The 113895-nt window shown below is 64.7% G+C and carries 101 protein-coding genes (1 of these 101 only partly in view); 59 read left to right on the top strand and 42 right to left on the bottom strand.

What is annotated here, in order from left to right; genetic code table 11:
• The 5 genes in view from dpdH to dpdD are tightly spaced (at most 8 nt apart) and all read left to right on the top strand, a layout consistent with a single transcriptional unit that may run on beyond the window.
• Positions 1–2148, top strand: the 3' portion of a protein-coding gene (dpdH, locus tag JF542_RS19685; protein WP_277988625.1) for a protein DpdH. It extends 897 nt beyond the left edge of the window; only the last 2148 of its 3045 coding nucleotides appear in the window; the start codon falls outside the window, past its left edge; it ends in the stop codon at positions 2146–2148.
• Positions 2138–2851: a hypothetical protein gene (locus JF542_RS19680; protein WP_207077107.1), complete on the top strand. Its 714-nt coding sequence runs from the start codon at positions 2138–2140 to the stop codon at positions 2849–2851. Before dpdH ends, JF542_RS19680 begins: the two co-directional genes overlap by 11 nt.
• A gap of 8 nt (positions 2852–2859) precedes the next feature.
• Positions 2860–7392, top strand: coding sequence for a protein DpdJ (gene dpdJ / locus JF542_RS19675; RefSeq protein WP_207077106.1), 4533 nt, complete (start codon positions 2860–2862; stop codon positions 7390–7392).
• Complete coding sequence (gene dpdK, locus JF542_RS19670; protein ID WP_207077105.1) at positions 7392–7919, top strand: phospholipase D-like domain-containing protein DpdK; 528 nt, start codon at positions 7392–7394, stop codon at positions 7917–7919. Before dpdJ ends, dpdK begins: the two co-directional genes overlap by 1 nt.
• On the top strand, positions 7916–10054 hold the full coding sequence (gene dpdD, locus JF542_RS19665; RefSeq protein WP_207077104.1) for a protein DpdD: 2139 nt from the start codon (positions 7916–7918) through the stop codon (positions 10052–10054). The genes dpdK and dpdD overlap by 4 nt, the downstream gene beginning before the upstream one ends.
• Before the next feature lie 68 nt (positions 10055–10122).
• Here dpdD and JF542_RS19660 read toward each other — a convergent pair whose 3' ends face one another.
• The 6 genes from JF542_RS19660 to JF542_RS19635 all read right to left on the bottom strand — a co-directional run bounded on the left by JF542_RS19660 (position 10123) and on the right by JF542_RS19635 (position 16118).
• Positions 10123–10521: a VUT family protein gene (locus JF542_RS19660; RefSeq protein WP_242533852.1), complete on the bottom strand. Its 399-nt coding sequence runs from the start codon at positions 10519–10521 to the stop codon at positions 10123–10125.
• A gap of 169 nt (positions 10522–10690) precedes the next feature.
• Complete coding sequence (queC, locus tag JF542_RS19655; RefSeq protein ID WP_207077102.1) at positions 10691–11428, bottom strand: 7-cyano-7-deazaguanine synthase QueC; 738 nt, start codon at positions 11426–11428, stop codon at positions 10691–10693.
• 14 nt (positions 11429–11442) lie between these two features.
• Entirely contained in the window at positions 11443–12582 is a 1140-nt protein-coding gene (gene dbpB, locus JF542_RS19650) for a DGQHR domain-containing protein DpdB (RefSeq protein WP_207077101.1), read from the bottom strand.
• Positions 12560–13876, bottom strand: coding sequence for a tRNA-guanine transglycosylase DpdA (gene dpdA, locus JF542_RS19645; RefSeq protein ID WP_207077100.1), 1317 nt, complete (start codon positions 13874–13876; stop codon positions 12560–12562). The genes dbpB (JF542_RS19650) and dpdA overlap by 23 nt, the downstream gene beginning before the upstream one ends.
• Entirely contained in the window at positions 13873–14994 is a 1122-nt protein-coding gene (dbpB, locus tag JF542_RS19640) for a DGQHR domain-containing protein DpdB (protein WP_207077099.1), read from the bottom strand. Before dbpB (JF542_RS19640) ends, dpdA begins: the two co-directional genes overlap by 4 nt.
• The gene (locus tag JF542_RS19635) at positions 14991–16118 is read right to left on the bottom strand and encodes a hypothetical protein (protein WP_207077098.1); all 1128 of its coding nucleotides are present in this window, start codon (positions 16116–16118) and stop codon (positions 14991–14993) included. The genes dbpB (JF542_RS19640) and JF542_RS19635 overlap by 4 nt, the downstream gene beginning before the upstream one ends.
• Before the next feature lie 189 nt (positions 16119–16307).
• On the opposite strand from JF542_RS19635, the gene trbB reads away from it, so the two are divergent.
• From trbB to JF542_RS19580, 11 genes are read left to right on the top strand one after another with little or no spacing between them, the layout of a single operon-like run.
• Positions 16308–17255 (top strand): P-type conjugative transfer ATPase TrbB, encoded by a 948-nt coding sequence (trbB, locus tag JF542_RS19630; RefSeq protein ID WP_479725290.1) that lies wholly within the window; start codon positions 16308–16310, stop codon positions 17253–17255.
• Complete coding sequence (locus JF542_RS19625; RefSeq protein WP_207077096.1) at positions 17255–17587, top strand: TrbC/VirB2 family type IV secretion system protein; 333 nt, start codon at positions 17255–17257, stop codon at positions 17585–17587. Before trbB ends, JF542_RS19625 begins: the two co-directional genes overlap by 1 nt.
• Entirely contained in the window at positions 17587–17868 is a 282-nt protein-coding gene (locus JF542_RS19620) for a VirB3 family type IV secretion system protein (RefSeq protein ID WP_207077095.1), read from the top strand. Before JF542_RS19625 ends, JF542_RS19620 begins: the two co-directional genes overlap by 1 nt.
• A gap of 10 nt (positions 17869–17878) precedes the next feature.
• Entirely contained in the window at positions 17879–20374 is a 2496-nt protein-coding gene (trbE, locus tag JF542_RS19615) for a conjugal transfer protein TrbE (protein ID WP_207077094.1), read from the top strand.
• Complete coding sequence (trbJ, locus tag JF542_RS19610; protein WP_207077093.1) at positions 20371–21159, top strand: P-type conjugative transfer protein TrbJ; 789 nt, start codon at positions 20371–20373, stop codon at positions 21157–21159. Before trbE ends, trbJ begins: the two co-directional genes overlap by 4 nt.
• A gap of 13 nt (positions 21160–21172) precedes the next feature.
• Positions 21173–21445: a putative entry exclusion protein TrbK-alt gene (trbK-alt, locus tag JF542_RS19605; protein ID WP_207077092.1), complete on the top strand. Its 273-nt coding sequence runs from the start codon at positions 21173–21175 to the stop codon at positions 21443–21445.
• A 3-nt stretch (positions 21446–21448) separates the two neighbouring features.
• Complete coding sequence (gene trbL / locus JF542_RS19600) at positions 21449–22798, top strand: P-type conjugative transfer protein TrbL (RefSeq protein WP_207077091.1); 1350 nt, start codon at positions 21449–21451, stop codon at positions 22796–22798.
• Positions 22795–23484, top strand: coding sequence for a conjugal transfer protein TrbF (gene trbF / locus JF542_RS19595; protein ID WP_207077090.1), 690 nt, complete (start codon positions 22795–22797; stop codon positions 23482–23484). The genes trbL and trbF overlap by 4 nt, the downstream gene beginning before the upstream one ends.
• A complete protein-coding gene (trbG, locus tag JF542_RS19590; protein WP_207077089.1) occupies positions 23481–24455 on the top strand; it encodes a P-type conjugative transfer protein TrbG in 975 nt (324 codons plus the stop codon). Before trbF ends, trbG begins: the two co-directional genes overlap by 4 nt.
• A complete protein-coding gene (locus tag JF542_RS19585) occupies positions 24452–25588 on the top strand; it encodes a TraB/TrbI/VirB10 family type IV secretion system protein (RefSeq protein WP_207077088.1) in 1137 nt (378 codons plus the stop codon). Before trbG ends, JF542_RS19585 begins: the two co-directional genes overlap by 4 nt.
• Before the next feature lies 1 nt (position 25589).
• On the top strand, positions 25590–25823 hold the full coding sequence (locus JF542_RS19580; protein WP_207077087.1) for a DUF2274 domain-containing protein: 234 nt from the start codon (positions 25590–25592) through the stop codon (positions 25821–25823).
• Between the two features lie 147 nt (positions 25824–25970).
• On the opposite strand, the gene JF542_RS19575 is transcribed toward JF542_RS19580, so the two are convergent.
• The 3 genes from JF542_RS19575 to JF542_RS19565 are packed head-to-tail and all read right to left on the bottom strand — an operon-like array spanning position 25971 to position 30866.
• Positions 25971–29069, bottom strand: coding sequence for an efflux RND transporter permease subunit (locus tag JF542_RS19575; protein WP_207077086.1), 3099 nt, complete (start codon positions 29067–29069; stop codon positions 25971–25973).
• Entirely contained in the window at positions 29066–30364 is a 1299-nt protein-coding gene (locus JF542_RS19570) for an efflux RND transporter periplasmic adaptor subunit (RefSeq protein ID WP_207077085.1), read from the bottom strand. Before JF542_RS19570 ends, JF542_RS19575 begins: the two co-directional genes overlap by 4 nt.
• A 4-nt stretch (positions 30365–30368) precedes the next feature.
• A complete protein-coding gene (locus JF542_RS19565) occupies positions 30369–30866 on the bottom strand; it encodes a cytochrome b (RefSeq protein ID WP_207077084.1) in 498 nt (165 codons plus the stop codon).
• A gap of 138 nt (positions 30867–31004) precedes the next feature.
• Between JF542_RS19565 and JF542_RS19560 the strand changes: the two genes are divergently transcribed.
• The gene (locus JF542_RS19560) at positions 31005–31577 is read left to right on the top strand and encodes a TetR/AcrR family transcriptional regulator (protein ID WP_340689168.1); all 573 of its coding nucleotides are present in this window, start codon (positions 31005–31007) and stop codon (positions 31575–31577) included.
• Complete coding sequence (locus tag JF542_RS19555) at positions 31570–31947, top strand: hypothetical protein (RefSeq protein WP_207077082.1); 378 nt, start codon at positions 31570–31572, stop codon at positions 31945–31947. Before JF542_RS19560 ends, JF542_RS19555 begins: the two co-directional genes overlap by 8 nt.
• Here JF542_RS19555 and JF542_RS19550 read toward each other — a convergent pair.
• Positions 31926–32339, bottom strand: coding sequence for an Rrf2 family transcriptional regulator (locus JF542_RS19550; RefSeq protein WP_207077081.1), 414 nt, complete (start codon positions 32337–32339; stop codon positions 31926–31928). The genes JF542_RS19555 and JF542_RS19550 overlap by 22 nt on opposite strands.
• A gap of 119 nt (positions 32340–32458) precedes the next feature.
• Here JF542_RS19550 and JF542_RS19545 point away from each other — a divergent pair, with 119 nt between their 5' ends.
• The 8 genes from JF542_RS19545 to JF542_RS19510 are packed head-to-tail and all read left to right on the top strand — an operon-like array spanning position 32459 to position 38504.
• Positions 32459–32941 carry a hemerythrin domain-containing protein gene (locus tag JF542_RS19545; RefSeq protein WP_242533851.1) on the top strand — a complete coding sequence of 161 codons (483 nt, stop codon included), beginning with the start codon at positions 32459–32461 and terminating at the stop codon, positions 32939–32941.
• 22 nt (positions 32942–32963) lie between these two features.
• Entirely contained in the window at positions 32964–33482 is a 519-nt protein-coding gene (locus tag JF542_RS19540; RefSeq protein WP_340689167.1) for a DUF2478 domain-containing protein, read from the top strand.
• Positions 33479–34165, top strand: coding sequence for a 5-formyltetrahydrofolate cyclo-ligase (locus tag JF542_RS19535; protein ID WP_242533850.1), 687 nt, complete (start codon positions 33479–33481; stop codon positions 34163–34165). Before JF542_RS19540 ends, JF542_RS19535 begins: the two co-directional genes overlap by 4 nt.
• Positions 34162–34689: a ubiquinone anaerobic biosynthesis accessory factor UbiT gene (ubiT, locus tag JF542_RS19530; protein ID WP_207077078.1), complete on the top strand. Its 528-nt coding sequence runs from the start codon at positions 34162–34164 to the stop codon at positions 34687–34689. The genes JF542_RS19535 and ubiT overlap by 4 nt, the downstream gene beginning before the upstream one ends.
• Positions 34686–35684 carry a ubiquinone anaerobic biosynthesis protein UbiU gene (gene ubiU / locus JF542_RS19525; RefSeq protein WP_207077077.1) on the top strand — a complete coding sequence of 333 codons (999 nt, stop codon included), beginning with the start codon at positions 34686–34688 and terminating at the stop codon, positions 35682–35684. Before ubiT ends, ubiU begins: the two co-directional genes overlap by 4 nt.
• Before the next feature lie 5 nt (positions 35685–35689).
• Positions 35690–36601 carry a ubiquinone anaerobic biosynthesis protein UbiV gene (gene ubiV / locus JF542_RS19520; RefSeq protein ID WP_242533849.1) on the top strand — a complete coding sequence of 304 codons (912 nt, stop codon included), beginning with the start codon at positions 35690–35692 and terminating at the stop codon, positions 36599–36601.
• A gap of 20 nt (positions 36602–36621) precedes the next feature.
• Positions 36622–37827, top strand: coding sequence for an NnrS family protein (locus JF542_RS19515; protein WP_207077075.1), 1206 nt, complete (start codon positions 36622–36624; stop codon positions 37825–37827).
• An 11-nt stretch (positions 37828–37838) separates the two neighbouring features.
• Complete coding sequence (locus JF542_RS19510; RefSeq protein WP_207077074.1) at positions 37839–38504, top strand: NnrU family protein; 666 nt, start codon at positions 37839–37841, stop codon at positions 38502–38504.
• A gap of 3 nt (positions 38505–38507) precedes the next feature.
• Here JF542_RS19510 and JF542_RS19505 read toward each other — a convergent pair whose 3' ends face one another.
• Both JF542_RS19505 and JF542_RS19500 read right to left on the bottom strand, forming a co-directional pair.
• Positions 38508–38819 (bottom strand): carboxymuconolactone decarboxylase family protein, encoded by a 312-nt coding sequence (locus JF542_RS19505; RefSeq protein WP_207077073.1) that lies wholly within the window; start codon positions 38817–38819, stop codon positions 38508–38510.
• 11 nt (positions 38820–38830) lie between these two features.
• Positions 38831–39529: a cyclic nucleotide-binding domain-containing protein gene (locus JF542_RS19500; protein WP_207077072.1), complete on the bottom strand. Its 699-nt coding sequence runs from the start codon at positions 39527–39529 to the stop codon at positions 38831–38833.
• A gap of 256 nt (positions 39530–39785) precedes the next feature.
• Between JF542_RS19500 and JF542_RS19495 the strand changes: the two genes are divergently transcribed.
• From JF542_RS19495 to JF542_RS19450, 10 genes are all read left to right on the top strand, one after another.
• The gene (locus JF542_RS19495) at positions 39786–42509 is read left to right on the top strand and encodes a nitrate/nitrite transporter (protein WP_207077071.1); all 2724 of its coding nucleotides are present in this window, start codon (positions 39786–39788) and stop codon (positions 42507–42509) included.
• Between the two features lie 64 nt (positions 42510–42573).
• Positions 42574–46332, top strand: coding sequence for a nitrate reductase subunit alpha (locus tag JF542_RS19490; RefSeq protein ID WP_207077070.1), 3759 nt, complete (start codon positions 42574–42576; stop codon positions 46330–46332).
• Positions 46329–47855, top strand: coding sequence for a nitrate reductase subunit beta (gene narH / locus JF542_RS19485; protein ID WP_207077069.1), 1527 nt, complete (start codon positions 46329–46331; stop codon positions 47853–47855). The genes JF542_RS19490 and narH overlap by 4 nt, the downstream gene beginning before the upstream one ends.
• Complete coding sequence (gene narJ / locus JF542_RS19480; protein WP_207077068.1) at positions 47855–48577, top strand: nitrate reductase molybdenum cofactor assembly chaperone; 723 nt, start codon at positions 47855–47857, stop codon at positions 48575–48577. Before narH ends, narJ begins: the two co-directional genes overlap by 1 nt.
• A gap of 1 nt (position 48578) precedes the next feature.
• Entirely contained in the window at positions 48579–49364 is a 786-nt protein-coding gene (gene narI, locus JF542_RS19475) for a respiratory nitrate reductase subunit gamma (protein ID WP_050930783.1), read from the top strand.
• A 5-nt stretch (positions 49365–49369) separates the two neighbouring features.
• Entirely contained in the window at positions 49370–50164 is a 795-nt protein-coding gene (locus JF542_RS19470) for a peptidylprolyl isomerase (RefSeq protein WP_207077067.1), read from the top strand.
• A 20-nt stretch (positions 50165–50184) separates the two neighbouring features.
• The gene (locus JF542_RS19465; protein ID WP_207077066.1) at positions 50185–50754 is read left to right on the top strand and encodes a hemerythrin domain-containing protein; all 570 of its coding nucleotides are present in this window, start codon (positions 50185–50187) and stop codon (positions 50752–50754) included.
• Positions 50744–51376, top strand: a complete 633-nt coding sequence (locus JF542_RS19460; protein ID WP_207077065.1) for a carbonic anhydrase — start codon at positions 50744–50746, stop codon at positions 51374–51376. The genes JF542_RS19465 and JF542_RS19460 overlap by 11 nt, the downstream gene beginning before the upstream one ends.
• Positions 51373–52650, top strand: coding sequence for a molybdopterin molybdotransferase MoeA (locus JF542_RS19455; protein WP_207077064.1), 1278 nt, complete (start codon positions 51373–51375; stop codon positions 52648–52650). The genes JF542_RS19460 and JF542_RS19455 overlap by 4 nt, the downstream gene beginning before the upstream one ends.
• A gap of 12 nt (positions 52651–52662) precedes the next feature.
• A complete protein-coding gene (locus JF542_RS19450; protein ID WP_207077063.1) occupies positions 52663–53184 on the top strand; it encodes a DUF2478 domain-containing protein in 522 nt (173 codons plus the stop codon).
• Positions 53185–53966: 782 nt separating this feature from the next.
• Here JF542_RS19450 and JF542_RS19445 read toward each other — a convergent pair.
• The 9 genes from JF542_RS19445 to JF542_RS19405 form a co-directional block, all read right to left on the bottom strand.
• Positions 53967–55526, bottom strand: coding sequence for an arylsulfatase (locus JF542_RS19445; RefSeq protein ID WP_207077062.1), 1560 nt, complete (start codon positions 55524–55526; stop codon positions 53967–53969).
• Between the two features lie 63 nt (positions 55527–55589).
• Entirely contained in the window at positions 55590–55868 is a 279-nt protein-coding gene (locus JF542_RS19440) for a hypothetical protein (RefSeq protein WP_207077061.1), read from the bottom strand.
• A gap of 154 nt (positions 55869–56022) precedes the next feature.
• Entirely contained in the window at positions 56023–56664 is a 642-nt protein-coding gene (locus JF542_RS19435; RefSeq protein WP_007794682.1) for a response regulator transcription factor, read from the bottom strand.
• Positions 56665–56830: 166 nt separating this feature from the next.
• Entirely contained in the window at positions 56831–59149 is a 2319-nt protein-coding gene (locus JF542_RS19430) for a sensor histidine kinase (RefSeq protein ID WP_207077060.1), read from the bottom strand.
• A 489-nt stretch (positions 59150–59638) separates the two neighbouring features.
• The gene (gene mtgA, locus JF542_RS19425) at positions 59639–60304 is read right to left on the bottom strand and encodes a monofunctional biosynthetic peptidoglycan transglycosylase (RefSeq protein ID WP_242533848.1); all 666 of its coding nucleotides are present in this window, start codon (positions 60302–60304) and stop codon (positions 59639–59641) included.
• 391 nt (positions 60305–60695) lie between these two features.
• Positions 60696–65237: a glutamate synthase large subunit gene (gltB, locus tag JF542_RS19420; RefSeq protein ID WP_040545165.1), complete on the bottom strand. Its 4542-nt coding sequence runs from the start codon at positions 65235–65237 to the stop codon at positions 60696–60698.
• A gap of 16 nt (positions 65238–65253) precedes the next feature.
• Entirely contained in the window at positions 65254–65805 is a 552-nt protein-coding gene (locus JF542_RS19415; protein WP_207077058.1) for a Spy/CpxP family protein refolding chaperone, read from the bottom strand.
• Entirely contained in the window at positions 65802–66239 is a 438-nt protein-coding gene (locus tag JF542_RS19410; protein ID WP_040544381.1) for a GFA family protein, read from the bottom strand. Before JF542_RS19410 ends, JF542_RS19415 begins: the two co-directional genes overlap by 4 nt.
• 80 nt (positions 66240–66319) lie before the next feature.
• On the bottom strand, positions 66320–67756 hold the full coding sequence (locus tag JF542_RS19405; protein WP_007794664.1) for an NAD(P)-dependent oxidoreductase: 1437 nt from the start codon (positions 67754–67756) through the stop codon (positions 66320–66322).
• A 226-nt stretch (positions 67757–67982) separates the two neighbouring features.
• Between JF542_RS19405 and JF542_RS19400 the strand changes: the two genes are divergently transcribed.
• A complete protein-coding gene (locus JF542_RS19400) occupies positions 67983–68786 on the top strand; it encodes an undecaprenyl-diphosphate phosphatase (RefSeq protein ID WP_207077057.1) in 804 nt (267 codons plus the stop codon).
• A gap of 266 nt (positions 68787–69052) precedes the next feature.
• Here JF542_RS19400 and rlmH read toward each other — a convergent pair whose 3' ends face one another.
• The 4 genes from rlmH to JF542_RS19380 form a co-directional block, all read right to left on the bottom strand.
• Positions 69053–69523: a 23S rRNA (pseudouridine(1915)-N(3))-methyltransferase RlmH gene (rlmH, locus tag JF542_RS19395; protein ID WP_207077056.1), complete on the bottom strand. Its 471-nt coding sequence runs from the start codon at positions 69521–69523 to the stop codon at positions 69053–69055.
• 10 nt (positions 69524–69533) lie between these two features.
• Positions 69534–69905: a ribosome silencing factor gene (rsfS, locus tag JF542_RS19390; RefSeq protein WP_007794657.1), complete on the bottom strand. Its 372-nt coding sequence runs from the start codon at positions 69903–69905 to the stop codon at positions 69534–69536.
• Positions 69906–70095: 190 nt separating this feature from the next.
• On the bottom strand, positions 70096–72429 hold the full coding sequence (locus JF542_RS19385; RefSeq protein ID WP_207077055.1) for an aldehyde dehydrogenase family protein: 2334 nt from the start codon (positions 72427–72429) through the stop codon (positions 70096–70098).
• A gap of 103 nt (positions 72430–72532) precedes the next feature.
• Positions 72533–74716, bottom strand: coding sequence for a transglycosylase domain-containing protein (locus JF542_RS19380; RefSeq protein WP_007794648.1), 2184 nt, complete (start codon positions 74714–74716; stop codon positions 72533–72535).
• 257 nt (positions 74717–74973) lie between these two features.
• Between JF542_RS19380 and JF542_RS19375 the strand changes: the two genes are divergently transcribed.
• Together JF542_RS19375 and JF542_RS19370 are read left to right on the top strand one after the other, a co-directional pair.
• Positions 74974–75312: a P-II family nitrogen regulator gene (locus tag JF542_RS19375; RefSeq protein ID WP_007794645.1), complete on the top strand. Its 339-nt coding sequence runs from the start codon at positions 74974–74976 to the stop codon at positions 75310–75312.
• Positions 75313–75351: 39 nt separating this feature from the next.
• The gene (locus JF542_RS19370) at positions 75352–76689 is read left to right on the top strand and encodes an ammonium transporter (RefSeq protein WP_007794639.1); all 1338 of its coding nucleotides are present in this window, start codon (positions 75352–75354) and stop codon (positions 76687–76689) included.
• 371 nt (positions 76690–77060) lie between these two features.
• Here the strand turns inward: JF542_RS19370 and JF542_RS19365 are convergent, their stop codons facing one another.
• Positions 77061–77657, bottom strand: coding sequence for a Pr6Pr family membrane protein (locus JF542_RS19365; protein WP_007794636.1), 597 nt, complete (start codon positions 77655–77657; stop codon positions 77061–77063).
• A gap of 57 nt (positions 77658–77714) precedes the next feature.
• On the opposite strand from JF542_RS19365, the gene recO reads away from it, so the two are divergent.
• From recO to JF542_RS19340, 5 genes are all read left to right on the top strand, one after another.
• Positions 77715–78443, top strand: a complete 729-nt coding sequence (gene recO, locus JF542_RS19360) for a DNA repair protein RecO (RefSeq protein ID WP_207077054.1) — start codon at positions 77715–77717, stop codon at positions 78441–78443.
• Between the two features lie 54 nt (positions 78444–78497).
• Entirely contained in the window at positions 78498–79163 is a 666-nt protein-coding gene (gene pgsA, locus JF542_RS19355) for a CDP-diacylglycerol--glycerol-3-phosphate 3-phosphatidyltransferase (RefSeq protein ID WP_207077053.1), read from the top strand.
• Complete coding sequence (gene moaD, locus JF542_RS19350) at positions 79160–79408, top strand: molybdopterin converting factor subunit 1 (RefSeq protein ID WP_207077052.1); 249 nt, start codon at positions 79160–79162, stop codon at positions 79406–79408. The genes pgsA and moaD overlap by 4 nt, the downstream gene beginning before the upstream one ends.
• Before the next feature lie 13 nt (positions 79409–79421).
• Positions 79422–79880: a molybdenum cofactor biosynthesis protein MoaE gene (locus JF542_RS19345; protein ID WP_207077051.1), complete on the top strand. Its 459-nt coding sequence runs from the start codon at positions 79422–79424 to the stop codon at positions 79878–79880.
• Positions 79881–79972: 92 nt separating this feature from the next.
• Positions 79973–80743 carry a FadR/GntR family transcriptional regulator gene (locus tag JF542_RS19340; RefSeq protein ID WP_007794618.1) on the top strand — a complete coding sequence of 257 codons (771 nt, stop codon included), beginning with the start codon at positions 79973–79975 and terminating at the stop codon, positions 80741–80743.
• Between the two features lie 8 nt (positions 80744–80751).
• On the opposite strand, the gene JF542_RS19335 is transcribed toward JF542_RS19340, so the two are convergent.
• Positions 80752–81129, bottom strand: a complete 378-nt coding sequence (locus JF542_RS19335) for a GFA family protein (protein ID WP_207077050.1) — start codon at positions 81127–81129, stop codon at positions 80752–80754.
• A 216-nt stretch (positions 81130–81345) separates the two neighbouring features.
• On the opposite strand from JF542_RS19335, the gene JF542_RS19330 reads away from it, so the two are divergent.
• Entirely contained in the window at positions 81346–81783 is a 438-nt protein-coding gene (locus tag JF542_RS19330) for a PACE efflux transporter (RefSeq protein ID WP_207077049.1), read from the top strand.
• 8 nt (positions 81784–81791) lie between these two features.
• Here JF542_RS19330 and JF542_RS19325 read toward each other — a convergent pair whose 3' ends face one another.
• Positions 81792–82124: a DUF1491 family protein gene (locus tag JF542_RS19325; RefSeq protein ID WP_207077048.1), complete on the bottom strand. Its 333-nt coding sequence runs from the start codon at positions 82122–82124 to the stop codon at positions 81792–81794.
• A gap of 4 nt (positions 82125–82128) precedes the next feature.
• Positions 82129–83034 (bottom strand): GTPase Era, encoded by a 906-nt coding sequence (gene era, locus JF542_RS19320; RefSeq protein ID WP_007794606.1) that lies wholly within the window; start codon positions 83032–83034, stop codon positions 82129–82131.
• Positions 83035–83174: 140 nt separating this feature from the next.
• Here era and JF542_RS19315 point away from each other — a divergent pair, with 140 nt between their 5' ends.
• The gene (locus JF542_RS19315; protein ID WP_207077047.1) at positions 83175–83459 is read left to right on the top strand and encodes a hypothetical protein; all 285 of its coding nucleotides are present in this window, start codon (positions 83175–83177) and stop codon (positions 83457–83459) included.
• On the opposite strand, the gene JF542_RS19310 is transcribed toward JF542_RS19315, so the two are convergent.
• From JF542_RS19310 to JF542_RS19295, 4 genes are all read right to left on the bottom strand, one after another.
• Entirely contained in the window at positions 83460–84329 is an 870-nt protein-coding gene (locus JF542_RS19310) for a DMT family transporter (protein WP_207077111.1), read from the bottom strand.
• 19 nt (positions 84330–84348) lie between these two features.
• The gene (rnc, locus tag JF542_RS19305) at positions 84349–85032 is read right to left on the bottom strand and encodes a ribonuclease III (protein WP_007794595.1); all 684 of its coding nucleotides are present in this window, start codon (positions 85030–85032) and stop codon (positions 84349–84351) included.
• Positions 85029–85862 (bottom strand): signal peptidase I, encoded by an 834-nt coding sequence (lepB, locus tag JF542_RS19300; protein WP_207077046.1) that lies wholly within the window; start codon positions 85860–85862, stop codon positions 85029–85031. The genes rnc and lepB overlap by 4 nt, the downstream gene beginning before the upstream one ends.
• Positions 85863–85979: 117 nt before the next feature.
• Positions 85980–86747, bottom strand: a complete 768-nt coding sequence (locus JF542_RS19295; protein ID WP_007794589.1) for a DeoR/GlpR family DNA-binding transcription regulator — start codon at positions 86745–86747, stop codon at positions 85980–85982.
• A gap of 278 nt (positions 86748–87025) precedes the next feature.
• On the opposite strand from JF542_RS19295, the gene glpD reads away from it, so the two are divergent.
• Positions 87026–88624, top strand: a complete 1599-nt coding sequence (glpD, locus tag JF542_RS19290) for a glycerol-3-phosphate dehydrogenase (protein ID WP_207077045.1) — start codon at positions 87026–87028, stop codon at positions 88622–88624.
• Between the two features lie 72 nt (positions 88625–88696).
• Complete coding sequence (gene glpK / locus JF542_RS19285) at positions 88697–90181, top strand: glycerol kinase GlpK (RefSeq protein ID WP_207077044.1); 1485 nt, start codon at positions 88697–88699, stop codon at positions 90179–90181.
• Between the two features lie 194 nt (positions 90182–90375).
• Here the strand turns inward: glpK and JF542_RS19280 are convergent, their stop codons facing one another.
• Entirely contained in the window at positions 90376–92064 is a 1689-nt protein-coding gene (locus JF542_RS19280) for an acyl-CoA dehydrogenase family protein (RefSeq protein WP_207077043.1), read from the bottom strand.
• A 146-nt stretch (positions 92065–92210) separates the two neighbouring features.
• On the opposite strand from JF542_RS19280, the gene JF542_RS19275 reads away from it, so the two are divergent.
• A complete protein-coding gene (locus tag JF542_RS19275) occupies positions 92211–92981 on the top strand; it encodes a sulfite exporter TauE/SafE family protein (RefSeq protein WP_207077042.1) in 771 nt (256 codons plus the stop codon).
• A 4-nt stretch (positions 92982–92985) separates the two neighbouring features.
• Here the strand turns inward: JF542_RS19275 and JF542_RS19270 are convergent, their stop codons facing one another.
• On the bottom strand, positions 92986–94110 hold the full coding sequence (locus JF542_RS19270; RefSeq protein WP_242533846.1) for an enolase C-terminal domain-like protein: 1125 nt from the start codon (positions 94108–94110) through the stop codon (positions 92986–92988).
• Positions 94111–94403: 293 nt separating this feature from the next.
• Here JF542_RS19270 and JF542_RS19265 point away from each other — a divergent pair, with 293 nt between their 5' ends.
• Entirely contained in the window at positions 94404–94745 is a 342-nt protein-coding gene (locus JF542_RS19265) for a carboxymuconolactone decarboxylase family protein (protein WP_207077040.1), read from the top strand.
• 190 nt (positions 94746–94935) lie between these two features.
• Here the strand turns inward: JF542_RS19265 and pheT are convergent, their stop codons facing one another.
• The 3 genes from pheT to JF542_RS19250 form a co-directional block, all read right to left on the bottom strand.
• Entirely contained in the window at positions 94936–97332 is a 2397-nt protein-coding gene (gene pheT, locus JF542_RS19260) for a phenylalanine--tRNA ligase subunit beta (RefSeq protein ID WP_207077039.1), read from the bottom strand.
• Positions 97333–97703: 371 nt separating this feature from the next.
• Entirely contained in the window at positions 97704–98579 is an 876-nt protein-coding gene (locus tag JF542_RS19255; RefSeq protein WP_207077038.1) for an MBL fold metallo-hydrolase, read from the bottom strand.
• A 142-nt stretch (positions 98580–98721) separates the two neighbouring features.
• Positions 98722–99366, bottom strand: a complete 645-nt coding sequence (locus tag JF542_RS19250; RefSeq protein ID WP_207077037.1) for a peroxiredoxin — start codon at positions 99364–99366, stop codon at positions 98722–98724.
• A gap of 111 nt (positions 99367–99477) precedes the next feature.
• On the opposite strand from JF542_RS19250, the gene JF542_RS19245 reads away from it, so the two are divergent.
• Positions 99478–100398 (top strand): hydrogen peroxide-inducible genes activator, encoded by a 921-nt coding sequence (locus tag JF542_RS19245; protein WP_207077036.1) that lies wholly within the window; start codon positions 99478–99480, stop codon positions 100396–100398.
• A 138-nt stretch (positions 100399–100536) separates the two neighbouring features.
• Here the strand turns inward: JF542_RS19245 and JF542_RS19240 are convergent, their stop codons facing one another.
• Positions 100537–103671, bottom strand: a complete 3135-nt coding sequence (locus tag JF542_RS19240) for an efflux RND transporter permease subunit (protein WP_007794556.1) — start codon at positions 103669–103671, stop codon at positions 100537–100539.
• A gap of 30 nt (positions 103672–103701) precedes the next feature.
• Positions 103702–104904 (bottom strand): efflux RND transporter periplasmic adaptor subunit, encoded by a 1203-nt coding sequence (locus JF542_RS19235; RefSeq protein ID WP_207077035.1) that lies wholly within the window; start codon positions 104902–104904, stop codon positions 103702–103704.
• Between the two features lie 197 nt (positions 104905–105101).
• Here JF542_RS19235 and JF542_RS19230 point away from each other — a divergent pair, with 197 nt between their 5' ends.
• The 8 genes from JF542_RS19230 to JF542_RS19195 all read left to right on the top strand — a co-directional run bounded on the left by JF542_RS19230 (position 105102) and on the right by JF542_RS19195 (position 110667).
• The gene (locus tag JF542_RS19230; RefSeq protein ID WP_207077034.1) at positions 105102–105722 is read left to right on the top strand and encodes a TetR family transcriptional regulator; all 621 of its coding nucleotides are present in this window, start codon (positions 105102–105104) and stop codon (positions 105720–105722) included.
• A 69-nt stretch (positions 105723–105791) separates the two neighbouring features.
• The gene (locus JF542_RS19225; RefSeq protein ID WP_340689166.1) at positions 105792–106469 is read left to right on the top strand and encodes a DUF4386 domain-containing protein; all 678 of its coding nucleotides are present in this window, start codon (positions 105792–105794) and stop codon (positions 106467–106469) included.
• Between the two features lie 106 nt (positions 106470–106575).
• Complete coding sequence (locus tag JF542_RS19220; RefSeq protein WP_007794545.1) at positions 106576–107481, top strand: sulfite exporter TauE/SafE family protein; 906 nt, start codon at positions 106576–106578, stop codon at positions 107479–107481.
• Positions 107478–108239: a TIGR02186 family protein gene (locus JF542_RS19215; RefSeq protein WP_007794541.1), complete on the top strand. Its 762-nt coding sequence runs from the start codon at positions 107478–107480 to the stop codon at positions 108237–108239. Before JF542_RS19220 ends, JF542_RS19215 begins: the two co-directional genes overlap by 4 nt.
• Positions 108236–108667, top strand: coding sequence for an acyl-CoA thioesterase (locus JF542_RS19210; protein ID WP_007794538.1), 432 nt, complete (start codon positions 108236–108238; stop codon positions 108665–108667). Before JF542_RS19215 ends, JF542_RS19210 begins: the two co-directional genes overlap by 4 nt.
• 75 nt (positions 108668–108742) lie before the next feature.
• Positions 108743–109942, top strand: coding sequence for a Zn-dependent hydrolase (locus JF542_RS19205; RefSeq protein WP_207077033.1), 1200 nt, complete (start codon positions 108743–108745; stop codon positions 109940–109942).
• 59 nt (positions 109943–110001) lie between these two features.
• Complete coding sequence (locus tag JF542_RS19200) at positions 110002–110448, top strand: DUF2383 domain-containing protein (protein WP_007794533.1); 447 nt, start codon at positions 110002–110004, stop codon at positions 110446–110448.
• 57 nt (positions 110449–110505) lie between these two features.
• Positions 110506–110667 carry a hypothetical protein gene (locus tag JF542_RS19195; RefSeq protein ID WP_007794531.1) on the top strand — a complete coding sequence of 54 codons (162 nt, stop codon included), beginning with the start codon at positions 110506–110508 and terminating at the stop codon, positions 110665–110667.
• Between the two features lie 167 nt (positions 110668–110834).
• Here JF542_RS19195 and JF542_RS19190 read toward each other — a convergent pair whose 3' ends face one another.
• Together JF542_RS19190 and JF542_RS19185 are read right to left on the bottom strand one after the other, a co-directional pair.
• A complete protein-coding gene (locus tag JF542_RS19190) occupies positions 110835–111536 on the bottom strand; it encodes a response regulator transcription factor (RefSeq protein WP_207077032.1) in 702 nt (233 codons plus the stop codon).
• Positions 111533–113413 carry a hybrid sensor histidine kinase/response regulator gene (locus JF542_RS19185; protein ID WP_207077031.1) on the bottom strand — a complete coding sequence of 627 codons (1881 nt, stop codon included), beginning with the start codon at positions 113411–113413 and terminating at the stop codon, positions 111533–111535. The genes JF542_RS19190 and JF542_RS19185 overlap by 4 nt, the downstream gene beginning before the upstream one ends.
• Between the last annotated feature and the right edge of the window lie 482 nt (positions 113414–113895).

Below are 113895 nucleotides of genomic sequence, written 5' to 3'. Positions count from 1 at the left end.
AAGGCTGAGGGAAAAGAACTGGTGCTGCTCGTAGAGGAGTTTGCCAGGTTGCAGGGCATAGACCGAGCTTTGCTACAGGCAATCACCACGCAAGGCGATGCAGAGCATTGCCGGATGCGAACCGCAATTGCTGTAACAACAGGCTTTTTCCAGAGTGTCGCTGAAACAGCGTATATGCGCACAACCCACGTTGTGGACATGGACAACTCGGCTGGACGAAGCAATGGAAACAAAGTCACCGAGGATTCCCTGTCTCGCTTCGCCGCGCGCTACTTGAACGCCGTTCGCCTCGGTGCAGATCGAATCGAAGCCTGGAGTGCCGATGCTGCCCCCGGCGAAGTAGCCACGTCAGCATGTGAATCTTGTAATCTTCAAGCAAAGTGCCATTCGACCTTCGGGGAGCGGGACGGGTATGGCCTATATCCCTTCACGTCGCGAGCGCTCTGGAATGCGGCTGGGCGGGTTGATCCGTCAATGCCGGAACGCCTAAACCCGCGGATACTGCAAAGCAATCTATTGGTTGAGGTTCTCGACAACCATGGGCCTGACATCAGGACAGGCACTTTCCCCTCGATGCAGATGATCAAGAAATTTGGCGGGATCAAGCACCTCAAATCGGTCCGCCGCAACGAACTCGAAACCCGTAACCCGCATAATGCTGAACGTTGGATTTCCTTTCTGGAACTCTTCGATGGTTCCGGCGAGATCGTGCGCCTTGATGAAAGAATTCTCCAAGCTTTCGACATCCCGGAGATCGTTGGTGCTACCGAGACGCCTGTCGAAGTAGAAGCGACCCCAGATCAGCCCAACGAACAACAGTCACCTCCCGGCCCTGGCGCCAGTCGCGATCAAGTCAAGATCGACGAGTGGGACAGAGGGGGCCCGATGGATCAGGTTGTAGCCAACAAGCTGAGACCATTGATTCACGCAGCGATCACCGACGCCGTCGATTGGGATCGATTGGGACTATCGCGCGCCCAGTTCGTTGGAAAGTCAGGTAAGGCATTCCAGAACACAAGCATTGTTTTCGATCGACAATCGACGCAAGTCCTAGGCTCGGCCAAGATACATATTTGCATCCCCGGCGATCTTGTCACGCAGTCTTCAGCGGCGACCGCATTGAGCGGGCTATTGCTCGCGAGTCAGAACCAATTCTCTTGGGACTTCGAAGACGGCGACAAGATGCTCCGCTCGTTCCTAGACTGCATCGGCACTTGGGCGCTACAGGTCGAGGAACATTTGCTTGAGCAATGCGCTCCGATCCCGTCGTGGGATCCGGGTGCTGCTTCGCTTGAACTGATGTTCATCGGCGCCGCGATTGGCGGAACTATCAAACCCGATGCGACAATCGCGGAAATGATCGATGGAGCCTTCGTCAGTTCACTGCCCGAGACCCCAGCGAGCACCTCTCAACCCCTGCTGGCAATCTACCGAAAATTGTTTCAAGCGCGTTCCAAACTTATTGAAGTTGCCCGCGCTCAATTCTCAAGCCCTAAGGGTGGCGTCGTAGGGCCTCTCCTCAATCCACATCGAACGATCTCGGCAATTCGTCAACTACGAGCCAACAACTTCCAATTGAAAAAGGCGCCCCCAGAGGAGGATAGGAATCCAATTGCAAAGCTGTACCTGGAAGTGAAGGCAACTCTTTCTGATGCCGCGCAGGCTGAAATCGACACTAGACTTGCTTGGTTGAGTGCAATTGAGGCGGCGTTTGGCTCAGGGAGTTCAAAGGCCGACATAGTCGAAGCACTTAGGTCTGCACAAAGTGCGGTTGAAGAGGCAGGGATTGGCTCTAACCAATCGGCGCGCCGATTGGGCGAAGCGCTAGACGTCTTCAGTGGCGTTCACTTCGAAGACTCCATGAATGCCGCGCGAGCGCTGCGGGATGTGGACGTTTCCGAAAAGGCATTACCTCATTTTGGTCGAGGGCGACGCAATGCCATAAACGCCGCGACCCAATTGGCAAAAATTGCAGAAGAGTTTCTAAATAGTGTTGAAGAGAACATTTCTTCAGTGATCGGCAGTTCCGACAATCAACAGATGAAGATGCAGGCCGATCTCGAAAGAATTGATGCTGCTCTAAGGCAGATTGCAGATGATATAAATTCAATTGCGAGCGGAATGGGAGAGGTGACAGATGTTGCTTGATCGTGCCAAAGAGTTGCGTTCTAAAATTGAAAAATTTCAAAAAGTGAAGACGGCTGCAAGGAATGCTCAGCCATTTGACACGCGTGCCCGACAATTCTCAGATGTTGGAAAGAGAATCCACGAGTTACGTAGCGTAATTGCCAGTATGTACGATGCCGATATTGCAGTGAACTTCCAAGCTGCAAACGGAACTGCCCTGGCGGAGAAGGCTTCCCAGCTTCGAGCTCAATTGGCGGAAGATCCTACAGTCATCCATGATCCCCCTTTCGATCTCAAACACGAGTTTGTTGATCGACTCCTCGCAATAGCAGAAGCCGGACGGGTGACTGCTGCTGAAAGATGGAGCAGTTATATCCGGGAACGCGCCAACTTGGGTTCGGAGGAGACCCTGAAGGTCTTGGCGGCGCTTCCGCAACTAAAGGAGTGTGTTGTTAGGATTCGCAAGAACCGCAGCGAATTGATTTTGTTGAGCGAAACCTTGCCGAACGATCCGAAGGCGGTTCTTGCCCAGGTCAAAGGGCTGGTTGATGAAGCGCAAGCCGAGTGGTCAAAGCTACAGGCGAACGATATCCCGCAAGAGGTCATCGCATTCATTCGGCAGTCGGCATCCGAAGGCGCACCACTAGCAACCCTAAAGCCGAGCATAGTTTCTTGGCTCAATGAGCGTGGATTAACGGACTCCTTCCGGGTCCGCTTGAGATAGCGATTCTGATGCTACCAACTCAACGTGCCCTTGAGCTCCTAGAACGGATTGAGAGCCTTGAATTGCGCTCTCTTGAGTGGGGTTCGACAGACAGTTCGCTAAGCGAAACTGAAGCGGAAGTCCTTGGGAAAGGAGTAGCTCACAATGGCGAAGATTTATTAGAGGAACTTATTGAAGCTAAATTGATTTTTGAGCTCCCGCACCCCAATGGTGAGATTCGGATTCGATCGCGATTTGGTGAGATGATGCGCCTTCTTGCCGCGAACCGGCAGTTGTTCCCGGGTCGGCCGTGGCAGGGGGCGCCAGATTTGGTTTCCGATTTTCGCGTCGATCGGCGCAGGCGTCGTTTCCCACGGCGCGACCGCTTACCGAAAGAAATCCTTTCCGAGCACGGCGATGCGATTGCCAACGGCGAGTTAGGTCGATCACTCTGGTCGGCGCTTGTGGGATCGCCAGGGCTGAAGTTGGCGGGCTTCCAAGAGCGTGCAGCGTTGCGTCTCGCTACTGCTACCGACGATGGCGGAACAATCGTCACGGCAGGCACCGGCAGTGGCAAGACCCTCGCCTTTTATCTGCCGGCTATGATGCGTATCGGCGCGGCCGTGGACCATAGTCGCTGGGTGAAAGCCCTCGCCATTTATCCCCGAATAGAACTGTTGAAGGATCAGTTCGCGGAGGCCTTTACCATGGCTCGCCGGGTAGATGGCCCAATGCATGGGAACGGCAAGCGTCCGATAGCACTTGGAGCGTTCTACGGGGCAACACCACGCAATGCCACACCTGAAGCTCTCAAGATCGCAAAGTGGACGCCACGAGGCGGGGGCTTCATTTGTCCTTGGATGCGCTGTCCAAGTTGCGATAATGAACTTTTTTGGCCTCGCGAAGCGCTCGCAAAGGGGCAAGAACTCCTAGTCTGCTCGGACAATGCGTGTGGCGTAAAAATTGACAACCGCCAAGTGGTGCTCACACGACAGTCGCAGCAAAAGCACCCGCCTGATGTCTTGTTCACGACAACAGAAATGCTCAACCAGCGGCTATCCGACCATTGGTCGCGAGGACTTTTCGGAGTGGGCAAGCCTCCGGGGCGCCGTCCGTTCTTGGCGTTGCTAGATGAGGTGCACACATACGAGGGGACAAGTGGAGCTCAGGCGGCACTGACACTGAGGCGCTGGCGGCATCTGCTTCGTGCGCCCATTTCCTGGGTGGGCCTGTCCGCAACGCTGACAAATGCCCCTGACTTTTTTGCCGAACTTTGTGGCGCTGATCCCGGCAAGGTGGTGGAAATCACCCCGAGTGCTGAAGAATTAGTCGAGCAGGGAGTAGAATACCAAGTCCTTCTAAGAGGGAACCCGGCCTCACGGACATCACTCTTGTCGACCACCATTCAAACGTCGATGCTACTACCGCGGTTGCTCGATCCGCCGGAGGCTGCGCACGAAAGCAAAGCTTTTGGTCAACGAGCATTCCTGTTCACAGACGATCTAGACGTTACAAACCGGCTGTTCGACGACCTTCGCGATGCCGAGGCTTATACAATCTTTGGTAAACCTGATCCTGCCAGAACGCCACTTGCCAGCCTTCGGGGTGTTAGTGATGACGCTGGGATGCGCGATACGCAAGGCCAGCGTTGGCGGGTTTGCGAAGATATTGGACACAGACTTGACCAGCGCCTGGTTGTCGGGCGTACCACCTCGCAGGACAGCGGCGTCAATCATCAGGCCAATGTTGTGGTCGCTACAGCTGCCTTGGAGGTGGGCTTCAACGATCCTCAGGTTGGTGCTGTTATTCAGCATAAAGCGCCACGTGGAATGGCCTCGTTTCTGCAGCGTAAGGGTCGAGCGGGCCGGAGCAGAGACATGCGCCCGATCATGCTCACCGTGCTTTCGGACTATGGGCGTGACCGCGCATTCTTCCAAGCTTTTGAACAACTTTTCGACCCGATCCTTGAGTCTCAATCGCTCCCGATAAGAAACCCCTACATCCTAAAGATGCAGGCGGTATTTGCGCTCTTTGACTGGCTGTCGGAGCGGACAGTCGGGCCGTCCAAGGCGTGGCAATGGGATTTGTTGAGTCGCCCGTCTGCGATGAAAGCGGACGTTCTAGAAGCGACCAAGAGAATCCTTGGGCAGATTGTTCGGGGCGACGAAGCCACAATCGAAGACTTGCGTCTGTGGCTAGAGCAGGCATTGGCTGTCGATCGAGAAGCTGCCGAAAGTTTGCTATGGGAGGCACCACGGTCGCTTTTGCTAGAGGCGGTGCCAACTCTGGTCCGGCGCCTATTTCGCAATTGGCAGATAGCTGTGCCTTCGGATGCGGGAAGGCTCGATCTACAAGTGAACTTTCATCCGCTTCCCGACTTCGTACCACGCAACCTCTTTAGCGATCTAGCGCTCCCCGAGGTCCAAGTTATCGTGCCGCCCGCGACCAAGTTCGATGAAGAACGCGTCGAGGCAATGCCCATTCTACAGGCGCTCAACCAATTTCCGCCAGGACGTGTCTCGCGCCGATTTGCCTTTGAGCGCGGAGCACTCAGCCATTGGGTCCCAATTGAACCCGCACCCACGGAGCAGATCATTGAGGTCGGAGTTTTTGCGGAGGAGTCAGAGTATATCGGAACTTTCGTCGGCCGAATGAACGGCGGTACCAACCCAGATGCGGTTCCAGTTTACCGTCCCTGGACTATGCGACTTGCACGCGTCACACGTGCGGAGGCTCTACCCAGCAGCAACGCACGACACAGATGGGAAACGGATATTTCCCCAAACGGAGACGCGGTGAAAATCCCAGTCGCAACGCGTTCGCGTTGGCGCCAATACATGCCCTCTGTCAATTTCCATCTCCACCGATTTCGTTCTAGCGCTAACGTGCGACGGTTTTCACGCTCGGCTGACGCCGTAATGCGGACCCAGCATGATGAGTTCCAGATCGAAGCCCGGTTTTCGGGCGTTAACGGAGAGGTTGCAGCCCTTGGTTTCGAAATTGAGGTCGATGGACTACGAATTGAACTGACTCTTCCTGACGAGAGTAAACTCGCGGAACGAGAGTTGCCGGAACCAGTAAAGGCGTCGGTTCGCCTCGCCTACCTCCGCGACAGCTTCCTCAACGACAGTGCCTTGCCAAGGGATTTCAACGAGTTTCAGCGCGGGTGGGTCTTCGAGTTTCTCATTTGCGCCCTACTAGCGGGAGCTGAGGGCTCGGGCAGAGATCTTGAAGGCACAATTGAAACGGTCTTGGACGAGAGCAACTTCAACACAGCACTTGACGACGTTATGTCGGAGCTCTTGGAAGGCAGTTTTCTGAGCGAACCGGCCGACGAAGATACCGGGCCGGTCGAAGAGTTTGACCGAGATGATGAGCCGACCGCAACGGCCATGGGTGGACAGGAGGGTCCTGGCCGCCTGCGACGCTCCATCGGCGCACAGCTATCCCGTCCAGAGGTTCGTTCCCGCGTTCGCGCGATTGCCGCCCAGTTCATTTCCCAAGATGAAGCCGCATACGTGGCTTGGCTACGACGGACGATACTCGATACGCTGGGTGAGGCGGTTATGCAGGCTTGCATTTCAACAGCACCACGAAGTGCAGCCACCGAAGGTCTGTGCGTCGACATAAACGACCAGCAAGAGTCGGCGGTTGCAGAGATCTGGGTCACAGAGACGACCATCGGTGGCGCTGGGGTCCTGGAGGCCTTTGCAAATCGCTTCTCTTCCGAGCCAAACCTTTTCTTCACCGCTATCGAGGCAGCATTATCGCCAACCGACCTGGAGGAAGTGGATGCCGGGTTGAGGCAGATTCTCGATCTGGCAATAGAGGACAATAGTGTAGCGGCAGCTTTGGATCGTTTGAGGACAAGTCAGTCCCATTCTGAGCGTGAGAGTATTTGGTCGAACCTTACGCGTGATCTGGCCCATCGGGGAGGAGTCGCGCTCAGCCACGCGCTGTCCGTCTCAGTTAACAACCGCTTACTTCGGGCCGGGTCCGGGCCAATGCTCGACAAGTTACTCAAGGATGTCCTCCGCTACTGGGATGATGTCGAGGCACACTACGGTTTCTCCGTCGACGTACGAGAGTTTTGCTACATTGCGAGCAGGAACCCGGATCTTGCTGGGAAAGTGAAATCCTTCATCGAGGCAAGCATGCCGAGTGGTTCGGCAGGTATTTCGGTCTTATCCGTCCTGCGAAACTTACTCTGGCCAAGGGCGCACGAGGTTCGCAAGCGCGCTCTGCAATCATACAACCCTTTCAGACGTCCGCGGAGCACGGATCCTGCACTCGTACGTCATCTACTTCTCGATCGGACCGTTCCGGTGATCAACCTTGGCGACAACAATTGGCGTCAGTTCTTGAAGGACGCATTGTCGAGGGAAGGCTCTGTACAACTCGCCGTCCAAATCGACCGCAGCCATAATTTGCGCGCCGAAATCGTGCGCTTGTGCGCCACTCCCGTAGATGTCGGAGTTCTCCAATTCTTCCCTGCGGTGGACCGGATCGACCGTGTCCCCGGCCGTATCCTCGCAACAATGACTCTTAGGGAGCACAGTTGATGTTGACACCTTCGCGCGACATCCACGGCCCTGCGCAGTCAAGGGCGCTTGTTGACCTTCTACAAAGCCTCTTTGTTGCGGAACTTGTAAGCCCGAGTCCATGCCTCTGGCTCTTCTTCGCCTGGATTAGCGATGTAGATATCATAGACAATTCTTCTAGAGCCTTTGGCGCGCTGGAACCTGATTGGCCGGCCGCCCCGATCCGCCTAAGCCAGGTTCTTCAAGCGCTGCTGGCTCGTGGTTCTGAGATCCGGCTTGTTCTGCGGCAGCAAGCGCACAACGACTACCTGCTCTCACGGCTCCAGAAATTGAAGGAGCATTACGGTGACCAGATTAAGTGGACGGTGGAGCCAGATTTTCACGCCAAAGGCATGCTGGGGCAGGATTTCTTTCTGAGTGGATCGATGAACCTAACAAATAATGGAGTAAGCGTGAATGGTGAGCACTTGGCCCTGCGCACTGACCCCGAAATTGTTAGCGAACAGTCGATAGAACTTGAGGAGCGGTGGGGTAGGCTTCTCGCATGATTTCGGATAACGATAGCGGCGCGGTCGCTCTCCGTGCGGAACTGGCCACCTTGGTTGCCTCTGCCGGGATGAAGCAGGAAGTGCGCGACCTATGCGTCAAGCTGCTGGATACGCTAACGGAACCGCGTTTCCCCGGCGTTTTAGTGCCTTCTATGGGCAAAAACGCGGCGCTTCAGGTCGACGTGGCGGCTCAAACCAGTTCCGAATGGCGGCGGTTGCGGCCTGTTCTTCAGGCCTTTGCCGGTCCGACCTTGACCGGTTTCACTGGCCTTCCACAGGCCTTCGATGAGGATGATGAGATTGGGCAGATGTTGCTGGCCATTGGGCCAGCGGTCACTTCGGTCATTCCTCTTCCCTCCGAACCGAAGCTACGCATTGCAGCTTTGAAGGCACTGACGCAAGCAGTCGCCACGGTTGTGCGGGCTCCAAACCTTCACCGCGAAGCTCCGGTGCCCACAAGTTGGTTGCTAGCACAGTTTCAAGATCATCTTAATCTTGGGCGGCGAGATGCAGCTGCAGCAGTTCTGCAACGTTTGCGCGCAGATATGCGCCTCGACGGACTTAACATCCGCTTTCTTGAGGCCAATCTTCTTGCTCACTTTGAGAACTGGCAAAGTCTAGTTGAGATGCCAGGTTTCGCGGACCTAACACGCTCCCGGAAGACGCCGGGTATGGCATCGATGCTTCTATCAGCACTTTACCACGTCAGTCTTGAAGTCAAATACGAGGAAGCTTCCCTTCAACCCCTCCTCGAAAAATACGCCGACTCCGTCCAAGCACTCGCTCGCCCGATGCTTTTGGCCACCGGAGTCAAGTCCATGGCGCCGGAAGCGGTACGTGTCTGTGCGCTTGAAGTTCTATCCAACGACGCGAGGGGAGACCTACGAGATGCGTTAGCCGGCCGCAGTACTGAACTCGGATGGCTTGCAGACCATTTCAAACCCGTACCTACCCCCGCGAAAACTGCGATTTCCACGCCACTTGACACCGCTCGCAGCGCTTTAGTCGACGGAACCTTGCTCGACGGCATAGCAACGGTAGAGACACTGCGCCGCGCCCTTACACAACTTAGCCCAGATGATCGCGCGAAACTTTTGGGTTCATTGCCTCTTGGCCCTTTGGCCGAGGAGCACTCAAGTTCGACCAATCAGGCAATTCCTCTTCCGGCCTCTTGGGGCGAATGGTTTATTCGCCTGACGGATCCGACCTTTGACGCGTACCTTGACGTCGCAAGAAAGGGCGCGGAGGAGTGGCCCTGGGATAATTCAATGGGCGATCCCTTGCGGGTCAAAGCATTAAAGGATGCCATTGAAGCCGCACAAAATGACCCTCTCTCGGTTGCCCGTATCACCGAAGCAATGCCGTACCTGGTTAACTGGCTTCAACTAGATGCTGACTTTCCGCGACCTGCATATGTGCCCATCTATGCCGAACTTCTGTTGCTTACTGCCATTGACTCGGCTCGTAGCAAGCAGATCTTTCAGTCCAGCCAGATACTTGTGTCTGCACTCTTGGATTGTGGCCTCGACAAGGAGGGCTACAACTCACTGCTCGAGTCGATAGATCTCATTGCAGGCGACGGCTTCGGCGTGGACATGGCCTATTGGCTGTTTGAGATTGTTGAGTCACTTTATCGATGCCCCAGTCCGGACGCTGCTGCTCGAGAAACATTCTCACACTCTCTGCTAGCGCGTCTCTCACCGCTCTATAGCCGTCTCTCCGGGCTCCAACGTGCCGCACTGCACCAATTGGCCGCAGAACTTGGATGGTCCATCGACGTTGCGCAGGAGGTTGAGGGCCAGGTACAGGATGATAGCTTCGCGGAGAAGTTGAATGGCCAGTCCATCGCGATCTATTCGCTGACCGAGGATGCCAGCCGCCAAGCGAAGAAAGCGATAGAAAACCTAAATCCAAATGTGAAGGTAGACATCAACGCCGATCACGTAGGCACCCAACGCCTGAAGGCGATGTCAGAGAACGCAGATTTATTCGTAATCTCCTGGAGATCGGCAAAGCACGCCGCTACGAACTTTATTCGAGCCAATCGGGGCACGCGCCCACTTCTTTATGCTCGCGGCAAGGGATTTTCGAGCATTCTTCGAGCGCTTGAAGACCACCTACTACAGCCCTCCTAAGTCTCCTAGAGCATAGGACCGGGCGCTCTGTCGGTAATTGCTTCGGCTTAGAGGCGCGCCTTGCAAAACTATTCTGCAGGTGTTCTTCCGGCTACCAAGACCTCACGTCTGCGCATGAAATGGATTACTGGGAGAGCAGCCAAGACCATCCAGGCCTTGCCGACAATTTGTCCGGAAATGTAATCGAGGCTGCCGAATGCCAGGTAGAGGAAAACTGCGCTATCTATTACCAGTCCTACAACACTGCTTGCAAAGACAGCCAGAACAAGTCCTTTTTTCTGAAGGGGAGTATAGACGGCAAGGTCCGCGAGTTCCGAGAGCAGGAACGCGGCGGCTGACGCGATAACCAACGCCGGCGGTGCAAAGAACGCGGAAAGACCAGCACCGACGACTACGGCGCTAGCGGCCCACTTCACTCCCAAACTGCGCTGGACCAAATCGCGCAGCACCAAAGCCAGTCCGATCATGAGTACTCCACTTGGAGCGGTAAGGCCGGGTGCAACCGGAATGAGACAAGGGCCGTCCGGTACACAGAATGTACCAACATTTCCGATGAGCCAGTTAGCCGCCGGAATACAGAGTGCGAATGCCGCTAGAAAAAAGTATCCTTGTCTCCTGCTCGACATGGTTCTCTCCTTATGTGATTTGCGCTTGTGATGGTTTCGATGACCAGTCTTGCTTTTGATTGGCGAAAACCGCCCACCCCGAGGCCCTAAGTTCGCAGGCTGGGCATGCTCCACACCCGTAGCCCCACTCGTGCAACTCGCTTCGGTCACCTTTGTAGCAAGTGTGCGTCTCGTTCTTGATAAGCTCAACGAGTTTTGCCCCGCCCAACTCGTGGGCCAGTTTCCAAGTGGCCGCTTTGTCAATCCACATCAGCGGTGTGTGGAAGACGTATCGCTTCTCCATTCCAAGGCCGACCGCGACCTGAAGAGCCTTGATGGTATCATCACGACAGTCTGGATACCCCGAGTAGTCGGTTTCACACATTCCACCGACAATGTGTTTGGCATTGCGCCGGTATCCTACTGCCGCCGCGACCGTTAAGAACAAGAGGTTTCGGCCGGGAACAAAAGTATTCGGCAAGCCTGCATCCGAGAGTTCTATGGCCCGGTCTCGCGTGAGTGCAGTGTCGCTGATCTCCCCAAGAACGCCAAGGTCAACCATGTGATCTTCGCCAAGTCGCTCAGCCCATTTGGGAAATTTCTGCATAGCGATCTCAAGAAACTTCTGGCGAACCTCGAGTTCCACTCTGTGCGTCTGGCCGTAATCAAATCCGATGGTTTCAACATGTTCAAAATTTTCCAGCGCCCAAGCGAGACATGTTGCCGAGTCTTGTCCACCCGAGAACATCACGATTGCTGTGCCTTCCATTGCGGTTTCCAATCTCAGTTCAGGAACGCAGGCTGTCCGGGAAGCGTCGCGCGAGCATGCTCTAGGTCACTTCCTTGGCGGACCCCCTGGTCCCGAACGAGGCGAACCAGGTAATCACTCAGCATTCGGATATCAGGCGGAGTGTTTTGCAAACGGTCCCAGGGTCTCCGTTCCTCATGGCTGAGGATCCAGGTTCCCGAGGTCCACGCGCATAGACCGTCAGACGTTAGACAACTCAGCTTTTCGCGAAAATCTTCTCGTGTTCGAGCACCATGGAGCGCATATGCCATCTCCATTGCGTATCCCAGCGCGATGATTCCCACGCTGTGCTTAAGGCGCGATGTCCGCGGACTCATGCCAATCCATGCTTCCGGGAAGAGGTCCATGACGGCGCCATAGAAATCCGCGATGAGTTTCAAGGACCTCTTTGGTGCATCTTCACTCCTTGCGATATCGCGAAGCGCTCCATTAGAACGTGAATTCATAATGACCCGCTGGATCGCGTTGCTCGAAATCGAGCCCTTTGGGTTCGTGTGTTGCTTGATCTCACCCAAGAGCGCTTGCGGTGTATCCATGTCGCGCCCGTAGTAGTTCAAAAGCGTGGCCATATCCGCAGCAAATGCACGAGAGGACATTCGATCTGGCAAGCCCGAAACAGTCGGCAGCAGTTCGTAGATCAAGTCCTTCGGAAGTGGTCGGGTGTTGTTTATCAGTATGAACTGCCGACGAAGGTCCTCCTCGTCCTCGCAAACGATCGCGCTGACAAAAACCTGGAAGTCCTTGTCTGGCAGGCCATGAAGCGCCGTCAAACGCTGTTGCCCATCAACGATCTGTCCCGGAGGAGTATCCCCAATCTCAACCTCAACTGTTGAGAGGTTCTCGTCTAAGTCCGTCACCCGAACCCCGTCGACAAATGCCAGAACGACGGAGTTTGGAAGCACCGCCGAGTCCTGGCTGAGGTAATCTCGGATTTCATGGATGTGCTTGGAAACTTGGGGGCGCTGAAAGCCAAAAAGCTCTCCTTGTTCGCTTCGTCCGGCCCGCTCGATCCGCGCCATCTCGAAGATGTCCTTTGCCGTTGCGACAAACGAAAATACCTTGTGGCTATCGCTCTGTCGCGCGCGGATAGCTTTAAACTTCAACTTTTTCGACATGATCTCTTGCCTCTTCAATACGTCCCAAATGCTTGCGATAAGCTTGGAGATTATGGATGCCGCGACGCTTGTTTCGGTTGCTTGCGCGGAAAATGATCACATCAATTCCGGCTTCTGCGCAGGCGCGACATCGGCACGCCTTCCAAGGTCTTTCTACCAAAGTTCTTTGATATCTTTCCTTGAGACCTTTCAGTTTACGAGCCTCATTCGGGGTATGATCATCATCTCGGCCTACGGCCAAGGGCGCTGTGTAGTCCATCACCGCTTCGAGCGCGTCCACTACTTTGACTTCACCTCTGTCATAAGCACGAAGGTTTTCCAAAGCGCGCCGCTCACGAGACTGAAGGTCTTCCTGCGAATACACGCCTTGTTTCGCGAGGTTCTTGAGACCATTGTTCTCGATAGCCTGAGGAACCCGGATTGCAGAGAAATACTCAAGCCCACCCTCTGGCCTCAGCGCGTAGTAGTTCCGGTTAGAATCCTTGAAGGCTCGGATAAGGGGTGAGGTCGTATCAAAGCTGGTAATGTTAAGGTGGCTGAAAGAAGCAATTTCTTCGGCCTTTGCAAATCCTAGGATGTGCATTCCGATGTCATTTCCTATAGCGGCGCGTATCGCCTCAAGCGCCTTTTTTATTTGTGGCGCTCTCAACGGAACCATTCCGCCCACTGCGATGTAGCGGTACCCCATCTTCTTTAGGCGCAACGCGGCCTCCGCCATAGACGCTGGCGACCATCCTTGGACAACGCCCATTGGAGTAAAGCTATTACCTAGTCTCTTGCTCTTCTTGAGGAACTCTTCTGCGTTTGTGGACGTGATCTCAAACCGTCGGCGGTTTTCTTCGAGTTGAGCGTTCTCAGTGCTGGCGTCGTCACTATCCTCATCGTAATCGAAGATGACATGATCGATTGAGCACCCGTGTGTGAACTGTCCGTCTCCGTAGAAATCGACCATTTCCTCGGCGGTATAGGGCGGATACTCGAGCTTGTGGTAGGTGAACGCTCCGCAGTCACCGAACATGAGCGAACCAGGAAAATCCTTCTCACGGAGCCTCAGGAACTCCCTTGCCCCGACGCGCCTAAAACGCATGGCTTGGCTTTCGGAGTATTTACCCCCGCCCTGATAACCACCGACAATCGCTCGCGAAACGAGCACACCGTCATAGGGCGCGTAGCCCAGATACTCATGCGGATAATTGTCGTCCCAATATGGTTCCCGGTTAGAGGGTGAGCGATCTGTTAAGAAATCGTATCGCGGATCGACGTAGTCCAAACTGTCTGCAAAGATGAACTTCATTTCGCCGCCTGCTTTTGAGATTCAGCGAAATCAAGCTGTACGAGATGCTCCGCGAGCGCCTTAATATGCCTAGGCGTGTTCTGGATTTCGTTCCAGGTCAAGCCAAGCGCATCCCACGTACCATCTGTCCAACAGCAATAGGGCGCTATGCGTCGAAGAGCAGCCTCGACTTCTTCAGACACATTTTTCGTCTGGTGCATTCGGGGCATCATGCGGTCCATGAGAACACCCATGGCTTGGATACCTGCCGAGTGCATCAATCGACTGTCCTGTGGCTTTAGTCCCCAAGCCTCGGGGAAAACTGACTTAACCGCGCTCCAAAAAACGCAGAGGAGACGATACATCCCTTCGACATCGGCGGCACCGTCGGCCATGGTATTTTTGTATAGTGCCAAGGCCCCGTAGTTGTTTATTGAATGCTTCATCATGTTGATGAGAGCTGTGTCGATGACCACGGCTGAGGAGTTGTCTTGTTCATCTGAGACCCGCCGTATCAATTTGTAGAAGGGCGACTTCGCATCCTTATTCAGGATGCCGCAGAGCTCGCTAGGTATCTTTGCTGGACGCAAATCGTGCGGCAGGTCGGCGGAGATCTCAGGGAGTAGCTCGTTGATAAGTCGCCGCGGCAAAGGCTTTGCCTTGTTCACGAGAATGAACTGCTCGCGCTGAACGTCGATGCTCGGAGCGACAAAGCCAACGACTGGAACCATAATGTCTTGGTTGGAGCTACGACTAAGGGCGAACGCTCTTTGCTGTCCATCGACAATCCAAGCGGCTTTTCGATCACTGCCGTTCAGAGGTATTGAAAGCGTGCCGCTCACAGCTCCTTCGGGACTTGGGCCGCGCGATTGCTTGAATTCGATGCTGGATTGAAAGGCTAGGATGATAGCGTTCGGGAAAAGGACCTCTCCGCGATCTAAGTACTCGACAATACTGCGAACGTGGTTCTGGATTTCCTTCCTCTGAAAGCCTTTGAGTTCATCCGCGTCATCTCTGTGAACACGGGAAATATCTGCAATCCGCAAGACGTCTGCGCCACGCATGAAGAAGCTGAAGACATCGACATCCTCGCCTTGCTGCGCCTTTAGAGCCCGAAGGTGAAGCAACTTACCACTCATGCCATTCCCTCTAGGCGTCTTTCCTTCGCGACCTTGAAGAGGTCTCGAAATCGACCTTGCTCGCAGGCATGACCGCTATCCCGAAGCAGCCTTAGGGATACACCAGAGCGGCCTCCGGCAGCGCTCCAATTGTCCAGGACAAAATCAACAACCTCTTCGTCGGTCATGCGCGTGCGCACTGGGATTTCACGGTACTCCCAGTTCTTCATGATGTCTGACAAGACAGCGCCGTCGTCATGTGGGCTTGCGCCCTCGATCATTCCTGATGCGAGACAATCTGCGTAGTGACGTAGCGCACGACTACTGAAATCAGACATCGTCCCACTTATGGGACTGTTAGGTCCGTTGAGACGCATATCGTACGGCATGACTGACGAGGACAGCCTGCGTGGAAGGTGTTCGTTTATCCCAGCGCCGAATATCCGGAGGCGTCCGATATCTTCTTCTGAAACGGCAGAAAGTTCTTCATCGATGAGTTTTGCGTAACTGGCGGATAAAGAGATCAGCACCAATACTTCTGAAGCTTCCCGCAGGAGATCATTGATTCCGAATGAAGCGGTTCGTGACGCCCTCAAGGCCCTCCACCAAACGCCAGGTCCAGATTGTCCCTCAGTTATCTTACGAAGGATGGCATCTTCGCCTGATGGCGCAACCGTCAAACTGTAGGAAGGAATCGGGTGGCCTTGCCTTACCAACCCGAGGCCGGCAGAGATGACAACCAGTTCGGACGAAAGAATCTTGGCGGCCGTGGCGGCTTCTTGGTAGGCGCGACCACAGTAGACCATGCTGTGATCCGCATGGCAGCACTGGGGTGACAACCGCGCTTCCCACTCCGCGGCTACTTCGACGGCGGAACCGTTGGGAAGATTGCGCGCCAGGAGCGTCTCAGGCGGACGAATCCGCTTGCGATCAGTACAGGGAATCAGAACTAATGGCTTCAACTTCAGGGCACCGGCAGCGTGTGGCTTTGCAGTTATTGCACAACATACAGACTTGAGCAACAAAACAACTGCGCGTGGTTGGCCATCCCTGCTGCGAAATAACTGTGTCGCGCCGCGTGGGAAGTGGCGCTCACTTTCAGTTTGATGACTTGACTTGAGCGGCAGTTGCGTGACTGCTCTCATTGGTGGCCTGCCCTTTCCCTGTCTTTGCACGCCAGAGCCCTACGCCCCTTGAAGACCTGTTGAGCGCCGCCCGTTTCCGGTTTTCTTGATGGACTCGATCCAGGGCCGCCCATCGGTGGCCACTCACGGAACGGGGACAGCATGGCAGCAGCAGCTCGGAAACCGGAAGCGATGGCCCGCGGCGCGCGGATGCTGCGCACGGCGCTCGGGCCCGCCATCGCCGGGTTCCTGGAAGACCCGATGACCGTCGAGGTCATGCTCAATCCCGACGGGCGGCTCTGGATTGACCGGCTCTCCGAGGGGCTCTCCGATACCGGCGCCACGCTGTCTCCCGCCGATGGTGAGCGGATCGTGCGGCTCGTCGCCCATCACGTCGGGGTCGAGGTCCATGCCGCACGCCCGCGCGTCTCGGCAGAACTGCCTGAGACCGGGGAACGCTTCGAGGGGCTCCTGCCGCCCGTGGTCACCGCGCCCAGTTTCGCGATCCGCAAACCTGCCGTCGCGGTCTTCACGCTCTCCGACTACGTCGCCGCCGGGATCATGACCGAGACCCAGGCGGCGTTGTTGCGCGAGGGCGTTGCTGCGCGCGCCAATATCCTCGTGGCGGGCGGCACCTCGACCGGCAAGACGACGCTGACAAATGCGCTTCTGGCCGAAGTGGCCGGATCGTCGGACCGCGTGGTCATCATCGAGGATACGCGCGAGCTGCAATGCGCAGCACCAAACCTCGTCGCCCTACGCACCAAGGACGGGGTCGCCTCGCTCTCCGATCTCGTCCGCTCCTCGCTCCGCCTGCGCCCCGACCGCATTCCCATCGGCGAGGTGCGCGGCGCCGAAGCGCTGGACCTCTTGAAGGCCTGGGGCACCGGGCATCCCGGCGGGATCGGCACCATCCATGCCGGCTCGGCCCTCGGCGCCCTGCGCCGGATGGAACAGCTCATCCAGGAGGCCGTGGTCACCGTGCCTCGCGCGCTAATCGCCGAGACCATCGATCTCATCGCGGTTCTCTCCGGGCGCGGGGCCAACCGACACCTCGCCGAACTCGCCCGCATCGAAGGGTTGGGACCGGACGGCGATTACCGCATCACCCCGGCGGCGCTGCCGACCGGGACGGACAACGACACAGGAGAATCTTAATGGCCCGATCCCTTCACCGGCTGCGCGCGCAGGCCGCCCATGCCGTCACCTACGCCACCGTCACCCTGATGCTGGCCGGACCCGCCCGGGCGGCGGGGTCCTCCATGCCCTGGGAGGCGCCGCTGCAATCTATCCTCGAGTCGATCGAGGGGCCGGTCGCCAAGATCATCGCGGTGATCATCATCATCGTCACAGGCCTGACGCTGGCCTTCGGCGATACCTCCGGGGGCTTTCGCCGCCTGATCCAGATCGTCTTCGGCATCTCCATCGCCTTCGCGGCGAGCTCCTTCTTCCTGAGCTTCTTCAGCTTCGGCGGCGGGGCATTGATCTGATGGACGGCGCGTTTGAGCAGTTGGCGGATGTGCCGGGCTTCACCGTCTCGGTCCACCGGGCGCTGACCGAGCCGATCCTGCTGGCCGGTGCGCCGCGGGCCTTCGCGATCCTGAACGGCACGCTGGCCGGAGCCATCGGGCTTGGGCTACAGCTCTGGGTCGCGGGAATCGTCATCGGTCTTCTGGGCCACCTGGTCGCGGTCTGGGCCGCGCGGCGCGATCCACTCTTCGTCGAGGTTGGGCGCCGCCATCTGCGGCTTCCCGGTCATCTCGAGGTCTGAGGGCGCGCCCATGATGAACCTCGCGGAGTATCGCCGGAAAGGAACGCGGTTGGCGGATTACCTGCCCTGGGCGGCGCTGGTGGCCCCCGGCGTGGTGCTGAACAAGGATGGCAGCCTGCAACGCTCGGCCCGGTTCCGGGGTCCAGACCTCGACAGTGCGGTCGCGGCGGAACTCGTGGCCGTGGCGGGCCGCATCAACAACGCCTTCCGTCGCCTCGGGTCCGGCTGGGCGATCTTCGTCGAGGCGCAGCGGGTTGCGGCGGCCGACTATCCCGACAGCCGCTTTCCCGATCCGGCCTCGGCGCTCCTCGATGCCGAACGCCGCGCGGGGTTCGCCGAGCAGGGGGCGCATTTCCAATCGGAGTATCTCCTGACCTTCCTCTACCTGCCGCCCGCCGAAGAGGCCGCGCGGGCCGAGACCTGGCTCTACGAAGGCCGCGAGAAGGCGGGGATCGATGCGGGCGAGGTGCTGCGTGGGTTTATCGACCGCACCGACCGGGTGCTGGCGCTCTTCGACGGGATCATGCCCGAATGCCGCTGGATGGATGACAGCGAGACGCTGACCTATCTGCACTCCACGATTTCGACGCAGGCTCACCGCGTCCGCGTGCCGGAAACCCCGGCCTATCTCGACGCGCTTCTGGCCGATCAACCGCTGACCGGCGGGCTCGAGCCCCGGCTGGGAGACGCCCATCTGCGCGTGTTGACCCTCTCGGGCTTCCCGACCGCCACCACGCCCGGGATCCTCGACGATCTCAACCGGCTGGCCTTTCCCTATCGCTGGGCGACCCGCGCGATCCTGATGGACAAGGGGGAGGCGACCCGGATGGTCGCGCGCATTCGCCGCCAATGGTTCGCCAAGCGCAAATCCATCGCCGCGATCCTGAAGGAGGTGATGACCAACGAGCAATCGGCGCTGGTCGACACCGACGCCGCCAACAAGGCCGCGGATGCGGACATGGCGCTGCAGGAGCTCGGTGCCGATATCGCGGGGGAGGCCTATGTCACGGCGACCCTCATCGTCTGGGACGAAGACCCGCGCCGCGCCGACGAGAAGCTGCGCCTCGTCGAGAAGGTCGTGCAGGGCCGGGACTTCACCGCCATGGTCGAGACGGTCAATGCCGTCGATGCCTGGCTCGGTTCGCTGCCGGGGCAGGCTTATGCCAATGTCCGCCAGCCGCCGATCTCCACCCTGAACCTCGCCCATATGATCCCGCTTTCCGCCGTCTGGGCCGGAGAGGAGCGGGATGCGCATTTCGACGGCCCGCCCTTGCTTTATGGCAAGACCGAGGGCGCGACGCCCTTCCGGCTCTCGCTCCACGTGGGCGATGTCGGTCATACGCTGGTCGTCGGTCCCACCGGGGCCGGCAAATCCGTGCTGCTCGCGCTCATGGCGCTGCAGTTCCGCCGCTACCCGGGCGCACAGGTCTTCGCCTTCGATTTCGGGGGCTCGATCCGCGCCGCAACCCTCGCCATGGGCGGCGACTGGCATGACCTAGGCGGTGAGTTGACCGAGGGGGAGGAAGCCACGGTCTCCCTCCAGCCACTTGCCCGGATCGACGATCCTTCCGAGCGCAGCTGGGCCGCGGGCTGGATCGGTGCGATCCTCGCTCGTGAGGGCATCGCGATCACGCCCGAAGTGAAGGAGCATCTCTGGTCCACCCTGACCTCGCTGGCCTCGGCCCCGGTCGGCGAACGCACCATCACCGGTCTCGCGGTCCTGCTGCAATCCACCGACCTGAAACAGGCCCTGCGCCCATTTTGCCTGGGCGGCGCCCATGGGCGACTCCTCGATGCCGAGACCGAGGAGCTCGGCGCGGCCTCGGTCCAGGCCTTCGAGATCGAGGGGCTGGTCGGCACCGCCGCGGCGCCCGCGGTCCTCTCCTACCTCTTCCACCGCATCGGCGATCGGCTCGATGGGCGGCCGACGCTTTTGATCATCGACGAGGGCTGGCTTGCGCTCGATGACGAGGGCTTCGCGGGCCAGCTCCGCGAATGGCTGAAGACGCTGCGCAAGAAGAACGCCTCGGTGATCTTCGCGACCCAGTCGCTCTCGGATATCGACGCCTCCGCCATCGCGCCCGCGATCATCGAAAGCTGCCCAACCCGGCTGCTTCTCCCCAACGAACGGGCCATCGAGCCCCAGATCACCGCGATCTACCGCCGCTTCGGCCTCAATGACCGTCAGATCGAGATCCTCGCCCGGGCCACGCCCAAGCGCGACTACTATTGTCAGTCGCGGCGCGGCAACCGGCTTTTCGAACTCGGTCTCTCCGAGGTGGGCCTCGCCCTCTGCGCCGCCTCGTCCAAGTCCGACCAGACCCTGATCTCGGAGATCCTCGCGGAGCATGGCCACGACGGCTTCCTGGCTTTCTGGCTCGAAGCCCGCGGGGTTTCTTGGGCCGCCGAGCTGATCCCGGACCTCATCAATCTCGCACCGGAGCCCGAGGCGCCGGACGCCCCGATCCCCCAAGCCCCCGAACCCACAGAGGAGACCACCCCATGACCCATGCCGCCCATCGCCTGTCCCGTCTCGCCGGGGCCTCCGCCTTGGCCCTGGCGCTCGCCGCCCCCATCGGCCTGTCGCCGATCTTCGCCACACCCGCGCAGGCCTTCTTCTTCGGTGGAGGCGGGCGCATCGTCTATGATCCGCGCAATCACGCCGAGAACATCCTCTCCGCCGCCCGGGCGCTGGAGCAGATCAACAACCAGATCACCCAGCTGCAGAACGAGGCGCAGATGCTGATGAACCAGGCGCGCAATCTCGCGAGCCTGCCCTATTCCTCGCTGCAGGCGCTGCAGCAGAATGTCGACCGAACCCGACAGCTTCTGAGCCAAGCGCAGAACATCGCCTTCGACGTCGCGCAGATCGACCAGGTCTTCCAGCAGGACTACGCCAATATCCCCATGGCCGCGCCCGAGGCGCAGCTTCTGGCCGATGCGCGCTCCCGCTGGGAAAACACCGTCGGCGGCTTGCAGGACGCCCTGCGCGTGCAGGCGGGCGTCGTCGGCAATCTCGACGGCCAGCGCGCCGAGCTCTCCGCTCTCGTCGGCGAAAGCCAATCCGCCGTGGGTGCCCTGCAGGCGGCCCAGGCGGGCAACCAACTCCTCGCGTTGCAGTCCCAGCAGATCGCCGACCTGATCGCCGTCGTCGCCGCCAATGGCCGCGCCTCAGCATTGGTCGAGGCCGAGCGGTCCGCGGCGGCCGAACAGGGTCGGGTCCAGCGCGAGCGCTTCCTCACCCCGGGCGCGGGCTACCAGCCCGGCAATGCCCGGATGTTCAACAACTGACGGAGGCAGGTCCATGGAGGGATCGGTCCTCGCGCGCATCGCCGCCATCGTCTTCGTCGCCATCGCGATCACCGCGGCGGTGTTGGAGATGGGCCGGGACGAGGAAGGGCAGGCTGTGCGCCCGGCCGCTCCCCTGATGCCGGAGGTCGATCCGCTGCGGGCCGAACAACAGCGCTGCCAGGAGCTGGGCGAGGCCGCGGCGTCCGATCCCGACTGCCTCGCCGTCTGGGCGGAAACCCGCGACCGCTTTCTCGGGCGCGACCGTGACCGGACCGGGGGCCAGTGAGCCATGGGCGGCACCGGCGTCATCGACACCTTCCTCGGGGTCTTCACCTCCTATATCGATTCTGGCTTCGGGCTTCTGGGTGGCGAGGTCGCCTTCATCGCCAGCACGCTGATCGTGATCGATGTGACGCTGGCGGCGCTCTTCTGGGCCTGGGGCGCCGATGACGACATCATCGCCCGCCTTGTGAAAAAGACCCTCTTCGTGGGCGTCTTCGCCTGGCTCATCTCCAACTGGAACAGCCTCGCCGCCATCGTTTTCGACAGTTTCGCAGGGCTGGGATTGCTCGCCTCCGGCACCGGGTTTTCACCCGCCGATCTCCTGCGCCCGGGCCGCGTGGCGCAGACCGGGCTCGACGCGGGGCGGCCGCTTCTTGAATCCACCGCCGATCTCATGGGCTTCGTCGCCTTCTTCGAGAACTTCATCCAGATCGCCTGCCTGCTTTTCGCCTGGGCGCTGGTGCTGCTGGCCTTCTTCCTGCTCGCCGTGCAGCTCTTCGTGACGCTGATCGAGTTCAAGCTGACGACCCTTGCGGGCTTCGTGCTGACCCCGTTCGGCCTTTTCGGCAAAACCGCCTTCATGGCCGAACGGGTGCTGGGCAATGTCGTTTCCTCCGGCATCAAGGTGCTGGTGCTGGCGGTGATCATCGGCATCGGCTCGACGCTCTTCGGCCAGTTCACCGCCGGGTTCGGGGGCGTGACGCCCACCATCGACGAGGCCATGGCGATCGTTCTTGCCGCGCTCTCGCTCCTTGGTCTCGGCATCTTCGGCCCCGGCATCGCCACGGGCCTCGTCTCCGGTGGCCCGCAACTGGGGGCGGGGGCCGCCGTCGGCACCGGGCTTGCCGTCGGTGGGGCTGCCTTCGCTGCTGGTGGCGGGGCCCTGCTCGGCGCCCGCGGAGCCGGGGCGCTCGCTTCGGGCGGGGCAGCTGCCACGCGCGGCGCTGCGGCGGCCACCGGGGCCGCGTCCACCGCCTACAGTCTCGGATCGATGGGCCAGACCGGGCCCGCAAGCGTCGCTTCCGGTCTCGGCGGTGTAGCAAAGGCCGCGGGGTCCGCAGCTGCATCGCCCCTGCGCCGGGCCGCCGCCTCGGTCAGTAACGCCGTCAAGACAAGCCATGCCGACGGTGCCCGCGCGGGTTTCGCCGCCACCGGTGGCACCTCCTCGCTCGGCAGCGGGACAGGCGCATCGACCGCCATGTCCGCCCAAGCAGGCGGTCCACCGGCCTGGGCGCGCTCGATGCGCCGCAGCCAGGCCATGAGCCATGGTGTATCCGCCGCCACCCACGCGCTGCGCGCCGGGGACAGTCCCGGCTCCGGCGCCTCCGTCCCCCTCTCTGAAAGCGACCGCTCATGAGCCTCTTCAAACGCGCCGCCGCGCATTACGGCAAGACCCCCGAACCCGAGACTCCCTACCAGAAGGCCGCCCAAGTCTGGGACGAACGCATCGGATCTGCCCGGGTGCAGGCGAAGAACTGGCGCCTCATGGCCTTCGGCTGCCTGATCCTCGCCGGTGGCTTCGCCACGGCGCTGGTCTGGCAATCGGCGCGCGGCACCGTGGTGCCTTACGTCGTCGAGATCGACCGGCATGGCGAGGCGCGCGCCGTCGAGGCGGCCCGCGCCGGGTATCGCCCGAGCGATCCGCAGATCGCCTGGCATCTCGCCCGGTTCATCGAGGAGGTCCGGGGCCTGCCCGCCGATCCCATCGTCGTCCGGCAGAACTGGCTCCGCGCCTATGAGTTCACCACCGACCGCGGCGCGCTGGCGCTGAACGACCATGCCCGGGCCAACGATCCCTTCACGCGGGTCGGCGAAGACCAGGTCTCGGTCGAGGTCTCGAGTGTCATCCGCGCCTCGCCCGACAGCTTCCGTGTGGCCTGGTCCGAGCGGCACTACGAGAACGGTCAGCTCGCCCGCACCGAGCGCTGGACCGCGATCCTGACCATCGTGATCGACCCGCCGCGCACGGCCGAGCGCCTGCGCGCCAACCCCCTCGGAATCTATGTGAACGCGATCAACTGGTCGCGGGAGATGAGCCAATGACCCGACCGATCCTGCCCGCCGTCCTTTTGGCGACCACGCTTCTGGCCGCCTGCGCCAGCGACCGCCCGCCCGACTTTGCCTATGACGACGCGGTCCCGCCCTTGCCGTCACCCCCCGTGACCGCGCCCGACGACCGGCCGCGCCCGCTCCATGTCCCGCCCGCCTGGACCCCGAGCCGGGGCGGCGAGGCCGCCGCCACTCCCGTCGCGCAGGTCGGCAATGCCAATCAGGCCGCCCGCGTCGAGCCGCGGCAGGCGGGGTATTTCAACGCGATCCAGATCTACCCCTGGTCCGAGGGCGCGCTCTATCAGGTCTATGCCGCCCCGGGCCAGATCACGACCATCGCCCTCGAACCCGGCGAACGCCTGGCGGGCACCGGCCCGATCGCGGCGGGCGACACCGCGCGCTGGATCATTGGCGACACCGAAAGCGGCGCGGGCCGGGACACCCGCGTCCTCGTCCTCGTGAAACCCACACGGCCGGATATCCGCACGAACCTCGTGATCTCGACCGACCGGCGGACCTACCTGATCGAACTCAACGCCAGCGAAGAGACCTGGATGCCTGCCATTTCCTGGGCCTATCCGCGTGCGCCCGACGCCCCACGCGTCGCGCCGACCACGCCGCGCATCCCGCCCGCGCAGGCACGCAACCACCGCTACGGCCTGCAGGGCGACAGCCCGCCCTGGCGGCCGGTCTCGGTCTTCGACGACGGGCGCCGGGTCTATGTCGTCTTCCCGCGCGGCATCGCCCAGGGCGAGATGCCGCCGCTCTTCGTGCTCGGCACCGATGGTGAATTGGAGATCGTGAATTCTCGCATCCTGGGCAACGTGCTGATTGTCGACAGGCTTTTCGGTGCGGCAGAGCTGCGCCTTGGGCGCGGGCCCCGCCAGGAAGTGGTGCGGATCCTGCGGATAGAGCCCCAGACCGAAGCCTCCGCCGTTCGGCAGGATGCGGAGCAAGGGACATGAGCGAAGCTGCGAGCGACACCGCTGCCGCCATGCGCCTGCGCGCCGATCCGCCGCGCGTCACGCGGATTTCCCGCAAGGTGATCATCGGACTTGGCGTCGTCGCGGGCCTCGGCATCGGTGCCGCGCTGATCTACGGGCTGCAACGCCCGGACCGGACCAACGCGCCGGAAGAGCTGATCACCACGGACCGCCGCCAACCCGCCGATGGCCTCCGCGATCTGCCGGGCAGCTATGATGCGATCCCGCGCCTCGGACCGCCCCTGCCGGGCGACCTCGGTGGCGGCATCCTCGACGCGCAGCAACGCGGCCAGCCCGTCGCCGCGCCGAGCCTCGCGCCGCCGACCATGGACCCGGCGGAACAGCAACGGCTCGCCGAATTGGAAGCGGCCCGCGTGAGCGATCTCTTCTTCCAGACACAGCCCGGGGCACCCGCGTCCACCGGGTTCCAGATGCCGCCTGCGGCTCCGGTAAGCGGTTTGGCCTCGACCCCGGAAACCAATCCACGCCAGGCCTTTCTGACGGCACCAACTGACCGCCGGACGGTCGCCCCCGACCGCGTGCAACCTCCGGCCTCGCCCTGGCTGTTGCAGGCGGGTTCCGTCATCTCGGCCGCGCTGATCACAGGGATCCGCTCCGACTTGCCGGGCCAGATCACCGCGCAGGTCACCCAGAACGTCTACGATAGCCCCACCGGCAGCCTGCTCCTGATCCCGCAAGGCACCCGCCTCATCGGCGCCTATGACGACAGCGTCACCGTCGGCCAGCGCCGCGTGCTCCTGGTCTGGACCCGGCTGATTTTCCCCGATGGACGGTCCCTCGTCCTAGAACGCCAGCCCGGGGCGGATACCGCGGGCTATGCCGGTCTCGAGGACCGTGTCGACAATCACTGGGCCAGCATCCTGCGCGCGGCTGGGCTGTCGACTTTGCTCGCCGTCGGCGCGGAACTCTCCCTCGACGAGGAAGACAGCCTTGCCCGCGCTCTCCGCGACGGGGCCCTCGACACGATCAACGAGGCTGGCCAGCGCATTGTTCAGCGCCAGCTGGAGGTCCCGCCGACCCTCACCATCCGCCCGGGCTTTCCCGTCCGTGTGATCGTCACGCGCGATCTCGTCTTCGCGCCAGCCGGAGGCTGACATGACCAAGCTGAAACTCGGACCGATCCCGGATAACAAGCCTGTGAAGCTGACCGTGGAAGTGCCTGCAGAGCTGCATCGCGACCTGATCGCCTATGGTGAAATCCTCGGCCGTGAGGCGGGTCAGGGCGCAATCGAACCGAAAAAACTGGTGGTTCCCATGCTGGAGCGGTTCATCGCAACGGATCGCGGCTTTGCGAAAGCACGTCGAAGCGAGGTGTCCCATGGTGCATAGTATGCGAAGTACGAATCGCCTTGATCACCTGATCCAGTATTGGAAATCGCGTGGGTGTGCGTTGACTGGTTTTGTCTGCGTATGCTCTGGGGCGCGGAGGATTGAATAGCAGACGCGCAAAGCCGTCTTTTGAGAAAGCGTGAAGGGTCATTGACCAATTGGGCCCACGGCGTTGGTCTGTTTGCGTGGCCGGATATCCTCGAGCGCTGAGTAGAATGCAGGTAGCACGACCAGTATAAGCACGGTTGCGGCGAGAAGGCCGAACACCACGGAAATCACCAGGGGCTTGAGCGTCTGGGCCTGGGTGGAGGCTTCCAGCAGCAGCGGTGCCATGCCCATGATCGTGGTCGAGACCGACACGAAGATCGGGCGGAAGCGGGCGCGCACGGCCTCTCCTGCGGCCAGCGCAGCTGACAGTCCCTCGGCGCGGCGGGTGTTGATGACGCCGACCAGCAGGATCGCGTTGTTCACCACAATGCCCGCGAGCGACGCCGCGCCCACCAGAGACGGCATGGAGATGTTGTAGCCCATCAGGACATGACCCCAGATCACCCCGAGGAATGCCAGCGGGATGGTGATCATCACAATCAGCGGCTCGATATAGCTGCGGAACTGGAAACTGAGCACAAGGTAGATGCCCACCAGCCCGATCAGGAACCCGCGCAGGATGGAGGAGACGGTTTCCGCAGAATTGGCCGCTTGCCCGCCTATCTCGAAGGTCAGGCCGGGGGTGGCGGCCGCCAGATCAGGCAGGAAGTCCTCGGAAAGCTGTGCGGTGATCGCGTCGGCATTGCCGATCCGGCCGTCCACATCGGCCGAGACGGTCAGCGTGCGCAGACCGCTACGGCGCGTGATGGTGCCCCAGCCGCGGGCCTCCGTGATCGCGGCGATGCTGGACAGAGGCACGGTGCCGCCCGCGGGCAGTGCGATCTCAAAGGCGGTCAGGTCGGCGCGGGTGGCGCGGTCCTCATCGGCCAGCCGCACCTCGATATCCCAGGCCAGATCGCCGCGCCGGATTTCGGCAAGCTGCGTGCCGAGGAAGGCCGCGCGAAGCTGGCCAGCCACATCCGTCGCGGTTAGCCCCAGGGCCTCGGCGCCGGGCGACAGGATCAACCGCAGTTCCGGTGCGCCGGGGCGCAGGTCGAGGATCGCGTTGCGCACACCGGCATAGGTTTCAAGCTCCGCCAAAGTGGCGCGGCCCGCCCCTTCCAGCGTTGCGAGGTCGGGATGGCTCAGGCGTAGCTCGACCGCGATGCCCTGCGGGCCGATCCCCGGCTCGGTCAGAATCAGCGAGGTGACGCCGGGCAGCGTCCCGATCTCCTCCCGCCAGAGCGTGACGATGTCGTCCAGCGTGCTGCTGCGCGTTTCGGCCCCCAGCAGGTCTACCGCGACGGTGGCAACATGGGCACCGCTCTCGCCAGCCGATAGATTACGGCCCAGCCGGGTGATGCGGCGGATCACCAGAGGTTGTGCCTCGGGCTGGTCTGGGGTGAGGCGGGCGTTGACCCGGTCCAGTGCCGCCTCGACCTGCGCGACCGCCTCGGTCGTGCGCGACAGCGGGGTGCCCGCGGGCAGCATCAGCCGCGCCTCGAGCACGTCGCCGTCGATTTCGGGCATCGCCTCACGTTTGACGACACCGCTGCCCAAGGCACCAACGGTCAAGATCAGCGCCCCGATCGCCAGCCCCGCGACCAGCCAGCGCGCCTTGATCGCGGTATCGGCCATTCGGCCCACGCCTTCGCGCAAGGAGCCGAACCCTGCATCAAAACGGATCCGAAAGCGCGACGGCTTGGTTTCCTTCATCCCGCCTTTGAGGTGGTGCGGGAGTATCAGGAAAGCTTCGATCAATGACGCAAACAATGCGGCCAACAGGACAATCGGCAGAACTTCGAGGACGGCGCCCAGTTCGCCTGCAAGGAAGGCCAGGGGCAGGAACACGGCAAGCGTCGTGAGAAAGGATGAGATCACGCCTGGCGCCACGGCCGCGACCCCGGCAGCCACGGTCTCGACCGTAGCGCCTTTGGCGGCGTGTACCGCGATGGAATCCGCGATCACGATGGAATCATCCATCACGATCCCGATCGCCATCAGAAGCGCGACCAGCGTCATCATGTTCAGGCTGAGCCCGGTCAGCCCCATCCAGACAAACGCCCCGGCAAAGGCCACGGGCAGGCCCATCGCAGCCCAGATTGCGAAACCGGGGCGGAAGAACAGACTCATCACGACGACGACCAGCACAAGCCCGATGACGCCGTTCTGTACCAGCATCACCAGCCGGTCGCGGATGATGGAGGTCACATCCTGCACCACTTCCACAGTGATCGCGCCCGGTAGGCGGGCGGTTTCCTCGGCCACCAACGCAGCGACTCCGTCGAGCACCCGCAGCGCGTCGGCATCGAGTGCCTTCGCCACATCGATCACGATGGCCGGGGTGCCATCGACAAAGGCGCGGTCCTGCTGCGGCTCAAAGCGTTCTTCGAGCATCGCCACGTCGCCCAAGGTCAGCGTCGCGCCGTTCGGCAGTACCAGCACGGGGATTGTGGCCAGCGCCGTCACCGTTTCGCGTTCGGCGGTGAAACGCAGGGTCAGGTCCGCGCCCGACCCCTCCAGCGTGCCGGCGGGCAGGTCGATATTCTGCGCGGCGATGGCGGCGGCCAGCGTCGACGGTGTAAGCCCGTGGCTGTCGAGAACGGCGCGCTCCGCGATGATGGTCAGTGTCCGGGTGCCGAGGCCTCCGCGGGTGACGCCCGCGACACCTTGCAGGGCGGTAAGGCGGTCCGACAGCGCGTCGGCGTAAAGATCCAACTCGCCCAGCGGTAGATCGCCCGATATGGCGACCGAAGTGACCGGATCGGAGCGGTGCAATTCACGGACGACAGCCGGATCGGCGCGGTCCGGGAAGGTGTCGATGGCCGAAACCTCGGTCCGCAGCGAATTGACAAAGCGCAGCGCGTCATTGCCGGGCGCCATGGTCGCAACGGCGCGCGCGCGGCCGGTCTGAGCGGAGCAGGTGAAGGTTTCCAGCCCCTCGACACCCTGCACGCCATCCCAGAGCGGCGCGCAGATAGCGGTTTCGACATCTGCGGCGGCAGCACCCCTATAGGGCACGGTGATCTCGGCCTCGACCGCGCGGAAGTCGGGAAATGTCTCGCGCAAGAGACCGGGTGCTGCAAAGACGCCCGCTGCAAGGAACAACAGAAGCAGCAGGTTGCCCGCGGTCGGGTGGCCGGTGAACCAGCGGATCATTGCTGGACCTCGACCGGCGTTAGCGCCATGCCGGGGATGGCCGGAGCGATGTCGTCGATCACCACGCGGTCGCCAGGCGACAGGCCTTCGGCGATCACGACAAAGGCACCTTGCGCGAAGGCGGCGGTGACGGGGCGCAATTCCAGCAGGTCATCGGGACCAAGGATACTTACCATGCCGCCATGCAAGGCGGCATCGGGGATCGCGATGGCGCCTGTGAGGGGAGCACCCGAAAAAGAAAGCTGCACCTGCATGTTGGGCACCAGCGGCAGGCGGCGAGGCGGGTCCGCGCCCTCATAGGGGTCGTCAACTCTGACGACGACCGGCACGGTGCGCGCACGTGCATCCAGCGCGCCCTCGATCCGGCTGATGTGGGCAGTCCAGATTTGCGTCCGGTCCGACAGCGGGCTGAGCGTCACATCAATGCGCGTGACGGGCATGTCGTTCATCATGTCCGCTAGGGAGATGCCTTCTGCTGCATCTCCCACGAGCCGTCGATAACTGTCGATCGGCAAATGCGCCACGACCTCGGCTGCCGCGATCCCGTCGGCACGAATCACCACATGGCCAGGGGCGACGGTCTGAAACTGCTCTGCAGTCACCTCAGTCACCCGGAGGTCGAACGGCGTCGTCAGGGTCGTGCGGTTGAGCGACCGGCGCGCACGGTCGATGGCGGCCTCGCTGCGCGCGACCTGTGCCGCTATCCGCGCCTCGCGGGACGGGATCAGGGCGAGCGTGTTTTCCAGCTCCGCCACCGTGCGGCGGGCCAGAAGCGTGGCGCGCTCGGCCTCGTCTGCGCGCGATTGTGGGACGGTGCCCTGTTCGGCCAAGGTCCGCGTGCGCGTCAGATCGGCCTCGGCCAGTTCCAAGCGGGCACGTTCCAGATCAAGGATTCGGGCCGTATTGGCCGCCTCGGCGGCCAGTTGAGCACTCTCGGCGGCAAGTGCCGCAAGATCGGCCTGCGATTGCGCAAGCGCCAGTTCGTAATCGGCCGGGTCTATCTGCAACACCTCGGTTCCGGCCGGGATCAGGCGTCCGGCTTGCAGATCAGGATGGCGCCAGATCACCTCGCCCTGCACCTCGGCCACGGCGACCCAGGTGTCGGCCGCCCTTAGATTACCCCAGGCGGTTGCGGTCGGGCGGATATCCTCCGCTGCGACCGTCATCACCCGGACGGGCAGGCCGGGCGCGCGCCCTTCGATCTGCGCCGGACCGGGCGCATTCGCGACCATCCAGACCGCAATCGCAGCACCAAGAGCAATGGGCGGAATGGCAAGAAGTGGGGCCAGACGCATGGGCTCAGTCCTGCGCACGGCGCATCCGCGCCAGCGTTCCGTCACGCAACACGAACTGATGGTAGAGCGCGCCGACCACATGCAGGGCGACCAAAGCCAGCAGGACAATCTTCAACACATTGTGCCCCTGCGCTGCGGCTTCGACCCCGCCGAACCACGCGACGGACCCGCTGAGCGGCATCAGGATCATCAGCGCGTAAAGGCCCATATGGGTAAGCTTGGCGAGAATGCCTTGGACTTTGCTGGCCTCGATCGCTGGGGGCACCCCGCGCCGCGCGCGCAGGGTCAACCGCCACAGCGCGAAGATCATCACCAGCGCGCCGCCCGCAACGTGGGCAAGGACCAGCGGGTCGAATCCTGCCTCCAGCCCATCCGTGATGCGGTCCCAGGCAGCCGACATCGCGTCCTTGAAGAGATATTGCTGCGCGATCAACGCGAAGACGAGCCAATGCAGCGCGATCTGCAGGCGGGAATAGCCGGTGGGGGTGTTTTCGGCGGGCATGGCGAGGATCCTTTCGGTCTGGGCGCGCGACTCGGGATAGAGCTTGCGGTTGGCAACAGTATATGTTAGTGAGTTATAACTAATAAGAGGTGACGCATGTCAGGCCGTCAAAGCGCTGAAGAGAGAAAGGCGCAAATCGTGGCCGAGGTTCTGCGACTGGCCGATGAGATCGGACCCGACCGGCTGAGCACCACGGAGGTCGCGCGGGCCATCGGTCTCAGTCAGCCTGCGATCTTCAGGCATTTCCCCACCAAGGGCGCGCTTTGGCTGGCGGTGGCCGAGGATATCGCTGACCGGTTGCAGAATTACTGGGCTGTGGCCGAGACGGGGGCCACCGGGCCGCACGCGCGCCTGAAAGCGCTGATCGGTGCGCAACTGACCGCCATTGCTGAAACGCCTGCCCTGCCGTCGATCCTGTTCTCGCGCGAGTTGCAGGTGGACAATCCAGCCCTGCGCGACGTGTTCCGGGGGCTTCTGGGCGCCTTTCAGGGCCGCCTTGTTGCCGTGGTCCATGATCTTCAGGCTGCGGGCGAGATGAAACGCCATGTCAGCCCGGAGGATGTCGCCATCCTGTTGACGTCGCTGGTGCAGGGCGTCGCGATCCGTTGGACGCTTGGCGCGCGGGGCTTTGCGCTCGTGCCGGAGGGGTTGCGGCTGTTTGACGTGCAGATGGACCTTCTAAGCGCGAAGGAGGGCGCTTGCGATGCCTAGAACCAGTCTGACGCTCCGCATAGCGGGCGGTGTTGCGATTGCCTTTGGCGTGCTGACCATTTTCTCTGGTGGCCGAACATTGCTCGGATCAGCCGACATGGGGGCAGTCGTACCCTTCGTGCTGTGGTTCAACACGCTGGCCGGCCTTGCCTATTTCGTCGCGGGCCTTGGCCTTTGGCAGCGGCGGCAATGGGCATGGCCCCTATCCTTCGCAATCTTCGCCGCAACGCTCTTGGTCTTTGCTGCCTTCGGTCTGCACGTCGCCTGGGGCGGAGCCTTCGAGATGCGTACCGTTTTCGCCATGGCCCTGCGCGGCGCGGTCTGGGGCTGGATCGCGTGGGCGGCGCGTCAGGCATTTTCAGGTCGGTAGACGCAATCGGCCAGAGTGCTGCGGTTGAGATCGGCGACAAACGCCGCCTCGGCATGGGCCAGTCGCGCTTTCAACCGGCAGTGCGGGGTCAGGGTGCAGGCATTGTTGCCGGCAGAAAAGCATTCCACCAGCGCCTGATCGGCTTCGAGCACCGCCACCACATCGCCCAGGCGGACGTCCTCGGGTTTACGGGCCAACGTTGCGCCGCCCCCGCCGCCGCGCCGGGTCTCCAGAAGACCTGCCGCGGCAAGTGCCGAGATCACCTTGGCCAGATGGTTGCGGGAGACACGGAATTCATCGGCGAGTTCCGACGTGGTGAAGGCCCGGTCGGGTGCGCCCGCCATCCGCATGAGAACGCGCAGGCCGTAATCGGTGAAGGAGGTGAGGCGCAAGGTCGCGCTCCTGATTTGGTAGTTGAAATGCGCATTCACAAGATGGTATGCGCATTGAAAATACCAATTCGCTATGGCCCACGCAAGGACCCGGCGATGCGCCAGTGAAAGGGCTCGCGATGAAAGACCTCCACGAAACGGATGTGCCGCAGGACACCGGCGCGCTGATCGATCATATCCTGACACGCTATCATGAGATGCACCGGGAGGATCTCGCCTCGCTCATGCCGCTGGCCGACCGAGTCGAACGGGTGCACGCGGACGATCCCGACGCGCCCACGGGGCTCGCCGCCGCCATCCGGACGCTCGCCGGCGAGATGGAGGATCACATGATGAAGGAGGAGATGATTTTGTTTCCGGCCATGCGCGCGGGCGGTGGGCCGGGCATCGAACACCCCATCGCGGTGATGCGCGCCGACCACGATGATCACGCCGAAAACATCGCGCTGATCCGGCGGCTCACCTGCGATCTGACGCCGCCCGAGCACGCCTGCGGCTCCTGGCGCTCGCTCTATGGCGGCCTGAAGGCGCTGTTCGACGATCTCGCGGCCCATATCGCGCTGGAGAATGACGTGCTGTTCCCGCGCTTCGAGCACGCTTGAGACGAAGATGCGGCTCGCGGGAGTGACAGTCGAGGGACGAGGCGCGACGGATCGTCTTCTGCACGCGGTGGCTGACCGGCTGACGCGGGACGGCGTCGTGCTGGTGGGTGCGTTGCGCTCGGCCTCGCCCGATGCCGGATCGGGGTCGTGCGACTGCGATCTCTGGCTTCTGCCCAACGGGCCTCGCTGGCGCATCACGCAGGATCTTGGCCCAGGAGCCACCGCCTGCCGTATGGACGCGGGCGCCTTCGAGCAGGCCGTTGGGGTGGCGATGTCGCGGCTGCAGGCTGGCCGGGCGGACCTTGTGATCCTGAACAAGTTCGGCCTGAGCGAGGCGGAGGGGCGCGGCTTCCGCGCGCTGATCGCCGAGGCGCTGGCTCGCGGTGTTCCTGTCCTGACGGGCCTCTCCGAAACCCACAGGGCCGCGTTCGACCGCTACGCCGATGGGATGGCGACGAGTCTCGCACCGACCGAGGCTGCCGTCATGGACTGGTGCAACGCCGCCGTCGCAACCGTGGCCGAGGAGGGCGCGACGTCATGAGCGGACAGGGGACCTACGCCTCGCCCCCCTGCATGGCGGCGGAGGTGGACCCGACCTATTTCGATCCGCTTGGCACGGATGCGCAGCAGGCGCGCGATGTCGCGCGCTGGCGCCGGGCCGAGCGGACAAGACTGGCCGACCTTAGGGAGGGGTTGGGCCAGACAGGACGGGCGCAGGCGAGCAACTCCATCTGCGGTCATCTCGAAACAGTCCTTGCCGCGCGCGGGACTCTCCGGGCGACTGTGCTTGCCGCCTACTGGCCGATCCGAGGAGAACCGGATCTGCGCCCGTTCCTGTCCGATCTTCACGCGGCGGGGGTCCGTATCGCGCTGCCGGTGGTGGAGACCCCCGCAGCGCCGCTCGTGTTTCGACGATGGACGCCGGGCATGCGTATGCTGCGCGGCCATTGGAACATCCCCGTTCCGCCGCCCGAGGCGGAGGTCCTGGTGCCCGATATCGCGCTTGCGCCCTGCCTCGGCTGGGACGAGGGTGGTTACCGGCTTGGCTGGGGCGGCGGCTATTACGACCGGACACTGGCCGCGCTCTCGCCGCGGCCCGTCACCATCGGCATCGCACTGGCGGCAGCCCGACTGACCACAATCTACCCGCAGCCCCATGACATTCCCCTCGACAGGATCGTGACCGAGACGGGCGTATCGGGGGAGCGAAAGGACCCATCATGACCCCGACGAGCGAACCAACTGCCCGGTTGCGGCCCGGCGAAGGCGCGATCGCGCGGCTTGCCTGCCTTGTGCTGCAACCGGTCCTGACGCGCGTTGTCCGTCGGGTCGCGGCGCGGCACCCGTCGCTCTTCGCGCGGCTCGGTCCGCACCAGGCGACCGATTTCCTGGTCGACCCCGTGGAACTGCCCTTTGCGCTGCATCTGCGTCCCGACCCGCAGGCGCTGATCTTCCGCGCCGTTCCGCGCGATGCGGCGCCACAGGCCGGTGCCACGATCCGCGGACGGTTCCTGCTGCTTCTGGAACTGATCGACGCCGAGCAGGACGGCGACGCGGCCTTCTTCTCGCGCGATCTGGAGGTGAGCGGGGACACCGAGGCCGTCGTGCGTCTTCGGAACGCGCTCGACGACATGGACGGCTCGCTGGCCGAAGAGACGTCGGCGATGTTCGGGCCAGCTGGACAGGCGGTTCTCGCACGTTTGCGGCGGGCCTATCCGGATGCCACCAAACCGCAGGAATACGCATGAGCCTTGCCGAACTGATCTGCCCCGCGGGCACCCCCGCCGCACTGCGCACCGCCGTCGACGCCGGCGCCGATGCGGTCTACTGCGGCTTCCAGGATGCGACCAATGCGCGGAACTTTCCGGGGCTGAACTTCACACCCGATGAATTGGTCGAGGCGGTTGTCTATGCCCATGCGCGCGGCACCAAGGTGCTGCTGGCGCTGAACACCTATCCGCCCGCCGGCAAGGTGGATCTCTGGCGGCAAGCGGCTGACACCGGCGCGCGGCTGGGCGTGGATGCGTTCATCGTCGCCGATATGGGCGTGGCCGACTACATCGCCCGGACATATCCGGGCATTCGGCTGCACCTGTCGGTGCAGGCCGCGGCCTCATCGCCCGAGGCGATCCGCTACTATTGCGAGAATTTCGGCGTAAACCGCGTGGTCCTGCCGCGCATCCTGACAATCCCCGAGATCCGCCAGATCCGCCGCGAAATTCCCTGTGAGATCGAGACCTTTATCTTCGGCAATCACGGGCTGATGGTCGAGGGGCGCTGCAGCCTGACCAACTACTTGACGGGTCAATCCACGAACATGGACGGCGTGTGCTCGCCTGCCTCAGATGTGGAATATGTGCGCGACGCCGACGGGTCGATGTCCTCGCAGCTGGCGGGTTTCACCATCGACCGTTTCGGACCGGAAGAGAAGGCCGGCTATCCCACGATCTGCAAGGGCCGCTACACCGCGCCCCATCGCCCCGAGGGCTACTACGCCTTCGAGGAACCCGTCAGCCTGAATCTGTCGAGGCTCCTGCCTGAATTGATCGAGGCGGGCGTACATGCCTTCAAGATCGAAGGGCGTCAGCGGTCGAAGAGCTATGTCCGCGGCGTTGTGCGTGCTTTCCGCGCAGCAGTGGACGACATCAAGGCCGGACGCGACGCAAACATCGCCGATCTGATCGCCCTGACCGAGGGGCAGAAACAGACCCAGGGCGCCTTCGAGACAAAGAAATGGCGGTGAAGACCATGACGAAACTGACGCTCGGCCCCATCGCCTATCACTGGCCCGCAGACGCCAGGCGTGACTTCTATGCGCGCATCGCCGACGAGGCGCCCGTGGATGAGGTTTATCTGGGCGAGGTGATTTGCTCCAAGCGCGCGCCCTTCCACGAGGCAGACCTGCCCGCCACGATCGAGCGGCTGGAGCGCGCAGGCAAGCGCGTGATCCTGTCGACGCTGGCCGAGGTCATGCTGAAGCGCGAACGCAAGGTGACCGAGGATCTGGCCGCGATGGACGCGCCCGAGATCGAGATCAACAATGCCGCTGGCCTCTTTGCGCGCGGCAAACGCCCGCACCGGATCGGCCCCTTCATGAACGCCTATAACGAGGCGACCATCGCCTGGATGGCCGGGAAGGGCGCGACCCATGTCTGCCTACCGGCCGAGATGCCGGCCCCGGCCATCGCCGCCGCGGCGCGGAACGCGGGCGCGCTGGGGCTCGGCGTCGAGGTGCAGGTCTACGGCCGCGCCTCTCTGGCGGTGTCGGCGCGATGCTATCACGCCCGCGCGCACGGCCGCACCAAGGACAACTGCCAGTTCGTCTGTGAAGAAGACCCCGACGGCATGGCGCTGCGCACCCGCGACCACCGACCGATCCTGCGGGTGAACGGCATCCAGACCCTGTCGGAAAGCTATATCGACCTGCTCCCCGAAGCTGCCTGTCTGGTTGCCGATGGCGTGACGCACCTGCGGCTGATGCCACAGGCGGTGGACATGGTCGCGGTGACGCAGGTGTTCCGCGATGTGCTCCATGGGCGCATGCCGATTGGCGAAGCCGATTCTCGCCTTGCGATGTTGAGCGGGGATGCGGGCCTGAGCAACGGTTTCTATCATGGCACGGCAGGCTACCGCCGCATTGCCGCCGCCGCGCCGGCCTGAGCGCGCAAGGGACGCCACAAATGACCTCGACCGCCGAACAGATGCGCGCCTGGACCGGACCCGCGATCCTGACCTACGGGTTCCGCCCGTTCTTCTTCGGTGCGGCCGTCTGGGCTGCGCTGGCGATGGTGCTTTGGGTGCCGATGCTGTCAGGGCACATGATGGTGCCCACAGCCTTCGACCCCGTGTCATGGCATGCGCACGAGTTCCTCTACGGTTATCTCGGCGCCGTCGTCGCAGGCTTTCTTCTGACTGCGGTGCCGAACTGGACGGGGCGCCTGCCGATCGTCGGCTGGCTGCTGGGCGGGCTGGCGGCGCTGTGGTTTGCGGGGCGCGTGGCGGTGATCTTTTCGGCAGAGTTGCCGGCGCTGCTGGTGGCGGTGGTCGACTTGGCTTTCCCGGTCATGCTGGCCACAGTCATCGGGCGCGAGATCGTGGCGGGTCGGAACTGGCGCAATCTGATCGTGCTGGGGATGCTGGTCGTCTTCGCCGTTGGCAACGCGCTGTTCCATTGGGAGGCCGCGCGAGGCGAGTACGCTGCGCAAGGTTACGGCCTGCGGCTGGGCCTCGGCGCGGGCATCATGATGATCGCGGTCATTGGCGGCCGCATAGTGCCGTCCTTCACCCGCAACTGGCTCGTGAAACGGCGCAGCGCCGTCCTGCCCGTGGCGTCGATGCAGTCCTTCGACAAGGGGGCGCTCTTGGCTCTTCTGGTGGCGCTTGTGCTGTGGGTTGCGCTGCCTCTGGGGACGCTGACCGGGTTCGCGCTTGCGCTGGCAGGCGTGTTGCACGCCCTGCGATCGGCCCGTTGGGCCGGGCACCGTACCTTTGCCGAGCCGCTGGTGACTGTGTTGCACGTAGGCTACGCCTTCGTGCCGTTGGGGGCGCTCGCATTGGCCGCAGAAATCTTGGCTCCCGGGTCCTTCGGAATGGCGGGCGCGCAGCATTTCTGGATGGCCGGGGCAATCGGCCTGATGACACTGGCGGTGATGACACGCGCCACGCTTGGTCATACCGGGCAGGACCTGCGGGCGGGAGCAGGGACGGTCGTGATCTATCTGGCCCTGATCCTGTCCGTATTCGCGCGGGTCGCGGGCGGCGTATGGCCCGAATTTTCCAGCCCGTTGCACACGGTGTCCGGGCTGTCGTGGATCGTCGCCTTCGGCAGCTTTGCGGTCATTTACGGCGTGCTTTTGCTACGTCTCCCTGCCGCCAAGCGGATCTGAGGCGCGCATCCATGGGATGGTTCGAGTTCGCCCTCGCCTATGTCGTGTTCTTCCTGTCGCATTCCCTGCCCGTGCGCCCGCCGTTGCGGCCTCGGCTTCAGGCCCGACTAGGCGCTTCCGGCTTCACACTGGCCTATTCCGCCCTGTCGCTGGCGGTGCTTTCCTGGTTGATCGGGGCGGCGGGTCGCGCACCGCATGTTACCCTTTGGGACTGGGCTCCATGGCAGGTCCATGTCCCACTGACGGTCATGGGGCCGGTCTGCGTGATCCTTGCGCTCTCCATCGGCCGACCCAACCCTTTCTCGTTCGGGGGTGCACGCAACGACCAGTTCGACCCGGCACAGCCCGGCATCGTTCGCTTGTCGCGTCATCCGCTGCTGTTGGCGTTGGCGCTTTGGGCGGCGGCCCATGTCGTGCCCAACGGAGATCTGGCCCATGTGATCCTGTTCGGCACCTTCGCCGCCTTCGCGCTGCTGGGAGGCCGACTGATCGACCGGCGCAAACGTCGCGAAATGGGGCCAGAGTGGCAACGGATGCGTGATCGCGTGGTGGACGCACCGTTCCTCTCGGCGTCCCCGTCGGTGGGCACTCTCCTGAGGCTTGCGGAAGGCATTACGCTTTACGGGGCGCTGCTCTGGGCGCATCCATTTCTTTTTGGGGTCAGCCCGCTTCCCTGAACGTCAATCCTTGATGTCTTCGATCCAGGTCTTCGCGGCGACGGCACGAGGCAGGCCAAGCGGGCCGATGGCCAGCATCGCAACCTGCATGATCGCCTCAGCCTCAATCCCCTCCGATCTGGCGCGCCGAGTGTGGGAATGGACCGCGCCTTCGGATCCCGCGCCAATCGCGAGGGCGAGCTTGACGAGGCGCTTCTCGCGGTCCGTCAGGGGGCCGCAATCGGCCGTTGCCTTGCCCAAGGCGGCATAGGCCTTCCAGACATCGGGGTGTTCCTCGGCGAGATCTCCGGCGGCGCCGGGCATGGATTTGATCATCTGTCAGTCCCTCAGGTTGAAAAGTCATCAATCAGTGGATTTGGTTTCGCAAAGCGCTCAAGGTCCGCCTGGTTTTCGATGGTGATGCGGATGCCGGTCACGGTAACGCCATAAGGCTGCAGGCCCTTGAAGGCGCGGCTGAGATTTTCAGGAGTCATCCCCAGCACGGAGGCCAGGCGCCGCTTTTCGAAATTCAACTCGAACGCGGCCCCGCCGCCGGCGTGCCGTTGCTGCCTGAGTAGGTAGTTCGCGAGCCGCTCGAGCGACGTTCTGAGTTTCAGATCCTTTTGCGCCTTGATGACCGAGCGATAGCACTGCGCCAGTTCCGTGACGATCGCACGAGCAAAGTTGCTGTCGGCGTCGAAGATCGCTCGCACGTCCTGACTGGGGATCAGCGCGATCCGGCTTTTCTCCAGCGTGCGGGCCGACATCAGGTAGGGCGCATCCTTGATAGTCGCGGCAAGAATGAAGGTCGATATCGGGCGGACAGTCGCCATACTGGTCTCGCGACCGTTCCATGACGAAAACAGATCGACCGAGCCCGAAATGACGATATGAAGAAAATCGCTCGGTTCTCCTTCAGTGATCAGTTCGATCTGCGCAGGGAAATTCTGCACATAGGCGCCACGCATCAGTGACGTGAAATTATCATCCGCCATCTGCGCAAAGAGATCGAGCTTTCGAATATCCCGGTATTCGGAATCGGGCATGTCGGTCCCCCTTCGACTTTGCGCGCTTAACAAATGTCACCAGATCGATTGATATATGTCAACCCGCCGGTTGACCTTCGTGACCGCAGCCTTGATATGCGCCCGCGCACCGGATGACATATTTCTGTAAGTCATTTATTTCGTTATCCTTTTCCCGGTTTTGTGATCTAGATCAAGTCACGAGCGTCGCTGCAGCGTCAGGTCTGGCACTGATCCCCTCGCAGGGGTGAATGACTTATTTTGCCGGAGACCCGCCATGCAGACCGTTGCAACAGCCTCACGCGCCGATCAAACGCGCGCCCTGAGCCTGAGCACGATCGCCTTTACCGCCTGTTTCGCGGTCTGGACGATCTTTTCCATCATCGGTGTCGCCATCAAGGCCGAGCTTGGCCTGAACGACACCCAGTTCGGCCTGCTGGTCGCCACCCCGATCCTGACCGGATCGGTCACTCGCCTGTTTCTCGGTGTCTGGACCGAGAAATACGGCGGGCGGCTGGTGTTTTCGAGCCAGATGATCCTGACGGCGCTGGCCACATGGGCGCTGACGCTGGCCGATAGCTACGTCATGTACCTGATCGCGGCTCTCGGCATCGGCCTCGCGGGCGGGTCGTTCATCATCGGCGTCGCCTATGTCAGCCGCTGGTATGACGCGGGACACCAGGGCACGGCGCTGGGTATCTTCGGCGCGGGCAACGTTGGCGCGGCGGTCACCAAGTTCGTCGCTCCCTTCGTCATGGTCGCCTACGGCTGGCACGGTGTGGCCTATGTCTGGGCGGCGGGGCTCGCCATCATCGGCGTTTTGTTCTTCCTTCTGGCCAAGGACGACCCCGAACTGGTCGAACGCCGCAAGACCGGCACCAAGGCACCCTCGCTGGCGCAGCAGTTCGCGCCGCTGAAGAACCTCCAGGTCTGGCGCTTCTCCCTCTACTACTTCTTCGTCTTCGGTGCCTTCGTGGCACTTGCGCTCTGGATGCCGCACTACCTGATCGACGTCTACGGCATCGACGTGCGCTTCGCGGGCATGGCGGCGGCGTCCTTCAGCCTCTCGGCCTCGCTGTTCCGCGCCTATGGCGGCGTGCTGTCGGACAAGTTCGGCGCGCGCCGGGTCATGTACTGGACCTTCGGTTTTTCTCTGCTGTTCCTGTTCATGCTGAGCTACCCGCCCACGGATTACGTCATCCAGGGCAAGGACGGCGCCATCGCGTTCTCGACACAAATGGGTCTGTGGCCCTTCATCGTGACGCTCTTCGCCCTGGGCTTTTTCATGAGCCTCGGCAAGGCGGCCGTCTTCAAGCACATTCCTGTCTACTACCCCAAACATGTGGGCGCTGTCGGCGGGCTTGTCGGCATGATCGGGGGCCTTGGCGGGTTCGTCCTGCCGATCGCCTTCGGCGCACTCCTCGATCTCACGGGTATCTATACGTCATGCTTTGCGCTGCTCTTCGGGCTGGTCGCCATCGCACTGACCTGGATGCACCTGTCGATCCGCGCGATGGAGCGCGCTGCTCATGGTGAAGTACTCGACCAGCTGCCGCAGCTGCCCGAGATGCAGGACATTCACCACCCCGAACGCACCGCCATGCCGCGCGTGCTGGAAGATTGGCGGCCGGAGGACCCGCAATTCTGGGCAGAAAAGGGCCGTGCCGTCGCACGCCGCAACCTGTGGATCTCGATCCCCGCGCTGCTCCTGGCCTTCTCGGTCTGGATGGTGTGGTCGGTCGTCGTGGCTCGCTTGCCCGCCATCGGGTTCGACTTCACCCCCGGCCAGTTGTTCTGGCTGGCGGCCTTGCCGGGCCTGTCGGGCGCGACGCTGCGGATCTTCTACAGCTTCATGGTGCCGATCTTCGGCGGGCGGCTCTGGACGACGCTGTCGACAGCCTCGCTTCTGCTGCCTGCCATGGGCATCGGCTACGCAGTGCAGAACCCCGAGACGCCTTACCTGATCTTCCTCGTGCTGGCGCTGCTCTGCGGCTTCGGCGGCGGCAACTTCGCCTCGTCGATGGCCAATATCGGCTACTTCTTCCCGAAGGCCGAAAAGGGCAACGCACTGGCGCTGAACGCTGGGCTCGGCAACCTCGGCGTGTCGGTCATGCAGTTCCTCGTGCCCATCGTCATCACGGCCGGCGTTTTTGGCGCCATCGGCGGTGAGCCCGTGACCCTGTCCGACGGCGGTCAACTCTGGATGCAGAACGCTGGCTTCGTCTGGGTGCCCTTCATCCTCGCGGCGACCATCGCTGCCTGGCTGGGCATGAACGACATCGCCGATGCACGCGCCAGCTTTGCCGATCAGGCGGTGATCTTCGGACGCAAGCAGAACTGGTTGATGTGTATCCTCTACACTGGCACCTTCGGCAGCTTCATCGGTTATTCGGCCGGTTTCCCGCTGCTGACGCGGCTGGCCTTCCCGGATGTGAACGCTCTGAACTACGTGTTCCTTGGACCGCTGGTCGGTGCGCTGAGCCGCGCCGGAACCGGGTGGATTTCGGACAAGTTCGGCGGTGGGCGAGTGACCTTCTGGACCTTCGCGCTGATGATCGTGGCCACCTTCGGCGTGATCTCCTTCCTCGGACTCGGCTCCTTCGTCGGCTTCTTCGCCTGCTTCATGGCCCTGTTCTTCCTGACCGGTGTGGGCAATGCCTCCACCTTCCAGATGATCCCGGTCATCATGGGCCGCGAAATTCCGCGCCTGATGCCGCACTTGGGTACTGAAGAGCGCAAGCGGCAGATCGCGATGGAGTCCGGCGCGATCGTGGCCTTCACTTCGGCGATCGCGGCCTACGGCGCCTTCTTCATCCCCAAGGCCTACGGAACGTCAATCGCGATGACCGGATCTGCCGTTGGGGCGCTGTGGGGTTTCCTGATCTTCTACGTGATCTGCGTCGTCATCACCTGGGTGGTCTACACGCGCCCCGGCGGCCTTCTCCACGACATCGAACATGGCCGCACGCCGCAGGGCACCGCAGCCCAGCCCGCTGAATGATCCAGTTGATTTCCCGGGCGGCGGCGCTCGCCGCCCGGACCCAGACACCCGAAAGGACAGCCCAATGAGCCATCTGCTCGACAAACTGAACTTCTTCCAGAGCAAGGAACTGGAGCAATTCTCCGACGGTTGGGGTCAAACGACCCGGGAGAACCGAGACTGGGAGGACACCTACCGGAACCGCTGGCGGCACGACAAGATCGTCCGCTCGACGCACGGGGTGAACTGCACCGGGTCGTGTTCGTGGAAGATCTACGTCAAGTCTGGGATCGTCACCTGGGAAACCCAGCAGACCGACTATCCGCGCACGCGCGCTGGCCTGCCCAACCACGAACCGCGCGGCTGCGCGCGGGGAGCGTCCTACAGCTGGTATCTCTATTCCGCCAACCGCGTGAAGAACCCGCTGATCCGTGGCGCGCTGATGCGGGCGTGGCGGAGGATGCGCGAGACCATGACGCCGGTCGCCGCCTGGACCGCGATCCAGAACGATCCCGCCCTGCGCAACGCGATCAACAAGACCCGCGGCAAGGGCGGCTTCGTGCGGGCAAGCTGGGACGAAGCGACCGAGATCATCGCCGCTGCCAACGCCTACACGGCCAAGACCTACGGGCCCGACCGCGTCTTCGGCTTCTCGCCGATCCCGGCCATGTCGATGGTCAGCTATGCTGCGGGCTCGCGCTATCTGTCCCTTCTGGGCGGCACCTGCATGTCGTTCTACGACTGGTACTGCGACTTGCCGCCGGCTTCCCCCCAGACCTGGGGCGAACAGACCGACGTGCCGGAATCGGCCGATTGGTACAACGCGGGCTTCCTGATGCTCTGGGGTTCGAACGTGCCGCAGACGCGCACACCGGACGCCCATTTCTACACCGAAGTGCGCTATCGGGGCACGAAGTCGGCCGTGGTCAGTCCCGACTATTCGGAAGCCGCCAAGTTTGGCGACATCTGGCTGAACCCGCAGGCGGGCACCGACGCGGCGCTGGCGATGGCCATGGGCCATGTGATCCTGCGCGAATTCCACCTCGACCGGCAGGCCGAGTATTTCGAGGACTACGCCCGCAAATACACAGACATGCCGATGCTTGTTCGGCTCGACGAAAAGGACGGGCACCTCGTGCCGGGCCGGATGCTGCGGGCCGATGATTTCGACGGCAAGCTGGGCGAGACCAACAACCCCGACTGGAAGACCGTCGCCTATGACGAGACGTCTGGCCAGATCGTGGCACCCAATGGGTCCATCGGCTTCCGTTGGGGTGAAGAAGGCAAGTGGAACCTCGAAGAGCGGGCAAAAGGGGCAGAGGCCAAGCTGCGCCTGAGCCAGATCATGGATGGCGACCACGACGAGGTCGTGGGTGTCGACTTCCCCTATTTCGGCGGCGCGGCCACGGGCGATTTCGTCAAGTGCGACCACCCCGAGGTGTTGACCCGGAACATTCCGGCTCGGCGCGTGAAACTGGCAGACGGATCCGAAGCGCTGGTTGCCACCGTGTTCGACCTGTTCTGCGCCAACTACGGGCTGGATCGGGGTCTTGGCGGTGACTGGGTGTCCAAGGATTTCAATGACGACAGCCCCTACACCCCGGCCTGGGCCGAAAAGATCACCGGCGTGGAGCGCGAAAAGATCATCGCGGTTGCGCGGGAATTCGCGGGCAACGCCGAAAAGACCCATGGCAAGAGCATGGTCATCCTCGGGGCCGGTCTGAACCACTGGTACCACATGGACATGAACTATCGCGGCATCATCAACATGCTGGTGATGTGCGGCTGCATCGGGCAGGAAGGCGGCGGCTGGTCGCATTACGTGGGTCAGGAAAAGCTGCGCCCGCAGACCGGCTGGCAGCCGCTGGCCTTCGCGCTCGACTGGAACCGACCGCCGCGGCACATGAACTCGACCTCGTGCTGGTACGCGCACACCGACCAGTGGCGCTATGAGACGCTGCGCGCTGGTGAAATCCTGTCGCCGACCGCACCCGAAGGCGACTGGGACATCTCCCTGATCGACTACAACATTCGCGCGGAACGGATGGGCTGGCTGCCCTCGGCACCGCAGTTGAAAACCAACCCGCTGGAAGTCTCGAAGGCGGCGAAGAAGGCCGGAAAGGAGATCAAGGACTACGTCGCTGAGCAGCTGAAATCCGGCGATCTGGAAATGTCCTGCCAGGATCCGGACGCCCCGGAAAACTGGCCGCGCAACCTGTTCGTCTGGCGCTCGAACCTTCTGGGGTCGTCCGGCAAGGGGCACGAATACTTCCTCAAGCACCTGCTGGGCACCGATCACGGCGTGATGGGCAAGGATCTGGGCGAAGAGGGCGGTGTGATGCCGAAGGAGGCCGTCTGGCATGACGAGGCGCCGAAGGGCAAGCTCGACCTGCTCGTGTGCATCGACTTCCGCATGTCCACGACGGCGGTCTATTCCGACATCGTCCTGCCCACGGCGTCCTGGTACGAAAAGGACGACCTGAACACCTCGGACATGCATCCGTTCATCCACCCGCTGCAGGCGGCGGTGGACCCGGCCTACGAGAGCAAATCGGACTGGGAGATCTTCAAGGCGATCGCCCGGAAATTCTCCGAAGTCGCGCCCGAGGTGCTGGGGGTCGAGACCGACATCGTCCAGCTGCCGCTGCTGCACGACACCGCCGCCGAACTGGCCCAGGCCCATGTGAAGGACTGGAAGAAGGGCGAATGCGACCTGATCCCCGGCAAGACCGCGCCCAACTACATCGCGGTCGAGCGGGATTATCCGAACCTCTACAAAAAGTTCACCTCGGTCGGGCCGCTGCTGGAGAAGCTCGGCAACGGTGGCAAGGGGATCAACTGGGACACCAAGACCGAGGTCAAGCACCTGCGCGACCTGAATGGTGTCGTGCTGGACGATGGCGTGTCCAAGGGCCAGCCGAAACTCGAAACCGCCATCGACGCGGCCGAGATGATCTTGATGCTTGCGCCCGAAACCAACGGCGAGGTGGCCGTGAAGGCCTGGGAAGAACTGGAGAAGCCTACGGGGCAGCACCATGCCCACCTCGCGGAGGGCGCGCACCACACCAAGATCCGCTTCCGTGATATCGCCGCCCAGCCGCGCAAGATCATCTCCAGCCCCACCTGGTCGGGCATCGAGAGCGAGGAGGTCTGCTACAACGCCGGCTACACCAACGTCCACGAACTCATCCCGTGGCGGACCCTCACGGGGCGCCAACAGCTTTACCAGGATCATGAATGGATGCGGGCCTTCGGCGAAGGGTTCGTCAGCTACCGCCCGCCGGTGGACCTCAAGACCATCACGGCGGCCGTCAACAACGACGCGGCCGAGGGGTCCCCGCACGTTGTGCTGAACTTCATCACGCCTCACCAGAAATGGGGCATCCACAGCACCTATACCGATAACCTCTTGATGCTGACGCTGAACAGGGGCGGACCGGTGGTCTGGATGTCCGAGGTCGACGCGGCAAAGGCGGGCCTTGTCGATAACGATTGGGTCGAAGCCTACAACACCAACGGCGCGCTGACTGCGCGGGTGGTGGTGTCCCAGCGGATCAAGCAGGGCACGCTGTTCATGTATCACGCTCAGGAAAAGATCGTTAACACGCCCGGTTCGGAAAAGACCGGCAACCGCGGCGGCATCCACAACTCGGTGACCCGCGCCACACTGAAACCCACGCACATGATCGGCGGCTATGCGCAGCTGTCCTACGGCTTCAACTACTACGGCACCGTGGGCAGCAACCGCGACGAGTTCGTGATCGTGCGGAAAATGAAGAAGATCGACTGGCTCGACAAACCCGCAAGCCGGTCCGCAACCCAGAACGTGGAGGCAGCGGAATGAGAGTTCGTGCGCAAATCGGCAAGGTCCTGAACCTCGACAAATGCATCGGGTGTCACACCTGCTCGGTCACCTGCAAGAACGTGTGGACGACGCGCGAAGGTGTCGAATACGCGTGGTTCAACAACGTCGAGACCAAGCCCGGCACCGGCTATCCGACGGACTGGGAGAACCAGAAACGCTGGAACGGCGGCTGGGTGCGCTCGGCCTCGGGCAAGCTGCACCCCAAGCAGGGGTCGAAATGGCGGATCCTGGCGAACATCTTCGCCAACCCGGCCATGCCCGAGATCGACGACTACTACGAGCCGTTCGATTTCGACTATGACCACCTGAAATCCGCGCCCAACATGACCGCGTTCCCCACCGCGCGGCCCCGGTCCAAGATCACCGGCGAGCGGATGGAGAAGATCGAGAAGGGTCCGAACTGGGAGGAAATCCTCGGTGGCGAATTCTCGAAGCGGTCGCAGGACTACAACTTCGACCAGGTCCAGAAGGACATCTATGGAGAGTATGAAAATACCTTCATGATGTATCTGCCTCGGCTCTGCGAGCACTGCCTCAACCCGACCTGCTCGGCGTCCTGTCCCTCGAGTGCCATCTACAAGCGGGAGGAGGACGGCATCGTCCTGATCGACCAGGAGAAGTGTCGCGGCTGGCGGATGTGCATCTCGGGCTGCCCCTACAAGAAGGTCTATTACAACTGGGACACCGGCAAATCCGAGAAATGCACCTTCTGCTATCCGCGCATTGAATCTGGCCAGCCGACGGTCTGCTCGGAAACCTGCGTCGGGCGCATTCGCTACCTGGGTGTGATCCTTTATGATGCAGACAAGATCGAAGCTGCGGCAAGCGCCGAGCGCGAGACCGATCTCTACGGCGCGCAACTGGATGTGTTCCTCGATCCGAACGACCCCGAGGTGATTGCCGCCGCGCGCCGCGACGGCGTGCCGGAGGACTGGATCGAGGCGGCCAAGGTCAGCCCGGTCTGGAAGATGGCGATGGACTGGAAGGTCGCCTTCCCGCTGCATCCCGAATACCGGACGCTGCCGATGGTCTGGTACATCCCGCCGCTCAGCCCGATCCAGAACGCGGCCCAGGCCGGACAGATCGCGATGAGCGACCAGATGCCCGACGTGCGGTCCCTGCGCATCCCCGTCAAATACCTCGCCAACATGCTGACGGCGGGGGACGAGGAACCCATCGTTCACGCCCTCGAACGCATGTCCGCGATGCGGCTCTACATGCGGGCGCTCAGCGTGGAGGGCGTGCGGGACGAGGCGATCGCCGCTCGTGTCGGCATGTCCGGCCGGGTGATCGAGGACATGTACAAGATCATGGCCATCGCCGACTACGAGGACCGTTTCGCGATCCCCACGGCGCACCGCGAACAGAACGAGCATGGCGCCGACATCCGCGGCGGCTGCGGCTTCACCGACGGCAACGGCTGTTCCACCGGCGAGGCGGGCAAGACGACGCTCTTCGGCGGCAAGAAGAAAAAGTTCGCCCTTCCGCAGGAGACCTTCTGATGCTGGACCGTTCCCTGAAAGCCCTGTCGCTGATCCTGAGCTATCCCTCGCGGGACCTTCAGGAGGCGATGTCCGAGATCGGGGCCATTCTTGGTTCCGATCCCCGCATCGCCACCGATACACGCGCCGCGCTGCGCTCGTTGACCGATGGCTTCACAGACGCCGATCTCTACGATCTGCAGGAGAGTTATGTGATGCTCTTCGACCGCTCGCGGACGCTGTCGCTCAATCTCTTCGAGCACGTTCATGGCGAAAGCCGGGACCGCGGCGGCGCAATGGTCAGCCTGATCGAGACCTACCGGGCGGGCGGGTTCGAGCCCGCCACAACGGAACTGCCGGATCACTTGCCGGTGCTGCTGGAATTCCTGTCGACGCGTCCCTTCGCAGAAGTGCAGGAAACCTTGGCGGACGCGGCGCATATCCTTGACGCTCTCGCGGCCCGGCTTGTCCGGCGCGACAGCGGGTATGCTGCCGCGTTCGCCGCTCTTTCCCAGCTCGCCGACACACAGGCCGACGCCGAAGCGGTGGCCGACATGCTGGCCCTACCCGATGATGATCCGACCGACCTCGCGGCGCTCGACGCTGTCTGGGAGGAAACGGAAGTCACTTTCGGCCCCGATCCGAACGCCGGTTGTCCGCAGGTCCGCGACATGCTCGCGGCGATGGACAGACCTGGGTTCAATCCGACCCCCGCCCCGCAACAATTGAACAGGAGTGCATGACATGTTCGGCGACTTCGACATCAACTTCGTCATCTTCGGGGTCATGCCCTATGTCGCGCTGACGATCTTCCTCGTGGGGTCGATCGTGCGCTACGAGCGGGACCCCTTTACCTGGAAGAGTTCCTCGAGCCAGCTCCTGCGTCGCAAGCAGCTGATCTGGGGCTCGATCCTTTTCCATGTCGGCATCCTGACCGTGTTCTTCGGGCACCTTATCGGCCTCTTCACGCCGATCTGGGTCCTGGATGCCATCGGTATTCCCTATGCGTTGAAGCAATGGATGGCGGTCCTGATCGGCGGCCCGGCGGGCATCGCGGCCCTGATCGGATCGACCATGCTGCTTCACCGCCGCCTCGTCGATCCGCGCATCCGGGTGACATCGACCGTCCCAGACATCCTGATCATGGTCCTGATCTGGCTGCAGCTGGCCATCGGCCTCCTGACGATCACCCAGACGCTGCAGCACATGGACGGTTCGGAAATGGTCCGCTTCATGACTTGGTCGCAGAGCGTGGTCAGCTGGAACATCAACGCCTGGGTTACCGTGGTCGACGTGCACTGGCTCTACAAGCTGCACATCTTCCTCGGTCTCATCATCACGGCGCTGTTTCCGTTCACGCGGCTCGTCCACATCTGGTCCGGGTTCGCGGCCCCCTTCCGCTACCTGCTGACGCGGCCGGGTTACCAGATCGTACGCTCGCGGCGGCATCGCCCGCTCGAGGAGCGCCGCCGCGCCTATGACAAGGTGCAAGCCAAGCGCGGTCCCACCGCCACGACGCCAGCGGAGTGAGTCAGATGAATGTGGCCCTCTTTCCCGATGTCGTCGTGAACGGCGAAACCATCCCCTCGGCGGCAATCGCCGCCGAGGCCCAGAACCACGAAGCCCCCAAGGAAAAGCCGGGCATCGCCTGGCGCAAGGCTGCGCAAGCATTGGCCATCCGCGCACTGCTGTTGCAAGAGGCGAAGCGACGGGGGTTGACGGCCGACCCGCTCGAGCTGGCACCCGGGCGGTTCGAGACCGAGGACGAAGCCCTGATCCGCGCCCTGCTGGACGAGGCGCTTGTGATCGCGCCCGTCGGCGAAGAGGCCGTGCATGCGGAATGGGAGAAGGACCCTGCCCGATATCGTTCGGCACCGCTCTGGGATGTCTCGCACATCCTATGTGCCTGCGATCCGCGCGACGAAGCTGAGCGTGGGCGGGCAGAGGCAAGGGCCGTTGCCCTGCTGGCGCGTCTTGATGGCGACGCCAAGGGGTTCGCCGCTGCAGCTCGCGACAGCGATTGCGGTTCAAAGGCCTCCGGCGGTCATCTGGGTCAGCTTGGTCCGGGCGACACCGTGCCCGAGTTCGAGGCGGCGCTGCGAACCCTGACCGATGAGGGGATCACGCCCGCACCCGTTCTGTCGCGGCATGGCTGGCACATCATTCGCCTGAACGCGACGGCGCCTGGGCAGGTTCTGCCCTATGAAACCGTTCGCCCCAAGATCGCGCAGGCGCTGGAAAAAGCCGCCTGGGCCGATGCGTCGAGGGCGTTCGTGGAAAGCCTCGCCGACCGGTCGAGCATCACCGGCGCAAGTCTTGCGCCGATCTGAACCACGCGAAAGGACGTGTCATGGAAGCGTCAGAGTGTGTGCAACGTGGCAGCGGTGACAAACCGACAAGCACGCGTCTGCTTGCAAGCCCTCTGGATTTCATCAGCGAAGACCACCTGCGCGAGCGTCAGGTGTGCGCCGTGATAGACGGGCTGGCAATGACGGATGTTCTCAGTCGCCAAGCAGCAACGACCGTGCTGCGTTTTCTGAACGAGGAATTGAACGTCCACCTACGTGACGAGATGGACGACCTGTTCCCGCTTCTTGCCCGACGTTGCACAGTTGAGGATGCGATCGAAGGTGTGATCGACCGGATCAAGGCCGATCAAGATGAGGCGATGCGTCTGATGCCGCAGGTGCGTGCGATGCTGGCCGCCTGTCTGGACAGTGGGGCAGACCTGACCGCCAAGCAGCGCGCACTGTTGTCCGAGTTCGCGGCGCACGTGCGCCGCCACCTCGTTGCCGAAAACGCGATCCTCTTGCCGATTGCCCGCGCCCGGCTGACCCGGGCCGATCTGCGGCTTCTGACGAAACACATGCGGTCAAGACGCGGGCTGCCAGATTTTCCGGAGACGACCGATGCTGAATGACCTCCTGGCGCGCAACGTTGCGTGGTCGAAACAACGTCACGACGAGGAGCCTGACTATTTCACCCGCCTTGCCGCCCTTCAGGCGCCCGAGTTCTTCTGGATCGGTTGTTCGGACAGCCGGGTTCCGGCCAACGTGGTCGCGGGACTCGATCCGGGCGAAGTGTTCGTCCATCGCAACGTTGCCAACATCGTTCATTCCTCGGACATGAACCTGCTCTCGGCGCTGGAGTTCGCGGTCGATGCGTTGCATGTGCGCGAGATTATCGTTTGCGGCCACTATGGCTGCGGCGGGGTCAAGGCCGCGACCGAGGATCTGCCACACGGTCTGGCCGATCACTGGCTCGAGCCGATCCGGCGCCTGGCCCGCGCTTACGCGGTCGATCTGGGGCGCGAAGCCGACCTCGAAGGACAACGCGACCGGCTGGCGGAACTCAATGTGGTCGAGGGCGTGCGGCGCGTCTGCGAAACGCCGATCCTGCAGAGGGCATGGCGCCGCGGAGCCGATGTCCGCGTGCACGGCCTGATTTACGGGCTCAAGGACGGGCGCCTGAGAGATCTCGATTGCAGCATCGGGCCCGGGCATTTCCAGCCTACCCATTCCGCCGAGGAGGCAGCACAATGACCATCCATCAAGCCATCACGTCACCGGGCTGCGGCTGTGACAGTCAGGACATGCTTCACGCGCTGATCAGCATCGACGAGGCACTGACCCGGATTGCAGGGCATGTAGCACCGATCGGCCGGACCGAGGCCCTTTCGCTCGACCACGCTTTTGGCCGCGTTCTCGCCAAGCCGGTCCGGTCTCGGTCCATGGCACCGGCTTTCGACAATGCGGCGATGGATGGCTATGCGATCGCCACATCGGCCCTGACTGGCGCCGGACCCTGGGTGCTGCCGGTCGTTGCGCGCGTGCCTGCAGGGCAGGCGGTGACGACACCGGTAGCAGGAGCCGTGGCGGCTCGGATCTTCACGGGCGCACCAATTCCGAGTGGCGCGGACGCAGTCGTGATGCAGGAGGAAGTTCAGCGTGACAGGGACGTCATTCATCTATCGCGCCGGCCTGAATCGGGATTGAATATCCGCCGTACGGGCAGTGACATGGCCAGCGGCGCGACCGTCTTCGACAAGGGACGAAGGCTTGGCCCGAGGGAGATCGCCGCCTGTGCCGCCGCCGGTGCAGGCATCCTGCGCGTTCGGCGCAGGCTGCGCGTGGCACTTCTGGTCACCGGCGACGAGGTGCGCCGCGCTGGTGGCGCGCGGGAAGCCGCCCAGATCTGGGACGTCAACACGCCGATGCTGACGGCAAGCCTTTCAGCTGCAGATGTTGACGTCGTTGCCTCGGATCATGGTGCCGACAACCTTGCCGGCCTTGTCCGTCAATTGGGCGACATGGCGGCACGGGCCGATCTGGTCATCACCACAGGCGGTATCTCGGTGGGCGAAGAAGACCATGTGAAGCCGGCCGTCACGGCACTTGGCGGCGAAATCCTGTTCAGCGGCGTCGCGATCAAACCTGGAAAGCCGGTGTCGGTCGGGCGCATCGGCAAGGCGCACTGGCTTGGATTGCCCGGCAACCCAGTATCGGCCTTCGTCACATGGCAAGTCTTCGGACTGGCGCTGATCCGTGCCCTGAGCGGCGAGGGACCCACCCCGACCCGGCGGCATGTCGTGACCGCAGGCCTGATCCGCCGCAAGCCCGGGCGCTGCGAACTCCGACCTGCCACGCTGGCCGGTTTCGATGCCCATGGTCGCGAGATCGTCTGTTTCGAGGATGCCACACATTCGGCCCGTGTCGGGCTGCTCTCACGAGCAGACGGGCTGATGTTTCTGCCTGCCGATGCCGAATGTCTGCCAGCCGGTGCGCTGGTCGAATTCCAACCATTCTGCCAATCCTGAAGGAGCCCGGACATGAAACTTGCCTACACGATGGCGCCAGGACGCGGCGATACGGATCTGGTTCTGGAACGGCTGGCAGCGGACCTCGCAGCCCGAGGCCTCAGATGCTGCGGAACCGTCCAGATCAACAGCGAGCGCGCCGATGCCGGCCCCTGCGACATGGATGTGCGCGTCTTGCCTGATGGTGCCGTTCTGCGTATCAGCCAGGACCGTGGCCCGCAGGCGCGGGGGTGCCGCCTCGACCCGGACGCGCTGGAAACGGCGGTCGCAATGGTTGCGGCCAGCTTGTCCTCGGGCGCGGACCTGCTGATCGTCAACAAGTTCGGAAAGCACGAGGCGGAGGGGCGGGGGTTCCGCGACGTGATCGCCGAGGCGGTCGCGATGGATATACCCGTTCTGGTCGGCCTCAACGCGCTCAACCGACCGGCCTTCAAGAGTTTCGCGGAAGGTCTGGCAATCCAGCTGCCGCCCGAACCCGGAGCGCTGATGGCGTGGGTCAACGAGGTGACAGCGTCGGAGGACGAACTGGTCTGATTTCGGTCGATCGTCGGGATCTGCTTTTTGTCTTTCGGAGTTGAAGGTCGGCCGGTCACTGCAAAAGAGCATGTTCTGCCTGGTTTCGGAACTGGGCCGAACGCATGCCATGCCAGTTGGCACGAAAAAATGCCACCAGGTCCACGCGGGCGTCAGGCTTGATCCCAGGACCGGGATCATGGAGGGTCGGACCGAAACCCGAGGCCTTAGAGACGTTTGGGCCGATTGCGTGTGCGGATCATATGCAAAGGGCGCATAGTCGGATTGCTCTCCAAGCGAGAAAGCTGAGATCGCGAAACCCGCACTTTTGCACGCCGCGCCGGCCGGTTCTACGCCGCAATCCGCGGCACCACGCGCTCGACCAACCGCAGAAATCGTGACTTGCGAGCCCCCGCAACCAACGATACTTGCGATGCCTCTGTCGGTCCTGCCGCGGAGGTTTTTGCTTTTGGGCCTCCCGCGTGCCGGGATCGTCTGCTGCGCCCTCCCGCAACCAGTTCTAACGAACAGGCCGCTCCCGAAAGGGCAGCGGCTTTTTTGTTGTCCGGAAAAATCAGCATCTCAAGTGACCTGCCGCGGATCTCAAGTGTGGAAGTCCGCTTCGGTGTCCTAGGGGCCCGAAAGTTCTCGCTGGACGTCCTTGTGGGCTTTCCGACACTGTGCGTGCTCGCTCCCTTCGTCGCGTCCCTGGGCGTTCAAGACCCGGCGATCAGCTTGATGGCTCGGGCATTGGAGCAAGTCGGGCCGGCAGCGCAGGCCGGCCCGAGATCAATGCGGTGAGATCAGTTGCTACCCATGTTCGCGAGGCTGTTGTTCAGATCTTCCTGGATCTGGTCGATCGAGAAGCTGTCCGGACGCTGCGACGGCGGATATTCCTCGAACGTGGCGAAGAACTTCGCGACTTCCTGCGAGGCCGGTGCCACGAGGTAGGCGTGATCGCTCACCCAGTCCCAGTAGGTGTTCGAGGTGATGTCGGCGCGCTCGTAGGGATCGGCACGCAGGTCGAACAGCTTGGGGACACGCAGCTCGGTGAAGGGCTCGGCCCACACACCCATGGTGCCCTGCTTGCGCTGCTCCTTGAAGACCACCTTCCAGTTCTCGTAGCGCAGGCCGACGATCTCGCCATCATCGTTGATGTAGAAGAACTCGTCGCGCGCGCCCTCATCGGTGGCCCCGGTGAGGTAGTCGAGCTGGTTGTAGCCATCGAGATGGTTCTTGTACTCCTCGCCGTCGATGGTGGTCCCCGCCATCAGACGCTCCTTGATGTCGGTGTCTCCGACGGCGGCCATGATCGTCGGGAACCAGTCAAGCCCCGAGAACATCTCCGTGTAGACGGTGCCGGGCTCGATCATGCCGGGCCAGCGGATCAGGGCCGGCACGCGATATGCACCTTCCCAGTTGGTGTTCTTTTCGGACCGGAACGGCGTGGTGCCCGCGTCCGGCCAGGTATTCTGGTGCGGACCGTTGTCGGTGGTGTAGATCACCAGCGTATTGTCGGCGACACCCAGTTCGTCGAGAGCATCAAGAACCTCGCCGATCACCCCGTCATTCTCGACCATGCCATCGGCATATTCGGTCGGCGCGGTCAGGCCCGGCTCGCTGCGGTTCTCGTCCCGCACGTGGGTTTTGTAGTGCATCCGGGTGGTGTTGTACCACGTGAAGAAGGGCGTGCCCGACTCCACGGCGCGGGTCATGAAGTCGATCGCGCCGGCGGCGGTTTCCCCGTCGACGGTCTCCATCCGCTTGCGGGTGAGCGGGCCGGTGTCTTCGATCTCGCCATCCGCATAAGAGTGCAGGACGCCACGCGGGCCGAAGCGCTCGCGGAATTCCGGGTCCTGCGGATAGTTGAACTGCTCCGGCTCCTCCTCTGCATTGAGGTGATAGAGGTTGCCGAAGAACTCGTCGAACCCGTGCTCTGTGGGGAGATGCTCGTCGCGGTCGCCGAGGTGGTTCTTGCCGAACTGCCCGGTGGCGTAGCCGTGATCCTTGAGCGCCGAGGCGAGCGTCACATCCACGTCCTGCATGCCGGCGTTTGCCCCGGGCAGCCCGACCTTGGAGAGGCCGGTGCGGAGCGTCGATTGGCCGGTGATGAAGGTAGAGCGCCCCGCAGTGCAGCTCTGCTCGGCATAATAGTCTGTGAACTTGGCACCCTCGGAGGCGATCCGATCGATATTGGGTGTGTCGTAGCCCATGAGGCCGAAGCTGTAGGTCGAGAGGTTGGTCTGGCCGATATCGTCTCCGAAGATCACCAGAATGTTGGGCTTGTCGGTCCCGGCGTCCTGAGCCGTGGCCATTGAAGCGGAAAATAGGGCGGCAGTGGCCAAGGCTGTAAATCTACTCATCGAATCTTCTCCATGTATCGCGAAGGACTCGCGCATAAGTGTAGCTTGCGGCAATCTTCTCTGTCACGTCTTGCATAAATTTTCTGCTTCGGCGGAAACGGCAAGGGATCGCGTATGTCGGCCGCTCGTGGCCGCGTGTGTTGGGTGTGCGACCTCCTCTGCTGGAAGGTCCTGCGAGATTACGCCGTAGCGGGATGGGTCGAGACGATAGGTCGCCGCGTCTATGGTGCGGTCCGGATCGACGCAGAGCGCCCGGACGGGGCCGATTACGCGGATCGTCCGGGCGGCGATGATGGATGCGTTGCGGTTCGAACGGACAGGTGCCGCCCGATCATCGAGCATGCCAAGCTGCTGACGTGACACCGCGACCTGCCGGTGGGCAGTGTCTCGTTCGACCAGTCGGTCAATAACAAGAGCTATCTCAGCGAGGCGTACCAGAACGGAGGCGGCCTGTCGCCGTCAGGTGCTGCGCGAGCGTGTGGCCCGGGCGCCGGCGTCAGAGCTGTGCCGATGCGCTTTCGCCGCGCAGCTTGCTGACAAGGTCGACCAGCTCGACCAGCGATCGGATCTCGAGCTTCTCGAGGATGCGGGCGCGGTGGTGATCGACGGTGCGCGGGCTGATGCCGAGCGAGTTGGCGATCTCCTTGCTCGATACCTCGGCGGGGTTGGTGAGCATGCGCTTGACGATCTCTTCCTCGCGCGCAGTCAGCCGATTGAAGCGGGCCTGCAGCGCGCGCCGCGTCTCGAGCGCGTCACGTTTGGCCGATGCGATCTCGAGGGCGGTCTCGATCCGTTCGATCAGCACCGACTGGCGGAACGGTTTCTCGAGAAAATCGACCGCGCCGGCCTTCATCGCCTGCACCGATTCCGGCACCCCGCCATGGCCGGTGATGAACACCACCGCCAGCGGGCTGCCCTGGCCGTTCAGCAGTGCCTGCAATTCGAGCCCGCTCATTCCCGGCATGCCGTGATCCAGCACCAGACATGCGGCCTGCTCACCATCATAGGCGGCGAGAAACTCGCGCCCGGAGGCGAAGGCCTCGACCTCGAAGCCGCGCTGCGTCAGCGCGCGGGTCAGTGAGGTCCGGATGTCCTGATCATCATCGACGATGAAGATCATCTGATTGCTGTCACCCATGGAAAACCGAAACCTGAATTGCGAAACAGCGCAGGGAAATTCTGTTTCTCGAAAAGAGTTCAGCGCGGAATGTCAGCTTTTTCAAGGATAAGCAACTGTTGGTAGACCAATTTGGTCTCTTTGCATCCATGCGGACACGCCAGTTTTTCGGTTTACCGGGATCCGGTCAGGACGGCATTTCCGCGGCATTCACCGTAAAGCGGAAACTTGCGCCGCGCGGGTCCGTGCGCTCGTGCCAGAGGCGACCGTCATTGGCCTGCACGATGGATTGGCAGATCGACAGGCCAAGGCCCATGCCGCTGGGCTTGGTGGTCTCGAAATCGGTGAAGAGACTGATATCGGGCGACACGCCCGGGCCGGTATCGGCCACGGTCACGAGAACCTGCTTGCCGAGCCTGTGCGCCCGCACGGTGACGCGGCGCTCGCCTTCGGTATTCTCGGCCACGGCCTCGATGGCATTGCGCAGCAGGTTCACCAGAACCTGCGCGATCTGCAGGCGGTTGGCGTTGACCGGCGGCAGGTCTTCGAGCTCGGTGGTGATCGTCGCGTTGGCGGCGCGGGCTTCGGCGATGACCAGGCGCTGGGTCTGCGCCACCAGTTCGGAAAGATCGAAATCGGTGCGGATGCCTTCGTCGCGGCGGATGAAGGCGCGCAGGGCGCGGATGATCTCGCCGGCGCGCACCGACTGCTCGGCGATCTCCTCGAGCGTGGCGTGCAGCTCGGGATTGGCGGCGCTCATCTGGTCGACCGCGTAGAGCGCGCTGTCAGCGTTCTGCGCGATGGCGGTCAGTGGCTGGTTGAGCTCGTGCGCCAGCCCGGCGGCGACCTGGCCCATCGTGTTGTCGCGCGACAGATTCGACAGGTCCTTGCTGAGCTCGGCGATCTGTTCCTCGGTGTGCTTGGCCTGGGTGATGTCGTCCATGGTGAGCACGAAATGCAGCGGCCGGCCCTGCTGGTTGAAGATCAGGATGGAGTTGAGCGCCGTCCAGATCGCCGCGCCGCCGCGCCGCACGCAGCGCAGTTCCTGGTTGATCTCGCGGACCGGATCGCCGTCGTCTCCGGTGAACAGGCGGAAGGGCGGGTCGTCCGGGTGGATCAGGTCCGAGATCGCCATGACCTGAAGCGCCTCGGCGCTGTAGCCGGTGATTTCGCAGAATCGCTCGTTGACGCGCAGGAAGCGCCCCGTCCGGGCGTCGATCTGGGCCATGCCGCGCGAGGACAGCGCGAATGTGCTGCCGTATTCCATCTCGGTCTCGCGCCGGGCGGCGATCTGCTGCATCAGCGTCTCGTTGGCGTTCTCGAGCTCCTGGTAGGTCTTGGGCAGCGGTTCGGAAGGATCGAGTTCCCCCTGCGAGATCAGCGCCGAGCGCACCGCGAAGGCGCGCACCGGCTTGTAGATGAAATTCGCCAGCGCCAGCCCGCAGATCCCGGTGATTGCCGCCACCACCGCCGCGATCCAGATGTTGGTCAGGCGGTTCTCCTTGATCACCTCGGTGAAGTCGCTTTCCAGCGCGTAGGCCGCGATGGTCCAGGGCAGGTGCTCGCTGATCGGTGGCATCACGACGGCCACATAGGTCCCGCCGTTGTAGCGGAACTGCGACAGCGTCTCCTCTTCCACGGCAGCGACCCCGTTCTCCATGACCTGCGCAAAGGCGGCACGGGCGATGGGGTCCTCGAACTGCCGGATGTCGACGAAGCGCAGCGTGCCGTCGGCGTCCTTGGTCTTGAGCAGGGATTGGTTCGGATGCGCCAGCACGTCGCCATTGCGGTGGATGATCAGCGCCCGCCCGGTGCTGCCGATGCGCAGCCGAGCGAGGAAATCCGAGATGTCGCTGATCTCGATATCGACGCCGACGATGCCGCGCACGCTGTCGGGGCCGTCCATCACCGGCGAGGCCAGCGTGATGCCGGGCTGCTGGGAGGAGAAGAAGATGTAGGGATCTGTCCAGATCGTGGTCAGCTGCTGGCGAGCGCGGATGTACCACGGGCGCGTGCGCGGATCGTACGTGTCGTCGGGGTCGAGGCGGCGCTCGATCACCCGGAACTCGTCGTCGCGCCAGATCAGTTCGGTGCTGCGCTCGTCGCCGTTGACGCGGATGATCTTGGTCCGGAACGGCCCGGGCGCATTGTCGGCGCGCATGACATAGACGAAATCCCCGTTCTCGTTGCCGTGATAGACCCCGGCGAATTGCGGCGCGAGCTGAAGCTGCTGGAACAGCAGCTGCTCGAGCAGCTCGGGCACATCGCTGGCGATCACCCGGTCCTGAGCCAGCCGGGCCGAGAGCTCTGCGGCGCCGCGTGCGGGGCTGAGGAAGCCGCGGGAATGCTCAATGGTGTTGGTGCCGACATCGCTGAGCAGGTCGCGGGCGTGATCGAGAAGCGCGCGTTCCGAGGTCACGTAGGAGGAAAACACCACCGCGAGAACCGCGATGAACTGCAGCCCGGCAAGGCCGACTGCCAGAAGTGCTCCAAGTGAAACGCGCATCACACCCCCGTGCCAGAGTCCGCCGGCCGGCCGGTGGCTTACATGCCCCGAAGTTCTTCCACAAAGGGGCGTTCCGGGCAACTGCCACGGCGGCGATTGCGCATAGGCAAAACTACGCAGGCAATCACGCTAATTTCGTTTTGGACCCCGTTATGAGAAGTTTATGTCCGTCGGCACCGGGGGAGTATCGAGTTCCCGTCATGCGTTCCCGGATCGGCAGTATTGTTTAAAGTTGTTTAACGGCGTTAGTGAGTGGCGCTTATAGTATTCTGTTTCAGCAAGAGCCGGCGTCAGATATCCCCATCTGGCGCCGGTTTTCTTTTCCGCGGTTCCGCTCTTCGAGAGCGTATTCGAGGCGTCGCAGAGGGGGCGGAAATTGCGGTTTCACCGGCGTGACGAATAGGCGTGTGCCCATAAGGCGAATCTCATATGCACCTTTAATTCGAAACCAGAATGCGCACCAATTCCTTCAGCGTAGAGACGGCGGGCTTACTCGAAGCAGTCGTCACGGCCATCGCGCTCGATCGTGGCAGCACCGTCGCGGATCTGCGCCGAGCGGCGTTGCACGAAGTTTGAGGGCCGCGAGGCGGAACGATCCTTCGGATCGGGAAGGATCGCCGCCAGACGGGCCGCCTGCGTCGCGCTGAGCGCCTGCGGAGTGACCCCGAAATAATGCTCTGCCGCAGCACCGACGCCGAACACGCCCTCGTCGAACTCGGCGATGTTGAGATAGACCTCGAGGATCCGGCGCTTGGGCCAGACCGCCTCGACCAGTGGCGTGATCATCGCCTCGAGCGCCTTGCGCGGCCAGCTGCGGCCCTGCCAGAGATAGACGTTCTTCACCGTTTGCTGCGAGATCGTCGAGGCACCGCGGTTTCCGCCTTCCTCGATGGCGTTGCGGATCGCCTTCATGTCGAAGCCCCAGTGGGTGCAGAAGTTCGCGTCCTCCGCTGCCACGACCGAGCGCAGCATCACCGGCGCGATGTCGTCCGCATCGACCCAGACGTGATCGACGGGCGCGCCCAGCCGCTTGCCCTCGGACCACATGGTGTAGGTGGTGGGCGGGTCGACCACGCGGTAGAGGACCACGAGCAGCAGCACCAGCGCCAGCAGAACAAGGGCCCCGCGAACGGCCAGCCGGATGAACCAGCGCAACGGTCGGAACGGCCGTCTGGTCCCCGACGCGGATTTGCGCGGGGCGGAATCGCTGGTCTGCTTCGCTTTGGTTTTCTTTGCTGCTCGCGCCATGGATCATGGTCTACACGGGCGGACTCGTTCGGGAAAGCAGTGTTCGCAAAAAGGGCCCGGTACGCCCGAACGCACCGGACCCGGACCGCCTCTGTGCGGCAAAGAAGGTCCTGTCACTCGTACCCGTACACCACGCTGTGTCCCGGGATGAGCCGGGACAAGGTTCATCATCTCACGGTATTGCGACACCACTTGGGGGAGAATGCGGCCCTCGTGAGGCAGCCCTGAGCCAAGGTCTTGAAAAACAAGAACGCCCGGGGAGTGCCCGGGCGTTTTTGCTGTTTCCTCTTGGAGCGGCTTACTCGGCCGGAACCGCGACGCTGTCCTCGATTCCCAGCGGGTGGGCGATCTTGTTGAGCATCTCCTTCGGGCAGACCTGCAGGAAGTTGCCCTTCTCGAGATCCCAGTGCTGCAGGATGTCCTGCGCCTTGCGACTCTTGGTCTCGGCGACATGACGCTCGATGAGGTCCTTCAGCTCGGCTTCCCAGTGCTCCTGCGTGACGGTGCAGGTGACGAGGCTTTCCATGTTCAGCATATCCTGCGCCATGCCCTCGGGGTCATAGAGATAGGCCATGCCACCGGTCATGCCGGCACCGAAGTTGGCGCCGATCGGGCCGAGAATGACCGCGACACCGCCGGTCATGTACTCGCAGCCGTTCGAGCCGCAGCCCTCGACCACCACCTTGGCGCCCGAGTTGCGCACCGCGAAGCGCTCGCCGGCGCGGCCGGCAGCAAAGAGGTGGCCGTCGGTGGCACCGTAGAGCACGGTGTTGCCGATGATGGTGTTCTCTTCCGCCTTGAGCGGCGACATCATCGGCGGACGCACCACGATCAGACCGCCCGACAGGCCCTTGCCGACATAGTCGTTGGCATCGCCCGAGACCTCGATCTTGAGGCCCGGAGCCGCGAAGGCGCCCAGCGACTGGCCGGCGGAGCCGGTCAGCTTGACGTGCAGGTGATCGGGCTGCAGCGCGTTGCGCATGCCGAACTTCGACACGATGTGCGACGAGGTCCGCGTGCCCACGGTGCGGTGGGTGTTCTGCACCGCGTAGGAGAGCTGCATCTTCTCGCCGTCCTCGAGGAAGCGGTGACCGTCGCGGACGATCTCGGCATCGAGCGTGTCGGGCACCGCGTTGCGGTCCTTGTAGCGGTCGTAGACGATGTCGTCTGCGCCATCGACGCGGATCAGCAGCGGGTTGAGGTCGAGGTCGTCGAGATGCTCGGCCCCGCGCGACACCTGACGCAGCAGATCGGCGCGGCCGATCACGTCGTTCAGGCTGCGTGCACCGATCGAGGCGAGGATCTCGCGCACTTCGGTGGCGTAGAAGGTGATCAGGTTGACCACCTTGTCGGCATTGCCGGTGAACTTGCCACGCAGCTCCTCGTCCTGGGTGCAGACGCCCACCGGGCAGGTGTTCGACTGGCACTGGCGGACCATGATGCAGCCCATGGCGATCAGCGCGGCGGTGCCGATGCCGAATTCCTCGGCGCCCATCATGGCGGCCATGACGATGTCACGGCCGGTGCGCAGACCGCCGTCGGTGCGCAGCGTGACACGGTCACGCAGCTTGTTCATCGCCAGAACCTGGTGCGCCTCGGTGAGGCCCATCTCCCACGGCAGACCGGCATACTTGATCGAGGTCGCCGGCGACGCGCCGGTGCCGCCGTTGTGACCCGAGATCAGGATCACGTCGGCCTTGGCCTTCGCAACACCGGCCGCAATCGTGCCGACGCCCGAAGACGCCACCAGCTTCACCGTCACCTTGCAGCGCGGGTTGATCTGCTTGAGGTCGTAGATCAGCTGCGCAAGGTCTTCGATCGAGTAGATGTCGTGGTGCGGCGGCGGCGAGATCAGCGTCACGCCCTTGGTCGAGTGGCGCAGGCGGGCGATCAGGTCGGTGACCTTCATGCCCGGAAGCTGGCCTCCCTCGCCGGGCTTGGCACCCTGCGCGACCTTGATCTCGAGTTCCTCGCAGTGGTTCAGGTACTCGGCGGTGACGCCGAAGCGGCCCGATGCCACCTGCTTGATCTTGGCCGACGGGTTGTCGCCGTTGGGCTCGGGCACGAAATGTGCCGGATCCTCGCCGCCTTCACCGGAATCCGACTTGGCGCCGATGCGGTTCATCGCGACGTTGAGGGTCTTGTGCGCCTCGGGCGACAGCGCACCCAGCGACATGCCCGGGGTGACAAAGCGCTTGCGGATCGAGGTGATGCTCTCGACCTCCTCGATCGGGATCGCCTTGCCGATCGGCTTCACGTCCAGCAGGTCGCGCAGGTGGATCGGCGGGTTGGCCCGCATTGCCTTGGAATAGGTCTTCCACAGCTCGTAGGAGGCCTTGTTGCAGGCCGCCTGCATGAGGTGCATGGTCTGCGCCCCCCAGGCGTGGGTCTCGCCCGACTTGCGTGCCTTGTAGAAGCCGCCGATCGGCAGCACGTCGCGGCCGCCGCGGAAGGCCAGCTCGTGGATCTCCTCGGCCTTGTTCTGGATGCCGTGCACACCGATGCCCGAGATCCGGCTCAGCATGCCGGGGAAGTACTCGGCGCACATGGCGCGCGACAGGCCTACGGCCTCGAAGTTGAGACCGCCGCGATAGGACGAGATCACCGAGATGCCCATCTTGGCCATGATCTTGAGCAGACCCTGGTCGATGGCCTCGCGGAAGCGGGCGACGTTCTCGGTCAGGCTGCCGTCGAGCAGGCCGCGGTCGATGCGGTCGGCCAGGCTGTCCTCGGCGAGGTAGGGGTTCACGATGGTCGCACCGCAGCCCACGAGGACGGCGAAGTAATGCGGGTCGATGCACTCGGCCGAGCGGACGCCCAGCGAGCAGAAGGTGCGCAGGCCCTTCTTGGTCAGCCAGGAATGTACCGCCGAGGTGGCGAGGATCATCGGCATCGCGACCTTGTCCTCGGACTGGTGCTGGTCGGTGAGCACGAGGTGCCCGCCGCCCGAGCGCACCGCGTCCTCGGCCTCGTTGCGGATGCGCGCCAGTGCTTCGCGCAGCGCGCCCTCGCCGCCATCGGCGGGGAAGGTACAGTCGATCTCGACCAGCCCGGCATTGAAGTGCTCTTTCAGCTCGTCGAACTGGGCGTTGCCCACGAACGGGCTCTCGAGCACGAGGATCTCGGTCTGGGACGAGGATTCATCGAGCACGTTCTTGAGGTTGCCGAACCGCGTCTTGAGGCTCATGACGCGGAATTCGCGCAAGCTGTCGATCGGCGGGTTGGTGACCTGGCTGAAGTTCTGGCGGAAGAAGTGGCTCAGCGGGCGGTACTTCTTGGACAGCACCGCAGAGGGCGTGTCGTCGCCCATCGAGGCCAGCGCCTCCTTGCCGTCCTCGGCCATCGGCGACAGGATCTGCTCGAGCTCCTCGATCGAGTAGCCCGCCGCGATCTGGCGCTTGCGCAGCTCGGCGCCGGTGAAGACCGGCTTCTCGGTGACCTTCGACAGCGGCTCGTCAAGATCGGTGATCTTGCCGACCCATTCGCCGAAGGGCTGCGAGGCCGCGAGGCGGTCCTTGATCTGGGTGTCGTGGTAGAGCTTGCCCTCTTCCATGTCGACGGCGATGAGCTGGCCCGGGCCAAGCGCGCCCTTCTCGCGGACGGTGCCCTCGTCGACGGGAACCATGCCCGCCTCGGAGCCGGCGATCAGCAGATCGTCACCGGTCACGACATAGCGCATCGGACGCAGGCCGTTGCGGTCGAGACCGCCGCAGACCCAGCGGCCGTCGGTCATGGCGAGCGCCGCGGGGCCGTCCCACGGCTCCATCACCGAGTTGACGTAGGAATACATGTCGCGCCACGCCTGCGGCAGCTCCACCGCCTGCTTGGACCACGATTCCGGGATCAGCATGGTCTTGGCCATCGGCGCGTTGCGCCCGGCGCGGACCAGCACTTCGAACACCGCGTCGAGGGCGGCGGAGTCCGACGCACCGCTGGCGATGATCGGCTTGATGTCCTCGGCCATCTCTCCGAAGGTCGACGAGGCCATGCGGATCTCGTGGCTCTTCATCCAGTTGGTGTTGCCCTTCAGCGTGTTGATCTCGCCGTTATGGGCGAGCATGCGGAAGGGCTGGGCCAGCCACCACTGCGGGAAGGTGTTGGTGGAATAGCGCTGGTGGTAGATCGCGAAGGCGGACTCGAAGCGCTCGTCCTGCAGATCGGGATAGAAATCCGCCACCTGCTCGGCCAGCATCATGCCCTTGTAGATGATCGAGCGGCAGGACAGCGAGGCGATGTAGAGCTCGTTGATGCCGGCCGCGGCGGCGGCCTTCTCGATGCGGCGACGGATGACGTAGAGCTCGCGCTCGAAGGTCTCCTCGTCGACGCCCTTGGCGTTCGAGATCAGGATCTGCTCGATCTCCGGGCGCGTCGCGTTGGCCTTCTCGCCAAGGCAGTCGACGTTCACCGGCACGTGGCGCCAGCCGTAGATGTAGTGGCCCATGCGCAGGACCTCGGTCTCGACGATGGTCCGGCAGGTCTCCTGCGAGGCAAAGTTGGTGCGCGGCAGGAAGACCTGGCCCACGGCCATCAGCTCACCCTTGCGCGGCGCGTGGCCGGTGCGGTCGATCTGGTCGTAGAAGAACGCGACAGGGATCTGTACATGGATGCCGGCGCCGTCGCCGGTCTTGCCATCGGCGTCGACGGCGCCGCGGTGCCAGATGGCCTTCAGCGCGGTGATGCCTGCCTCGACAACCTTGCGCGACGGCTTGCCGTCGATGGACACCACGAGGCCCACGCCGCAGGACGAATGCTCATGCTCCTCGCGGAACAGGGCGTTCTCTTCCATCCATTTGCGCTTGGCTTCCTCGGCGGCGGCCCAGTTCTGGTCGTAAGTGGTCATGGTCAAGCCTCCTTGATCAATGCTGCGGGTGGTCGTGGCCGGCACCTTCGTGCCCCCCGGTCCCGCCGCCATATCCGCGCAGACGCGCGTAAGTCTCTTTCTGGTCGTCGCTCAGCAGCGGCGTCACCGCCAGATGCGCCGCAAGGTGCACCTCGCGCAGCCGCGACAATGCGTTGGCCGAGCTTTGCAGCAGGGCGGCGAGCATGTCGGGCTCGGCGTGACCGGCGCGGAACATCTTGGTCAGATGCTCTTCGCTGGCGACGTATTCGGCGCCGGCAGTCATCGCCGCGCGCGTCATCTCGTCATGGATCGCCTCTACCGAGGCGGTCTGTTCGTCTGTCAGCTCCAGCTCCTCGGCGAGCTCCAGCACGTGGGCCGGGCCGGGGTAGCCGTTGAGCTCGGCGGGCTTTGCCAGGCCCCAGCCCTCGCCCGCGAGGATCGCCTGCACATCTGCCGCGCTCAGCGAGGCGACGTCGCGCGCGTCCTGCCCGGCATAGGGCTGGATCTCGGCCGTGGCGGGCAGAGCCGGCAGCGTCGCGAGCAGGGCGTATGCGGCGAAGCGGATCATGCGCCGTCCACCTGCACGCCGTACTTGGTCAGCGTCTCGGCGCGGGTCATGCGGGGATGATCGCCCTGCAGTGCCCAGCAGTCGGGCTTCTCGTCGGCGAAGATCTCGCGTTCGAGCACCAGCCCGCAGGCATCATCGAGCAGGCCGATGGTGACCTCGTAATCACCGGCGCCGTCGACGCCCTTGTCGTAGCGATACCAGAGCACCGAGCCGCAGGTGCCGCAGAACTCGCGACTGGCCCAGTCGGAGGAGCGGAAGGCGCGGATGCTGCCCGCGTTCTCAATCGCCATGTCGGCGACCGGCACGGTGACGGCGAACAGCGCCGAGCCGGCCCAGCGGCGGCACTGCTCGCAATGGCAGACGCCGAAGCCGCCCATCGACTTCGCCGTGAAGCGCACCGCGCCGCACATGCATGCGCCTGTCCGTCCGGTCATCACCCTGTCCTCTGGCATGGCGCATCGGGCCATCCGACGCGCCGGCTTGCGGGGCGCGCCGCGCTGGCGCGCGCCCTGGATCACTCCGCCGCGACGGCGGCGGTCTTGTTGAAGTCCTGCAGCACGTGCTCGGCGCAGTCGCGGCCGTCACGGATCGCCCAGACCACGAGGCTGGCACCGCGCACGATGTCGCCCACGGCGTAGACGCCGGGCAGGGCGGTGCGGCCGGAGGTGAACTCGGCCTTGATGGTGCCCCAGCGGGTCACTTCTAGCTCGGGCGCGCCCCACAGCGTCGGCAGCTCTTCCGGCTCGAAGCCGAGCGCCTTGATGACCAGATCGGCGGGCTCTTCGTAGTCGGAGCCCTCGATCAGCTCGGGCGACTGGCGACCGGTGGCATCGGGCAGGCCAAGGCGCATCTTCTGTACCAGCACGCCGGAGACCGGATCGCCCATGAAGCCCTTGGGCGCGGTCAGCCACTCGAACTGGACGCCTTCTTCCTCGGCGTTCTGGGTCTCGCGCTGCGAGCCGGGCATGTTGGCGCGGTCGCGGCGGTAGAGGCACTTCACGCTCTCGGCGCCCTGACGGATCGCGGTGCGGACGCAGTCCATGGCGGTGTCGCCGCCGCCGATCACCACGACCTTCTTGCCGTTGGCGTTGAGCTCGCCGCTTTCGTATTCCGGCACGGTATCGCCGAAATTGGCGGTGCGGTTCGACGCGGTGAGGTAGTCGATCGCCTTGACGATGCCCTTGGCGCCAGCGCCGGGGCCGCGCAGGTCGCGCGACTTGTAGACGCCCGTGGCGATGATCACCGCGTCATGCTGTTCGCGGATGTCTTCGAAGGACATGTCCTCGCCGACGCTGCAGTTCATCACGAAGCGGACGCCGCCATCCTCGAGCTGCTGCATGCGGCGCATGACGATTTCCTTCTCGAGCTTGAAGCCCGGGATGCCGTAGGTCAGCAGGCCGCCGCCACGGTCGTAGCGGTCATAGACCGTCACCTGCACGCCGGCGCGGCGCAGCATGTCGGCGGCGGCAAGGCCGCCGGGGCCGGCACCGATGATGCCGACGCTTTCCTGACGTTCCTGCGCCGGGGAGGCGGGCTTGACCCAGCCTTTCTCCCACGCGGTGTCGGTGATGTACTTCTCGACCGAGCCGATGGTCACGGTGCCGTGGCCCGACTGCTCGATGACGCAGTTGCCCTCGCACAGACGGTCCTGCGGGCAGATGCGGCCGCAGATCTCGGGGAAGGTGTTGGTCGCCTGGCTGACCTCGTAGGCCTCCTCGAGGCGGCCGGTCGCGGTCAGGCGCAGCCAATCGGGGATGTTGTTGTGCAGCGGGCAGTGCGACTGGCAGTAGGGCACGCCGCATTGCGAACAACGGCTCGACTGCTCGGTCGCCTTGGCGTCGGCGAACTCGGCATAGATTTCGTCGAAGTCCTTGTTCCGGACATCTGCCTCGCGTTTCTCGGGCATATCCCGCTCGATCTTCACGAATTTGAGCATCGGCTGCTTCGCCATGTTCCTGGGTCTCCGAACAAGTCCTTGGGTCGGGCTTCAATACTGAAAGCTGAATTGAAAGAAAAGTCAGAAAGGCTGACCTATATTCGCTTTATTTTGCGAACACGACTCGGCGCACAGCATTCTTTCATGAAAACTGAGTAACGAACCGGACCTATTTGACGCTTTTCCCCTTGAAACAAGGGCGTTATAGACACGGTGTGAGGCTAGCCGGAGGTTCCTGCCCATGCCAATGCTGCAGCTCATCCTGCTGGCCCTGATACAGGGCATCACCGAGTTTCTGCCTATTTCCTCCTCAGGTCACCTGATTCTTCTGCCGAATCTGACCGGCATGGCCGATCAGGGGCAGGCCATCGATGTTGCCGTGCATGTCGGCACGCTGGCCGCCGTGGTGCTCTATTTCTGGCGCGACGTACGCGTGGCGGCGCTGGGCACCGTCGACCTGATCCGCGGACGGCGCGAGACGCCGGGGGCGCGGCTCGCCTTCGGCCTGATCATCGCCACCATCCCGGTGATCATCGCGGGCCTCCTGATGAAGATCACCGGTCTCGACGAGGCGCTGCGCTCGGTGGCGGTGATCGGCTGGACGATGCTGGGCTTCGGGATCGTGCTCTACTGGGCCGACCAGCGCGGGCCGGTGCACAAGGAAGAGCAGGACTGGGGCGCAATGGATGCGCTGAAGATGGGGCTCTGGCAGGCGGTGGCGCTGATCCCCGGCACCTCGCGTTCGGGCATCTGCATCACCGGCGGGCGGTTTCTGGGCTACAATCGGCACGACGCCGCCAAGATCGCGATGCTGATGTCGATCCCGACGATCCTCGCCTCGGGCGCTTTGCTGGGGCTCGAGGTCGCCTCCGAGGCCGATGCCAGCGTTGCCATCGACGGGCTGATCGGCGCGGTCTTCGCCTTTGGTGCGGCGCTGGCGGCGCTGACCCTGATGATGCGGTTGCTGCACTCGGTGAGCTTCACGCCCTACGTCATCTACCGCGTCATTCTCGGCGCCGGTCTGCTGATCTACGCCTATAGCTGAGCAGTCTCTTTCCAAGAAAGAAGGTGGCCCCGGAGTTTGGGGAACTCCGGGGCCTTGAGATGCGCCGACTCGCGGACGGGAATTGACCGCTGGGGACAGGGTTGCCGACGCATGCGCGCGATTTCAGGCAGCGAGCACACGCTTGGGAATCCTGCTAATTCAAGCATGTCGGGCTTGGCAATGGTGCCTCAATACCGCTAGCGGAAACCCGCCGCCGTGGAATGCTGCGCGCGCGAATTCCCGCTCAGGTGAATCGTCGCGGGGCCTCACACGCGGTGGTATGGGCTTCCTGCGAGGATCGAGGCGGCGCGGTAGAGCTGCTCGGCGATCATCACCCGCACCAACATGTGCGGCCAGACCATCTGCCCGAAGGACAGCGCCATGTCGGCCTCGGCGCGCAACGACGGGTCGATGCCGTCGGCGCCGCCGATGACGAAGGCCATGTCCTGGGTGCCGTCATCGCGCCAGCGGCCGAGGGTCTGGGCGAAATCCGGAGAGCTCATCAGCTTGCCGCGTTCATCAAGGATGCAGAGCCGCGCGCCGGAGGGCAGGGCGCGGCGCAGCAACTCCGCCTCGGCGGCCATGCCGCCGCCCTTGCGGTCGTCGACCTCCACCACGCGCACCGGGCCAAGCCCGAGCGCACGACCGGTGCGGTCGAATCTTTTCAGGTAGTCGTCGACAAGATCGCGTTCGGGGCCCGCCCGAAGGCGCCCCACGACGCAAAGATGTACGCGCATGAGGCCGTGGTCAGGTCACGGTCTGCGCGGTTTTGCCAAGCGGCATCCACATCTTCTCGAGCTGGTAGAACTCGCGCACTTCCGGGCGGAAGACATGGACGATGACATCGCCGGTGTCGACCAGAACCCAGTCGCCGGTGTCCTGACCCTCGATCTTGGGCAGCAGGCCCAGATCGTGCTTCAGGTCTTCGACCAGCTTCTCGGCGATCGAGACAACCTGACGCGAGGAGCGGCCCGAGCACACGACCATCTGGTCGCACACGGAGGTCTTGCCGCGCAGGTCGATCTGCACGACGTCTTCCGCCTTGTTGTCATCGAGGCTTTCGAGGATGCGCGCGAGGATCTGCTCGCTTGTGACCTCGGATTGGGGCAGGCCGTTCATCGGCGCCCCCGGCTCTGCGGCACCGGCCGCATTCGCAGTAAGTGTCAGGACGTTGTCCTCCTTGGTTGCAAGCGCCGAAAGCCACCCCGGCGCCGGGCGTGCCTTTAAGATAGCATCGGAGTCGCAAAATCTCAATGATCGCAGGGCAGCGCGGCGCTTAACGCCCGCGCCGCCACGTATCAAGCCCGTATCAGGCGCCCCAGGGGATCCACACCGTCTTGACCTCGGTCGCGGCCTCGAGGAAGGCGCGGCCTTCGCCGTCGGCGCTCATCCAGTCGCGGTCCTGGGCGTAATTCACCCAAGCGCGCTTGAGGTTGCCTGCCGCGCCGCGTTCGATCTCTGCCGAGAGATCGGCGCCCGAGAAGCTCCACACCGCTTCGATATCCATGTGGCTGGCCATCGTGGGCGCGAGCTCGGCATGGCTGCCGGTGAGGATGTTGACCACGCCGCCCGGCACGTCCGAGGTCTCGAGCACCTGGTAGAACTCGGTCGCGGCGAGCGGGAACGGTTCGGAGGCCACGAGAATCGCCCGGTTGCCCATGGCGATGGCCGGGGCCATCAGCGACACGAGCCCGAGCAGGGGGTAGGCATCGGGGCAGAAGCCGCCGATCACGCCGCAGGGCGCGCGCATGGCAAGCGCCGCGCCGCGCAACGGCACGTTGGCGATGCGCCCGTCGAACTTGTCGGCCCAGGCGGCATAGGTAAAGAGCCGCTCGACCGATTTCTCGACCTCCTTGGCGCCGGTGCGGGCGCCGGTCATGCGGTCGATGGTGGCGGCGAACTCCTCGGCGCGCGCCGAGAGGTTCTCGCCGATATAATAGATCACCTGAGCGCGGTTGTGGGCGCTGGCCGAAGACCACGCTGCCGCGCCGCGCGCCGCCTCGACGGCGTTGCGGATGTCCTTGCGGTTGGCCAGCGGCGCCTGGCCGATGAGCTTGCCGCGCTTGTCGTTGACCGCGCGGGCGTAGCCGCCATCGGGCCGCGCCTGCTTGCCGCCGATATAGAGCTTGGCGGTGCGGTCCACCGGTTGCGGCTCGGCCTCGTCGCCGCCGAAGGGCGCGATGGGCTTGAGCGCCTTGGGCTTGCGGCTGTCGCGGGTGTAGGCCGTGAGACCCTCCGGGCCGCCCTCGCGCCCGAAGCCGCTTTCGCGCAGGCCGCCAAAGGGAGCGGCGGCGTCGAACATGTTCGAGCCGTTGACCCAGACCACGCCGGCGGCGAGCTTGGGCGCGATGTCGAGCGCGGTGTTGATGTTCTCGGACCAGACGCTGGCGGCGAGGCCGTAGCGCGTATTGTCGGCCATCTGCACCGCCTCGGAAGGCGTGCGGAAAGTGGCCGAGACCAGAACCGGGCCGAAGATCTCGTCCTGCATCAGCTTCGAGGCCGGCGACAGCCCGGAGATCAGCGTCGGCGGGTAGAAACAGCCCTCGGGGCAGGGGTCGGACTGAAAGATCTCGCCGTCGCTGCCTGCGACCATCGCGGCGATGCGGTCGCGCTGCACCGGATCAACGATGGCCCCCACGTCGATGCACTTGTCGAGCGGATCGCCGATGCGCAGCTTCTCCATGCGCGCCTTGAGCTTGGCGTGGAAGCGCTCGGCGATGCCCTCCTGAACGAGAAGCCGCGAGCCGGCGCAGCAGACCTGCCCGCCGTTGAACCAGATCGCATCCACCAGCCCCTCGACGGCGCTGTCGAGATCGGCATCCTCGAAGACGATGTAGGGCGACTTGCCGCCCAGCTCGAGGGTCAGCGCCTTGCCGCTGCCGGCGGTGGCCTCACGGATCTTCCGGCCGACCTCAGTCGAGCCAGTGAAGGCGATCTTGTCGACCTCCGAGGCGGTGATCATCTCTCCGACCGCGCCATCGCCGGTGACGATGTTGACCACACCCTTGGGCAGGCCCGCCTGGCGGCAGATATCGGCAAAGAGCAGGGCCGTGAGCGAGGTCCATTCGGCGGGCTTCAGCACCACGGTGTTGCCCATCGCCAGCGCCGGAGCGACCTTCCATGCCAGCATCAGCAGCGGGAAGTTCCACGGGATGATCTGGCCGCAGACGCCGAGCGCCTCACGTCCGGGCATCTCGCTCTCCATCAGCTGGGCATGGCCGGCATGGTGGTAGAAGTGGCGGGCGACGAGGGGCACGTCGATGTCGCGGCTCTCTCGGATCGGCTTGCCGTTGTCCAGCGTCTCGAGCACCGCGAAAAGCCGGGCGTGCTTCTGCACCAGCCGGGCGATGGCATAGAGGTGACGGGCGCGGGCCGGACCTCCGAGGCGCTCCCATTTGCCCTGTGCGGCGCGGGCGGCAGAGACGGCGGCGTCGACATCGGCCTGTGTCGCCTGCGTGAGGCTCGCCAGGACCTCGCCGGTCGCCGGGTTGCGGCTCTCGAAGGTCTCGCCCGGCGGGGTGAAGGCGCCGTCGATGAAGTGGCCGAAGCGGTCGCCCTGGTCGACGAGCCAGGTAAGCGCCTCGGCGGCGCTTTCGGGGGCGGGACCGTATTCCATGCTCTCGAAGATCTCTTTCACGCTCATGCCGGGGCTCCTTCCGTCGAGGGGACGTGGCCAGTGTTAGACCGTGTCGGCGGCGCGAGGGAAAGGAAAATCCCGCCCCTCGCGCGGTGCGCCGTGGCGTCAGTCAGCCGCCGCCCAGAAGGTCGCGCAGGACCTGCTGGATGAAGTTGTCGCGCTGGCGGCGTTCCTGCGTCGGCGCCTGCTGCTGTTGCTGCTGGCGCTGCTGCTCCTCGACCATCTGCGGCGAGGGGCCCTCGGGGGCGATGGCGGGCAGCGGATTGATCGGCAGGCCTTCGTTCACGCGTACCATGGTTTCGCGCCAGATGTCGGCCGGCAGGCCGCCGCCGGTGACACCGCTGAGCGGGGAGTTGTCGTCGTTGCCCATCCAGACGCCAACCACGTAGTCGGCGGTGAAGCCGATGAACCACGCGTCGCGGGCATCGTTCGAGGTGCCGGTCTTACCGGCGGCCGGGCGGCCGTCGGGCAGGATCGCGCGGCGACCGGTGCCCTCGGTGATGACCTTCTCCATCATCCAGGTCAGCTGGCCCGCTGCCTCGGTCTGGATCACCCGCTCGCGGATGCCGCCGCCGGTGCCCATGAGCACCTCGTCATCGCCCTTGAGCCGCAGTTCCTTGAGCCCGTAGGGCACCACCGCGGAGCCGCCGTTGAGAAAGCCGGAATAGGCGCCGGTCATCTCCAGCAGCGTGGCCTCGGAGGTGCCGAGCGCCATGGCAGGGGTGTCGTTGAGCTCGGACTTGATGCCGAACTCGTTTGCCACCTTGTGCACCAGATCGCGGCCGACGCTTTCGGAGATCTTGATCGCGGGGATGTTGAGCGACTGCTTGAGCGCGTCGGTGAGCGTGACCGTTCCCTTGTAGTTGCGGCTGTAGTTCTCGGGGCACCACTGGCCCGAGCCGGGGATGTTCATGCAGAACGGCTCGTCGACGACGGTGTCATAGGGCGAATAGCCGAGCTCCAGCGCGGTGGCGTATATGAACGGCTTGAAGGAGGAGCCGGTTTGGCGCTTGGCCTGCGTGGCGCGGTTGAACACGCCCGAGACGCCGGTCTTCTTGCCGCCGACCATGGCGCGCACGGCGCCGTCCGCCGACATCACCACGATCGCCGCCTGCACCACCGAGCCGGGCTTGGTGACCTTCTCGCGGTAGACGGTGTTCATCGCCTCTTCGGCGGCGCGCTGCAGCTTGGGGTCGAGCGTGGTCGCGATCACCACGTCCTCGGTGGTGTCGCGGGTGAAGAACTCCGGCCCGGTCGACATCACCCAGTCGGCGAAATAGCCGCCAAGACGGCGCTGCGCCTCTTCCGAAAGTTCCGCCGGGTTGGCCTGCGCGCGCTGGGTCTGCTCGGCGGAGAGGAAGCCCTGATCGTTCATCAGCCGCAGCACCGTGGCGGCGCGCGCCTGCGAGCGCTCGATGTCGTTCGTCGGCGACAGCGACGACGGCGCGGTCAGCAGACCGGCGAGCATCGCCGATTCCTGCGGGTTCAGCTCGCCGGCGTGTTTGCTGAAATAGCGCTGCGCCGCGGCCTCGGCACCATAGGCGCCGCCGCCCATGTAGGCGCGGTTGAGATAGATCGAAAGGATCTCGTCCTTGGTGTACTTGGCCTCCATCGCCATCGCGTAGAGCGCCTCGCGGCCCTTGCGGACCAGCGTGGTGCGGCGGCAATCAGAGATGTAGGCGGCCTCGCTCTCCCACTGGGTGTCGTCGAAGGGCACGCCGAGGCAGAGCAGCTTCGCGGTCTGCTGGGTGATGGTCGAGCCGCCGTGGCCCGAGAGCGGGCCGCGGCCTTCGGACATATTGATGCGCACGGCACTGGCGATGCCGCGGGGCGAGATGCCGAAGTGGCGGTAGAAGCGCTTGTCCTCGGTGGCGATGACGGCGTTGCGCAGATGCGGGCTGACGCTGTCGGCGGTCACCGCGCCGCCGAACTGGTCGCCGCGCCAGGCGAAGATCTGGCCATTGCGGTCCATCAGCGTGACCGAGCCGCGGGCGCGGCCGTCGAGCAGGTCCTCGACCGGGGGAAGCTGGGCGTAGAAATAGCCCACGCCGACCGCGAGCAGCAGCGCCACAACCGCCGTGATCCGCCATGTGATCTTCCAGATCAGGCCGAAGACCCAGCGGAATATGCCGATGAAGAAGGCCGCGATGGGATTGCGCTTGCGCACGGGCTTGCGCCGCGGTGCCTTGCGGTTGGTCTTCTTCGGCTTGGATTTCCTGGGCGTTTGGCCGGCCTTTTCCTGGTAGCGTCGCTCCGCCACCAGCCGGCCCTTGCCCCGGCCTGAATCACTCATGTCGTCTTGCCTGGCATGCTGCTCTTTCGAGGCAGGATAGCGACTTTGGCGGGTGATGTAGACCGCGAAACTGCCCGATTAATGACTTTTTGATGTGCATTAAAATTATGCAATCAGTCAGATTCAGCACTTTTCTTGTGCGTCAATGGGGACTCGCTCGGGCCTTACAAGGGCCTTTTCTTCCAATGCCAGGCATCGGGCGGCTTTCTGCCCATGCATACCGCAGGCAGCCGTCTGCAAAACTGAAAGGGACCAAGGTGAAACTGATCATTGCGACGATCAAGCCGTTCAAGCTCGAGGAGGTGCGCGAGGCGCTCACCGGTATCGGCGTGCGCGGCATGATGGTGACGGAAATCAAGGGCTTCGGCTCTCAGTCCGGCCACACCGAAATCTACCGCGGCGCAGAATATGCTGTGAACTTCGTACCGAAGATCAAGCTGGAGATCGTGGTTGCTGCCTCCATGGCCGACCAGGTTGTCGAAACGATCACCAAGACGGCGCAGACCGGCAAGATCGGCGACGGCAAGATCTTCGTGCTGGACGTGGCGCAGGCGGTGCGGGTCCGTACCGGCGAAACCGACGCAGACGCGATCTGATCGCGGTTCGTTCGCAAAGATTACAAGGGACAACGGAACATGAAACTTCTCAAGACTCTCGCCCCGGCTGCCGCGCTGATCGCGCTGCCCTCGCTGGGCCTGGCACAGGACGAGGGCCCCGCTCCGGGCGTCAACGCCTCGACCGACACCGTCTTCATCTTCAACTCGCTGCTCTTCCTCATCGGTGGTTTCCTGGTGATGTGGATGGCCGCAGGCTTCGCGATGCTGGAAGCCGGCCTCGTCCGCTCCAAGAACGTCGCCATGCAGTGCATGAAGAACGTCGCGCTGTTCTCGCTCGCCGCGATCTTCTACTACCTGATCGGCTACAACCTGATGTATCCGCTCGGCACCTGGGCCTCCGAAGGCATCATCTCCGGCGTCTGGGGCCCCGCGGTTCTTGAAGTCGTGGGTGTGACCGCCGAAGGCGCCGACGATTACGGCTACGCCTCGACCGGCTCGGACTTCTTCTTCCAGCTGATGTTCTGCGCCACCACCGCGTCGATCGTTTCGGGCACCCTGGCCGAGCGTATCAAGCTTTGGCCGTTCCTGATCTTCGTGATCGTGCTGACCTCGATCATCTACCCGCTCCAGGCCTCCTGGAAGTGGGGCGGCGGTTTCCTCGACGCAGCAGGCTTCCTCGACTTCGCCGGCTCGACCGTCGTGCACTCCGTGGGTGGCTGGGCCGCTCTGACCGGTGCCATCATCCTCGGCCCGCGTATCGGCAAGTTCAAGGACGGCACCGTGATCCCGATCCCGGGCTCCAACCTGACCCTCGCCACGCTCGGCACGTTCATCCTGTGGCTCGGCTGGTTCGGCTTCAACGGCGCATCGCAGCTGGCAATGGGCACCGTGGGTGACGTCGCAGACGTGTCGCGCATCTTCGCCAACACCAACACCGCTGCTGCCGGTGGCGCCATCGCCGCGCTGATTGTCAGCCAGGTGATGTTCAAGAAGCCCGACCTCACCATGGTCCTGAACGGCGCCCTCGCAGGCCTCGTCTCGATCACCGCAGAGCCGCTGACCCCCTCGCTGGGCGCAGCCACCATCATCGGTGCCATCGGCGGTATCATCGTGGTCTTCGCCATCCCGGCGATCGACAAGATGAAGATCGACGACGTCGTCGGCGCGATCCCGGTCCACCTGATCTGCGGCATCTGGGGCACCATCGCCGTGGTCTTCACCAACGGTGACGCCTCGCTCGGCACGCAGCTCTACGGCATCGTCGTGGTCGGCATCTTCACCGTCGTCACCTCCGCGGTCGTGTGGTTCATCCTCAAGCTGGTCATGGGCATCCGTGTCTCGGAAGAGGAAGAAATCGCGGGCCTCGACATGGGCGAGCTGGGCATGGAGGCCTACCCGGAATTCTCCAAAGGCTGATCTCCTCCTTCCTATCAGCCTTTCGTGACCAACTGCCCGGGCGTTCGCGCCCGGGTTTTTTGTTGTCCGGGGATCCGGGGCTGCGGGCCAGTCGGGACGGACGAGGGGCCGGGCGGCGGCTTGACCAAGGTGGCCGCTGGAGCGTGGTGTGGATCTGACTCTGACTCTGAGACGGTCGCGGAAGGCTGCGCGGAAGGGCTGCCACGCTGACGGTCGTTGGAAGCGGTCTCGCAACAGAGGCGAGCGCCCCACGCCTCGGTTACATCGTGCGCGCCGCCTGTCCCTGCGGCTCAAGAGGGGGACCAATCGCTTGCAGGACCCCGGCTGGGCGGGACTGCCGATAGCTGTTGTGGCGGGGCTTGGCCTGTGGCCTAGCGCAGAAACCGGGCGAGGCCCACCTGCAGCCCCCCGGCGCTGGCGAAGCTGGCGCAGAGCAGTGCCGACCAGCGGAGCACGCCGTCCCAGCCGATCCTTGTCGGGTCGACGAAGAAATACGGGTAGAGCCCGTCCAGCTGCCCGCGCAGCAGCGCATAGCCCACATAGACCAGCGGCCAGAGCAGCCAGGTCGCCGCGCTGACCAGAGACAGCCCGTGTTTCGGGGCGCAGAAGAGCCAGAACGCCACCGTCAGAAGGGGTGTCACCATGTGCACCAACCGGTCGGCGACCGCGTCGAGCCCGCTCACCGCGTTGGCAAGCAGCGCGTAGTAGACCACCCCGACGATGGCGATCCAAAGCGTCAGGCCGCCGATCCAGAGCGGGCCGGGCATCCGCCCGCGAAGCGCCATGAGCGTGAAGCTCACCGCCACCAACGCGTTGGTCAGGATGGTGAAATAGCGCGCAAGGCTCCAGACCGTGTCAAGCGCATCGGCACCGGGATGGTCGATGCCGTAGGTCACGAACTGCAGCACCAGCCCCGCCACGGAGACGAGGGCGATGAGCGTAGCGAAGAGGCGCGCGCGCAGGGTCATGGCTGCAAGATGTGACGCAACTTGCCGATCCCGGCAAGGCGGAGGATAGTCGCGCGCATGGACTGGCGCGACACCGGCATTCTTCTCTCGACCCGCAGGCATGGCGAGACCTCGGCGATTCTCGAGGTCTTTACCGCCGAGCATGGCCGTCACATGGGCGTGCTGCGTGGCGGCACCTCGCGCAAGATCGCGCCCTCGCTCCAGCCCGGCGCGCAGCTCGACCTGACCTGGCGGGCGCGACTCGAGGATCACATGGGCGCCTGGACCGTCGAGCCGCAGCGCTCGCGCGCCGCCAGCGCCATGTCCGACCGGCTGTCGCTGGCCGGGCTCAACGCGGTGGTGGCGCTGCTGTCGTTCTGCCTGCCCGAGCGCGAAGCCCACCCGGCGCTCTATGCCCGCACCGAGAGCTTGCTCGACCTTCTGGCCGAGCGCGACCTCTGGCCGCTGGCCTACATGCGCTGGGAAATGGCGCTGCTCGACGAGATGGGCTTCGGCCTCGATCTCTCGGCCTGCGCCGTGACCGGAACCAACGAACCGCTCGATTACGTCTCGCCGCGCACCGGGCGGGCGGTCTCGGCCTTCGGGGCAGGGGACTGGGTGGCGCGGCTTCTGCCGCTGCCGCCGGTGATGCTGGGCCGCGGCACCGCGCCCGACGGCGAGATCCTTGATGCGCTGCGCACGACGGGGCATTTCCTCGAGAACCGGCTTGCCCCGGCGCTGGGCGACAGGCCGCTGCCGGCTGCGCGCGGATTGTTCCTCGACCGGCTGGCGCGACAATCGAGCTGAACTGTCGCGCGCGGCTCCCTTTCCTCGCCCCCAAAAGGGCGCTACGTATCGTCCATGCGCTGGACCCTGCCCAACACCCTCACCGCCCTTCGCCTGCTCGCCGCTCCCGGCGTGGCGGTGATGTTTCTGTATTTCTCCCGTCCGCTGGCGGATTGGTTCGCGCTGCTGCTGTTCATCAGCGCCGCCGTAACCGACTGGTTCGACGGGTATATCGCCCGGACATGGAGCCTCGAATCGAAGCTCGGCGCGATGCTCGACCCGATCGCCGACAAGGCGATGGTGGTGATCGCGCTGATGGTGATCGTGGGCTATTCCTCGATGTCGCCGTGGCTGGTGCTGCCCGCGACCTTCATACTCTTCCGCGAGGTCTTCGTCAGCGGCCTGCGCGAGTTCCTCGGCGACACCGCCGGCACGCTCAAGGTCACCAAGCTGGCGAAGTGGAAGACCACCTTCCAGATGGTCGCCATCGCGGTGCTTTTCGCGCAAGGCGTGTTCGAGCATTACCTTGCGGTCAGCGTCGAGGGCGTATCGCCGGAACAGGTCAGCACGATTCTCAGTCGCGAGGCCGAGGACATCCACGGGCTGGTCTGGAAGGAGCAGGGCATGCTCTGGGCGGGCTATCTCGGTCTGACGCTGCTGTGGATGGCCGCCGCGCTGACGCTGATCACCGGCTGGGACTACTTTGTGAAGGCCTGGCCCCACCTGAGGGACGACAGATGATCGACGTGCTGTATTTCGCCTGGGTGCGCGAGCGCATCGGGCTGCCGAAAGAGAAAATCGAGACCTCTGCCGCCACCGTGGCCGCGTTGGTCGAGGAGCTGAAGGCGCGCGAGGAGCGCTACGAGGCGGCCTTTGCCGATCTCTCGGCGCTGCGCGTGGCCGTCGATCAAGAACTCACGGATTTCGATGCGCCGCTGGCCGGTGCCCGCGAGGTCGCGTTCTTCCCGCCGATGACCGGCGGTTGAGGGGGGGCGGGCGATGTCGGATCAGGCCGGACTTCGGGTCGTGGTGCAGGAGGCGCCGTTCGATTTCGGCGCCGAGGCCGAGCTCTTCGCCGCGGGCCGCACCGATCTTGGCGCGGTGGTGACCTTCACCGGCGTGGTGCGCGACGTGGCCGGTGGCCTCGAGGGCATGGAGATCGAGCATTATCCCGGCATGACCGAGAAGGCGCTGACCAAGATCGCCAGCGAGGCGCAGGCGCGCTGGTCGCTGGGCGAGGTGCTGGTGATCCACCGCTACGGCAAGATGGCGGCGGGCGAGCGCATCATGATGGTCGCCACCGCCTCGGCGCATCGCCAGCACGCCTTCGAGGCGGCGGAATACCTGATGGACTACCTGAAATCCCGCGCGCCCTTCTGGAAGAAGGAAAGCGCCGGTGGCGACCAGTCGTGGGTCGCGGCCAAGGACGAGGACGAGGCTGCGCTCGACCGCTGGTGAGCGCTGACCGGTGACGCCGCGCCAGAGCGCCTTGCGTCCAAAGGCGGTGCGGTCATATGATCTGACCAATTCTCGCAAGATCGGATCCTCTCATGCCCTTCCGTCCCGTGCATTCGGAAAAGCTCGCCGCCGCGGTGGTGCGTCAGATCGAGGAACTGATCCTGCGTGGCATCCTGCGCCCGGGCGAGCGGCTTCCGGCGGAGCGCGAGCTTTCGGAGCGGCTGGGCGTGTCGCGTCCCTCGCTGCGCGAGGCCGTGTCGGATCTGCAATCGCGCGGCCTGCTGAGCTCGCGCGCGGGGGCCGGGATATTTGTCACCGAGGCGCTGGGCTCGGCGTTTTCCGACACGCTGGTGCAGCTTTTTGCCCGCCATGACGAGGCGGTGTTCGACTACCTGAGCTTTCGACGCGACATGGAGGGCCTCGCCGCCGAGCGCGCCGCGACCCATGGCACCGAGACCGATCTGCGGGTCATCGGCGAGCTCTTCGGGCAGATGGAGGTGGCGCATGGCAAGCGCAACCCGGCCGACGAGGCGCGGCTCGACGCCGATTTCCACCTCGCGATCATCGAGGCCGGTCACAACGTCATCATGCTGCACATGATGCGGTCGATGTACCAGCTGCTGCGCGAGGGGGTGTTCTACAACCGCTCCGTCATGTTCAAGCAGCGCACCACCCGCGAGGCGCTGCTCGATCAGCACCGCGCCATCAACACCGCGCTGCAGGCCCGCGACCCGAAAGCCGCCCGGGCCGCCGTCGAGGCGCATCTGAGCTATGTCGAGGACGCGCTGGCCGCCGACCGGCAGGCCGAGCGCGACGAGGACATCGCCCGCCAGCGCTTTGAACGGGTGCGCACCAAAGGCTGAGGCGGCTTCTAGATCTCCTCGCGGTCACGCTCGAAGGAGGTCATATCGGGGAAGGCTGGCAGCCAAGGCTCGCGGCGGCAGGTCCAGAGCTCGTAGCTCGGTGCGAACTGGCCCGGTGTGTCGAGCGCTCCCAGATGCAGCTCCACCTCCTCGCCGCTCTGTGCAAAGACCGATGATCCGCAGGTCTGGCAGAAATGCCGCCCCTGATAGCTGCGCGGCGCGCCGGTGACGCGGACGGCCGATGCCGGGAACACGGCGGCCGCAAAGAACGCCGCGCCGTGGTGCTTGCGGCAATCCGTGCAATGGCAGATCCCGACCCGGACCGGCGCGCCGCTTGCCACGAAGCGCACCGCGCCGCAGAGGCAGCCTCCCCGTGTTTCGCTCATTCGTCTCGCCTCCCTTTCGTCACGTCGCCAGTCTGGCAGCCGCCGACGCGGTCTGCCAGAGGCACTGCTCGGGCTGTCGAAAGCACATATCCGCCAATCGCGCGCATCCGCGCCTTGAAGACTGGCCCTGACGTTGGCATCTCTGAGGTGAGAGGACGACCTCCCCCAGTTCGGGATATCATTCGGGACGGCCCGGCAACCAAGGACTAGGTCGCCATGCGCTCACCTCTTGATCGTCTTCGCCACGCCCTCAGCTTTGAAGTCGTCGGGCTGCTGCTGGTTATCCCGCTCGGCGCGCTCGTCTTCCAGATGCCAATGCATGACATCGGCGTGGTCGGAATCGTCAGCGCCACGCTCGCGACGCTGTGGAACCTGATCTACAACTATCTCTTCGATCTGGGGCTGCAGCGCCGGACCGGCAGCACCGAGAAGACCAAGCGCGTCCGCATCCTGCACGCAGTGCTGTTCGAGGGCGGTCTGCTGGTGGTGCTGATGCCGTTCATCGCTTGGTATCTCGGCATCTCGATCTGGCAGGCGCTGGTGATGGATGCGGCTTTTGCGCTGTTCTACATGCTCTACGCGCTGTGCTTCAACTGGGGCTACGACCGGCTCTTTCCCCTGCCCGAATGGCAGGCGGCGCGGGCCGCCGAGTAGCGCGGGCCTCAGTCCGAGAGCCCCTCCTCGTCAAGCAGGTGGCGGCCCTGTCGGTCCTCGACCTCGATCACCCAGAGATCGGGGTCGAAGCCGCGCTGCTTCGCGATGCTGGCATCGACCTCGCGCTCATCCCCCGAGGCCAGCTCGGTCCATTGCCGGGCGCCGGTCATCAGGTCGAAGCCACGGGTGAAGGCCCGCGCCTTGCCGTCAAGCGTGGAGAGCTTCACGAGAACCGCGCCGGCATGGTCGTCGCCATGGGCGGTCACGTAGGCAGGGATGGTCTGGAACGACAGCCGGGCGAGGTAGGCGTCGACCCAGAACCGCGTGGTCAGACGGGCCACGGGGTCAGTTGCCGTCCTTGAAGTCGAGCCCCATCTCGGAATAGCGCTCGGCCTCCTCGAGCCAGTTCTCGCGCACCTTCACCTGCAGGAACAGGTGCACCTTGCGGCCGAGAAACTCCTCGAGCTCGGTGCGGGCGGCCTGGCCGATGGCCTTCACCGTCTCGCCCTTGCGGCCCAGAACGATGCCCTTGTGGCCGTCTCGCATGACGTAGATCACCTGATCGATGCGGGCCGAGCCATCCTGCCGCTCTTCCCAGCTCTCGGTCTCGACGGTGAGCTGGTAGGGCAGCTCCTGATGCAGGCGCAGGGTCAGCTTTTCGCGCGTGATCTCGGCGGCGATCGTCCGCATCGGCAGGTCGGCGATCTGGTCCTCGGGATACAGCCACGGGCTCTCGGGAACCTCGCCGGCGAGCCATTCGCGCAGGTCCTTCACGCCGTGGCCCTTCTCGGCCGAGATCATGAAGGTCTTGGCGAAGGCGTAGCGTTCGTTGAGATCTTCGGTCAGCTTCAGCAGCACCTTGGCCTCGACGCGGTCGATCTTGTTGATCGCCAGCGCCACGGTGCGCCCCTGAGGAAGATCGGCCAGCCCTTCAAGAATGCGCTCGACGCCCTCGGTGATGCCGCGATGGGCCTCGACGAGAAGCACGATGATGTCGGCATCGGCCGCCCCGCCCCATGCCGCGGCGACCATGGCGCGGTCGAGCCGACGGCGCGGTTTGAACAGGCCCGGCGTGTCGACAAAGACAAGCTGGCTGTCGCCCTCCATCGCCACGCCGCGGATGCGGGCGCGGGTGGTCTGCACCTTGTGGGTGACGATGCTCACCTTGGCCCCCACCATGCGGTTGGTGAGGGTGGATTTGCCCGCGTTGGGCTCTCCGATCAGGGCGACAAATCCGGCGCGTGTGGTCATGGGCTGGTCCGTTGGGGGAATGATCCGCATCACATAGTCGTTTTTTGCGCAAAGAGCCATAGGACGCGATGCTGGCAGGGCAGACACTCTGCCCTATATAGCGAAGGCTCCGACTCGGAGCGACGCGCAAGGAGACTTTGATGCGACAGGTTCATGCAGCAGTTTTGGCCCTGATGACCATGGGGCTGGCCACGGTGGCTGGCGCCGACACCCTCTACGTCCCGACCATCCATGCCTTGCAGGGCGATGGCAGCTACCGCGACTCGCCGCTCAAGGGCAGCGAGCAGGGTGTTCCCCTTGGCGAGTGCCAGTCTCAGGCGAAACGCTGGAAGTCGAAGAACGCGCAGGCCATCGCGCTGGCGCAGGAGTCGCTTGGCGGCGCGCGTCGCGACGCCGCGATCGAGGTCAGCTGCGAGAAGCTCTGATCATTCGGGGCGGGCAGGGGCGCGCGGCTTGCCGCTGCGCAACAGCGTGTAGACCCCGCTGACCACGATCAGCAGCCCGCCCGCGAGCGTCCAGAGGTCCGGGCGCTCGCCGAAGAACAGGAAGGCGAAGGTCAGCGCCACCAAGAGCCGCGAGTAGCGGAACGGCGCCACCACCGAGACCTCGCCCACGCGCATCGCCCGGGTCAGCGCCGTGTAGGCGGCGACGCCCACGGCACCGGTCAGCAGCAGCCGGCCGAGCTCGGTGCCCGTGGGCAGGCGTGGCGGGGCAGGGTCGAAGGGCAGCATGATCAGCCCGGCCATGATGAGCACCGCAAAGCCCAGCACACCCAGCTGGTTGGTCGAGACCGCCGGCGGGCTGGCGCGCGTGAAGAGATCGCGCATCGCGAAGCCGATCATGCCCGCGACGGCCAGAAGGGCGTCGGGGCGGAAGGCGTCAGGCGTCGGGCGCAGAATCATCAGCACGCCGATGAAGCCCACCGCCATGGCGATCCAGCGCCGCGGGCCGACCTGCTCGCCCAGCAGCAGCGCCGCGCCGGCGGTGACCACCAGAGGCGCGGCCTGCAGGATCGACGAGGTGATGGCGAGCGGCGTGTAGGCCAGCGACAGGGCAAAGAACAGCCGTCCGATGATCTCGAAGACGGTCCGCATCATCAGGCTCGGGCGCAGGATTGCCGGGTGCAGCACCGGTTCGCGCGCGCGCAGGGTGAGCAGCACGTAGATCGCTGTGCCGGTGAGGCCGAAGATCAGTGTCGCCTCTCCGGGCGGCAGCGCCGGCGTCACCGATTTGAAGAGCGCGTCTTCGATGGCGAACAGCGTCATGGCGGCGCACATGAAGAGCGCGCCCAGCATATTTCCGGACGCGCCGCGCTCAGCCACCCGTCACCTTGGCAAGCAGCGCCGCGGCGGCCTCCTGCTCGGCCTTGCGCTTGGCCCCGGCGGTGGCCTGCGCCGTCTCGCCGGATGAGAGTCGCGCTTCGATGGTGAAGACCGGGGCGTGATCGGGGCCGGAGCGCGCGGTCTCAACGTAAGCCGGCGGCGGCATCCCGCGCGCCTGCGCCCACTCCTGCAGCGAGGTCTTGGCGTCGCGCGCATCCTCGTCGACGCGCGTGACCCGATCACCCCAGAGCCGGCGCACCAGATCCTTGGCGGCCTCGAACCCGGCGTCGAGATAGACCGCTGCGATCACCGCTTCCATGGCATCGCCCAGCAGCGCCATCTTGCGGCGGCCACCCGACATCATCTCAGAGCGGCCAAGCTTCAGCGCGGCACCAAGGTCAACCTCGCGCGCCACGTCGGCGCAGGTCTCCTTGCGCACCAGCGCGTTGTAGCGCGGCGCAAGCTGGCCTTCCGAGGCGTTGCGGTCGTCGGCCAGAAGCGCCTCGGCCATGACGAGGCCCAGCACCCGGTCCCCGAGGAACTCGAGCCGCTGGTTGTCCTCGCGGCCCGGGGCCGACATCGAGGAGTGCGTCAGCGCACGGCGCAGCAACTCGGGCCGGTCAAAGCGGTGGCCGAGACGCTCTTCGAGCGCGATGATCTCGGCAGACCTCTTCATTGCAGCTTGTGGAAGAAGCGGTCGCCGCGCCAGGTCCAGAAGAACAGCATGGAGCGGCCGGAGGACGAGAAGACGACGCGGTTTGCCTTGCCGATCAGATTCTCGAACGGGACGAAGCCGACGCCGCCGGCAGCGCTCGGCACGCGGCTGTCGGAGGAATTGTCGCGGTTGTCGCCCATCATGAAGTAGTGGCCTTCGGGCACGGTATAGACACGGGTGTTGTCCGAGCCCTGCATGGCGATGTTGAGGATGTCATGCGACTTGCCGTTGGGCAGGGTCTCGGTCCAGCGCGATTTCTCGCAGACGCCGCCGGTGCCCACGGGGCCGTTCTCGCAGCGCGGGCGCAGCTGTTGCGGGCCCTGCGGCTCGGCGGTCTCGGAGAAGGTGCCGTTGCGCTCGACCTCGACCGGCTCGTCGTTGATGTAGAGCAGGCCGTTGGTCATCTGGATGCGGTCGCCCGGCATGCCGATCACGCGCTTGATGAAGTCGCGCCCGGTGACCGGGTGGCGGAACACCGCGATATCGCCGCGCTCGGGCTCGGAGCCGAAAATCCGGCCGTTGTCATCGCCGAGCCAGCCGCAGATGTCCTTGGCGTCGACGTCGAGCCCGACGACGGGCAGGCGGATCGACGGGCAGGAGGCGTAGGAGTAGCCGTAGCTCATCTTGTTGACGAAGAGGAAGTCGCCGATCAGCAGCGTGTCCTTCATCGAGCCGGAGGGAATCCAGAAGGGCTGAAAGAACAGCGTCCGGAACACGCCCGCAATCAGAAGCGCGTAGACGATCGTCTTGACGGTCTCGAGGAAGCCGCCGGTTTCTTTCTCTTTTGCCATGAAACATGCCTTTCGCGCCGTCTGACCCCGGCTTCATGGGCGGCAGGCGATGGAGTGTCAAGACAGCCGTCCGGCGGCTGCAGCGTCGCGTCCCGCAAAGCTGGGGCTCGCGCGGGATCAGGCCGAGGGCACGATGACGATCTCGGTGCCCCAATCGGCGCAGCGCTGCGCCAGCGGGCCGGGCAGGGGCGCGTCGGTGAACAGCGTGTCGATCTGGCTCAGCGAGGCGATGCGCGCCGGTGCGCTGCGGGTCCGCTTGGAGGCGTCGGCCACGAGGAAGGTGCGCCGCGACTGGCGCAGGATGGCCTGGCTCACGCCGACCTCCTGGATGTCGAAATCGAGCAGGTCGCCTTCGGCATCGAGCGCCGAGCAGCCGATCACCGCGAGGTCGAACTTGAACTGCCCGATGGTGCCGGCGGCAAGGTTGCCGACCAGCCCACCATCGGAGCGCCGCAGGTGCCCGCCGGTGACGATGACCTCGCAATCGGGATTGCCGGCGAGGATGTTGGCGACGTTCATGTTGTTGGTCACCACCAGCAGGTTGCGGTGGGTGAGAAGCTGCCGGGCCACCGCCTCGGTGCTGGTGCCGATATTGAGGAACAGCGAGATGTCGTCCGGAATCTGCTCGGCGCAGGCCCGTGCGATGGCGCTCTTGGCGGCGGGGTTGAGCTCGCGCCGTTCCTCGTAGCCGATATTGACCGTGCCCGAGGGCAGCACCGCGCCACCATGTACCCGGTCGAGCTGGCCTGCCTCGGCAAGATCGGCAAGGTCGCGGCGAATGGTCTGCAAGGTGACACCGAAATGCTGCGCCAGAAGTTCGACGCTGACCTTGCCGTCGCGGCGCGCGATCTCGAGGATTTCGGGGTGGCGAAAAGAGCTGGACATTCGAGGCTTTCGTTTTTGTTCGCAACTGTGCCGCTGCCATGCCGATCTCGCAAGGGAATAGCGCAGATTTCCCGCCATATCGATTGCGAAATGGTGCCATGTTACCGCCCCATTGATCTTCGGGCGGGGAAATTCCCCGTGGGCGCTGCGCGTTTCAACGCGAAAGTGCGGTTTTTTGCCAATTTTCTGGAAACGAAAGAAAGCGAAAGCGTTTAACTTGCGAGACGGGTGTGCTTTCGGCATACCGATAAGACGCATATCGCAGCAAGGACAGGGCCATGGCAGACCAGCAGACGCGAGAGGCGACCGATCTCTTCATTATTGGCGGCGGCATCAACGGCTGCGGCATCGCCCGCGACGCGGCAGGGCGGGGCCTGTCGGTCCGGCTGGCCGAGATGAATGACCTCGCCTCGGCGACCTCCTCGGCCTCGACCAAGCTGTTCCACGGCGGGCTGCGCTACCTCGAATACTTCGAGTTCCGGCTGGTGCGCGAGGCGCTGATCGAGCGCGAAGTGCTGCTGCGCGCCATGCCGCATATCAGCTGGCCGATGCGCTTCGTGCTGCCCTATCACCCGTCGATGCGCTTCGAGAGCGACACGCCGACCTCGAAGCTGCTGACCAAGGTCATGCCGTGGATGAAGGGGCGCCGCCCGGCTTGGCTGATCCGGCTGGGCCTGTTCATGTACGACCACCTCGGCGGGCGGAAGATCCTGCCCGGCACCTCCACCGTCTCTCTCAAGGGCACACCCGAGGGTGCCCCGCTCGAAGACCGGTTCGAAACGGCTTACGAGTATTCCGACTGCTGGGTGCAGGATTCGCGTCTCGTGGTGCTCAATGCCCGCGATGCCGAGGCGCGTGGCGCAAAGATCATGACCCGCACCAAGGTGCTCTCGGCGGCGCGCGACGGCGATCTCTGGCGGGTGGAGGTGCAGGACACCCAAACCGGAGAGACCGTCACCCATTTTGCCCGGATGCTGATCAATGCCGGTGGCCCGTGGGTGGGCGACATCATCCACGAGAAGGTGCATCTCAACGTCAAGGAGGGTGTCCGGCTGGTGCGCGGCTCGCATATCGTGACGCGCCGCCTTTATGATCACGACAAGTGCTACTTTTTCCAGGGCACCGACGGGCGGATCATTTTCGCGATCCCCTACGAGGAGGATTTCACTCTGATCGGCACCACCGATGCCGAGCATCTCGACCCTGACAAGCGCCCCGACTGCAGCCCGGAAGAGCAGCAATACCTGATCGACTTCGCCAACCGCTACTTCAAGCAGGAGATCTCTGCCGAGGACGTGGTCTGGACCTATTCCGGCGTGCGCCCGCTCTACGATGACGGCGCCAGCAGCGCCACGGCGGCCACCCGCGACTACACCATCAAGGTCGAGGGCGCGGGCGGGGCGCCGCTGCTGAACGTCTTCGGCGGCAAGATCACCACCTATCGCCGCCTCGCGGAAAGCGCGCTCGAGAAGATCGCCGAGAACCTGCCCGGCGTAAGCGGGTCTTGGACCGCCGGCGTCACCCTGCCGGGCGGGGATTTCCCGGTCGACGGCGTGCCGGCGCAGATCTCGGGGCTGCAGCGCTCCTACCCGTTCCTGAGCGAGCGCTGGGCGCGCCGGCTGGTCAAGCATTACGGCACCGAGGCGCGCAAGATCCTCGGCGAGGCCAAGGATATCGAGGCGCTCGGCCCGATGTTCGGAGGCGATCTCACCGGGGCCGAAGTCGACTGGCTGATGGATCACGAATACGCGCGCACCGCGGAGGACGTGCTCTGGCGGAGGAGCAAGCTCGGGCTGCGCCAGAGCGAGGCGCAGGTCGCGGCGCTGGAGGATTACATGCAGGCGGGCCATCGTCGCGTCGACACACGTGTCGGCTGACTGGACGGGGGCCTCACCCGCAACAGATTGAGCGGCAGGAGCGCCGCAAGGGAAAGACCGGAGGGGGGAGATATGGGCTATATTCTCGCAATCGATCAGGGCACGACCTCGAGTCGCGCGATCCTGTTCGACAAGGATCTGAACATCGCGGCGTCGGTGCAGGAGGAGTTTCCGCAGCACTACCCGGCCTCGGGCTGGGTCGAGCATGACTGCTCGGACCTCTGGACCACCACGGCGGCGACCTGCCGCGGTGTGATGGAGAAGGCCGGCGTGCGCGCCGCCGACATCGCCGGCATCGGCATCACCAACCAGCGCGAGACCACGCTGGTCTGGGACCGCAAGACCGGCCGCCCGATCCACAACGCCATCGTCTGGCAGGATCGGCGGACCTCGGAGTTCTGCAAGAGCCTCAAGGCCGAGGGCCACGAGGCGGTTGCGACGGAAAAGACCGGCCTTCTGCTCGATCCCTATTTCTCGGCCACCAAGGTGGCGTGGATCCTCGACAATGTCGACGGTGCAAGGGCCCGCGCCGAGGCCGGGGAACTGGCCTTCGGCACCGTCGACAGCTGGCTGATCTGGAACATGACCGCGGGCCATGTGCACGTGACCGATGCCACCAACGCGGCCCGCACCATGCTCTACGATATCAGCAAGGGGCGCTGGTCCTCGACCATGTGCGAGATGCTGGGTATCCCGATGTCGATGCTGCCCGAGGTCAAGGATTGCGCCGCCGATTTCGGCATGGCGCGGGCCGATCTCTTCGGCACCGAGATCCCGATCCTCGGGGTGGCTGGCGACCAGCAGGCGGCGACCATCGGTCAGGCCTGCTTCCGCCCGGGGATGCTGAAATCCACCTACGGCACCGGCTGTTTCGCGCTGCTCAACACCGGCGAAGAGCTTGTGCGCTCGCAGAACCGGCTGCTTTCGACCATCGCCTACCAGCTCGACGGCAAGCGCACCTACGCGCTTGAGGGCTCGATTTTCATCGCCGGCGCGGTAGTGCAGTGGCTGCGCGATGGTATCAAGATCATCCGCCACGCCAAGGAGACCCAGCCGCTGGCCGAGGCCGCCGACCCCTCGCAGGATCTGGTGCTGGTCCCGGCCTTCACCGGGCTTGGTGCGCCGTACTGGAACGCCGAGTGTCGCGGCGCGATGTTCGGCATGACGCGCAACAGCGGCCCGGCGGAGTTCGCCCGGGCCGCGCTCGAGAGCGTGGGTTACCAGACCCGCGACCTGCTCGACGCGATGCATGCCGACTGGAAAGGGGCCGACGAGGCGGCGCTGCGGGTTGATGGCGGCATGAGCGCCAGCGACTTTGCCATGCAGTTCCTCGCCAACATCACCGGCGCGCCGGTGGACCGGCCGCAGGTGCTCGAGACCACGGCGATGGGCGCCGCCTGGCTTGCCGGACAGCGTGCCGGAATCTATCCCGGGATGGAGGAATTTGCCGAAGGCTGGGCGCTTGAGCGGCAGTTCGAGCCGGCGATGGAGGACGATCTGCGCAAGGGCAAATACGCCGCGTGGAAACGCGCGGTGGAGGCGGCGCAGAAGTTCTGAGGTCGGGCCGTTGCTTTGGCGCCGCCGCGCCGGAGATGTCCCAATGAATGGAAAAGGGCGGTGACCGAAGTCACCGCCCTTCCTGTTTCAGCGTCAGTGCAGGTGCTCAGCCCAGCAGGCGCCGTGCGATCACCTGAGCCTGGATCTCGGCGTGCAGCCGAGGCAAACCCTCCCCCGGAGGGTTTGCGACATCGTCACCCAAGAAGCCTGCGTGCAATCACCTGCGCCTGAATCTCGGCTGCACCCTCGAAGATGTTGAGGATGCGGGCGTCGCACAGGATGCGGCTCACGGTGTATTCCAGCGCGAAACCGTTGCCGCCGTGGATCTGCAGCGCGTTGTCGGCATTGGCCCAGGCCACGCGGGCGCCGAGCAGCTTGGCCATGCCGGCTTCTAGATCGCAGCGGATGCCCTCGTCCTTCTCGCGGGCCGAGAAATAGGTGAGCTGGCGGGCGATCATGATCTCCACCGCCATCATCGCGAGCTTGCCCGACACCCGCGGGAAATCGATCAGCGACTTGCCGAACTGCTTCCGGTCCTCGGCATAGCGCATACCGACGTCGAGCGCCGCCTGCGCCACGCCGATGGCGCGGGCCGCGGTCTGGATGCGGGCGCTCTCGAAGGTCTCCATGAGCTGCTTGAAGCCCTTGCCTTCCTCGCCGCCGAGGAGGTTCTCGCCCTTGACCTTGAAGCCATCGAAGCCGAGTTCGTATTCCTTCATGCCGCGATAGCCCAGCACCTCGATCTCGCCGCCGGTCATGCCCTCGGTCGGGAACGGCTCAGCATCGGTGCCCGGGGTTTTCTCGGCCAGGAACATCGACAGACCCTTGTAGTTGTCGGTCGAGGGATCGGTGCGGGCCAGCAGCGTCATCACGTGGGTGCGCGCGGCGTGGGTTATCCAGGTCTTGTTGCCGGTGACGGTGTAATCGCCGCTCTCGTCCTTGACCGCACGGGTGCGCAGCGAGCCAAGATCCGAGCCGGTGTTGGGCTCGGTGAACACGGCGGTGGGCAGCTTCTCACCGGAGGCCAGCGCCGGCAGCCATTTCTGCTTCTGCTCCTCGGTGCCGCCGGCGATGATCAGCTCGGCGGCGATCTCGGAGCGGGTGCCCAGCGAGCCCACGCCGATATAGCCGCGCGACAGCTCTTCCGAGACCACGCACATCGAGGCCTTGGACAGGCCGAAGCCGCCGTATTCCTCGGGGATGGTGAGGCCGAACACGCCCATCTCGGCGAGCTCCTCGATGACCTCCATCGGGATCAGCTCGTCCTTCAGGTGCCACTCGTGGGCGAAGGGCTCGACCTTGTCGACGGCGTAGCGGCGGAACTGCTCGCGGATCATCTCGAGCTCTTCGTCGAGCGCGGTCTTGCCGACGGTGATCTCGGCCGAGCGTTCCTGCATCAGCTCCACGAGGCGCGAGCGGGCGGCCTGGCTGTTGCCTCGCGCCATCAGCGTTTCAGTGGCATCGGTGCGCAGCGCGGCGGCGGCCTCTGCGCTGACGCCCAGATCCGAGAGGCGCACCATCTCGCCCTGGTTCATCTGGATGCCGCCGGCAATCTGGTTGAGATACTCGCCGAACGCAATCTGGTGGATCAGCTGTTCGACCTCGCCGAAGCCGCCGTCGCCGGTCAGCTTGTCGGCCCAGTACTGCATCTGGCGCAGGCTCTCGACATAGGTGGCGAGCCAGGCGAGCCCGTGGGCGGCGAACTGGTTTTCCTCGATCAGCTTGCCGGAGACGCGGCCATCCTCCTCGACCGTGGCGCGCAGCGAGGCGCGCGCGGCCTCGAGCACCGCCTCGGCGGGGGCGATGGCGGCCTTGGTGAGGCCGGTCAGATCGTCGAGCAGGATGCTCTGGCCGAGGGCGATGTCCTGTCCGTCATGTGCCATGAATCACTTCCTTCTCCTGGGTCTCGGTGGGGATACCTACTTTGCAGGTGCAGCGCAACAAAAATACCCCGTGAGGTATTCCTTAGTTCTATTGTTGCGCGCAAATTTCAGAAAGACATGCCGCGCGAGCATGTTATGAGCATCCCATGGACACGATATTTAGCCTGATCCCGCCCTCCTTGCTCGTTCTTTCCTTCGGGGTCTCGGCTCTGGCTGGGTTGGTCAAAGGCATGGTCGGGTTTGCCTTGCCGATGATCCTGATTTCGGGCCTTGGCAGCTTCCTGTCGCCCGAGCTGGCGTTGGCCGGTCTGATCCTGCCCGCGCTGATCAGCAACGCGGTGCAGGCGCTGCAACACGGCTTCCGCGCCGCCCTGGCCTCGCTCAAGCGATTCCGCGTGTTTCTGGGCGCGGGGCTGCTCTGCCTGCTGCTCTCGTCCCAGCTGGTGCGGGTGCTGCCGGTTCCGGTGCTGCTGGCTATGATCGGCGGGCCGGTGGCGCTGTTCTGCATCATGCAGCTGGCCGGATGGCGGCCGCATCTGAAGAACGGGCAGAACCGCTTTGCCGAGGTGGTGATCGGCAGCGTCGCGGGCTTCATCGGCGGCATGTCCGGGGTCTGGGGGCCGCCGATGGTGGCCTATCTCACCGCCATCGACACCGAGAAGCGCGAGCAGATCCGCGTGCAGGGCGTGGCCTACGGGCTTGGCGCACTGTCGCTGACCGGGGCGCATACGGTGTCCGGCGTGCTCAATGCTCAGACCGTGTGGTTCTCGGCCTTTCTCGTGGTGCCCTCGATGCTGGGCATGTGGCTGGGCATGAAGGTGCATGACCGGATCGATCAGGCGGCGTTCCGCAAGATCACCCTCTGGGTGCTGCTGGTCGCGGCGCTGAACCTGCTGCGCCGGGCCTTCTTCGGCTAGGGCCTCAGCCGAGCGCCTCGGCCTGCGCGTATTTCGCCAGCATCGCCGGGTCGACCGCCACCCCGAGACCGGGGCCCTCTGGCACGTGCACCCGGCCACCCCGGACCGGGAAGGGCTCGGTGAGGATGTCCTCGCTGGCATAGTAGGTTGACATGTAGAACTCGCAGTCGAGCCGAAGTTCAGGCAGCGCCGCCATCAGGTGAGCGCCGGCGGCGTGGGCGAGACCGGTCTCGAACATGCAACCGCCATAGACCTCGATCCCGGCGGCGCGGGCGATGGCGTTGACCTCGAGCGCGCGGCGGATGCCGCCGGACTTCATCACCTTCAGCGAGAAGATGTCGGCCATGCGGATCTGCACCCCGTGAAGCGCCTCGCGCACGCCAAAGACCGACTCGTCGGCCATGATCGGGGTCTCGATCACATGGGCGATATGGGCCAGCGCGTCGCGCTCGTGCATCTTCACCGGCTGCTCGACAAAGGTCGGGCGGAAGGCCTCGAGATCGCGGATGCAGCGCACCGCGTCATAGGCGGGCAGGCCTTGATTGTAGTCGATGCGCAGGTCGGCCTCGGCGCCGTAGATCCCGCGCAGCTTCTCGAGCCGCATCAGGTCGAAGCCGTGGCTCTTGAAGCCGGTCTTGATCTTGAAGATCCGCACGCCCTCGGCCCACATCGCCGCCACGTCCTCGAGATCCTTGCCGAAATCCGGGTTGGCGACGGAAAAGCTCAGCCCCATGTCGTCGCGCATCCGGCCACCCACCAGCTCGCAGACCGACAGGCCCGAGATCTGTCCGGTGAGATCGAGCAGCGCCATCTCGAGCGCCGCCTTGGCCTCGGGGTGGCCCACCACCAGTGCCTCGGCGTCCCGCATGTGGCGCTCGACCTGCACCGGGTCCTGCCCGATGAGATGCGGGCGGAGATAGGTATAGAGCGCCGCGACGGTGCCCTCGGCGGTGCCGGTGAAGGCGGGCCAGGGCGAGGCCTCGCCCCAGCCGGTCAGGCCGGTGTCGGTGATCACCTCGAGGATCACGGCGTGGATGCCCGCCACGTCGCCGATGCCGTGCGAATGCACCGCCTTGCCGGGGATCAGCACGCGGTGAACGCGGATGCGGTCGATCTTGTGGTCGCTCATCATGGGCTCCGTCTGGCTGTGGGCCACGTCCGGCGCGGCGGTCTTGCGGGCTTGTTAGCGTCGATCCGTGGGCTCGGCCAAGGGCGGGCGACCGTCTCGCCGGAATTTTCACGGATCGTGTGACCGGGGTGCGGAAATCGCCGTGGAAACAAGCGCTCTTCGGGCCGGTCATACCTGCAAAGGCTTGCATGTGATGCATGGGGGCTTCCCGCGCGCCGCCTGATCTCGATCAAGGCTCGGGCGAGGGCTGCATGGTCTTAGAGATGCAAGCGATTTGCATGAAAGGACAGGCCATGAGCTTCAAGGACCAGATCAGCGCCAATGCCGGCTACATGCGCGAGCTGCGCAAGGCCATGCCCGAGACCTTTGCCGGCTTCATGGAGCTCCAGAAGGCCGCGACCGTCGACAACGCGCTGAGCAAGAAGCAAAAGGAATTCGTGGCACTTGGCATCGCCGTGGCGATCCGCTGCGAGGGCTGCATCCTGTCGCACGTGGCAGCGCTGGTGAAGGCCGGTGCCACCCGTGAAGAGCTGGTCGACGTGCTGGGCATGTCGGTGCAGATGGCAGGTGGCCCTGGGCTCAGCTACGCCGCCAAGGCGCTGGCGATCTTCGACGAGCTGATCGCCGAGGGCTGAGCGGAGAACGGTCTTCACCGCGTCGCGACAAAGACGGCAAGGGCATGGGCCATGCGCAAGGTCCGGCGCACGAGAGCTGCGTCTAGGGCCCGCAATGCCCATGTGCCGGCAACGGCACGCCGCGCGATGAACGCAAAAGGCGCGGCCCTCGCGGAGCCGCGCCTGTCCTGTCTCAAGCGGTGAGGCGGGCTCAGCCGCGCAGCGTGCCGCCGGTGGCCTTGGTCACCTTCTCGACGATCTTGGCGCCGACCGCCTCGATGTCCTTCTCCTTCAGCGTCGCGTCGGAGGGCTGCAGGCGCACGGTGATCGCCAGCGACTTCTTGCCCTCGCCGAGGCTGCCGCCGATGAACTCGTCGAACACCCGGACCTCCTCGATCAGCGCCTTGTCGGCGCCCGCCGCGGCGTTGACCAGATCGAGCGCCGCCACGTCGGCATCGACCACGAAGGCGAAGTCACGCTCGACCGCTTGCAGGTCGTTGAGCTTCAGCGCCGGACGGCCCGAGCCCTTGGAACGCGGCAGCGGGATCTCGGCAGGGTAGAGCGTGAAGCCCACCGCCGGGCCCTTGACGCCGAGCTCGGCCAGCACCTTGGGGTGGATCTCGCCGAACACGCCGAGCACCTTCTTGGGGCCGAGGCAGAGCTTGCCATGACGGCCCGGGTGCCACCATTCCTCGGCGCCGCGCAGGATCTGCATCTTGGCGGGTGCGCCGATCGCAGACAACACCGCCTCGGCATCGGCCTTGGCGTCGAAGATGTCGACCGGGCGCGAGGCGCCGTGCACGTCTTTGGGGCCGCTGCGGCCCACGAGCAGGCCGGTGATCTGGGTGTGCTGCTCTTCCGGCTCGCCGCCCTGAAAGGCCGCGCCAACCTCGAACAGCGCCAGATCGGCGAAGCCGCGCGCCTGGTTGCGCGCCGCCGCCTGCAGCAGGCCCGGCAGCAGCTGCGGGCGCATGTGGCTCATCTCGGAGCTGATCGGGTTGGCGAGCATGGTGGCATCGTCGCCGCCGCCGAAGAGCTCCGCCGCCGCCTTGTCGATGAAGCTGTAGGTGACGCATTCGTTGTAGCCAAGCTCGGCCACGGTACGACGCGCGATCTGCTCGCGCTTCTGCATCGGCGACAGGATCGGGGCGGGCACGCCCGCCTGCGGGCGCGGCATCGGCTGGCCCTTGAGCTTGGTGAGCGAGGCCACGCGGGCGACCTCCTCGACGAGATCCGCCTCGCCCATCACGTCGGGGCGCCAGCTCGGCACATGGGCCATGTCGCCCTCGAGCGTGAAGCCGAGCGCCTCCAGAGTGGCGCGCTGCTCGTCGGCCGGGATCTCCATGCCGACGAGGCTCACCACGCGGTCGGTGTCGAGCTTGTAGGCGCGGCTGACATCGGGGGTCTCGCCCGCGACCACCACCTCGGAGGCCTCGCCGCCTGCGATGTCGAGGATCATCCGCGTCGCCGCCTCGATGCCGGGCTGGGCCGAGGCCGGGTCGATGCCGCGCTCGAAGCGGTAGCGGGCGTCGGAATTGATCTTCAGGCCGCGCCCCGTGTAGGCGGTGCGGATCGGGTCGAAATAGGCCGCCTCGAGGAAGACGTTGACGGTGTCGTCGCTAACACCCGTGGGCTCGCCGCCCATCACGCCGCCAAGGCTCTCGGGCCCGCTGTCGGCGGAGATCAGGATCATCCCCGGCTCCATGGTGTAGGTCCGCTCGTCCAGCGCCTCGAGCGTCTCGCCGCCCTCAGCTGCGTGCACCCGCAGGTTGCCCTGCACCTTGTCGGCGTCGAACACGTGCAGCGGGCGGTTGCGGTCGAAGGTGAAGAAGTTGGTCACGTCGACGAGGAAGGAGATCGGGCGCAGGCCGATGGCCTTGAGCCGGTCCTGTAGCCATTGCGGCGAGGGGCCGTTCTTCACGCCCTTGATGACGCGGCCATAGAAGACCGGGCAGCCGTCCTTGGCGCTGTCCTCGATGGTCACCGAGATCGGGCAGGGGAAGCTGCCCGCGACCGTGACCGGTGCAAGCGGCTTCAGCGTGCCGAGGCCGCGCGCCGCGAGATCACGGGCAATGCCCTCGACGCCAAGCGCGTCGGGCCGGTTGGGGGTGATGGCGATCTCGATCACCGGGTCGACCTTGGCGGGATCGTTCTCGGCGAGCCAGTCGGTGAAGGGCTGCCCGACCTCGCCGGAGGCCAGCTCGATGATGCCGTCATGCTCTTCCGACAGCTCCATCTCGCGCTCCGAGCACATCATGCCGAAGCTCTCGATGCCGCGGATCTTGCCGACCTGGATGGTGGTGTCGATGCCGGGCACGTAGGTGCCGGGCTTGGCGATGACCACGGTGATGCCCTCGCGGGCGTTGGGCGCGCCGCAGATGATCTGGCTCTCGCCCTCGTCGGTCAGCACGGTACAGACCCGGAGCTTGTCCGCGTCCGGATGCTTCTCGGCCTTGAGGACCTTGCCGATGGTAAAGGCCGCCAGCCGCTCGGCGGGGTTCTCGACCCCTTCGACCTCGAGCCCGAGATCGGTCAGTGCCTCGGTGATCTCGTCGACCGAGGCTGTGGTGTCGAGGTGCTCTTTCAGCCAGGAAAGGGTGAATTTCATCGCGAAGCCGCCCGTGTTGGTGTCACGTATCGCGCCGCTCTTAGCGGATCGCCGCGCAGGGGGAAAGGGGCGGCCGGCCAATGCGCCCCACGCGCGGCGTCCTCTGTCCGGTTTCGCATGCCGCCCGCGCGCCCACCCGGGAGAGATCGTGCAGCCCCCGTCTTCTCTTCGTCGAAAATACTCCCGCCGGAGGCATCCCGCCCGACCTGCTGCCGGGCAAGGCCGGATCAACGCGCCGCCGGCGCCATCGTCTGCCGTCCATGCCCAGGGCACAGTTCTTGAGCACCCCCATCTTCTCTTCGTCGAAAATACTCCCGCCGGAGGCATCCCGCCCAACCCGCTACAGGGCAGGGCCGGGACAACGCGCCCCGTCAGCGTGGCTCGAAGTAGTCCAGCGGGATCTTGAGGTAGCGCCGGCCATCGCCCTCCGGCGCGGGCTTGCGCCCGCCGCGGATGTTGATCTGCAATGCTGCCAGCATCAGCTTGGGCAGCGGCAGGGTGGCATCGCGCTTGTCGCGCACGGCGCGGTACTCGGCCTCGGACGGCGCGTCCTTGAGGTGGATGTTCGAGGCCTTGTGCTCGGCGACGGTGGCGCAGCAGGCGGCGTCGCGGCCCTCGGGGGCGTAGTCGTGGCCGACATAGAGCCGGGTGTCGTCGGGCAGCGACAGGATCTTCTGGATGGTCTCGTAGAGATCCTTCGAGGAGCCGCCGGGGAAATCGGCGCGCGAGGTGCCGCTGTCGGGCATCATGAAGGTATCGTGCACGAAGGCCGCGTCGCCCGCGACATAGGTGATCGAAGCCAGCGTGTGGCCGGGCGAGAAGATCACCTTCACCGGGATCTCGCCGACCATGAATTCATCGCCATCGGCCAGCAGCCTGTCCCACTGGCTGCCGTCGGTCGGGACATCGGAACCGAGGTTGTAAATGCACTGCCAGAGCTTCTGCACGCCGGTGACCCTCTCGCCGATGGCGGTGGGGGCACCGAGCTTTTCCTTCAGCCATGGGGCGGCGGAGAAATGGTCGGCATGGGGGTGGGTGTCGAGGATCCAGACCACCTCGATGCCGGTCTCCTCGACATAGGCGAGGATCTTCTCGGCGTTCTCGGTGCTGGTGGCGGCGGCCTGCGGGTCGTAATCCCAGACCGGATCGACGATCGCGCCCTTCATGGTGGCGGGATCGTGGAAGACATATTGCCAGCTTCCGGTTGCTTCGTCCCAGAAGCTCTTGACGATCGGGCTATGGGTCATCTTGGTCCTCGTTGTCCTGTGGGGCTTGCCGAGCCCATGGCTGCGGCGCTCTCGTATGACATGTTCCGAATTGAAGATATGTTCCAATCCGCATGGGTATCCAGTGCCGCCGGTGCGCCACAAGGGCGCACCGGCCGCCGGATCAGAGCTGGCGGGTGGAGAAATACCAGTCGACGGTGTCATAGCCTTCGCCGGCGCGGGCCATCGCGGCCTCGGGGGTGGCCGGGGTCGGCACGATCACCGGGTCGCCCGGTGTCCAGTTCTCCGGCATCGCGCATTTGTTGGCGTCGGCGGTCTGCAGCGCCACGAGCAGGCGATGGATCTCGTCCACCGAACGGCCGGCGTTCATCGGGTAGTAGACCATGGCACGCAGCACGCCCTCGGGGTCGATGATGAACGTCGCCCTTACTGCAGCGGTGTCGGAGGCGCCGGGCTGGATCATGCCGTAGGACTGCGCCACCGTCATGCTCAGGTCGGCGATGATCGGGAAGCCGATCTCGACGCCGAACTTTTCCTTGATGTTCAGCATCCACGCGATGTGGCTGTAATGGCTGTCGATCGACAGGCCGAGCAGGGCGGTGTTCATCTCGGCGAAAGCGTCCTGTTTCTTTGCAAAGGCGATGAACTCGGTGGTGCAGACCGGGGTGAAATCCGCCGGGTGCGAAAACAGGATCAGCCACTGGCCGCGGTAGTCCTGAAGCGTCTTGCGGCCGTCGGTGGTGGGAGCGTCAAAGGCCGGGGCGGGCTCGTTGAGGCGGGGCATCTGCGGGCAGGGCGTGTCGAGCATCGGGGTCTTCCTTCTGTCAAAACCAGAGTCTGTCGTTCGATGACCCCGATGTACTCGTGATAGTCATATTCTTGAAATTGATTGTATCGCTCATTGTGATAGAAAACCTCTATGATCAATCCGCAGATCACCCTGCGCCAGCTGCGCTTCCTCGCCGCGCTCGCCGAGACGCTGAACTTCTCGCGCGCCGCCGAGCTGTGCCATGTCACCCAGCCCACCCTGAGCGCGGGGCTGCGCGAGCTCGAGGAGCGGCTCGGCGTGCAGCTGGCCGAGCGCAACACCCACTCGGTGATCCTGACGCCGCTCGGGGCAGAGATCGCCGGGCGGGCGCGGGCGCTCTTGCTGGCGGCGGGTGATATCGAGGCGCTGGCCGCCGCGCAGGGCCGGCCCGACCAGGGCGACCTGCGGCTGGGGGCGATCCCGACCATCGGTCCCTACCTGATCCCGCGGGCCCTCCCGGCGCTGCGTGGGGCCTTCCCCGAGCTGCGGCTGTTCCTGCGCGAGGAACTGACCGAGCAACTGGTCGAGGGGCTGCTGTCGGGGCGGCTCGACCTGATCCTCTTCGCCCAGCCCTTCGACATCGCGGGCATCGAGACGATGCATCTCTTCGATGACGGCTACCACCTCGCCACGCCGCCCGGCCTGTCGCGCTATGGCGGCGGCGCGGTGAGCGGCGAGGCGCTGGAGGGGGCGCGGCTGATGCTGCTTGAGCGCGGCCATTGCCTGCAGCGCCATGCCCTCAAGGCCTTTCCCGACTACGAGATCGAACAGGACGAGAGCTTCTCGGCCACCAGCCTCTCGACGCTGATCTCGATGGTGAGCGAGGGGCTGGGGATCACGCTGCTGCCGGATCTGGCGATCCTGTCCGGGGTGCTGGCAGGGCAGGAGGTGGGGCTGTCGCCGCTCGAGGGGGCCTGTCCGCGCCGGGTGATGCTGGGCTGGCGGCCGGGCACGCCGCGGGCCGAGATCTTTGCCCGGCTGGGCGGGATCCTGCAGCGCACCCGTGCGGCGATGCAGCAGGATATGGCCTGAATTCCGGCCTGAATCTGGGCCTGTAACCCGGATCGGAAGACCGCGCCTGAAAGCTGGGCCTGAAACTGGACCTGAAACGCGACCGCGCCGCCCGGGATGTCCCGGACGGCGCGGCCTGTTCTTGCGATAGCAGAAGGGTCAGGCGGTCTCTGCCTGTTTGGCTGCGAGCTCCTTGGCCTTCTTGCGACCGAAGATGCGCTGCACCACGACGAAGAACAGCGGCACGAAGATCACCCCCAGCACGGTGCCCGTGATGGTGCCGCCAAGCACCGCCGAACCCACCGCGGTGCGGCCGCCGGCGCCGGCGCCGGAGGACAGCACCAGCGGCACCACGCCCAGCGAGAAGGCCAGCGAGGTCATGATGATCGGGCGGAAGCGCTGCTTCGCCGCCTCGGCCACCGCCGCCAGAAGCTCCTCGCCCGCCTCGTAGCGTTCGCGGGCGAACTCGACGATGAGGATGGCGTTCTTGCCGGTCAGGCCGATCACCGTGAGCAGGCCGACCTGGAAGAACACGCCGTTCTCGAAGCCGAACCAGTAGGCCGCGCCCATGGTGCCGAGGACACCGATCGGCATTGCCAGCATCACCGAGAACGGGATCGTCCAGCTCTCGTAGAGCGCCGCGAGGCAGAGGAAGATCGCCGCCAGCGACAGGGCGTAGAGCAGTGGTGCCTGACCGCCAGAGTCGCGTTCTTCCAGCGACAGGCCGGTCCAGGCGAGGGCGTAGCCCGGCGGCAGCTCCGACACGAGGCGCTCCATCTCGGCCATCGCCTCGCCCGAGGTCACGCCGGCGGCCGGCTCGCCCTGGATCTGCATCGAGGGGATGCCGTTGTAGCGGCTCAGGCCCTGCGGGCCGTAGGCCCAGTCCTCGGAGGTGAAGTTGGCGAACGGAACGAGCTCGCCATTGGCATTGCGCACCCGCCATTTCTGCAGGTCCGACGGCGTGGCGCGGCTGTCCGCCTCGCCCTGCACGTAGACCCGCTTGATGCGGCCGTTGTCGTTGAAATCGTTCACGTACTGGCCTGCCCAGGCCACCGACAGGAGGTTGCCGACATCGGTGGGAGAGACCCCGACCGCGCCGGCGGCACGCCAGTCGATGTCGAGGTTGAACTGGGCAGCGTCCTCGAGCCCGGAGGGGCGCACGGAGCCGATCAGCTCGCTCTGCGAGGCCATGCCAAGCAGCTGGTTGCGGGCATTCAGGAGCTGTTCGTGGGTCTGGCCAGCCTGCGCCTGCAGGTAGAAGTCGAAGCCCGAGACGTTGCCGAGCTCGATCACCGAGGGCGGCACGATCGGGAAGACCTGCGCATCCTGGATGCCCATGAAGGCCGGGAAGGCGCGTCCGGCGACGGCCTGCACGCTCTGGCTCGGGTCCGGGCGTTCCTCCCAGTCCTTGAGCCGCACGAAGGCGAGACCCATGTTCTGGCCCTGACCGGCGAAGGAGAAGCCGACCACGCCGAACACCGACTCGACGTTCTCTGCCTCGTTCTCGCGGAAATGGGTCTCGACCTGCTCGACCACGTCGAGCGTACGCTCGGCGGTGGCACCGGTGGGGCCCTGCACGAGGACCATCAGGATACCCTGGTCCTCGTCCGGGAGGAAGCCGGTGGGGGTGTTGTTGAACAGGTAGACCATGCCGCCGGCGAGGGCGAGATAGACCAGCATGATCCGCAGCGGGCGCTTGATCAGGTAGGCCACGGTGCCGCGGTAGCCGTCGGCGGTCTTGTCGAAGCCCTTGTTGAACCAGCCGAACGGGCCGCGTTTGGTGTGGTTCACGTCCTTCGCCTTGAGCAGCGTGGCGCAGAGCGCCGGTGTCAGGGTCAGGGCGACCAGCACCGACAGCGCCATGGCCGAGACGATGGTGATCGAGAACTGCCGGTAGATCACACCGGTGGAGCCGGGGAAGAAGGCCATCGGCACGAACACCGCCGAGAGCACCAGCGCGATGCCGATCAGGGCGCCGGTGATCTGGCCCATCGACTTGCGCGTTGCCTCACGCGGGGAGAGGCCCTCTTCTTCCATGATGCGCTCGACGTTTTCGACCACCACGATGGCATCGTCGACCAGCAGGCCGATGGCCAGCACCATGGCGAGCATGGTGAGCGTGTTGATGGTGAAGCCCGCCATCGCGAGGATGCCGAACGTGCCGAGGATGACGACCGGAACCGCCAGCGTTGGGATCAGCGTGGCGCGTAGGTTCTGCAGGAAAAGCAGCATCACGAAGAACACGAGGATGATGGCCTCGATCAGGGTCTTCTGCACCTCGTGGATTGAGATCTCGATGAACGGGGTGGTGTCGTAGGGAATGACGTAGCCCACGCCCTCGGGGAAGAACTCGGAATACTCCTCGATCCGCTCCTTGACCCGCTCGGAGGTGTCGAGCGCGTTGGCGCCCGAGGCCAGCTGCAGCGCCATGCCCGAGGAGGGCTGGCCGTTGTAGCGCGCGATGGTGGAGTAGTTCTCGGCGCCGATCTCGACCTCGGCCACGTCCTGCAGCAGCACCAGGCCGCCATTGGTCTCGGTGCGCAGCACGATGTTGCGGAAGTCTTCCGGGGTGGAGAGCAGCGACTGCGCGGTGATGGTGGCGTTGAGCTGCTGGCCCTCGGGGGCGGGCAGGGTGCCGAAGGAGCCCGCCGAGATCTGCGCGTTCTGCGCCGAAACCGCGCTGACCACGTCCGAGGGTGTCATCTCGAAGGCGGCAAGCTTGGACGGATCGAGCCAGATCCGCATGGCGTATTGCGCGCCGAAGACCTGCGCCCCGCCGACGCCCTCGATGCGGGCGAACTCGTCAACGAGGTTGGAGTTCAGGTAGTCCGACAGGTCGGCCTGTTCGAGCCGTCCATCCTCGGAGATCAGGCCGATCACCATGAAGAAGGACGACGACGCCTTCTCGACGGTGACCCCTTGCCGCTGCACCGTCTCGGGCAGCAGCGCGGTGGCCTGGCTGAGCTTGTTCTGCACCTGCACCTGCGCCACGTCCGGATCCGTGCCGGATTCAAAGGTCAGGGTGATCGAGGCGGTCCCGGCCGAGGTCGACGAGGACGACATGTAGCGCATGCCGTCGAGCCCGGTCATCTGCTGTTCGATGATCTGGGTGACGGTATTGGCCACGGTCTGCGCCGAGGCGCCGGGATATTGCGCGCTCACCCGCACCGAGGGCGGTGCGATCTGCGGATACTGCGCGATGGGAAGGGTGAGCAGCGACAGCACGCCGACGCCCATGATGAGGATCGAGATCACCCAGGCAAAGACCGGACGGTCGATGAAGAAACGGGCCATAAGAGGGACTCCTGACGCTCGCGGCGCGGCTTATTCGGTGGCGGTCTCGGCGGTCTCGGCGGTGTCTGCGGCAGTGTCTCCCGCCGCGGACTCCTCGCCCTCGGCAGCGGAGCGTTCCTGCGGCGACACGGTCATGCCTTCGGAGACCTTCTGCAGGCCGGCCACGATGACGCGGTCGCCAGCGGCAAGGCCGTCGGTGACGACCCAGGCATTGCCCTGATCGCGCTGTACGGTGAGCTGGCGGCTCTCGACGGCGTTCTCGGCATTCACCACCATCGCCATCGGGCGGCCACGGCGGTCACGGGTGACGCCTTCCTGCGGCGCGAGGATGGCATCCTCGACGGTGCCCTGCGGCATCTCGACCTGCACGTACATGCCCGGCAGAAGGAACTGGTCGGGGTTGGGGAACTCGAGGCGCAGCACGATGACGCCGGTCTGCTCGTTCACGTAGGGTTCCGCGGCGGCGAGGCGGCCGGTGTGCTCGTAGGTCTCGCCATCGGCGAGGGTCAGCGTCACGAGGCCATTGCCCTCGCTCTCGACATCCTGCCCCGACCGGCGCCAGCGCAGCATTTCGGCGGCGGACTGGGTCACGTCGACATAGATCGGGTCGAGCTGGCGGATGGTGGTCAGCGCGGTCGACTGGCCCGAGGTCACCAGCGCGCCCTTGGTCACCTCGCTGAGGCCGGCGGAGCCGCTGATCGGCGCGCGGATGGTGGTGCGCTCGAGATCGATCTCGGCAGAGAGCAGATTGGCCTGCGCCACCTTCACCGCCGCCTCCGCCACGTCGCGTGCGGCGAGCGCGTCGTCGAGGTTCTGCTGGCTGGCGACGTTGCGCTGGCGCAGCTCTTCCTGACGGTCGGCATCGCGCTGGGCGGAGCTGAGCGTGGCTTCCGCCTGCGCCAGAGAGGCTTCGGCAGCGGCCATCGCGGCCTCGTAGACCGCCGGGTCGATGCGGTAGAGCGCCTCGCCCTGCTCGACCTCGGCGCCTTCCTCGAACAGGCGGTCGGTGATGATGCCGTTGACCTGCGGGCGCACCTGGGCAACGCCGGAGGCGGCGACGCGCCCGGGCAGGGTGGAGGTGAGCGTCACGTCGGACGCTTGAAGCGTCACCACGGTCACCGGTTGCGGCGGGCGTTCGCCGCCCTGCTGCTGCGCGGCTGCGGGCAGGGTGGCAGCGGCCGTGACCAGCGCGGCGGTGGCAAGGCGCAGGGTGCGGGTAAGTCCTCTGAGCATGGGAGCACTCCAAAGAAGGCAAAAGGCCGCTGAAAAGCGGAACGGTCTTGAATGGCGATATGGAAACTGTGTAGTTTTGTAAAGCTCGCCGCGTCGGGAACAGAGTTTTTTTCTCTGCGTTGCGGCACAGGAGATGTGCAGTGCCAGATCAATCATCACAGACCGGGGCGGTTTCGCCAAGGCGTCGCGGCCGCCCGGTGCAGATCGATCACGAGACCCGCGAGGCCATGGTGCTCGACGCTGTGGGCGAGCTGCTGATGCAATGCCGGCTCGAGGACATCAGCATGTCTGGCATCGCCCGTAAGGCGGGGATGTCAAAGCGCACGCTCTACACCATCTTTGCCAGCCGCGAGGAGCTGCTCGGGGCAACCTTCGCGCGAATTGGGCAACGCATCTTCCGCCCACTCGCGCCCGAGGAGCGCGACCTCCCTCTCGTCGAGCGGCTCGACAAGCTGCTGACGCTGAACGAGATGCCGCAATTCGAGCAGGGCGCGGTCGAGGTGCTGCGCGCGGTGATCGCCGAGGCGCCGATCCATCCGGGCATCGCGCGCCAGTGGGATGCCGAGGGGCGGGGCGCCCTGATCAGCTACATCTCGGCCGAACTGGCCTGCGCCGCCGAGAGCGGCGAGGTGACCCTGCACGAGATGACCGCGACCGAGGCGGCAGAACTGCTGGTCGACATGATGATGGGTGAGGTCCTGCACGATCTGCTGATCCCGAACGAGCGCCACCTCGACGCGTGCCACGCGCGCGAAGACAAGCAGATGCGCCGCCGTCGCGCGGTTCGGGTGTTTCTCGAAGGGGTTCGCGTGCGCTGAGCTTTGCGCGGCCCGCGAGCCGGTCTAGGGTCGCGGCGACAGATGCCGCCGCAGCGAGGATCCGAGACCGTGATCGCCCAAAGCCCTCTTGCCGCCCCGATGGGCGCGGCGCGCCTTGCCGGTGCGCTCTATCTTCTGATCATCCTGCTTGGCCTGACCAGCGAGGTCGCCCTGCGCGGCAGCCTGATCATGCCCGGGGACGCCGTGGCCACTGCCGAGGCCATCCTCGCCCAACCCGGCACGCTGCGGCTGAGCCTTGCGGCCGACACGGTGATGGCGCTGGCCGACGTCGCGCTGGCGGTTCTGCTCTACCTGCTGCTGCGCCCGGTGAGCGCGGCGCTGGCGTTGATGGCGATGGTGTTCAGGCTGGTGCAGGCGGCTCTGATCGCCATGTCGCTGCTGTTCCAGTACGGCGCGCTTTTGATCCTGCAGCGGGACGGCGCCCCGGAAGCGGCGATGCTGGCGCTGGAGTTGCACGGCCACGGCTACGACCTCGGGCTGGTGTTCTTCGGGGTGAACAGCCTGCTCACCGGCTGGCTGCTGGTGCTCTCGGGGTTTGTTCCGAAACTGCTGGGTTGGCTGATCGCGGCGGCGGGCGTGGTCTATATCCTTGGCAGCGCGATCCTGTTCATGGCCCCGGCGATGGCCGACCTCTTCGCCCCGGCCTACCTGCTGCCGGTGCTGTCCGAGACCGCCTTCTGCCTGTGGCTGCTGATCCGCGGCCTCGGTCCCCGCGCCCCGGGCTGAGCCCGCATGGCAGAAAATCGGCAGCGCTATCACAGTCGCGCGCCGATCCACACGCGGCGCCGCCCGGGAGCTTGCCAAATCGGGGCGCCGGTTTCAAAGATGGATCATGCAGATCTACCTCCCAATCGCCGAGGTTTCGGTCAACGTCTTCCTGCTCTTCGGCCTTGGCGGGCTGGTCGGGGTGCTCTCGGGCATGTTCGGCGTCGGAGGCGGCTTCCTGATCACGCCGCTGCTGTTCTTCATGGGCATTCCGCCCGCCGTGGCGGTGGCCACCGGCGCCAACCAGATCGTCGCGAGTTCGGTCTCGGGGGTGCTGGCGCATCTCAAGCGCAAGACCGTCGACCTGCGCATGGGCACGGTGCTGCTCGGTGGCGGCCTCGTCGGTGCGGCGCTGGGCGTCTACGTCTTCAACCTGCTCAAGCAGGTCGGTCAGGTCGATCTGCTGGTACGACTCTGCTACGTGGTCTTCCTTGGCATCATCGGTTCGCTGATGTTCGTCGAGAGCCTGCGGGCGCTCAGGCGCTCGAAAAAGGGCGGCCCGCCCAAGCGGCGCCACCACGGCTGGGTGCATGGCCTGCCGCTGAAGATGCGCTTCCGCACCTCGGGGCTCTACATCTCGGCGATCCCGCCGGTGATGGTCGGCCTCTCGGTGGGCGTGCTGTCGGCGATCATGGGCGTGGGCGGCGGCTTCATCATGGTGCCGGCGATGATCTACCTGCTGGGCATGCCCACAAAGGTGGTGGTTGGCACCTCGCTGTTCCAGATCATCTTCGTCACCGCCTTCACCACCATGCTACACGCGGTCACCAACTACACGGTCGACATCCTGCTGGCGCTGGTGCTGCTGATCGGCGGCGTGATCGGGGCGCAGTTCGGCACCGCCTTCGGCACGCGACTCAAGGCCGAGCAGCTGCGCATCCTGCTGGCCTCTCTGGTGCTTCTGGTCTGCGGCAAGCTGGCGCTCGACCTGTTTCTCACCCCCGCCGACCTCTACGAGCTGGGGGTGCAATGATCCGGCTGCTGCTCCTGCTTCTGGCGGTCTTCGCCCTGCCGGCCCGGGCCGAGGAGGTGGTCATGGGTCTGAGCAAGGACCGGGTTTCGATCACCGCCGATTTCGACGGCTCCGAGATCCTGATCTTCGGCGCAGTGAAGCGCGAGACCGAGATCCGCACCGAGCCGCCGCTCGAGGTCATCGTCACGGTCTCGGGCCCGGTCACTCCGGTCACGGTCTGGCGCAAGGAGCGGCGCTTCGGCATCTGGGTCAACACCGACGCGGTCGAGATCGATGCGGCGCCCTCGTTCTACGCGGTGGCCACCTCGGCGCCTTGGCCGCAGGTGATCTCCGAGGTCGAGGACCTGCGCCACAAGGTGTCCGTCAATCGTGCCATCCGCTCGGTCGGCGCGCCGATGAACATCGTCGATTCGCCCAGCTTCACCGAGGCGCTGATCCGCCTGCGCGAGACCCGCAGTCTGTACCAGCAGCGCCCGGTGACCGTGACGTTCAACGAATCCACCCTGTTCGACACACGGATCTCGATGCCCGCCAACATCGTCGAGGGCACCTATACGGTCCGCGTCCTGCTAACGCGCGGCGGCCGGGTGGTGTCGCAGTACAGCTCCGAGCTCGAGGTCGGGAAGGTCGGGCTCGAACGCTGGCTCTACAACCTCTCGCGCAACCAACCGCCGCTTTACGGCCTGCTCTCGCTGGTGATCGCCATCGCCGCCGGCTGGGGTGCCTCGGCGGCCTTCAGAGCCCTGAGATCCGGATGACCCGCAAAGCCCCGTCGCCCCGCTCCGCCTATCGTGCCTTCTTCTCCGTGCAGACCCGCTGGGACGACAACGATCTCTACGGTCACATCAACAACGTCACCTACCTGAAATACATCGATACAGTCGTGGCGCTCTGGCAGACCGGGCAGGGCGTCGATCTCGGCGCGGATGCGGATCTGCGCTACCTCGTGGTCGAGAGCGGCGCGACCTACCATTCCGAGGCGCGCTTCCCCGAGCAGCTGCACGCCGGGCTGCGCGTCGGTCGGCTGGGCAACAGCTCGGTGCGCTACGAGGTCGGCATCTTCCGCGAAGACGACGAGATCGCCTGCGTCGAGGGCTTCTTCATTCAGGTTGCCGTCGACCGCGACACCCGCCCCGCGCCCGTCCCTGCCGGGCTGCGCGCCGCGCTTGAGACAATCCTCGCCTGAGCGCCGGGAATCCGGCGAGGGCGTTTGACATCGCGCCGCGCCGTCCGCAGGGTCCGCTTCGAAAGGAGTGCCGCCATGCTGCCCGTCGACCCCAAGCGTTTCCTCGAGGACCTGCATGCCCTGCGCCGCTTCGGCGCCTCCGGCGTCGGGAAGGGGGTCGCGCGCCCCGGCTTCTCGGACGAGGACATCGCCGCGCGCGACTGGCTCGCGGGCCGCATGTCCGAGGCGGGGCTCACACCGCAGTTCGATCCCGCAGGCTCGCTCTTCGGTCTGGACGAGGGGCGCTCGCTGCTGATGGGGTCGCATTCCGACAGCCAGCCCGAGGGCGGCTGGCTCGACGGTGCGCTGGGCGTGGTCGCGGCGCTGGAGGTGGCCCGCGCCTCTCGGGAGGCCGGAGGGCCGCCGGTTTCCGTGGTGTCGTTCTCCGACGAGGAGGGCCGCTTCGGCGTCACCACCGGCAGCTCGGTCTGGGGCGGAAACCAGACGCTTGAAGGCGCCGACGCGCTGCATGACGCGCAAGGCGTGAGCTTTGCCGAAGCCCGGGCCCGTTTTGGCGACCGGCGCGGCGGGTTTGTCGATCCCTCCCGCTTCTCGGGATATGTCGAGATGCATATCGAGCAGGGGCCGGTGCTCGACACCAGCGGCGAGAAGATCGGCGTGGTCGACGCCATCGTCGGCATCCGCGACATGCATCTGAGTTTTACCGGCCAGCAGAACCACGCCGGCACCACGCCGATGCACCTGCGCCGCGATGCCTTTCAGGCGCTCGCAAGCTTCAACGCGGCGCTCAACGAGCGCTTCGCCAACGTGGTGACCCCGCAGACTGTCTGGACCATCGGCCATGTCGCGCTGCATCCCAACGCCGCCTCCATCGTGCCGGGGCGGGCGCGCTTCTCGATGCAGTGGCGCGACGGAGATGCCGATCGGCTGGCGCGGATGGAGACGATCATCCGCGACACCGCCGCCGAGATCGCCGCGGCGCATGGCATGGGGCTCGAATTCGGCCCGATGTTGGGGCTCGACCCGGTGACGATGGATGCCGGTCTGCGCTCGGCGCTCGAGACGGCGGCCGAGGCCGAGGCGCCGGGCAACTGGCGGGTGATGCCCTCGGGCGCACTGCACGACGCCACCAACGTGGCCCGGCTGATGCCGGTCTCGATGCTGTTCGTGCCCTCGATCGGCGGCATCAGCCACGACTTTGCAGAGGACACCGACGAGGCCGATCTGGTGACCGGCCTCAACACGCTGGCGCGCGCCGTGGCCGCGCTCGGCTAGGGCAGGGAACCTCTCGGCCTGAAGGACGTTTTCAGAAAACTGTTCCCGGAGAAACCGTTATGACCGATCCCCAGCCCGTCAGCGCAAGCGACGACCAGCTTTCGACGTTGCAGGACCTGCTGTCGCGCAGCGCCGAGACCCATGCCTGGTTCGAGGAGATGGCCGAGAAGGCCGAGCCCGACTTTCGTCACGTGGCGCTGAAGTTCCGCGGCCTTCACGTGGAACAATGCGACCGCATCACCGCGATCATGACGGCGCTCGGCGGTGAACCCGACCGCTCTGGCGGAGTGCGCGCGGCGGTCAACCGCACGTCGGTGTCGTTGCGCTCGCTCTTCGAGGAGATCGACGACGACATGATGAGCGCCGTCGAGGACGCCGAGGCGCAGCTTCTGGCCGAGTTCGACGCCGCGCTCAGCAGCCTCGCCCCCTCGCGCTACCGCGACGAGCTGGAGCAGATGAAGGGCGAATTGGTGACGCTGCTCTCCGAGGAACCGGGCGACGCCTGAGCGCCGCGCAGATCCAGAAACTGTGCTACCCTGCTCGCGAGGGAACGGGAGGATAGCATGGATCCGGTCAGTCTCGTCTATTACGCCATCATCTGCGGGGTGCTGTGCTGGGCCGGTCCCCGGATCGGCGGCCCTGTGCCGAGGGTGCTTGCCGGGGTGATCGTGGGTGTGCTGGCGGCGGGCGTATTGCCGGCGCTCAAGGGGATGCTTGGCGGCTGAATGTCGCTTTGGGTCGAGGCGCTGGGCCTTTTGCCCGCCAAGCGCCGACCGGCCTCGGGCGCGGCAGACAGACACCCCCGTCGCGGCCCCCATAACGATCTGCGTTGGCGTCCATTGAGAGAGGCCAAAGCTCAGGCCCAGGCGCTGTCCCGCGGGCTATGCCGGCCTCACGCCCACTCCACATCCCCCAGAAAGATATACCCTGCGCCGTAGATCGTCTTGATCAGCCGCGGGTTCTTGGGATCCTCCCGCAGCTTGGTGCGCAGCCGCGAGATCCGCACATCCATCGCCCGGTCGAAGCTCTCGCCTGCGGCGCCGCCAAGGCTCTCCTGCATCTGCGCCCGGGTGATCAGCCGCTTGGGGCTGTCGAGGAACAGCCGCAGCACCTCGCCCTCGGCATGGGAAAACGGGGTCTCCCCTCCGGCCTCGTCCTCCAGCGCGTAGCGGTCGAAATGCGCCGTCCAGCCGTTGAACCGGGCGGTGTCGCTCTGCCGCAGCGCCGCGCGGGGCCCGCGGAGACGGGCCCGGATGCGCGCGACCACCTCGGCCGGATCGAAGGGCTTGATAATGTAGTCGTCGGCGCCGAGCTCGAGCCCGGTCACCCGGTCCTGCACCTGCGCCCGGCCCGAGATGATGATCACGCTCGCCCCCTGTTCCAGCGCCAGCCGGTGCACCAGTGTCAGCCCGTCGCGGTCGGGCAGGCCGAGATCGACAAGGCAGACATCCGGCGTCGCCCGTTTCAGCGCCGCCTCGAACTCGGTGGCGCGGGCGAAGCTCAGGGTGCGGAAACCGGCCTCTGTCAGCGCCTCCGACAGGATCGTGCGGATCGCCGGCTCGTCGTCGAGGATGAAGACCAGAGGCGCGCTCATGCGGCATCCCTCCGGTGGCCGAGGAACGTCCGCAGCTCGTCCGCGGTGAACGGCTTGGCCAGCACCGGCGCCGCCTGCCGCGCCTCCACGTGCCGCGGGTGATCGGGCGGCAGCGAGGTCATCAGCCGCACCGGCAGATCCGGCAGCAGCCCGGGCAGGGCGCTTCCCGGCAGCGCGCCCTCGAGCGAGATGTCCGACAGCACGAGATCGATCTCGAGCCCCTCGGCCAGCGCGCAGGCCTCTTCGACCGAGCTCGCCTCGATGACGCTGTGGCCGATCCCGGTGAGCATCTCGCGCACTTGGGCGCGCAGCTCGGGATTGTCCTCGACCAGCAATGCCAGCCCGCCGGTGGGCTGCGTCTCGGGCCGGCGCAGCGGCAGGCGCAGCGTGACGCAGGCGCCGCGCACGCCATTGCCGAGCTTCACCTCGCCGCCGGCGAGCTTGACCATATCGTAGACCATGGCGAGCCCCAGCCCGGACCCCTCGCCACCCTTGGTGGTGAAGAACGGGTCGAGCCCGTGCGCCAGCGCCTCCGCGCTGAAGCCCGGTCCACTGTCGGCCACCGAAAGCTCGAGCCAGGTGTCCTGCACGGCGCGGGCGGCAACGGTGATCTCGCCCGACGCACCGCAGGCATCGGCGGCGTTGAGCACGAGGTTCAGCGCCGCGTCCTGCAACATTCCGGGGTCGATCAGGAAGGCGCCCTTGGCCTCTTGCACGATGCGCAGCGCCAGTGCCTCGGGCAGGGACGGCCGCGCCAGCGTCTCGAGATCACGCAGGAAGCGCGACAGCGCCACCGGCTCGGGGCGCCAGGCCCGGTGGCTGGTGATGTCGGCGATGCGGTTGAGCAGCTCGCCGCCGCGCCGCGCCGCCTGCAGCGTGGCGGTGATCAGCGCTTCGGCTTCGTCCCCTTCGACCATGCGCGCGAGCTTCGCCTGCATGCCGAGGATGATGGTCAGCAGGTTCGAGAAGTCATGCGCCAGCCCCGAGGTCAGCTGTGCCGCCAGCTCCCGCCGCTTGGTCTGCTGCAGCGCCGCCCGTGCCTGCGTCTCCTCGGTGACATCATGGCTCAGGATGTAGACCCCCCTTTCGCAGGGATCGGGGGTGAACACCGCCCGGATGCGCCGCGACGAGCCTTCGTCGGTGAACTCGAAAATGCTCTGCGCCCCGCCGAGCGCGCGCTCGAGATGCGGCCGCACTTTCTCGTAGGCTGGCCCCAGTGCCTCGGAGACATGCAGCCCGAGGATCTCAGAGGGCCGCCCCGGCATCACCGAGGACAGCCGCCGGTTGGAAAACGTGTAGCGCCCCGCCGCGTCGACCCGTGCAAGGTGCGCCGGCATCATCTCGGTGGTGAGGCGGGTGCGCGCCTCGATCTCGGTCAGCTCGCGCCGCGCCTCCTGCAGCGCCGCGTTGGTGGCCTCGAGCTGACGGTTGCTGGCCGACACTTCTTCCGAGCGCCGCAACACCTCCTCCGAGAGCAGCTCCGAGCGGGTGCGCAGCAGCTGCTCCTGTCGCTTCATGCCGGTGATGTCGGTATAGACCGTCACCCAGCCGCCCTGCGGCAGCGGCGAGCCCTCGACCGAGATGGTGCGCCCGTTGGCGCGGGTGCGTTCCATGTAATGCGGCTCGAAGGCGCGGGCCTGCTGCACCCGGACCGCGATGAAGCTCTCGGGATCGTCCACGTGACCGTATTCGCCGCGCTCGACGAGATGCCGGATGGTGTCCTCGAACCGCGCGCCCTCGTCGGTGAGGCGCTTCGGCAGATCGAACATCTCGGCGAAGCGGCGGTTGCACACCGCCAGCCGCAGGTCGCTGTCATAAATCGACAGAGCCTGCTGGATCAGGTTCAGCCCGGCCTGTGTCAGTGCATCCTTGCTCATGGCGCCTCCCGCCTCCCGGCCCCATGGCTAGCACTCCCCACCCGCGCGCGGAAGCCGAACCGACGCAACGTCGGACAAGGCCCCCATATCTTCTTTGGTTCGAAAATACCTCGGGGGTGAATGCGGCCCTGCCGCAGAGGGGGCAGCGCCCCTTAACCGGCTGTTGATTGCACTGTATTCGGCACAATGCCGGATGCGCGCTTCTCGCCCGCCGAAGTAGTCGTAAGGCAAGAGAACCTTACCTTACCGGCACTTCATGCCAAGGACACTGCCCAACGTTGATCTGGCAGCGCATCACGTCGATCACGCGCGAGACAGTGCATTCTCATCACCGCGGGGGCTGAGCCAGATGGCATACGCTAGGATAGTGCCCCACGGCATGGTGTAGGAGCGTCGACCTTCGGAGAGGTCCGGGCCTGATCAGGATGCCACTGCGGGCAGCCTGACGGTTGGATTGTCGGTGACGCGGGCCAAGGTTTCAA

The sequence above is a fragment of the Salipiger bermudensis genome (assembly GCF_017309175.1).
Lineage (GTDB): Bacteria > Pseudomonadota > Alphaproteobacteria > Rhodobacterales > Rhodobacteraceae > Salipiger > Salipiger bermudensis.
The sequence above is the reverse complement of the archived record's forward strand: the minus strand, read 5'-3'. Positions and strand labels throughout refer to the sequence as shown.

Excerpts from the sequence above, each read along its gene's own strand:
- JF542_RS19185 (WP_207077031.1), bottom strand. The coding sequence starts at position 113,413 with ATGAGCAAGGATGCACTGACACAGGCCGGGCTGAACCTGATCCAGCAG.
- JF542_RS19555 (WP_207077082.1), top strand. The coding sequence starts at position 31,570 with ATGCCTAGAACCAGTCTGACGCTCCGCATAGCGGGCGGTGTTGCGATT.
- JF542_RS19570 (WP_207077085.1), bottom strand. The coding sequence starts at position 30,364 with ATGCGTCTGGCCCCACTTCTTGCCATTCCGCCCATTGCTCTTGGTGCT.
- dpdJ (WP_207077106.1), top strand. The coding sequence starts at position 2,860 with ATGCTACCAACTCAACGTGCCCTTGAGCTCCTAGAACGGATTGAGAGC.
- JF542_RS19585 (WP_207077088.1), top strand. The coding sequence starts at position 24,452 with ATGAGCGAAGCTGCGAGCGACACCGCTGCCGCCATGCGCCTGCGCGCC.
- trbF (WP_207077090.1), top strand. The coding sequence starts at position 22,795 with ATGAGCCTCTTCAAACGCGCCGCCGCGCATTACGGCAAGACCCCCGAA.
- JF542_RS19405 (WP_007794664.1), bottom strand. The coding sequence starts at position 67,756 with ATGGCGAAGCAGCCGATGCTCAAATTCGTGAAGATCGAGCGGGATATG.
- JF542_RS19385 (WP_207077055.1), bottom strand. The coding sequence starts at position 72,429 with ATGAGCGTGAAAGAGATCTTCGAGAGCATGGAATACGGTCCCGCCCCC.
- JF542_RS19245 (WP_207077036.1), top strand. The coding sequence starts at position 99,478 with ATGATCAATCCGCAGATCACCCTGCGCCAGCTGCGCTTCCTCGCCGCG.
- JF542_RS19430 (WP_207077060.1), bottom strand. The coding sequence starts at position 59,149 with ATGCGCGTTTCACTTGGAGCACTTCTGGCAGTCGGCCTTGCCGGGCTG.
- trbJ (WP_207077093.1), top strand. The coding sequence starts at position 20,371 with ATGACCCATGCCGCCCATCGCCTGTCCCGTCTCGCCGGGGCCTCCGCC.
- JF542_RS19200 (WP_007794533.1), top strand. The coding sequence starts at position 110,002 with ATGACCGATCCCCAGCCCGTCAGCGCAAGCGACGACCAGCTTTCGACG.
- JF542_RS19400 (WP_207077057.1), top strand. The coding sequence starts at position 67,983 with ATGCCAATGCTGCAGCTCATCCTGCTGGCCCTGATACAGGGCATCACC.
- JF542_RS19465 (WP_207077066.1), top strand. The coding sequence starts at position 50,185 with ATGGAAGCGTCAGAGTGTGTGCAACGTGGCAGCGGTGACAAACCGACA.
- JF542_RS19515 (WP_207077075.1), top strand. The coding sequence starts at position 36,622 with ATGACCTCGACCGCCGAACAGATGCGCGCCTGGACCGGACCCGCGATC.
- dbpB (WP_207077101.1), bottom strand. The coding sequence starts at position 12,582 with ATGTCGAAAAAGTTGAAGTTTAAAGCTATCCGCGCGCGACAGAGCGAT.
- dpdD (WP_207077104.1), top strand. The coding sequence starts at position 7,916 with ATGATTTCGGATAACGATAGCGGCGCGGTCGCTCTCCGTGCGGAACTG.
- recO (WP_207077054.1), top strand. The coding sequence starts at position 77,715 with ATGGACTGGCGCGACACCGGCATTCTTCTCTCGACCCGCAGGCATGGC.
- trbG (WP_207077089.1), top strand. The coding sequence starts at position 23,481 with ATGACCCGACCGATCCTGCCCGCCGTCCTTTTGGCGACCACGCTTCTG.
- JF542_RS19270 (WP_242533846.1), bottom strand. The coding sequence starts at position 94,110 with ATGAGCGACCACAAGATCGACCGCATCCGCGTTCACCGCGTGCTGATC.
- rlmH (WP_207077056.1), bottom strand. The coding sequence starts at position 69,523 with ATGCGCGTACATCTTTGCGTCGTGGGGCGCCTTCGGGCGGGCCCCGAA.
- JF542_RS19250 (WP_207077037.1), bottom strand. The coding sequence starts at position 99,366 with ATGCTCGACACGCCCTGCCCGCAGATGCCCCGCCTCAACGAGCCCGCC.
- pgsA (WP_207077053.1), top strand. The coding sequence starts at position 78,498 with ATGCGCTGGACCCTGCCCAACACCCTCACCGCCCTTCGCCTGCTCGCC.
- JF542_RS19445 (WP_207077062.1), bottom strand. The coding sequence starts at position 55,526 with ATGAGTAGATTTACAGCCTTGGCCACTGCCGCCCTATTTTCCGCTTCA.
- JF542_RS19580 (WP_207077087.1), top strand. The coding sequence starts at position 25,590 with ATGACCAAGCTGAAACTCGGACCGATCCCGGATAACAAGCCTGTGAAG.
- JF542_RS19470 (WP_207077067.1), top strand. The coding sequence starts at position 49,370 with ATGAATGTGGCCCTCTTTCCCGATGTCGTCGTGAACGGCGAAACCATC.
- JF542_RS19255 (WP_207077038.1), bottom strand. The coding sequence starts at position 98,579 with ATGACCCATAGCCCGATCGTCAAGAGCTTCTGGGACGAAGCAACCGGA.
- JF542_RS19620 (WP_207077095.1), top strand. The coding sequence starts at position 17,587 with ATGGACGGCGCGTTTGAGCAGTTGGCGGATGTGCCGGGCTTCACCGTC.
- JF542_RS19310 (WP_207077111.1), bottom strand. The coding sequence starts at position 84,329 with ATGCTGGGCGCGCTCTTCATGTGCGCCGCCATGACGCTGTTCGCCATC.
- JF542_RS19370 (WP_007794639.1), top strand. The coding sequence starts at position 75,352 with ATGAAACTTCTCAAGACTCTCGCCCCGGCTGCCGCGCTGATCGCGCTG.
- JF542_RS19295 (WP_007794589.1), bottom strand. The coding sequence starts at position 86,747 with ATGTCCAGCTCTTTTCGCCACCCCGAAATCCTCGAGATCGCGCGCCGC.
- JF542_RS19410 (WP_040544381.1), bottom strand. The coding sequence starts at position 66,239 with ATGACCGGACGGACAGGCGCATGCATGTGCGGCGCGGTGCGCTTCACG.
- JF542_RS19265 (WP_207077040.1), top strand. The coding sequence starts at position 94,404 with ATGAGCTTCAAGGACCAGATCAGCGCCAATGCCGGCTACATGCGCGAG.
- narI (WP_050930783.1), top strand. The coding sequence starts at position 48,579 with ATGTTCGGCGACTTCGACATCAACTTCGTCATCTTCGGGGTCATGCCC.
- trbL (WP_207077091.1), top strand. The coding sequence starts at position 21,449 with ATGGGCGGCACCGGCGTCATCGACACCTTCCTCGGGGTCTTCACCTCC.
- JF542_RS19215 (WP_007794541.1), top strand. The coding sequence starts at position 107,478 with ATGATCCGGCTGCTGCTCCTGCTTCTGGCGGTCTTCGCCCTGCCGGCC.
- JF542_RS19460 (WP_207077065.1), top strand. The coding sequence starts at position 50,744 with ATGCTGAATGACCTCCTGGCGCGCAACGTTGCGTGGTCGAAACAACGT.
- JF542_RS19505 (WP_207077073.1), bottom strand. The coding sequence starts at position 38,819 with ATGATCAAATCCATGCCCGGCGCCGCCGGAGATCTCGCCGAGGAACAC.
- JF542_RS19625 (WP_207077096.1), top strand. The coding sequence starts at position 17,255 with ATGGCCCGATCCCTTCACCGGCTGCGCGCGCAGGCCGCCCATGCCGTC.
- JF542_RS19535 (WP_242533850.1), top strand. The coding sequence starts at position 33,479 with ATGAGCGGACAGGGGACCTACGCCTCGCCCCCCTGCATGGCGGCGGAG.
- JF542_RS19210 (WP_007794538.1), top strand. The coding sequence starts at position 108,236 with ATGACCCGCAAAGCCCCGTCGCCCCGCTCCGCCTATCGTGCCTTCTTC.
- JF542_RS19435 (WP_007794682.1), bottom strand. The coding sequence starts at position 56,664 with ATGGGTGACAGCAATCAGATGATCTTCATCGTCGATGATGATCAGGAC.
- JF542_RS19415 (WP_207077058.1), bottom strand. The coding sequence starts at position 65,805 with ATGATCCGCTTCGCCGCATACGCCCTGCTCGCGACGCTGCCGGCTCTG.
- JF542_RS19205 (WP_207077033.1), top strand. The coding sequence starts at position 108,743 with ATGCTGCCCGTCGACCCCAAGCGTTTCCTCGAGGACCTGCATGCCCTG.
- pheT (WP_207077039.1), bottom strand. The coding sequence starts at position 97,332 with ATGAAATTCACCCTTTCCTGGCTGAAAGAGCACCTCGACACCACAGCC.
- lepB (WP_207077046.1), bottom strand. The coding sequence starts at position 85,862 with ATGGCAAAAGAGAAAGAAACCGGCGGCTTCCTCGAGACCGTCAAGACG.
- JF542_RS19500 (WP_207077072.1), bottom strand. The coding sequence starts at position 39,529 with ATGCCCGATTCCGAATACCGGGATATTCGAAAGCTCGATCTCTTTGCG.
- JF542_RS19510 (WP_207077074.1), top strand. The coding sequence starts at position 37,839 with ATGGGATGGTTCGAGTTCGCCCTCGCCTATGTCGTGTTCTTCCTGTCG.
- rnc (WP_007794595.1), bottom strand. The coding sequence starts at position 85,032 with ATGAAGAGGTCTGCCGAGATCATCGCGCTCGAAGAGCGTCTCGGCCAC.
- queC (WP_207077102.1), bottom strand. The coding sequence starts at position 11,428 with ATGGAAGGCACAGCAATCGTGATGTTCTCGGGTGGACAAGACTCGGCA.
- glpD (WP_207077045.1), top strand. The coding sequence starts at position 87,026 with ATGGCAGACCAGCAGACGCGAGAGGCGACCGATCTCTTCATTATTGGC.
- JF542_RS19450 (WP_207077063.1), top strand. The coding sequence starts at position 52,663 with ATGAAACTTGCCTACACGATGGCGCCAGGACGCGGCGATACGGATCTG.
- JF542_RS19195 (WP_007794531.1), top strand. The coding sequence starts at position 110,506 with ATGGATCCGGTCAGTCTCGTCTATTACGCCATCATCTGCGGGGTGCTG.
- JF542_RS19365 (WP_007794636.1), bottom strand. The coding sequence starts at position 77,657 with ATGACCCTGCGCGCGCGCCTCTTCGCTACGCTCATCGCCCTCGTCTCC.
- JF542_RS19635 (WP_207077098.1), bottom strand. The coding sequence starts at position 16,118 with ATGAGAGCAGTCACGCAACTGCCGCTCAAGTCAAGTCATCAAACTGAA.
- JF542_RS19340 (WP_007794618.1), top strand. The coding sequence starts at position 79,973 with ATGCCCTTCCGTCCCGTGCATTCGGAAAAGCTCGCCGCCGCGGTGGTG.
- JF542_RS19440 (WP_207077061.1), bottom strand. The coding sequence starts at position 55,868 with ATGCTCGATGATCGGGCGGCACCTGTCCGTTCGAACCGCAACGCATCC.
- JF542_RS19565 (WP_207077084.1), bottom strand. The coding sequence starts at position 30,866 with ATGCCCGCCGAAAACACCCCCACCGGCTATTCCCGCCTGCAGATCGCG.
- dpdK (WP_207077105.1), top strand. The coding sequence starts at position 7,392 with ATGTTGACACCTTCGCGCGACATCCACGGCCCTGCGCAGTCAAGGGCG.
- JF542_RS19455 (WP_207077064.1), top strand. The coding sequence starts at position 51,373 with ATGACCATCCATCAAGCCATCACGTCACCGGGCTGCGGCTGTGACAGT.
- trbB (WP_479725290.1), top strand. The coding sequence starts at position 16,308 with ATGCTGCGCACGGCGCTCGGGCCCGCCATCGCCGGGTTCCTGGAAGAC.
- dpdA (WP_207077100.1), bottom strand. The coding sequence starts at position 13,876 with ATGAAGTTCATCTTTGCAGACAGTTTGGACTACGTCGATCCGCGATAC.
- JF542_RS19660 (WP_242533852.1), bottom strand. The coding sequence starts at position 10,521 with ATGATCGGACTGGCTTTGGTGCTGCGCGATTTGGTCCAGCGCAGTTTG.
- JF542_RS19680 (WP_207077107.1), top strand. The coding sequence starts at position 2,138 with ATGTTGCTTGATCGTGCCAAAGAGTTGCGTTCTAAAATTGAAAAATTT.
- moaD (WP_207077052.1), top strand. The coding sequence starts at position 79,160 with ATGATCGACGTGCTGTATTTCGCCTGGGTGCGCGAGCGCATCGGGCTG.
- ubiU (WP_207077077.1), top strand. The coding sequence starts at position 34,686 with ATGAGCCTTGCCGAACTGATCTGCCCCGCGGGCACCCCCGCCGCACTG.
- narJ (WP_207077068.1), top strand. The coding sequence starts at position 47,855 with ATGCTGGACCGTTCCCTGAAAGCCCTGTCGCTGATCCTGAGCTATCCC.
- JF542_RS19380 (WP_007794648.1), bottom strand. The coding sequence starts at position 74,716 with ATGAGTGATTCAGGCCGGGGCAAGGGCCGGCTGGTGGCGGAGCGACGC.
- glpK (WP_207077044.1), top strand. The coding sequence starts at position 88,697 with ATGGGCTATATTCTCGCAATCGATCAGGGCACGACCTCGAGTCGCGCG.
- JF542_RS19235 (WP_207077035.1), bottom strand. The coding sequence starts at position 104,904 with ATGCTCAGAGGACTTACCCGCACCCTGCGCCTTGCCACCGCCGCGCTG.
- JF542_RS19315 (WP_207077047.1), top strand. The coding sequence starts at position 83,175 with ATGCGACAGGTTCATGCAGCAGTTTTGGCCCTGATGACCATGGGGCTG.
- gltB (WP_040545165.1), bottom strand. The coding sequence starts at position 65,237 with ATGACCACTTACGACCAGAACTGGGCCGCCGCCGAGGAAGCCAAGCGC.
- JF542_RS19190 (WP_207077032.1), bottom strand. The coding sequence starts at position 111,536 with ATGAGCGCGCCTCTGGTCTTCATCCTCGACGACGAGCCGGCGATCCGC.
- ubiV (WP_242533849.1), top strand. The coding sequence starts at position 35,690 with ATGACGAAACTGACGCTCGGCCCCATCGCCTATCACTGGCCCGCAGAC.
- JF542_RS19220 (WP_007794545.1), top strand. The coding sequence starts at position 106,576 with ATGCAGATCTACCTCCCAATCGCCGAGGTTTCGGTCAACGTCTTCCTG.
- JF542_RS19545 (WP_242533851.1), top strand. The coding sequence starts at position 32,459 with ATGAAAGACCTCCACGAAACGGATGTGCCGCAGGACACCGGCGCGCTG.
- trbE (WP_207077094.1), top strand. The coding sequence starts at position 17,879 with ATGATGAACCTCGCGGAGTATCGCCGGAAAGGAACGCGGTTGGCGGAT.
- JF542_RS19495 (WP_207077071.1), top strand. The coding sequence starts at position 39,786 with ATGCAGACCGTTGCAACAGCCTCACGCGCCGATCAAACGCGCGCCCTG.
- JF542_RS19330 (WP_207077049.1), top strand. The coding sequence starts at position 81,346 with ATGCGCTCACCTCTTGATCGTCTTCGCCACGCCCTCAGCTTTGAAGTC.
- era (WP_007794606.1), bottom strand. The coding sequence starts at position 83,034 with ATGACCACACGCGCCGGATTTGTCGCCCTGATCGGAGAGCCCAACGCG.
- JF542_RS19280 (WP_207077043.1), bottom strand. The coding sequence starts at position 92,064 with ATGGCACATGACGGACAGGACATCGCCCTCGGCCAGAGCATCCTGCTC.
- narH (WP_207077069.1), top strand. The coding sequence starts at position 46,329 with ATGAGAGTTCGTGCGCAAATCGGCAAGGTCCTGAACCTCGACAAATGC.
- JF542_RS19335 (WP_207077050.1), bottom strand. The coding sequence starts at position 81,129 with ATGAGCGAAACACGGGGAGGCTGCCTCTGCGGCGCGGTGCGCTTCGTG.
- JF542_RS19345 (WP_207077051.1), top strand. The coding sequence starts at position 79,422 with ATGTCGGATCAGGCCGGACTTCGGGTCGTGGTGCAGGAGGCGCCGTTC.
- rsfS (WP_007794657.1), bottom strand. The coding sequence starts at position 69,905 with ATGAACGGCCTGCCCCAATCCGAGGTCACAAGCGAGCAGATCCTCGCG.
- trbK-alt (WP_207077092.1), top strand. The coding sequence starts at position 21,173 with ATGGAGGGATCGGTCCTCGCGCGCATCGCCGCCATCGTCTTCGTCGCC.
- JF542_RS19240 (WP_007794556.1), bottom strand. The coding sequence starts at position 103,671 with ATGGCCCGTTTCTTCATCGACCGTCCGGTCTTTGCCTGGGTGATCTCG.
- JF542_RS19575 (WP_207077086.1), bottom strand. The coding sequence starts at position 29,069 with ATGATCCGCTGGTTCACCGGCCACCCGACCGCGGGCAACCTGCTGCTT.
- JF542_RS19275 (WP_207077042.1), top strand. The coding sequence starts at position 92,211 with ATGGACACGATATTTAGCCTGATCCCGCCCTCCTTGCTCGTTCTTTCC.
- JF542_RS19490 (WP_207077070.1), top strand. The coding sequence starts at position 42,574 with ATGAGCCATCTGCTCGACAAACTGAACTTCTTCCAGAGCAAGGAACTG.
- dbpB (WP_207077099.1), bottom strand. The coding sequence starts at position 14,994 with ATGAGTGGTAAGTTGCTTCACCTTCGGGCTCTAAAGGCGCAGCAAGGC.
- ubiT (WP_207077078.1), top strand. The coding sequence starts at position 34,162 with ATGACCCCGACGAGCGAACCAACTGCCCGGTTGCGGCCCGGCGAAGGC.